This is a genomic window from Sphingomonas sp. CFBP 13728 (assembly GCF_014841895.1).
Taxonomy (GTDB): Bacteria; Pseudomonadota; Alphaproteobacteria; order Sphingomonadales; family Sphingomonadaceae; genus Sphingomonas.
The window spans coordinates 511813-625376 of the sequence record NZ_JACYUS010000003.1; the positions used below are offsets into that span (position 1 = coordinate 511813).

Annotated in this window: 105 protein-coding genes, 1 tRNA gene and 2 riboswitches (2 of these 108 only partly in view); of the genes, 44 read left to right on the forward strand and 62 right to left on the reverse strand. The window is 65.7% G+C overall.

Annotated elements, in window-relative coordinates:
• The 5 genes in view from tatC to IFT67_RS15315 are tightly spaced (at most 58 nt apart) and all read right to left on the reverse strand, a layout consistent with a single transcriptional unit that may run on beyond the window.
• Positions 1–600: the 5' portion of a twin-arginine translocase subunit TatC gene (gene tatC, locus IFT67_RS15295; protein ID WP_192239026.1), read on the reverse strand. It extends 183 nt beyond the left edge of the window; 600 of the gene's 783 nt are visible here — the first part of the coding sequence; it begins with the start codon at positions 598–600; the stop codon falls past the left edge of the window.
• A 58-nt stretch (positions 601–658) separates the two neighbouring features.
• Positions 659–1168, reverse strand: coding sequence for a Sec-independent protein translocase protein TatB (tatB, locus tag IFT67_RS15300; RefSeq protein ID WP_192239027.1), 510 nt, complete (start codon positions 1166–1168; stop codon positions 659–661).
• Between the two features lie 38 nt (positions 1169–1206).
• Positions 1207–1452: a Sec-independent protein translocase subunit TatA gene (locus IFT67_RS15305; RefSeq protein ID WP_056057475.1), complete on the reverse strand. Its 246-nt coding sequence runs from the start codon at positions 1450–1452 to the stop codon at positions 1207–1209.
• Positions 1453–1487: 35 nt separating this feature from the next.
• Positions 1488–2090, reverse strand: coding sequence for an SMC-Scp complex subunit ScpB (gene scpB / locus IFT67_RS15310; RefSeq protein ID WP_192239028.1), 603 nt, complete (start codon positions 2088–2090; stop codon positions 1488–1490).
• Positions 2087–2809 (reverse strand): segregation and condensation protein A, encoded by a 723-nt coding sequence (locus IFT67_RS15315; RefSeq protein ID WP_192239029.1) that lies wholly within the window; start codon positions 2807–2809, stop codon positions 2087–2089. Before IFT67_RS15315 ends, scpB begins: the two co-directional genes overlap by 4 nt.
• A gap of 106 nt (positions 2810–2915) precedes the next feature.
• Here IFT67_RS15315 and IFT67_RS15320 point away from each other — a divergent pair, with 106 nt between their 5' ends.
• Positions 2916–3122, forward strand: a complete 207-nt coding sequence (locus tag IFT67_RS15320) for a ParD-like family protein (RefSeq protein WP_192239030.1) — start codon at positions 2916–2918, stop codon at positions 3120–3122.
• A 1-nt stretch (position 3123) separates the two neighbouring features.
• Positions 3124–3897, forward strand: a complete 774-nt coding sequence (gene map, locus IFT67_RS15325) for a type I methionyl aminopeptidase (RefSeq protein WP_192239031.1) — start codon at positions 3124–3126, stop codon at positions 3895–3897.
• Between the two features lie 360 nt (positions 3898–4257).
• Here the strand turns inward: map and IFT67_RS15330 are convergent, their stop codons facing one another.
• The 3 genes from IFT67_RS15330 to IFT67_RS15340 all read right to left on the reverse strand — a co-directional run bounded on the left by IFT67_RS15330 (position 4258) and on the right by IFT67_RS15340 (position 11446).
• Positions 4258–5259 carry a glycoside hydrolase family 3 N-terminal domain-containing protein gene (locus tag IFT67_RS15330; protein ID WP_192239032.1) on the reverse strand — a complete coding sequence of 334 codons (1002 nt, stop codon included), beginning with the start codon at positions 5257–5259 and terminating at the stop codon, positions 4258–4260.
• Positions 5260–5297: 38 nt separating this feature from the next.
• On the reverse strand, positions 5298–9377 hold the full coding sequence (locus IFT67_RS15335; RefSeq protein WP_192239167.1) for a translocation/assembly module TamB domain-containing protein: 4080 nt from the start codon (positions 9375–9377) through the stop codon (positions 5298–5300).
• Positions 9378–9451: 74 nt separating this feature from the next.
• The gene (locus tag IFT67_RS15340; protein ID WP_192239033.1) at positions 9452–11446 is read right to left on the reverse strand and encodes an autotransporter assembly complex protein TamA; all 1995 of its coding nucleotides are present in this window, start codon (positions 11444–11446) and stop codon (positions 9452–9454) included.
• 90 nt (positions 11447–11536) lie between these two features.
• Here IFT67_RS15340 and IFT67_RS15345 point away from each other — a divergent pair, with 90 nt between their 5' ends.
• Positions 11537–11776 carry a hypothetical protein gene (locus IFT67_RS15345; protein WP_192239178.1) on the forward strand — a complete coding sequence of 80 codons (240 nt, stop codon included), beginning with the start codon at positions 11537–11539 and terminating at the stop codon, positions 11774–11776.
• Positions 11777–11879: 103 nt separating this feature from the next.
• On the opposite strand, the gene IFT67_RS15350 is transcribed toward IFT67_RS15345, so the two are convergent.
• The 3 genes from IFT67_RS15350 to nadC all read right to left on the reverse strand — a co-directional run bounded on the left by IFT67_RS15350 (position 11880) and on the right by nadC (position 13954).
• A complete protein-coding gene (locus IFT67_RS15350) occupies positions 11880–12593 on the reverse strand; it encodes a ribonuclease T2 family protein (RefSeq protein WP_192239034.1) in 714 nt (237 codons plus the stop codon).
• Positions 12583–13044 (reverse strand): hypothetical protein, encoded by a 462-nt coding sequence (locus IFT67_RS15355; protein ID WP_192239035.1) that lies wholly within the window; start codon positions 13042–13044, stop codon positions 12583–12585. Before IFT67_RS15355 ends, IFT67_RS15350 begins: the two co-directional genes overlap by 11 nt.
• A gap of 61 nt (positions 13045–13105) precedes the next feature.
• Entirely contained in the window at positions 13106–13954 is an 849-nt protein-coding gene (nadC, locus tag IFT67_RS15360; RefSeq protein ID WP_192239036.1) for a carboxylating nicotinate-nucleotide diphosphorylase, read from the reverse strand.
• 166 nt (positions 13955–14120) lie between these two features.
• Here nadC and IFT67_RS15365 point away from each other — a divergent pair, with 166 nt between their 5' ends.
• Positions 14121–14270 (forward strand): hypothetical protein, encoded by a 150-nt coding sequence (locus IFT67_RS15365; RefSeq protein WP_181321153.1) that lies wholly within the window; start codon positions 14121–14123, stop codon positions 14268–14270.
• Positions 14271–14307: 37 nt separating this feature from the next.
• Here IFT67_RS15365 and nadA read toward each other — a convergent pair whose 3' ends face one another.
• The 6 genes from nadA to IFT67_RS15395 form a co-directional block, all read right to left on the reverse strand.
• Positions 14308–15291 carry a quinolinate synthase NadA gene (nadA, locus tag IFT67_RS15370; RefSeq protein WP_056057445.1) on the reverse strand — a complete coding sequence of 328 codons (984 nt, stop codon included), beginning with the start codon at positions 15289–15291 and terminating at the stop codon, positions 14308–14310.
• 29 nt (positions 15292–15320) lie between these two features.
• Positions 15321–16046 carry a DUF4230 domain-containing protein gene (locus IFT67_RS15375; RefSeq protein WP_192239037.1) on the reverse strand — a complete coding sequence of 242 codons (726 nt, stop codon included), beginning with the start codon at positions 16044–16046 and terminating at the stop codon, positions 15321–15323.
• A complete protein-coding gene (locus tag IFT67_RS15380) occupies positions 16028–16885 on the reverse strand; it encodes an MBL fold metallo-hydrolase (RefSeq protein ID WP_192239038.1) in 858 nt (285 codons plus the stop codon). The genes IFT67_RS15375 and IFT67_RS15380 overlap by 19 nt, the downstream gene beginning before the upstream one ends.
• Positions 16886–17138: 253 nt before the next feature.
• Entirely contained in the window at positions 17139–17462 is a 324-nt protein-coding gene (gene grxD / locus IFT67_RS15385; RefSeq protein WP_056057434.1) for a Grx4 family monothiol glutaredoxin, read from the reverse strand.
• Positions 17463–17473: 11 nt separating this feature from the next.
• The gene (locus IFT67_RS15390) at positions 17474–17704 is read right to left on the reverse strand and encodes a BolA/IbaG family iron-sulfur metabolism protein (protein ID WP_192239039.1); all 231 of its coding nucleotides are present in this window, start codon (positions 17702–17704) and stop codon (positions 17474–17476) included.
• 1 nt (position 17705) lies between these two features.
• A complete protein-coding gene (locus IFT67_RS15395; RefSeq protein WP_107962716.1) occupies positions 17706–18029 on the reverse strand; it encodes a DUF1476 domain-containing protein in 324 nt (107 codons plus the stop codon).
• A gap of 159 nt (positions 18030–18188) precedes the next feature.
• Here IFT67_RS15395 and IFT67_RS15400 point away from each other — a divergent pair, with 159 nt between their 5' ends.
• On the forward strand, positions 18189–18326 hold the full coding sequence (locus IFT67_RS15400; protein WP_206757934.1) for a hypothetical protein: 138 nt from the start codon (positions 18189–18191) through the stop codon (positions 18324–18326).
• Positions 18327–18349: 23 nt separating this feature from the next.
• Here the strand turns inward: IFT67_RS15400 and IFT67_RS15405 are convergent, their stop codons facing one another.
• The 9 genes from IFT67_RS15405 to IFT67_RS15445 all read right to left on the reverse strand — a co-directional run bounded on the left by IFT67_RS15405 (position 18350) and on the right by IFT67_RS15445 (position 25805).
• Entirely contained in the window at positions 18350–19348 is a 999-nt protein-coding gene (locus IFT67_RS15405; protein WP_192239041.1) for an NADPH:quinone oxidoreductase family protein, read from the reverse strand.
• Positions 19311–19940, reverse strand: coding sequence for a 3-isopropylmalate dehydratase small subunit (gene leuD / locus IFT67_RS15410; protein ID WP_192239042.1), 630 nt, complete (start codon positions 19938–19940; stop codon positions 19311–19313). Before leuD ends, IFT67_RS15405 begins: the two co-directional genes overlap by 38 nt.
• 97 nt (positions 19941–20037) lie before the next feature.
• Positions 20038–21474 carry a 3-isopropylmalate dehydratase large subunit gene (leuC, locus tag IFT67_RS15415; RefSeq protein ID WP_197983082.1) on the reverse strand — a complete coding sequence of 479 codons (1437 nt, stop codon included), beginning with the start codon at positions 21472–21474 and terminating at the stop codon, positions 20038–20040.
• A 157-nt stretch (positions 21475–21631) separates the two neighbouring features.
• Complete coding sequence (locus IFT67_RS15420; protein WP_192239043.1) at positions 21632–22513, reverse strand: alpha/beta hydrolase; 882 nt, start codon at positions 22511–22513, stop codon at positions 21632–21634.
• On the reverse strand, positions 22513–23196 hold the full coding sequence (locus IFT67_RS15425; protein WP_192239044.1) for a glutathione S-transferase family protein: 684 nt from the start codon (positions 23194–23196) through the stop codon (positions 22513–22515). The genes IFT67_RS15420 and IFT67_RS15425 overlap by 1 nt, the downstream gene beginning before the upstream one ends.
• Positions 23196–23831 (reverse strand): CoA transferase subunit B, encoded by a 636-nt coding sequence (locus tag IFT67_RS15430; protein WP_192239045.1) that lies wholly within the window; start codon positions 23829–23831, stop codon positions 23196–23198. Before IFT67_RS15430 ends, IFT67_RS15425 begins: the two co-directional genes overlap by 1 nt.
• A complete protein-coding gene (locus tag IFT67_RS15435) occupies positions 23831–24139 on the reverse strand; it encodes a DUF5076 domain-containing protein (protein ID WP_192239046.1) in 309 nt (102 codons plus the stop codon). The genes IFT67_RS15430 and IFT67_RS15435 overlap by 1 nt, the downstream gene beginning before the upstream one ends.
• The gene (locus IFT67_RS15440) at positions 24139–24966 is read right to left on the reverse strand and encodes an HAD family acid phosphatase (protein WP_342450627.1); all 828 of its coding nucleotides are present in this window, start codon (positions 24964–24966) and stop codon (positions 24139–24141) included. The genes IFT67_RS15435 and IFT67_RS15440 overlap by 1 nt, the downstream gene beginning before the upstream one ends.
• A gap of 128 nt (positions 24967–25094) precedes the next feature.
• Positions 25095–25805 (reverse strand): CoA transferase subunit A, encoded by a 711-nt coding sequence (locus IFT67_RS15445; protein WP_192239048.1) that lies wholly within the window; start codon positions 25803–25805, stop codon positions 25095–25097.
• Between the two features lie 104 nt (positions 25806–25909).
• On the opposite strand from IFT67_RS15445, the gene IFT67_RS15450 reads away from it, so the two are divergent.
• Positions 25910–27550: a thiamine pyrophosphate-binding protein gene (locus IFT67_RS15450; RefSeq protein WP_192239049.1), complete on the forward strand. Its 1641-nt coding sequence runs from the start codon at positions 25910–25912 to the stop codon at positions 27548–27550.
• 276 nt (positions 27551–27826) lie between these two features.
• Here IFT67_RS15450 and alaS read toward each other — a convergent pair whose 3' ends face one another.
• Together alaS and IFT67_RS15460 are read right to left on the reverse strand one after the other, a co-directional pair.
• The gene (gene alaS, locus IFT67_RS15455; protein ID WP_192239050.1) at positions 27827–30478 is read right to left on the reverse strand and encodes an alanine--tRNA ligase; all 2652 of its coding nucleotides are present in this window, start codon (positions 30476–30478) and stop codon (positions 27827–27829) included.
• Positions 30479–30775: 297 nt separating this feature from the next.
• Positions 30776–32056, reverse strand: a complete 1281-nt coding sequence (locus tag IFT67_RS15460) for a M24 family metallopeptidase (RefSeq protein ID WP_192239051.1) — start codon at positions 32054–32056, stop codon at positions 30776–30778.
• Between the two features lie 71 nt (positions 32057–32127).
• Here IFT67_RS15460 and IFT67_RS15465 point away from each other — a divergent pair, with 71 nt between their 5' ends.
• Positions 32128–33465, forward strand: coding sequence for a dicarboxylate/amino acid:cation symporter (locus tag IFT67_RS15465; protein ID WP_192239052.1), 1338 nt, complete (start codon positions 32128–32130; stop codon positions 33463–33465).
• A gap of 229 nt (positions 33466–33694) precedes the next feature.
• Here IFT67_RS15465 and IFT67_RS15470 read toward each other — a convergent pair whose 3' ends face one another.
• The 6 genes from IFT67_RS15470 to IFT67_RS15495 all read right to left on the reverse strand — a co-directional run bounded on the left by IFT67_RS15470 (position 33695) and on the right by IFT67_RS15495 (position 41652).
• A complete protein-coding gene (locus IFT67_RS15470) occupies positions 33695–34318 on the reverse strand; it encodes a glutathione S-transferase family protein (protein WP_192239053.1) in 624 nt (207 codons plus the stop codon).
• A 17-nt stretch (positions 34319–34335) separates the two neighbouring features.
• Positions 34336–35172 carry a class I SAM-dependent methyltransferase gene (locus IFT67_RS15475; RefSeq protein ID WP_192239054.1) on the reverse strand — a complete coding sequence of 279 codons (837 nt, stop codon included), beginning with the start codon at positions 35170–35172 and terminating at the stop codon, positions 34336–34338.
• A 462-nt stretch (positions 35173–35634) separates the two neighbouring features.
• Positions 35635–36708: a recombinase RecA gene (recA, locus tag IFT67_RS15480; protein ID WP_056047175.1), complete on the reverse strand. Its 1074-nt coding sequence runs from the start codon at positions 36706–36708 to the stop codon at positions 35635–35637.
• A gap of 601 nt (positions 36709–37309) precedes the next feature.
• Positions 37310–38242, reverse strand: coding sequence for a 4-(cytidine 5'-diphospho)-2-C-methyl-D-erythritol kinase (locus IFT67_RS15485; protein ID WP_192239055.1), 933 nt, complete (start codon positions 38240–38242; stop codon positions 37310–37312).
• Between the two features lie 334 nt (positions 38243–38576).
• Positions 38577–39962, reverse strand: coding sequence for a tetratricopeptide repeat protein (locus IFT67_RS15490; RefSeq protein WP_192239056.1), 1386 nt, complete (start codon positions 39960–39962; stop codon positions 38577–38579).
• Positions 39963–39990: 28 nt separating this feature from the next.
• Complete coding sequence (locus tag IFT67_RS15495; protein WP_192239057.1) at positions 39991–41652, reverse strand: electron transfer flavoprotein-ubiquinone oxidoreductase; 1662 nt, start codon at positions 41650–41652, stop codon at positions 39991–39993.
• A gap of 137 nt (positions 41653–41789) precedes the next feature.
• Here IFT67_RS15495 and IFT67_RS15500 point away from each other — a divergent pair, with 137 nt between their 5' ends.
• The 4 genes from IFT67_RS15500 (at position 41790) to IFT67_RS15515 (ending at position 45477) form a co-directional block, all read left to right on the forward strand.
• The gene (locus tag IFT67_RS15500) at positions 41790–42572 is read left to right on the forward strand and encodes a uracil-DNA glycosylase family protein (protein WP_192239058.1); all 783 of its coding nucleotides are present in this window, start codon (positions 41790–41792) and stop codon (positions 42570–42572) included.
• Positions 42569–44440 carry a lytic transglycosylase domain-containing protein gene (locus IFT67_RS15505; RefSeq protein ID WP_192239059.1) on the forward strand — a complete coding sequence of 624 codons (1872 nt, stop codon included), beginning with the start codon at positions 42569–42571 and terminating at the stop codon, positions 44438–44440. The genes IFT67_RS15500 and IFT67_RS15505 overlap by 4 nt, the downstream gene beginning before the upstream one ends.
• Positions 44441–44445: 5 nt before the next feature.
• Positions 44446–44973 (forward strand): molybdenum cofactor biosynthesis protein B, encoded by a 528-nt coding sequence (gene moaB, locus IFT67_RS15510; RefSeq protein ID WP_056057366.1) that lies wholly within the window; start codon positions 44446–44448, stop codon positions 44971–44973.
• Between the two features lie 255 nt (positions 44974–45228).
• Complete coding sequence (locus tag IFT67_RS15515) at positions 45229–45477, forward strand: hypothetical protein (RefSeq protein ID WP_192239060.1); 249 nt, start codon at positions 45229–45231, stop codon at positions 45475–45477.
• A 56-nt stretch (positions 45478–45533) separates the two neighbouring features.
• Here the strand turns inward: IFT67_RS15515 and IFT67_RS15520 are convergent, their stop codons facing one another.
• On the reverse strand, positions 45534–45731 hold the full coding sequence (locus tag IFT67_RS15520) for a hypothetical protein (RefSeq protein ID WP_107962697.1): 198 nt from the start codon (positions 45729–45731) through the stop codon (positions 45534–45536).
• Positions 45732–45906: 175 nt separating this feature from the next.
• Between IFT67_RS15520 and IFT67_RS15525 the strand changes: the two genes are divergently transcribed.
• Both IFT67_RS15525 and IFT67_RS15530 read left to right on the forward strand, forming a co-directional pair.
• Positions 45907–46977 (forward strand): PA0069 family radical SAM protein, encoded by a 1071-nt coding sequence (locus tag IFT67_RS15525; RefSeq protein ID WP_192239061.1) that lies wholly within the window; start codon positions 45907–45909, stop codon positions 46975–46977.
• Between the two features lie 22 nt (positions 46978–46999).
• Positions 47000–47713: a nitrilase-related carbon-nitrogen hydrolase gene (locus IFT67_RS15530; RefSeq protein ID WP_192239062.1), complete on the forward strand. Its 714-nt coding sequence runs from the start codon at positions 47000–47002 to the stop codon at positions 47711–47713.
• A gap of 120 nt (positions 47714–47833) precedes the next feature.
• Here the strand turns inward: IFT67_RS15530 and IFT67_RS15535 are convergent, their stop codons facing one another.
• On the reverse strand, positions 47834–48190 hold the full coding sequence (locus IFT67_RS15535; protein WP_192239063.1) for a VOC family protein: 357 nt from the start codon (positions 48188–48190) through the stop codon (positions 47834–47836).
• Positions 48191–48369: 179 nt separating this feature from the next.
• Positions 48370–49905: an aminoacyl--tRNA ligase-related protein gene (locus IFT67_RS15540; protein WP_133019273.1), complete on the reverse strand. Its 1536-nt coding sequence runs from the start codon at positions 49903–49905 to the stop codon at positions 48370–48372.
• An 86-nt stretch (positions 49906–49991) separates the two neighbouring features.
• Here IFT67_RS15540 and IFT67_RS15545 point away from each other — a divergent pair, with 86 nt between their 5' ends.
• On the forward strand, positions 49992–50888 hold the full coding sequence (locus IFT67_RS15545; protein WP_192239064.1) for a DMT family transporter: 897 nt from the start codon (positions 49992–49994) through the stop codon (positions 50886–50888).
• A gap of 113 nt (positions 50889–51001) precedes the next feature.
• Here IFT67_RS15545 and IFT67_RS15550 read toward each other — a convergent pair whose 3' ends face one another.
• The 8 genes from IFT67_RS15550 to glmU form a co-directional block, all read right to left on the reverse strand.
• Entirely contained in the window at positions 51002–51526 is a 525-nt protein-coding gene (locus tag IFT67_RS15550; RefSeq protein ID WP_342450628.1) for a CcdC protein domain-containing protein, read from the reverse strand.
• 226 nt (positions 51527–51752) lie between these two features.
• The gene (gcvPB, locus tag IFT67_RS15555) at positions 51753–53414 is read right to left on the reverse strand and encodes an aminomethyl-transferring glycine dehydrogenase subunit GcvPB (protein ID WP_192239065.1); all 1662 of its coding nucleotides are present in this window, start codon (positions 53412–53414) and stop codon (positions 51753–51755) included.
• Positions 53411–54781, reverse strand: a complete 1371-nt coding sequence (gcvPA, locus tag IFT67_RS15560; protein WP_192239066.1) for an aminomethyl-transferring glycine dehydrogenase subunit GcvPA — start codon at positions 54779–54781, stop codon at positions 53411–53413. Before gcvPA ends, gcvPB begins: the two co-directional genes overlap by 4 nt.
• A 114-nt stretch (positions 54782–54895) precedes the next feature.
• On the reverse strand, positions 54896–55267 hold the full coding sequence (gcvH, locus tag IFT67_RS15565; protein WP_132735659.1) for a glycine cleavage system protein GcvH: 372 nt from the start codon (positions 55265–55267) through the stop codon (positions 54896–54898).
• 1 nt (position 55268) lies between these two features.
• Positions 55269–56516 carry a glycine cleavage system aminomethyltransferase GcvT gene (gene gcvT / locus IFT67_RS15570; RefSeq protein ID WP_192239067.1) on the reverse strand — a complete coding sequence of 416 codons (1248 nt, stop codon included), beginning with the start codon at positions 56514–56516 and terminating at the stop codon, positions 55269–55271.
• Between the two features lie 47 nt (positions 56517–56563).
• Positions 56564–56669: riboswitch (glycine riboswitch) on the reverse strand.
• Position 56670: 1 nt separating this feature from the next.
• A riboswitch (glycine riboswitch) is annotated at positions 56671–56774 on the reverse strand.
• Between the two features lie 255 nt (positions 56775–57029).
• The gene (gene glmS / locus IFT67_RS15575) at positions 57030–58853 is read right to left on the reverse strand and encodes a glutamine--fructose-6-phosphate transaminase (isomerizing) (RefSeq protein ID WP_192239068.1); all 1824 of its coding nucleotides are present in this window, start codon (positions 58851–58853) and stop codon (positions 57030–57032) included.
• Positions 58854–58874: 21 nt separating this feature from the next.
• Positions 58875–59309 (reverse strand): hypothetical protein, encoded by a 435-nt coding sequence (locus IFT67_RS15580; protein ID WP_192239069.1) that lies wholly within the window; start codon positions 59307–59309, stop codon positions 58875–58877.
• A complete protein-coding gene (gene glmU, locus IFT67_RS15585; protein ID WP_192239070.1) occupies positions 59306–60709 on the reverse strand; it encodes a bifunctional UDP-N-acetylglucosamine diphosphorylase/glucosamine-1-phosphate N-acetyltransferase GlmU in 1404 nt (467 codons plus the stop codon). The genes IFT67_RS15580 and glmU overlap by 4 nt, the downstream gene beginning before the upstream one ends.
• Before the next feature lie 62 nt (positions 60710–60771).
• On the opposite strand from glmU, the gene IFT67_RS15590 reads away from it, so the two are divergent.
• The gene (locus tag IFT67_RS15590) at positions 60772–61455 is read left to right on the forward strand and encodes an HAD family hydrolase (protein WP_192239071.1); all 684 of its coding nucleotides are present in this window, start codon (positions 60772–60774) and stop codon (positions 61453–61455) included.
• 14 nt (positions 61456–61469) lie between these two features.
• Complete coding sequence (locus IFT67_RS15595) at positions 61470–61832, forward strand: hypothetical protein (protein WP_244647412.1); 363 nt, start codon at positions 61470–61472, stop codon at positions 61830–61832.
• Here IFT67_RS15595 and IFT67_RS20665 read toward each other — a convergent pair.
• Genes IFT67_RS20665 through IFT67_RS15615 form a run of 4 tightly spaced genes read right to left on the reverse strand, consistent with a single transcriptional unit; the run spans position 61829 to position 64383 of the window.
• On the reverse strand, positions 61829–62806 hold the full coding sequence (locus IFT67_RS20665) for a nucleotidyltransferase family protein (protein WP_192239072.1): 978 nt from the start codon (positions 62804–62806) through the stop codon (positions 61829–61831). The two genes, IFT67_RS15595 and IFT67_RS20665, sit on opposite strands and share 4 nt — an antisense overlap.
• The gene (locus IFT67_RS20670; protein ID WP_192239073.1) at positions 62803–63663 is read right to left on the reverse strand and encodes an HprK-related kinase A; all 861 of its coding nucleotides are present in this window, start codon (positions 63661–63663) and stop codon (positions 62803–62805) included. Before IFT67_RS20670 ends, IFT67_RS20665 begins: the two co-directional genes overlap by 4 nt.
• Positions 63660–63953, reverse strand: a complete 294-nt coding sequence (locus tag IFT67_RS15610; RefSeq protein ID WP_342450629.1) for an HPr-rel-A system PqqD family peptide chaperone — start codon at positions 63951–63953, stop codon at positions 63660–63662. Before IFT67_RS15610 ends, IFT67_RS20670 begins: the two co-directional genes overlap by 4 nt.
• Positions 63954–63966: 13 nt before the next feature.
• On the reverse strand, positions 63967–64383 hold the full coding sequence (locus IFT67_RS15615; RefSeq protein ID WP_192239074.1) for a hypothetical protein: 417 nt from the start codon (positions 64381–64383) through the stop codon (positions 63967–63969).
• A 129-nt stretch (positions 64384–64512) separates the two neighbouring features.
• Here IFT67_RS15615 and IFT67_RS15620 point away from each other — a divergent pair, with 129 nt between their 5' ends.
• The 9 genes from IFT67_RS15620 (at position 64513) to IFT67_RS15660 (ending at position 73408) form a co-directional block, all read left to right on the forward strand.
• The gene (locus IFT67_RS15620; RefSeq protein ID WP_192239075.1) at positions 64513–65739 is read left to right on the forward strand and encodes an ATP-binding protein; all 1227 of its coding nucleotides are present in this window, start codon (positions 64513–64515) and stop codon (positions 65737–65739) included.
• A gap of 46 nt (positions 65740–65785) precedes the next feature.
• On the forward strand, positions 65786–66844 hold the full coding sequence (locus IFT67_RS15625) for a substrate-binding domain-containing protein (RefSeq protein ID WP_192239076.1): 1059 nt from the start codon (positions 65786–65788) through the stop codon (positions 66842–66844).
• Positions 66845–67118: 274 nt separating this feature from the next.
• Complete coding sequence (gene pstC, locus IFT67_RS15630) at positions 67119–68495, forward strand: phosphate ABC transporter permease subunit PstC (RefSeq protein WP_056057307.1); 1377 nt, start codon at positions 67119–67121, stop codon at positions 68493–68495.
• Entirely contained in the window at positions 68488–69786 is a 1299-nt protein-coding gene (gene pstA, locus IFT67_RS15635; RefSeq protein ID WP_192239077.1) for a phosphate ABC transporter permease PstA, read from the forward strand. The genes pstC and pstA overlap by 8 nt, the downstream gene beginning before the upstream one ends.
• Positions 69786–70565, forward strand: a complete 780-nt coding sequence (gene pstB, locus IFT67_RS15640; protein ID WP_056051462.1) for a phosphate ABC transporter ATP-binding protein PstB — start codon at positions 69786–69788, stop codon at positions 70563–70565. Before pstA ends, pstB begins: the two co-directional genes overlap by 1 nt.
• Positions 70566–70579: 14 nt before the next feature.
• On the forward strand, positions 70580–71269 hold the full coding sequence (phoU, locus tag IFT67_RS15645) for a phosphate signaling complex protein PhoU (RefSeq protein WP_056489018.1): 690 nt from the start codon (positions 70580–70582) through the stop codon (positions 71267–71269).
• Positions 71269–71961: a phosphate regulon transcriptional regulator PhoB gene (gene phoB / locus IFT67_RS15650; protein ID WP_055873047.1), complete on the forward strand. Its 693-nt coding sequence runs from the start codon at positions 71269–71271 to the stop codon at positions 71959–71961. The genes phoU and phoB overlap by 1 nt, the downstream gene beginning before the upstream one ends.
• 116 nt (positions 71962–72077) lie before the next feature.
• A complete protein-coding gene (locus tag IFT67_RS15655) occupies positions 72078–72398 on the forward strand; it encodes a hypothetical protein (RefSeq protein ID WP_056057295.1) in 321 nt (106 codons plus the stop codon).
• Between the two features lie 95 nt (positions 72399–72493).
• Complete coding sequence (locus IFT67_RS15660) at positions 72494–73408, forward strand: SDR family NAD(P)-dependent oxidoreductase (protein WP_192239078.1); 915 nt, start codon at positions 72494–72496, stop codon at positions 73406–73408.
• Positions 73409–73556: 148 nt separating this feature from the next.
• Here IFT67_RS15660 and IFT67_RS15665 read toward each other — a convergent pair whose 3' ends face one another.
• Positions 73557–74189, reverse strand: a complete 633-nt coding sequence (locus IFT67_RS15665) for a S24 family peptidase (RefSeq protein ID WP_342450630.1) — start codon at positions 74187–74189, stop codon at positions 73557–73559.
• A 115-nt stretch (positions 74190–74304) separates the two neighbouring features.
• Between IFT67_RS15665 and IFT67_RS15670 the strand changes: the two genes are divergently transcribed.
• The 5 genes from IFT67_RS15670 to IFT67_RS15690 all read left to right on the forward strand — a co-directional run bounded on the left by IFT67_RS15670 (position 74305) and on the right by IFT67_RS15690 (position 78100).
• On the forward strand, positions 74305–74481 hold the full coding sequence (locus IFT67_RS15670) for a hypothetical protein (RefSeq protein WP_165895153.1): 177 nt from the start codon (positions 74305–74307) through the stop codon (positions 74479–74481).
• A 2-nt stretch (positions 74482–74483) separates the two neighbouring features.
• A complete protein-coding gene (locus tag IFT67_RS15675; RefSeq protein WP_192239079.1) occupies positions 74484–74804 on the forward strand; it encodes a hypothetical protein in 321 nt (106 codons plus the stop codon).
• Positions 74805–74871: 67 nt separating this feature from the next.
• Complete coding sequence (locus IFT67_RS15680) at positions 74872–76056, forward strand: acyl-CoA dehydrogenase (protein ID WP_192239080.1); 1185 nt, start codon at positions 74872–74874, stop codon at positions 76054–76056.
• Positions 76057–76122: 66 nt separating this feature from the next.
• Positions 76123–76950: a DUF4253 domain-containing protein gene (locus IFT67_RS15685; RefSeq protein ID WP_192239081.1), complete on the forward strand. Its 828-nt coding sequence runs from the start codon at positions 76123–76125 to the stop codon at positions 76948–76950.
• A gap of 16 nt (positions 76951–76966) precedes the next feature.
• The gene (locus IFT67_RS15690; RefSeq protein WP_192239082.1) at positions 76967–78100 is read left to right on the forward strand and encodes a CoA transferase; all 1134 of its coding nucleotides are present in this window, start codon (positions 76967–76969) and stop codon (positions 78098–78100) included.
• A 61-nt stretch (positions 78101–78161) separates the two neighbouring features.
• On the opposite strand, the gene IFT67_RS15695 is transcribed toward IFT67_RS15690, so the two are convergent.
• Entirely contained in the window at positions 78162–79457 is a 1296-nt protein-coding gene (locus IFT67_RS15695) for a sugar MFS transporter (RefSeq protein WP_192239083.1), read from the reverse strand.
• A 106-nt stretch (positions 79458–79563) separates the two neighbouring features.
• Here IFT67_RS15695 and IFT67_RS15700 point away from each other — a divergent pair, with 106 nt between their 5' ends.
• The 5 genes from IFT67_RS15700 (at position 79564) to IFT67_RS15720 (ending at position 84444) form a co-directional block, all read left to right on the forward strand.
• Complete coding sequence (locus IFT67_RS15700; protein WP_192239084.1) at positions 79564–80109, forward strand: (2Fe-2S)-binding protein; 546 nt, start codon at positions 79564–79566, stop codon at positions 80107–80109.
• Between the two features lie 395 nt (positions 80110–80504).
• Positions 80505–81368 carry an RcnB family protein gene (locus IFT67_RS15705; RefSeq protein WP_192239085.1) on the forward strand — a complete coding sequence of 288 codons (864 nt, stop codon included), beginning with the start codon at positions 80505–80507 and terminating at the stop codon, positions 81366–81368.
• 116 nt (positions 81369–81484) lie between these two features.
• A complete protein-coding gene (locus IFT67_RS15710; RefSeq protein ID WP_192239086.1) occupies positions 81485–82168 on the forward strand; it encodes a 2OG-Fe(II) oxygenase in 684 nt (227 codons plus the stop codon).
• Positions 82169–82556: 388 nt separating this feature from the next.
• Positions 82557–84308, forward strand: coding sequence for a single-stranded-DNA-specific exonuclease RecJ (gene recJ / locus IFT67_RS15715; protein ID WP_192239087.1), 1752 nt, complete (start codon positions 82557–82559; stop codon positions 84306–84308).
• Positions 84309–84369: 61 nt separating this feature from the next.
• Positions 84370–84444 (forward strand) — tRNA-Glu (locus IFT67_RS15720).
• Between the two features lie 137 nt (positions 84445–84581).
• On the opposite strand, the gene IFT67_RS15725 is transcribed toward IFT67_RS15720, so the two are convergent.
• Entirely contained in the window at positions 84582–86078 is a 1497-nt protein-coding gene (locus tag IFT67_RS15725) for an FAD-dependent oxidoreductase (RefSeq protein WP_244647413.1), read from the reverse strand.
• 9 nt (positions 86079–86087) lie between these two features.
• Between IFT67_RS15725 and IFT67_RS15730 the strand changes: the two genes are divergently transcribed.
• Positions 86088–86615 carry a MarR family winged helix-turn-helix transcriptional regulator gene (locus IFT67_RS15730; RefSeq protein ID WP_192239089.1) on the forward strand — a complete coding sequence of 176 codons (528 nt, stop codon included), beginning with the start codon at positions 86088–86090 and terminating at the stop codon, positions 86613–86615.
• A 583-nt stretch (positions 86616–87198) separates the two neighbouring features.
• Here IFT67_RS15730 and IFT67_RS15735 read toward each other — a convergent pair.
• Positions 87199–87930, reverse strand: coding sequence for an SDR family NAD(P)-dependent oxidoreductase (locus IFT67_RS15735; RefSeq protein WP_192239090.1), 732 nt, complete (start codon positions 87928–87930; stop codon positions 87199–87201).
• A 66-nt stretch (positions 87931–87996) separates the two neighbouring features.
• Between IFT67_RS15735 and IFT67_RS15740 the strand changes: the two genes are divergently transcribed.
• From IFT67_RS15740 to IFT67_RS15750, 3 genes are all read left to right on the forward strand, one after another.
• On the forward strand, positions 87997–88401 hold the full coding sequence (locus tag IFT67_RS15740) for a winged helix-turn-helix transcriptional regulator (protein ID WP_197983084.1): 405 nt from the start codon (positions 87997–87999) through the stop codon (positions 88399–88401).
• Between the two features lie 251 nt (positions 88402–88652).
• Positions 88653–89237 carry a DUF6445 family protein gene (locus IFT67_RS15745; protein ID WP_192239091.1) on the forward strand — a complete coding sequence of 195 codons (585 nt, stop codon included), beginning with the start codon at positions 88653–88655 and terminating at the stop codon, positions 89235–89237.
• 525 nt (positions 89238–89762) lie between these two features.
• Positions 89763–92672, forward strand: coding sequence for a TonB-dependent receptor domain-containing protein (locus IFT67_RS15750; RefSeq protein WP_192239092.1), 2910 nt, complete (start codon positions 89763–89765; stop codon positions 92670–92672).
• Positions 92673–92831: 159 nt separating this feature from the next.
• Here IFT67_RS15750 and IFT67_RS15755 read toward each other — a convergent pair whose 3' ends face one another.
• Positions 92832–93635, reverse strand: a complete 804-nt coding sequence (locus IFT67_RS15755) for a hypothetical protein (RefSeq protein ID WP_192239093.1) — start codon at positions 93633–93635, stop codon at positions 92832–92834.
• Positions 93636–93915: 280 nt separating this feature from the next.
• Here IFT67_RS15755 and IFT67_RS15760 point away from each other — a divergent pair, with 280 nt between their 5' ends.
• Positions 93916–94986, forward strand: coding sequence for an endonuclease/exonuclease/phosphatase family protein (locus IFT67_RS15760; RefSeq protein ID WP_192239094.1), 1071 nt, complete (start codon positions 93916–93918; stop codon positions 94984–94986).
• 46 nt (positions 94987–95032) lie between these two features.
• Here the strand turns inward: IFT67_RS15760 and IFT67_RS15765 are convergent, their stop codons facing one another.
• Positions 95033–95698: a VC0807 family protein gene (locus tag IFT67_RS15765; protein WP_244647414.1), complete on the reverse strand. Its 666-nt coding sequence runs from the start codon at positions 95696–95698 to the stop codon at positions 95033–95035.
• Positions 95695–97095, reverse strand: a complete 1401-nt coding sequence (locus tag IFT67_RS15770; protein WP_192239095.1) for an 8'-apo-carotenoid 13,14-cleaving dioxygenase — start codon at positions 97093–97095, stop codon at positions 95695–95697. Before IFT67_RS15770 ends, IFT67_RS15765 begins: the two co-directional genes overlap by 4 nt.
• A 54-nt stretch (positions 97096–97149) precedes the next feature.
• Between IFT67_RS15770 and IFT67_RS15775 the strand changes: the two genes are divergently transcribed.
• Positions 97150–97686: a TetR/AcrR family transcriptional regulator gene (locus tag IFT67_RS15775; protein ID WP_192239096.1), complete on the forward strand. Its 537-nt coding sequence runs from the start codon at positions 97150–97152 to the stop codon at positions 97684–97686.
• Between the two features lie 128 nt (positions 97687–97814).
• Here the strand turns inward: IFT67_RS15775 and IFT67_RS15780 are convergent, their stop codons facing one another.
• Together IFT67_RS15780 and IFT67_RS20680 are read right to left on the reverse strand one after the other, a co-directional pair.
• Positions 97815–99947 (reverse strand): M48 family metallopeptidase, encoded by a 2133-nt coding sequence (locus IFT67_RS15780; RefSeq protein ID WP_192239097.1) that lies wholly within the window; start codon positions 99945–99947, stop codon positions 97815–97817.
• Positions 99948–99997: 50 nt separating this feature from the next.
• The gene (locus tag IFT67_RS20680; protein ID WP_244647415.1) at positions 99998–100381 is read right to left on the reverse strand and encodes a hypothetical protein; all 384 of its coding nucleotides are present in this window, start codon (positions 100379–100381) and stop codon (positions 99998–100000) included.
• A gap of 420 nt (positions 100382–100801) precedes the next feature.
• Between IFT67_RS20680 and IFT67_RS15790 the strand changes: the two genes are divergently transcribed.
• Complete coding sequence (locus IFT67_RS15790) at positions 100802–101092, forward strand: DksA/TraR family C4-type zinc finger protein (protein ID WP_192239098.1); 291 nt, start codon at positions 100802–100804, stop codon at positions 101090–101092.
• A gap of 189 nt (positions 101093–101281) precedes the next feature.
• Here IFT67_RS15790 and IFT67_RS15795 read toward each other — a convergent pair whose 3' ends face one another.
• Positions 101282–104089: a TonB-dependent receptor domain-containing protein gene (locus IFT67_RS15795; protein ID WP_192239099.1), complete on the reverse strand. Its 2808-nt coding sequence runs from the start codon at positions 104087–104089 to the stop codon at positions 101282–101284.
• A gap of 1099 nt (positions 104090–105188) precedes the next feature.
• On the opposite strand from IFT67_RS15795, the gene IFT67_RS15800 reads away from it, so the two are divergent.
• Positions 105189–105929 (forward strand): SDR family NAD(P)-dependent oxidoreductase, encoded by a 741-nt coding sequence (locus IFT67_RS15800; RefSeq protein ID WP_192239100.1) that lies wholly within the window; start codon positions 105189–105191, stop codon positions 105927–105929.
• A gap of 812 nt (positions 105930–106741) precedes the next feature.
• On the opposite strand, the gene IFT67_RS15805 is transcribed toward IFT67_RS15800, so the two are convergent.
• Positions 106742–106885 (reverse strand): hypothetical protein, encoded by a 144-nt coding sequence (locus IFT67_RS15805; protein ID WP_192239101.1) that lies wholly within the window; start codon positions 106883–106885, stop codon positions 106742–106744.
• Between the two features lie 536 nt (positions 106886–107421).
• Between IFT67_RS15805 and IFT67_RS15810 the strand changes: the two genes are divergently transcribed.
• Complete coding sequence (locus IFT67_RS15810; protein WP_244647416.1) at positions 107422–110184, forward strand: TonB-dependent receptor; 2763 nt, start codon at positions 107422–107424, stop codon at positions 110182–110184.
• Between the two features lie 189 nt (positions 110185–110373).
• Here IFT67_RS15810 and IFT67_RS15815 read toward each other — a convergent pair whose 3' ends face one another.
• A complete protein-coding gene (locus IFT67_RS15815) occupies positions 110374–111942 on the reverse strand; it encodes a GH39 family glycosyl hydrolase (RefSeq protein ID WP_192239103.1) in 1569 nt (522 codons plus the stop codon).
• A 233-nt stretch (positions 111943–112175) separates the two neighbouring features.
• Positions 112176–113564, reverse strand: partial view of a TonB-dependent receptor domain-containing protein gene (locus IFT67_RS15820; protein WP_192239104.1) — the 3' portion only. The gene runs 1002 nt beyond the window's last position; the window shows 1389 of its 2391 coding nt (coding positions 1003–2391); its start codon lies off the right edge, out of view; the stop codon is at positions 112176–112178.

A 113564-nucleotide genomic window follows, 5' to 3' on the forward strand; every position in this document is an offset into this window, starting at 1 on the left:
CGCATAGCGCCGCGCACCGATCAGCTGCTTGCGCGTGACGATCCCGGCGCGCTCGAGCAGCATCAGCAGGACCGGCAGCAGGAACGAGATACCGAAGCCGAACAGGAACTGCATCGTGAACGACAGGTAGTTACCGATCGCCGGCAGCGCCTCGCGGTGGATGCCGCCGACCATGCCGTCGAACCCGAGCAGGAAGTGCAGCGCCATCGGGATCGCGATGTAATACGCCATCGCCGCGCCGGTGAGGAACAGCACCGGCGTCGCGAGGATGAACGGCAGGAGCGCGCGCTTCTCCTTCTTGTAGAGGCCGGGCGCGACGAACTGCCAGAGTTGGTTCGCGATCACCGGGAACGACAGCATCATCGCCGCGAAGAACGCCACCTTGATCTGGACGAAAAAGGCTTCGAAAATCTCGGTGTAGATGACCTTGTTCTGGCCGGCCGCGAGCAGCGGATGGACCAGGAAGCCGAAGATGTTCTCGGCGAAATACATCGCCACCGCGAACGTCACGACCAGCGCGGCGATGCAGTAGAGCAGCCGCCGCCGCAGTTCGATCAGATGGTCGAGCAACGGGGCCCGGCTTTCGTCGATCTCGCTCATGCTAGGCTTTCAGCGGTCTGGGATGCGTTCACGACGGACATGGTCACGACGGGTCTCGTCACGACGACGCGACGTCGGACTTGCCGGTCTTGTCGTTGGCGTTCGGTGCAGGCGTATCGAAGAGATCGGGACCGCGATCGGTCGCCGGCTTCGGCTCGTCTGCAGGATGTTCGGGTGCGGATGCGGATGGCAGCGCATGCTGGTCGGCGGCCGCGACGACGGGCTTTTCGACCATGATCGGCTCGGACGTATGATCGTCGTGATGCGTGTCGGTTTCGGGGGAATGCACCACCTGCGTGGTATCGATAGGCGTGTCCGCGGCCGTGGCCGTCTGCGGATGCTCGCGCATGATGCGTTCGTTTTCCGACGCCCAGCGCTTTTCCATCTCTTCGAGCTCGGCCTCGCGGACCATCGAATCGAAGCCCGAGCGAAACTGCCGCGCGACGCCGCGCGCCTTGCCGACCCAATAGCCGACCACGCGCATCGCCTTGGGCAGATCCTTCGGACCGATCACGACGAGCGCGACGAAGGCCACGAGCAGAAACTCGGAGGGCGCGATATCGAACATTCAGCCGCGCCTATCTAGTGTCGTCAACTCTGCCGGCTTCAGGCAGGACGGTCGTCGCGGACGCGATTGCCGTCGCGATCGAACGCGGGATCGGCAGTCTTCTGCGCTTCGATCCGTGCCGATGGCTTGGCCGGCGTCTCGTCGTCGTTCTCGGACATGCCCTTCTTGAAGTTCTTCACGCCCTTAGCGACGTCGCCCATCAGGCTGGAGAATCGGCCGCCGCCGAGAAGGAGGATCGCGACGACCGCGAGAACGAGCAAGTGAATCGGGCTAAAACCGCCCATGGCAATTCTCCTGGAAACTGAACCCTATCTAAGCCTCATCCCGTCTCATTGCCAGCCACCTCGCCATCTTCCCGGTCGTCTTCGCCATCTTCGAGCCGATCGAAGGCGAGATCGACCGGATCGAGCAGCCCCGCAGCACGCAGATCGTCGATTCCGGGGAGGTCGCGGCGGCTCTTGAGGCCGAAATGGACGAGGAATGCAGGCGTGGTCGCGAACATCAGCGGGCGTCCCGGCACTTCGCGTCGTCCGGCCGGCTTCACCCAGCCCGCTTCCATGAGGACGTCGAGCGTCCCCTTCGAGATCTGCACCCCGCGAATCGCCTCGATGTCGGCGCGGGTCACGGGCTCGTGGTAGGCGATGATCGCGAGCGTCTCGATCCCTGCGCGGCTGAGGCGGCGCGGTTCCTCGCGGTCGCGGCGGAGCATGTGCGCCATGTTCGGCGCGGTCTGGAACTGCCAGCGTTCGCCGCGCCGGACGATGGCGATGCCGCGGCCGGCATAGTCGGCGGTCAGCTGATCGAGCGCGGCGCGGACGTCGCCGGTGCCGACATGCGCGCGAATCGCATCGAGCGTCAGCGGAGTCTCGGCCGCGAACAGCACCGCCTCGACGGCGCGGGTGAAATCGTCGGGCGGGGTCACGCGCGGGCTCTCAGATACAGCGGCGCGAAGGGCGACGCCTGGCGCAGTTCGATCTTCCCCTGCCGCGCGAGTTCGAGCGCCGCGACGAAGCTCGACGCCAGCGCCGATCGCCGCAATCGCTCGCCCGCTTCGGGGAGGAAGCTTTCGATCACGCTCCAGTCGATCCGTTTGCCGACCAGCATCGACACGCGCTCGAGCGCCGCCTCCAGCGTCATCACCTCGCGGTCGGCGACGACGTGCATCACCGGCCGCGTCCGCGCGGAAATGCGGCCGTACGCGGCGATCAGGTCGAAGATCTCGGCCTGCCATGCCGCCTTGCGCACCGTACGCAGCCCCTCTGGTGCGCCGCGCAGGAACACGTCGCGCCCGGTCCGGTTGCGCGCCATCAGCCGCGCACCGGCCTCGCGCATCGCACTCAGGCGTTCGAGCCTCAGTTGGAGCCGCAGCGCGAGTTCCTCCGGGTCGGGCTCGGCGAGTGGATCGCGCGGCAGGAGCAACGCCGACTTCAGATAGGCGAGCCATGCCGCCATCACGAGATAGTCGGCCGCGAGTTCGAGCTTCAGCGCGCGCGCGGAGTCGACGTAGGCAAGGTACTGCTCGACCAGCGCGAGGATCGAGATCTTGCGCAGATCGACCTTCTGCCCGCGCGCGAGCGAGAGCAGCAGGTCGAGCGGCCCCTCCCATCCGTCCAGATCCAGGGTCAGTTGCGCATCGTCCATCGTCGGACGCTACAGCGCGCGCTGCCGAGCAGCCACCCTTCACGTTTGACGACACACCATACGAACCGTATACATTTCATACCGTCAAAGTGAATGTGAGGCTTGAATGGGTATCGTGAAGATCGACGACTCGCTGCATGAGGACGCGCGGCGGGCGAGCCAGGTGCTGTGCCGGTCGATCAACGCGCAGGCGGAGTTCTGGATGAAGATCGGCATGCTCGCCGAGGCCAACCCGACGCTGTCGTTCAACGATATCGTCACCGCGCAACTTGCCGCGGCCTCGGTACGCGTCGCCGACAAAACGGCAGCCTGAGATGGTGAAGACGCCGGCCGAACTGGCGCTGATGCGCGTATCGGGCGCTTTGCTGGCGTCGGTGTTCGAGATGCTCGACGGGCAGGATCTGGCGGGGCTGTCGACGTTGCAGGTCAACGACATGGTCGATCGCTACATCACCGACGACCTCGCCGCGCGGCCTGCGAGCAAGGGGCAATATGGCTTCGAATATGTCCTGAACAGCTCGATCAACCATGTCGTCTGCCACGGCGTGCCGAACGTTCGCGATGTCATCCGCAACGGCGACATCATCAATCTGGACATCACGCTGGAGAAGAACGGCTTCATTGCCGATTCGAGCAAGACGTATATGGTGGGTACCGTTCCGCCTGCCGCGAAGCGCCTCGTACGGGTCGCGCAGGAGGCGATGTGGCAGGGTATCCGGCAGGTCCGGGCGGGCGCGCATCTCGGCGATATCGGCTTCGCGATCGAGCGGCATGCGAAGAAACACGGCTATGCGGTGGTGCGCGACTATTGCGGGCACGGCATCGGTCGCGAGATGCACGAGGAGCCGCAGGTGCTCAATTTCGGGCGCGCGGGGACCGGCATGACGCTGCGCGAGGGGATGGTGTTCACGATCGAGCCGATGATCAACCAGGGGACGCGCAAGGTGTCGACCGAGGATGACGGGTGGACCGTGGTGACCGACGACGGCAAGCTTTCGGCGCAGTTCGAGCACACGGTGGCGGTGACACGCCACGGGGTCGAGGTGCTGACGTTGCGCAGGGACGAGCGGGCTCGGGGGTTGGGGTGATCGCGGGGGCGGGGCTGTTAGTTTGACCGCACCTCACCCTTGATCTCAGGCGCTCCCCCTCAACCTTTCGTGCTGATTAGCGACTGAGTAAGCTCGTTAGAGCCGTATCGAAGGCGCGTATCGAAGCACAGGTTCCGCGCGCCAACCTGTCCTTCGATACGCCGCTTCGACAAGCTCAGCAGCTACTCACGACGAACGGGGATATCCTTTCTACCAATCCCACCCCGGCGGAGGCCGGGGCCCAATTGGGGGACGCTGGTAACTGAGGATCGCGCCCCATTACCGCGACCTCTCCAATTGGACCCCGGCCTTCGCCGGGGAGGTGCGAGAAAAGACGCGCGCTACTCGTACCAAATCAGATCAGGCGCGCGCCAACAGCGCATCGCGCGTTGCGACCAGTTCCGCGAAGTCACCCTTGGCTGGGCTGACCGACGCCATCGCCCGATCGAGCCGCGCACGCGACGCTTCCGAAATCTCCCCCAGCCGCCCGGCGATCTCGACCATCTCGTCCATCCGTGCCCAGCAATCGAGCACCAGATCGCAACCCGCCGCGATCGCACCCGCCGCTTTGTCGCCGGCGGTGCCGGACAGCGCCTTCATGTCGATGTCGTCGGTCATCAGCAGGCCGTCGAAGCCGATCCGCCCGCGAATGATCTCGTCGATCACGATCGGCGACAGCGTCGCGGGGCGGTCGGCGTCCCACGCGTCGAAGACGATGTGAGAGGTCATGCCCATCGGCGCCTGGTTGAGCGTGCGGAAGGGTTCGATGTCGACCTCGAGGTCGGCGTCGGTCGCGGTGACGGTCGGGAGGTGGTGGTGCGTATCGACCTTGGCGCGGCCGTGGCCGGGCATGTGCTTGACGACACCCACCACGCCCCCGTCGGCCAGCCCTTCGAGCGTTGCGCGGCCGAGGGCTGCAACGCGCATGGGGTCGGCGCCGAACGTCCGCGAGGCGACGGCTTCGGTGGTGTCGGGCTGCGACACGTCGAGCAGCGGCAGGCAGTCGACGGTGATCCCGACTTCGCTGAGCATCACGCCAAGCGCCTGCGCGTTCGCGCGTGCTGCCTGGATCGCGGTCATCGGCGCGCGTTCATAGGCTGCATCGAATACCGGGCCGGCGGGGAATGCGGGCCATTCGGGCGGTCCCATTCGCGCGACGCGGCCGCCCTCCTGGTCGATCAGGATCGCGAGGTCGTCGCGTCCGGCCAGCGCACGCAGCGAATCCGTCAGCGCACGGACTTGGGTGCGATCGACGATGTTGCGCTTGAACAGGATGTAGCCGGCGGGTTCGCACTCGGCGAAGAACGCGCGTTCGGCGGGGGTGAGGACGGGGCCGGACAGGCCGAAGATGACGGGCTTCATACGTTCTTCCTAGCGAAACCGGCGTGCGCGATCATCCTTCAATAATCTTTCGAGACACGGACGTTAGCGCTCTGCCGGCCGAGCGTGGAGATGCTCGACAGCAATGACAGCCAGCGCGTGACCTGGAACTCGACCTGCGTGGCGGAATAGCCCTGACCGTCGGTGACGATCTCCGCATACAGGCGCCGGGTGACGTATTTGCCCGCCGCGATCGAGGTCCCCTGCCCCGTCTGCGGATCGGCCGGCAGGATGCGCAAGCGGTCGAGCCCGGCGGCGCGGCGCACCGCGTTGATCGGGTTCAGGCCGCTGCCACCGCCCTGCAACGCCGCCACCGCCGCCGCCAGCTGGAGGGCCTCCGGCGCGGACAGATTGGTGATCGAGGTGCCGAACAACAGCCGCGAGAGCAGTTCGTCCTCGGGCAACGCGGGCGTGCTGGTGAAGCCAATCTCCGGCTTCAGCGCGTAGCCGGTGACGCGGATCGATGCGCTCAGGCCCGTCGAGTCCGCGTTCGCCTCGATATCCAAAGCGGGGTTCGCGGGGACCTGCCCGTCGAAGCGGATTACGCCGCGCGCCAACTCGAACTGTCGCCCCGCGAACTCATAGTCGCCGCGGATCAGCGTCGCGCGGCCGGTGATCGCCGGGTTCTCGGGCTGGCCGGCGATCTGGAGGTTGGCGGACCATTCGCTGGTGAGGCCGAGGCCACTGACCATCACCTGGTTAGGGGCACGCGCCTTGATCGCGAGCGTCCAGGGCTTGGTCGGGGTCGCGACTTCCTCGCCGCCGTCGGGCAGGTTGATTTCGCGGATGTTGAGCTGGGGGACGGCGCTGGCAGCGGTGGCCTGGCCGAGGCGATAGCGGCTCTTGTCGAGCACGACATCGCCCGCGATCGCGCCGCCCGAGCCGTTCGACTTGAACGTCAGCGGGCCGGTAACGGTCGCGCCGATGTCGTCGCGGTTGATCATCACCGCCTTGTCGGCCTGGAGCGCGAGGTCGAGGCCGATCCCGGCGGCGGCGGCGAATTCGAACTGGCCGGTGCCGGTGACGTGCCCGCCCTTGCCCGCGTCCGCGCCGAACCGGTCGATCACGAGCCGCGAGCCGCCGAAGCGACCGGTCGCCTGGACGTTGGTGAGGACGGTGCCGGTGGTGGCGCTTTCGATCCGCGCGCCGTTCGCCTGAACGACGCCGCGCAGGGTCGGATTGGCAAGCGTGCCGACGACGTCCGCACCGATCGCGACCGGGCCGGACAAATCGAACAGCTCGACCCCGGTGAGGCGCCAGAGCGTGTCGGCGGGGCCGCTGTAGCGGAGTTGTCCGAACAGGCGGGCGTTGCTGATGCGCGAGGCCAGATCCCCCTGCCCCAACGGCGCGAGCTGGGCCTGGGCGCGACCGATGGTCTTGCCGGCGGACGCGATCACCGCGCGCAGGCCGAGCTTGTCGGGGGAGAGCACCGCCGCGACGCCGACGTCGATCGGACGCGACGAAAGGACGAGGCCGGCGCGGCTGAGGCCCCGTATCGTCACGTTCGCCTTGCCGGTCGGAGCTGCATCATTGGCGGTCGCGATCGTGAAACTGCCCGAGGCGCTGCCGCTGAGCCCGAGCCCGGGATAGGCGATGTCGAGAATCGCGAGCGGCATGCGCGTCAGGCTGGCGTCGATCGCGGTGCTGGCGGCAGTGAAGCGGCCGCCAACCTGCGCCTCGCCGCCCGAGAAACTGAGCTTGGTCGGCGCGAGGTGCCAGCCATCGTCTTCCTGCGTCAAAACCGCCGGCGTGAGCAGCTTCAGTGGGCGGCCGTCGAGCGTGCCTTGCGCGGAGATCGCGTAGCTTGTGGCCGTCACCTGCGTGACGGTCTGGATATCGAACGCGCGGCCGCGCGAGCCAGCGATTGAGGCCTTGATCGTGCCGACGCCGCTACGCAGCGACGCGGAACCGTTGAACCGCGCGAGGCTGAACGTGCCGCGACGCAGGCCGAGCCCGGTCGCGGTCGCCTCGATCGAGGTTCCGGCGGGATCGAGCAACGTGACGAAATCGAGCTTGCCCTGACGCAGCGCGATGCCGTCGAGCGTCGCGGCCTTGGCGGCGAGATGCCCCTCGACGCGCTGGATCTGGCCGACCGGGCGGAACAGGAGTTCACCCGAGATGCCGCCGCCGGCAACCGCGAGCGCGCCGTTGAAGCCGCCATCGACGACCGCGATGTTCCCGCTCGCCTTGGTGCCGGCAACGTTCAGCGCGGCGATGGCGATCGTCGCATCGGCGCCGGGCGGCAACAGGATCGCGCCGTTGGTGGTGAACGGTCCGAGCCGCGATCCGCCCGCCGCGGTGAACGCGAATGCCTGCGACGTCGGGTCGAGATGCGCGCGGACGTTCGACAGCCCGAGTGTCGCGTTGGGGCTGGCGAAGACGAGGTCGAGCGTCGGCTTCTCGATCTGGCCGTCGAGTTTCAGCGTCACCGGGCCATAAGTCTGCTGGCGCCCGCCGCCCTCGAAATGGAAGGTTCCGTCGCGCCGACGATAGCCGTTGCCGGTCAGCCGGATCTGCGGCGCGGTGAGGACTAGGTTGGTAAAGTGCAGCACGCCGTCGGTGGTGCGTTCGAGGTTGGTGGTGATGCGCGGCAGCCCGCCTGCGAGGCTGCGGAAGAACGCGTTGTCGAGCCGCACCATCTGCGCGCTGCCCTGGCCGATCACGCGCGTGCCCTTGCGGTTCGGGCCGGGGACGACGCGCAGCGTGGACTTGACGTCGACGATGCCGAGACCGGGGATCAGATAGCGGCCGAGCCCGCCGTTGATGCCGACCTCGAACTGGCCGTTGCGCAGGTCGACCGCGAGATTGATGCTGCCGGTGAGCTTGTCGGAACGGAGCCTGAGCGCGTCGCCGGTGAGCAGCGTCGGCGTCACGCGAAGCAGGCCGTCGACCGACAGGTTGCGCAGGATTCCGCCCGCTACGGTGCCGACCCCAGTCACGCGCGCTGCGGTGAAACGGATCGGCACGGTTACCGGTGCCGCGGACAGGCGGCCCTTGCCGGCGGCGTGGGCGTTCTCGAACCCGGTCTGGTCGAATGCGAAGCGGCTGGCGTCGAGGCGATAGTCGAACGCGGCGGTCGCAAACGGTCCGTCGAGGATCGCGCGCAATTCCACCATGTTGCCGGTCATGTTGGCGAACAGCGCGGGCGGGCGCAGGAGTCGTGCCTTGATCCGCACGTCGCGATACGCGTTGGCGGCGAGATCGATGATGCCGGTCGTGTCGACGGCCAGCGCGGGCGTGCGCAGCGAGAGCTGGCCGTCGAGGCGGCGGTTGGCGAACCCGGCGCTGCCATTGACGAGGATGCGCGGCGCGGTCAGCTTTTGCAGCCGGCCCTTCAGCAGCGACGACGGCGAAAGCGTGCCCGACAGTGTGTAGCGGCCAGCGACCTGCGCGAGCGCGAGATCGACGACGCGCGTCGTGCCGACGATGCCGTTCGCGCGGCCATTCCACTTCGCCCAGCTGCCGTCGCCGGTGACCGCGAGCGCGACCGGCCCCTTGGCCTTCACCATTCGCGCGAGCACGCCGCCCGCGGCCCCCTTCGCGGCGACGTCGAGGTCGAAACGGTCGCGGGCGGGCTCGGCATCGATCCGGAGTTTCAGGTCGTCGCTGCCGGCGACGCGTGCCTTGAGGTCGACCAGCGCGCGGCCGGAACGGATGTCGGCGCGGCCTTCGAGCGTCCCGATCCGCTCGGTCCCGAGCACGCGCTTCGCCAGCGTGAGGCGACCGACCGAAAGCTTGCCGATATGGATGTCGAAGTCGGGCAGGATCGGGCCACGGCTCTTCGATGGGCGCGTGCGCGGGGTGTGCGTCAGGATCGCGCGATCGACGATCAGGCGGCGTATCTCCAGGCGGTTCGAAAACCAGTCGAACGGGGACCAGTCGAGCGTGACGTTGGGCGCCTGGAAGACGAGACCCTCGAGATCGTACACGCGGAGATCGGTCAGGCGGGTGTCGCCGTATAGCGAGCCGTCGATCCGACCGACCGTGAAGCGCAGGCCGTTCGCAGTCTTGATCGCCGCGATCCGGTCCGCGACGAAACGGTGGCCGATGTCTGTGTCGACGATCAACAACGCCGCGCCGACGATCGCGAGCAGCGCCATGACCGCGCTGACGATCCAGCGCCACCAGGCGATCGGGCGCCTTGGGCGGCGTTCCGGAAGAACGACCTCTTCGGTCAAAATGCCTGCCCCAGCGAGACGTAGACGGCGATCCGGCTGTCGCCGGGCTGCGGGTTGATCGGGGTGCCGACGTCGAGGCGGATCGGGCCGAAGTTCGAATAATAGCGCACGCCGATGCCGGTGCCGTATTGCAGCCCGGTGAATTTCGGAAGCGGCGAGGTATAGATATTGCCCGCGTCGAGGAACGGCACGATCCCGAAACTGCCGAGGACGCGCACGCGCGCCTCGATCGAGAATTCGGTCAGGCTGCGGCCGCCGATCGGATCGTTGTTGGGATCGCGCGGGCCGATCGACTGATAGCCGTAACCGCGCACCGACGCGCCGCCGCCGGCGTAGAAGCGGCGTGACGGCGCGACCTGATCACGCGGCGCGCCGACGATGGTGCCGAGCCGGGTGCGCGCGGCGAGCACCACCCGACTGCCGAACGGTTGGTACACGCTGCCGTCGAACTGCGTGCGCGTGTAACCGAATACCGAGCCTTGCAGCGATACTTCGGGGCTGAGGCGGCCGCCGAGACGGAAGCCCCTGGTCGGGTTGAGCAGATCGTCCGAGCCGTCGTAGTTGAGACTGGTCGGCAATGCGCCGATGAAGAAGGTGCGGCGGCGTGGGTCGCCGGTCGAGAGGATCACGTCGCGCTCGTCCGATGCGACGAGTTCGGCGCCGAGCGACCAGGTCCAGGTCTTCTGGAAAAAGATGTTGGTCTGGCGCTCCAGCGTGCCGGCCAGCGAATAGGTCTTCGCGTCGTAGGCGTTGCGGTTGGTATGCGCGGCCGACGCCTGGAGCGTCAGCACCCGGTCGCGTGCCTTGAAATTGTTGCGGCGGAAGACGACCGAGCCGAGCTGTTCCTGCGTCCCCAGCACGCCACGCAGCGTCAGCGCGCCTTCGGGCGGGAACAGGTTGCGGTGCGTCCAGCTGAGTTCCGCGCGCGCACCTTCGCCGGTGCCGTAGCCGAGTTCGCCGGCGACGGTATGCGGCGGTGCGCGATCGAGTTTCACGGCGACGTCGACGGTGTCGGGCGTGGCTCCCTGTACGGGCTTGAGGTCGACCGAGGACACGAGGCTGGTCTGAATCAACGCGCGGCGGAGATCGTCGAGCTTGGTCGCGTCGTACAGATCGCCGGGCGAGAAGCGCGCGATCTCCGCGACATGGTCCGCCCCGAACACGCGGTTGCCGGGGAGTGCGACGACCTTGCCGAACTTGCGCGCGCCGCCGGGTTGGACGGACAGGTCGAGCGTCGCGGTGCGCGTGGCGTGGTCGACGACGATCGCCGGATCGCCGACCTTGGCGAACGGAAAGCCCTCGCGGCCGATCTGCGTGGTGAGCTTGGCCTGCCCCGCGACGATCGCGTCGGAATTGACCGGATCCTCGGGCTTCACGCCGAACGCGGTCACGAGCCCCGGCGCCTTGTCGCCCGCCACGGCGATGCCTTCGATCGTCACGCCCTTGAACCTGTAGAGCGTGCCGGGGGTGGCCGAGAGCACAACCATCGGCTTTGCGCCCGGTTCGACGCGCGTGACGACGTTGGAGTCGTAATAGCCTTGCGCGCGGAGCAGGCTGTTGAGCAGGTCGGCATCTTCGCGCGCGCGGCGATCGAGTTGCGCGGCGTTGGCCGCCTGGTGATCGTTCGCGTCGAGCGTCGACAGTGCGGCGAAGCGTTGGCGGAGCAGCGCGTCGTTGATCCCGTCGATGCCGTCGATCCGCCAGGCGTAGCGGCTCTCGGTATTGGCATCGACCGCGGCGACCGTGGCGGCCGGGTCCATCGGCGACGTCGCGAGATCGGGCCAGGCAACGCCGATGTCCGGCAACGGAGCGAGCGGCGAATTGGGGTCGAGCGACATCGGCGTGTCGGCGGTCGGGCTGGCCGGAGCCTGCGTCGGCACAGGCGCGGTTTGTGCTCCTGCGGCACGTATGCCCGCACAAGGTAGGGCACCCGCTGTCGTCAGAACGAAAAAGGCGGCGGCCGGCCCGGCTCGCCCGACGCGGAACACCATGTCCGGCTCCTAGCCGGGCTTGTCGTTGCGGAACAGTATCTAACGCCGTATTTCCGCCACGTTTCGTCCGGGCGGCGGATCGCGCTTGGCGTGTGGGTGGCATCCGGCGGCGGCGCGTGGCAGGACATGGTGATGACCGACCCGACTTCCCGCGACACCCTGCCCCCCCACAAGGACCCGAGCGCTGCGGGCGGGTTCCTCGTTGCGCTTGGCATGCTGGGCGGTGCTGGGGTGGGGTTTGCGATCGGGCAGGCTACGCCGGGGTTTCTGGTGGGGACCGGGGTTGGCGTGCTGGCGGCGGTGCTGGTTTGGTTGAGGGACCGGCGGTAGCGGCATCGCGCCTCCGCCTCATCCTCTTATCGTCCGTTCGTCCTGAGTAACCGTCGAGTAGCTACTCAGCACGAACGGGGGAAATCCAAATCCTCCGGGAGGACTATCGACTACCACGCCAGATCTGAAGCGGCGCGCTCGGGCTTAGCCCCCCCTGATGCACCGGGCAGCGGCGGTAGCGGAAGCGGCGGTCGAGGCAGATCCAGACCTCGTCGAGCCAGCCCTGCTTGGTCGCGGTGACGCGCATCATGTCGGGCTTCAGGCCGGGGTTCGCGCCCGCCATTGCTGCCGCGAACCGGCCTGCGGTCAGTGGCGTGCGCGACAGTGCGTTCATGTCCGGATAGCGGAGCTTGCCGTACAGCCCGGCCGACTGGTTGAAATACTTGGCGGGACGATAGCCGGGCATGCAGGTGCCGTGCTTGGCCCATTCGTGCTGGAGCAGCTGCGCGGACGGCGTGGTGCAGAGGTGCGCACGGATCACCGGGGGCGGCACGAACTCCGCCGCACGGCAATATTGCGGCCAGTCCTTGGCGACGCCATCGGGCCACAGGCCGTGCAGCGTGAAACCGAAGCGATTGCCCGAACCGCACTGGAACCCGGACGATGCACGGTCGCCATTGTCGCGGCAATATTGCGGCGCCCAGGTGATCGCGAGCGTGTAGCTGCCGATCGGAATGTCGCGCTTCGGCTGGCTGTCCGACGGGAGATCGGGGCGGACGCGCTCGACCGTGGACGGGGTCGAACATTGATAGGCCTGTGCCTGGACGACGCCCGGCAAGGCCAGCGTCGCGGCGGCGAGGATCAGCTTAGCGATCATGCGACATATCCTCGAAAGTGTCCGGCTCGTCGGCGTCGGGCAGTTCGCCGAACCAGAGCTTTGCGTCCGCCTTGAACAGATGGAGCGCGGCGACGACGGAGAGCGCGTCGGCCGCGAACGAGACGATCGAGGTCGTGCCGATCGTCGTCTCCCCGCGCGCCACGGTTGCCAACGACAGGCCGACGCCGACGATCGACAGCACCGCGAGCACGACGACGACCCACTTCGCGGCCACGCTCGGTGAGCGCGCGGTGAAATACCAGAGCAGCAGCGTGACCGCGATGCCGATGACCTGGAACGTCGGCAGGATCCAGCTGACCTGCGCCAGGACCGGATTGGCCGCGACCAGCGCGACCCGCTGCGGCCAGTTCATCGCGGAAACGATCAATCCGAGCACGAACGAGGCGAGATACAGCCTTTCGTAGCGCACGATGGATATCGGCCTGATCATGCTCGTCGTTCCCTGCCTTGTCTGTGTCCCGCCCCGGTGCACGCCGCGATCGGCGCGGTCGTCAGGCGGTCGCGAAGTCGAGGCCTATATCCGCTGCGGGTGCCGACTGCGTCAAGCGACCGACCGAGACATAGGTCACGCCCGTCTCGGCGATCGCGCGGATCGTGTCCAGATTGACGCCGCCCGACGCCTCGGTCGGCACGCGGCCGGCGACGAGCGTCACCGCCTCGCGCAAGATCGCGGGCGGCATGTTGTCGAGCAGCAGGTGCGTCGCGCCGGCGGCGAGCGCGGGCTCGATCTGGTCGATGCGGTCGACCTCGACGATGATGTGCGCGATCCCAGCAGCCCTGGCGCGCCAGACGGCCTCGGCAACGCCGCCGGCCACCGCGACGTGATTGTCCTTGATCATCGCCGCATCCCACAGCCCCATGCGGTGATTCTGCGCGCCGCCCATGCGGGTCGCGTATTTCTCCAGCACGCGCAGGCCGGGAATCGTCTTCCGCGTGTCGAGCAGGATCGCACCGGTGCCCGCGATCGCGTCGACATAGGTCCGGGTCATCGTCGCGATACCCGACAGATGCTGGACGGTGTTGAGCGCGGACCGCTCGGCGGTGAGCAGCGCCCGCCCGGCCCCCTCGAGCCGCAGGAGTTCGGTGCCCGCGGGAACCCGATCACCGTCGTTGACGAGCCGTTCGATCGTCACGTCGGGATCGAGCGCGCGGAAGAACGCCTCGGCGAGATCGAGCCCCGCGACGACGATCGGGTCGCGACTGTCCATCACGCCGGTAAAGCGCGCATCGGCCGGGATGACGGCGGCGGACGTGATGTCGCCGATCGTCCCGAGATCCTCGGCGAGCGTCGCGGCTACGAACGCGTTGATGTCGAAGGATTTGGGCAAGGCTGCGTTCACCTGAAGTCTCCCAGAAATCGCGGGTAGGTCATGCCCGGGCGGGTGCCAAAAAACGGCGCTGGGGGACAGCGAATTTACGATGCCGACAGCCGATCGAAATATTTTGAAAACGTTGGAACCTTACCGTCCGACGCGAGTTGCCTGATCGATACCCAAGGAAATTTCCATGCCTGCCAAGACGATGACCGATACCGCACGCCTGAACGCCCTGCTGGACGAGGCGCTGATCCTCGCCGACGCACTCCAGCTGCCGATCGCTGCGATCCACATCGACCAGGCACTGGCGCACCTTGGTGCCGACGTTCCCGCCGCCTGAGCTCGGCAGGGGCTGGCGGTAGACCAGCCCCGCAGCGTCACTTCGGCCCGAGATCACCCTTCCCGACGGTATTCGATGCCATCGACAGCATGCGGTCGAGGCTTTTCTTCGCCTGGAGCCGAAGCCCCTCCTCGATCTCGATCCGCGGCGACAGATCGCGTAGCGCGACGTACAGCTTTTCGAGCGTGTTGAGCGCCATGTACGGACAGATATTGCAGTTGCAGTTGCCGTCCGCACCCGGCGCGCCGATGAAGCGCTTGTTCGGGAGCGCCTTTTCCATCTGGTGGATGATGTGCGGCTCGGTCGCGACAATCAGTGTGTCGCCGGGCATCGCGAGCGCGTAATCGAGGATGCCGCGCGTCGAGCCGACGTAATCGGCGTGGTCGAGGATGATCGGCGGGCATTCGGGATGCGCCACGACGGGCGCGCCGGGATGCTGCGCCTTCAGCTTCATCAACTCGGTCTCGCTGAACGCCTCGTGGACGATGCACACGCCCGGCCACAGCAGCATGTCACGGCCGGTCTTCCGCGCGAGATAGCCGCCCAGGTTACGGTCGGGGCCGAAGATGATCTTCTGCTCGGGCGGGATCTGCGCGAGGATCGTGTCCGCCGACGAGGACGTGACGATGATATCGGAGAGCGCCTTAACCTCGGTCGAGCAGTTGATGTAGGTCAGCGCGATGTGATCGGGATGCTTCGCGCGGAAGGCGGCGAACTGCTCGGGCGGACAGCTGTCCTCGAGGCTGCACCCGGCGTCCATGTCGGGGAGCACGACGATCTTGTCGGGCGACAGAATCTTGGCGGTCTCGGCCATGAACCGCACGCCGCAGAAGGCGATCACGTCGGCGTCGGTGGCCGCGGCCTTGCGCGACAGGTCGAGACTGTCGCCGACGAAATCGGCCAGATCCTGAAGCTCCGGCTTCTGATAATAATGCGCGAGGATGACGGCGTTCTTCTCCTTGCGGAGCCGCTCGATCTCGGCGCGTATGTCGATGCCGGCAAAGTTCTGCTTCAATTCCATGGTCGTATCCCGAGTTTAGCGCCCGTCTTCTAGCGACGATTCCCTAGCACGTCCTGCAGCGAGCGCGAGGTGTCCCAGCGTTCGGTATTCGCGGTCGGCTCGTCGGCGAAGCGCACCGCGACGGTCGCGTCGATTCCGGCAGCCCGCAGCGGCATCGCGAAACTGCGCTCGACCGCACGACGGGTGGCGTCGCGCGCGAGCTTGATCATCGCGGGCTCGCGCGCCTGCCGGATCAGTTCGATCTGCCCGGCACGGCGATTGGCGGCGTCGAGGCGTTTCTCGGCATCGGTGAACGTGGTCAGCACGCCGCCCGAACCATATTCGCGGACCGCGTTAAGATCGACCTGCGGACCATCGGCTTCGACGGCCGGCAAGCACACGGACAGCGTCTTCGAAGTGCCATCCCATGCGACATCCGACTGGGTCAGCTTGGCCATGTCGACTTCGTACCGGACCATGCCGGGCATGATCAGCGTCTTCTCGGTCGTGAAGCCGAGCTGCGACTGTTTCGATGTGACGACCGCGACATAGCGCGCGGCGAACGCCGACAGGCGGTTCTGCTCGCGCAGTCCTTCGAGGCTCGCGCTGGCGATCGTCGTCGGATCGGGCGTGAGGCGGTCGCTGACGTAGCGCTGCACACCCCAGAGCACGAGCAGCCCGGCGAGGACGAGGATCAAGACGATTCCGACGGCCTTCGCCAGGAACGGGGCCACGCCGCTCTTGCGTACGGGTTCGGTCACGCTGTCGTTCGCCATGTCTCGCCTTCCTCGATAACCAGTCCGCGGGTTTGCAGGTCGTACAGATGCGCCAGCACCGATCGTTCGGCGGCGGGCACGAGTTGTGGGCCGAGACCGACATACATGCGCTCGACCATCGCCGGGATCGGCCGCGCGCCCTCGCGGAGCAGGCGGAGGATCTGCCCTTCGCGTTGCTTGCGGTGGCCGAGCATGCCGCGGACGAGGCGTTGCGGCTTGTCGATCGCCTCGCCGTGGCCGGGATAATAGATGCGGTCGTCGCGCCCCATCAGCTTTTCGAGGCTGGCCATGTACGCCGTCATATTGCCGTCGGGCGGCGAGACGATTGTCGTCGACCAACCCATGACGTGATCGCCGGAGAACAGCGCCTTCGTCTCGGGCAGCGCGAAGGCGAGATGGTTCGAGGTGTGGCCGGGCGTCGCGATCGCCTCCAGCGTCCAGCCGTCACCGGTCACGCTATCGCCCTCTGCAAGAACGCGGTCGGGTGCGTAGGCGGCGTCGAACGACGCGTCTGCTCGCGCGCCCGCGTCGGCGAGGTCGAACGGTGCAGCGCCGACGATCGGGGCGCCGGTGAGCGACTGGAGCGGACGCGTGGCGGGGCTGTGATCGCGGTGATGATGCGTGACGACGATCGCCTTGACCGGGCGGCCATCGATCGCGCGCAGCAACGCGTCGATGTGCGCGGGATCGTCGGGACCTGGATCGATCACAGCGAGATCGGTCGCGCCGACGATATGCGTCTGCGTACCGGTGTAGGTGTATGGCGACGGATTGGGCGCGAGCACGCGGATGACGAGCGGCTCGAGCTGGATCGGGATACCGGTCGGATGCTCAGCCATGGACGCGAGATGGCGGCTCGGTGCGGCGATGGCAAGGCTCACATTCTTGGAGGGACCGTCGCCATTCTTTACAATCCCGACAGGACGGCGCTCGCGATTAACTATCGAAAGGCGCGCAATGCCGTGATGCGACGGTTCTGGCACGCGCAATGCAAAGTCTGCGCTGTCACCGAGTGCATTCGCGCTCATGCAGGGTGGATCGACCGCTACCGTCCGGTCTCGCGTCGATCCACCCTCCCCGGTGCCTCTCGGGTCAGTTCGCCTTCTGCGTCTCGAACAGCTGCGCCAGTTCGCCGCTCTCGTACATCTCCATCATGATGTCCGAGCCGCCGACGAATTCGCCATCGACATAGAGCTGCGGGATGGTCGGCCAATCCGAATAGCTCTTGATACCCTGGCGGATGCCTTGGTCCTGCAACACGTCGACGCTCTCGAACTCGACTTCGAGGTGATTCAGGATCGCGATCGCACGGCTGGAAAAGCCGCACTGCGGGAACAGCGGGCTGCCCTTCATGAAGAGGACAACCGGGCTGGCTTTTACCAGAGCGTCGATGCGGGCGTTGGAGTCGTCGGTCATGTCTTCGGTCCTCAGGAAATTGCGGTGGTAAGCTGAAGTGCATGCAGGACGCCGCCCATGCGGCCGCCCAGTGCCGAGTAGACCGCTTGGTGCTGCTTCACGCGGCTCATGCCGGCAAAGCTCGCGGCGGTGACTTTCGCGGCATAATGATCGCCGTCGCCGGCGAGATCGGTGATCTCGACCTGGGCATCGGGGATCGCATCCTTGATCATGGTAACGATGTCATCGGCAGCCATCGGCATATCAATGGGACTCCAGCAGTTGGCGACGCGCTTCGATCATCTGCTGCGCCAGCGCGCGGCGGACGGTGGCCTCATCATGGTCGAGTCCGGCTGCGGTCAAGTCGCCGACCAGTTTCCGCACGACGTCGTCGTCGCCGCCGCCCTCCATGTCGGCATGCACGAGCGCGGTCGCATAGGCATCGGTTTCTTCGGGGGTGAGCGCCATCTCCTGCGCGGCCCAGCCGCCGAGCAGGCGATTGCGCCGTGCGGTGATGCGGAACGCCATTTCCTCTTCGCGCGCGAAGTTCGCCTCGCTGGCGCGTTCGCGGTCGTCGAAAGTGGTCATTGCGCAGGTCCCCGTTCAGTCTCGTCTCGGGCCCGAGATAGGTCGTGGACCTCCCCTGCGCAATAATCGGCTGTATCGGTCAAAATAGAACTGGAACTACGACCGAAACGTACCTATCTATAAGTCAGTCGCGTGACAAATCTCACGGGCAGGAGAGCGATGATGAACATTTCGGCACACGCACCTTCGAAATCCATGCAGTCGGACACGTATGTCGTCCGAGCGCTCGGTTTCGCCGTGCTCGTATCCTTGACGATGTGGGCGGCGATCGCCGCCGCGATCTACGAGTGGAGCTGATCTGTAGCGGAGGCCGCCGGTAATCAGCCGACCTCCACGACGAGTTTACCGATCGCGCCGCGCGCCGCCATCTTGGCGATCGCCTTGCCGCCGTCCTCGAACGCGAACACTTCGGTCACGCGTGGGGCGATCTTGCCTGCTTCCCACAGGTCGAACAGCGTCTCGATATGGGCCTGGTTCGCCTTGGGATCGCGCGCCGCGAAGGCGCCCCAGAATACGCCGCAGACGTCGCAACTTTTGAGCAGCGTCAGGTTGAGCGGGAGTTTCGGGATGCCGGCGGGGAAACCGACGACGAGATACTTGCCCTCCCAGGCGATCGATCGCAGCGCAGGCTCGGCATAGTCGCCGCCGACCGGATCGTAGATCACGTGTGCGCCGTCGCGACCGACCGCGGTCTTGAACTGCTCGGCGAGCGCCTTCGACTGGTCCTTGTCGAACGGCGCGCGGGCGTAGATCAACGTTTCGTCGGGGCCGGCGGACTTGGCCGCGGCGGCTTTTTCCTCGGACGAGACGGCCGCGACGACCTTGGCGCCGAACGCCTTGCCGAGTTCGATCGCGGCGAGCCCTACCCCGCCGGCCGCGCCGAGCACGAGCAAGGTCTGTCCGGCTTTGATATGGCCGCGGTCGAGCAGTGCGTGGATCGTCGTGCCGTAGGTTAGGATCAGCGAGGCGCCCTCGGCGAAGCTGCGGCCTTCGGGAAGGCGGTAGAGCTTGGCGGGGTCGGCGATCACCTTTTCGCACAGCCCGCCGTGACCGAGCATAGCGATGACGCGGTCGCCGACTGCCCAGCCGGTGACGCCCTCGCCGATCGAATCGATCGTGCCGGCGATTTCACCGCCCGGTGCGAACGGGCGCTGCGGCTTGAACTGGTATTTGTCCTCGATGATCAGGACGTCCGGGAAGTTGATCGCGCAGGCCTTGACCGCGACGACGACCTGTCCGGGGCCGGCCACCAGATCGGGCAGCTCGACCATTTCCAGAGTTTCAGGTCCGCCGACTGCCTTCGACACCAATGCTCGCATACCCGCTCTCCACCGTCGTCCAGGGGCGATTCGATGCAACCGCCTCCTCGAATTTCGAAATCTGGGTATCCCTTGCCAGCGTCAGGCCGACTTCGTCCAGCCCTTCCATGAGACACTGGCGACGGAATGCGTCGAGTTCGAAGGTGAAGCGATCCTGAAACGGGGTGGTGACGGTCATCGTCTCGAGATCGACGGTGACGGTCTGGTCCTTGGCGACTTCGATAAGCCGGTCGATCGCCTCCTGGGGCAGCACGACGGGGACGATGCCGTTCTTGAACGCGTTGCCCGAAAAGATGTCGGAGAAGCTCGGCGCGATCACCGCGGTGATGCCCATGTCGGCGAGCGCCCACGCCGCATGCTCGCGACTGGAGCCACAGCCGAAATTATCGCCGGCAATGAGGATCGGCGACCCGGCATAGCGCGGGTCGTCGAAGATGTTGCCGGGTTGCGCGCGGACCGTCTCGAACGCGCCGCGACCAAGGCCGGTACGCGTGATCGTCTTCAGCCAGTGCGCCGGGATGATGACGTCGGTGTCGATGTTCTTCGCGCCCCATGGATAGGCGCGGCCCGAGACGGTCGTGACGGGAGTCATCGCTGTTCCGTGCGCTCCGGAACCACACGCGCCGATGCGACATAGGCCGCGACGCCGCTGAGCATTGCGCCAGCCGCCAGCAGTACGAATACCTTCTTCACACTATTTCCCCCATCAACTCTCTGACGTCGCTCAGCTTGCCGGTCACTGCCGCCGCCGCCGCCATCGCGGGTGATACCAGATGCGTGCGCGCTCCGGGACCCTGTCTGCCGACGAAATTACGGTTCGACGTGGAAGCGCAACGCTCCCCCGCAGGGACTTTGTCCGGGTTCATCGCGAGGCACATCGAACAGCCCGGTTCGCGCCACTCGAAACCGGCGGCGATGAAGATCCGGTCGAGCCCTTCGGCTTCGGCCTGGCGCTTCACTAGGCCCGAACCGGGGACGACGAGCGCGCGGACGCCGGTCGCGACATGGCGACCGTCGGCGATCGCGGCGGCGGCGCGCAGGTCCTCGATGCGGCTGTTGGTGCAGCTGCCGATGAAGACGTGCTGGATCGTGACGTCGCGCATCGCGGTGCCGGCGGTGAGGCCCATATAGTCGAGCGACTTCTGTGCGGCGGCCTGCTTGGCGGGATCGGCGAAGCTCAACGGTTCGGGGACGAATCCGGTGATCGAAACGACGTCCTCGGGGCTGGTGCCCCAAGTGAGGCCGGGCGCAATATCGGCGGCGTCGAGCGTGACGGACTTGTCGTAGCGCGCGCCGGGATCGGTCGCGAGGCTGCGCCACCATGTCACGGCCTTGTCCCAGTTCTCGCCGGTCGGGGCCATCGGGCGGCCCTTGAGATAGGCGAACGTCGTGTCGTCGGGCGCGATCAGGCCGGCGCGCGCGCCCGCCTCGATCGACATGTTGGCGATCGTCAGTCGGCCTTCGATCGACATGGCGCGGATGACGCTGCCGGTGAACTCGATGACGTGGCCGGTGCCGCCCGCCGCGCCGATCTTGCCGATGATCGCGAGGATGACGTCCTTCGGGCTGACGCCGAAGCCGAGTTCGCCGTCGACGCGGACTTCCATCGTCTTGGCCTGCGACAGCAGCAACGTCTGCGTGGCGAGGACGTGCTCGACTTCGCTAGTGCCGATCCCGAACGCCAAAGCGCCTAGTGCACCGTGTGCAGAGGTGTGGCTGTCGCCGCAGACGAGCGTGGTGCCCGGAAGCGTGAAGCCCTGCTCCGGCCCGACGACGTGGACGATGCCCTGCTCGATCGCGGTCGCGTCGATATAGTCGATGCCGAACTCACTAGTGTTGCGGCGGAGTGCGTCGAGCTGCTGCGCGCTTTCGGGGTCGGCGATCGGCAGGACGCGGCCAGCGGCATCTTTCCGCGCGGTGGTCGGCAAATTGTGATCGGGGACGGCGAGCGTCAGGTCGGGGCGGCGGACTTTGCGGCCTGCCACGCGGAGGCCTTCGAAGGCCTGCGGACTGGTGACTTCGTGGACGAGGTGACGGTCGATATAGATCAGGCAGGTGCCATCGTCGCGGCGTTCGACGACGTGCGCCGCCCAGATCTTTTCGTACAGCGTTTGGGGAGTGGCCATGATGGAGCGCGCGTTAACCGAAAAGGGATGCTGCGCCAAGGTTGTATGTAATTTTCGGTCGTTCGGATGAGCGAGCGTTAGGCTAGAAGGAAGCTTGTTCTCCCGCGAAGGCGGGAGCCCAGACTGAGTCCCCGCCTTCGCGGGGAAACAAGATGGATTACGGAGCGGGCATCGCCTTGTTCAGGAATGCGACGCTGTCGGCCAGCACCGGCGCTTTCCCGCGGAAGGGTTTCGAGAGCGCCATCGCGACGTTCTCGTGGCTCAAACCGGGGTAATCGATCTGCGTCACCGGCGCGCCGAGCGCCTTCAGCCGCGCGGTGAGGTTGATCGCGTTGTGCGGCTTTACCTGCGTGTCGTCGCCGGCGGTGATCAGCAGCATCGGCGGGGCGTCGGCGCGCGCGAAGTGGATCGGCTGGGTCATTCCCGGGTCGGCGGCGCCCTGCATCGCGTCGATCGCGCGCTTGGCGGTGAAGGGGTAGAAGTCGTACGGGCCGCACAGGCCGACCGCGGCCTTGATGATGTGCGGGTCGACGCCTTCCGCCTTCAGCCAGCGCTCGTCGAGCGTCAGCATCGCGACGGTGTAGGCGCCCGCGGAGTGGCCGGCGACGGCGATCCGGTTCGGGTCGCCACCCGACTGCGCGATGTGGTCGCGGGTCCATTTCACCGCTTCGGCACCGTCTTGGAGGAAGGCGGGGAAGCGGACGTCCGGCACTTTGCGGTAGTCGGGCATGACGACGACGTAACCCGCCTTCGCATAGGCGCGCGCCGCGAACGCGTAGGCGCCGCGCGAGCCGTGGACCCAGCCGCCGCCGTACCAGAAGATCAGCACCGGCAACCCGGTCTTGGCGCCACCGGATGGGCGCCAGACGTCGAGCTTCTGGCCGTGCGTGCCGAACGGGACGCCTTCGCGGATGCGCGCCGTCCCGCGTCCGCCGCCCATCACGCCGTCGAGGATGCTGAGCGTACCGGGGCCTGCCGTGAACGCCGCGCCCGCGATCAGGATCACGATGATCGCAACAATAATCGCGGCGCGGCGCATCAGCGGCGGAAATCCGCGGTGATCGATCCGCAGGTGAGGAGGTCGGCCTCATGGCTCTCTTCGCGCCACGTCTCGGCCAGCGCGGTCGCTTCCCATTCGCGCATCGCCGGGTGCGCGATGATCCGCTCGACCCAGGCGAGGCCTGCCGGGCCGACGTCGATCCCGTAGGTCCGGACGCGGAACGCAACCGGCGCGTAGAAAGCGTCGACGGCGGTGAAATCGGTGCCGGCGAGCCAGGGGCCACCGAACCGGTCGAGCCCCTCGGTCCAGAGTTCGGCGATCCGCGCGACATCGCGGTCGAGCGCGTCGCTGCCGGGGGCGGCATCGACGCGGACGCCGACGTTCATCGTCCGCTCGTTGCGCAGCGCCGAGAACCCGCCATGCATTTCCGCCGTCGCGCAGATCGCCCACGCGCGTGCCTCGGCGTCGACAGGCCAGACGCCGTCGTGGCGCTCGGCAAGGTAGACGACGATGCCGAGCGAATCCCACACGGTTCGCGTGCCGTCGATCAGCACCGGCACTTGGCCCGTCGGCGAGAAGGCGCGGAACGCCTCGTAATTAACGGGTTCCAGGAACGGCTCGATCCGGTCCTCGAAGTCGATGCCGAGCGCCTTCATCAGGACCCAGGGGCGCAGCGACCAGCTCGAGTAATTGCGGTTCGCGGTGACGAGGGTGTAGCCCATCAGGCGGTGTAGCGCGCGGTGGTCTTCGCGGCGATCTCGTCCGCGGTGACGCCCGGCGCCATCTCGACTAGCTTGAACGGACTGTCGTGATCGGCTCGCTGAAACACGGCGAGGTCGGTGACGATCATGTCGACGACGTTCTTGCCGGTCAGCGGCAGCGTGCAGGACGGGATGAACTTGGGGCTTCCGTCCTTGGCGGTGTGGTCCATCACGACGATGATCTGCTTGACGCCCGCGACGAGGTCCATCGCGCCGCCCATGCCCTTGATCATCTTGCCGGGGATCATCCAGTTGGCGATGTCGCCGCCTTCGCTGACCTCCATCGCGCCCAGCACCGTGAGGTCGATATGGCCGCCGCGGATCATCGCGAAGCTGTCCGCCGAGCTGAAATAGACCGACGAGGGGAGTTCGCTGATCGTCTGCTTGCCGGCGTTGATCAGGTCGGCGTCCTCCTCGCCCGCATAGGGGAACGGGCCGATCCCGAGCATGCCGTTCTCCGACTGGAGCGTCACGGTCATGCCCTGGGGGATGTTGTTCGCGACCAGCGTCGGGATGCCGATGCCGAGATTGACGTAGTATCCGTCCTTCAGTTCCTGCGCCGCGCGCGCGGCCATCTGGTTACGGTCCCAGGGCATCAGTGCATTCCTTCCTGGATGGTGGTGATGGTCGTGAATTGTTCGCGGAGCTCGGTGCCGACGCCGTCGACGATCGCCTGCAACGCGTCATCCTCGTCGAGGCCCCAGGTGCCCGCATAGGCGCGCGCGGCGTGACGGATCGTGTCGGCGAGGAGATAGCCGAACACGGTCGGATCCTCGAGGATGCCCGCGTCGATCAGCACGTTGCTGCCGGCGCCGTTGGTGATCCAGATGCGCGCGACCTCGACCGATTCGCTGGTGAGTTGCGCGCCCTTGTCGAGCGCGATCGCGTTTGGGTGGTCAGCCATCAGCGTACGCCTTCAGTCGGGGCCCAGCGGACTGCTGGCGGAAATACCTCGTCGCGGTTGCCTTTCAGCGCGGTGCCGTAGACGGGGTTGGGGAGGACGAACCACCCTGCTCCCCATCTGGCCGCGATCGCGGGCGATTGGACTGTTGCGCGACGGGCGGCGGGGGTCTGGCCGGCGTTGAACAGGTCGCTGAAGTCGCCGAGCTGGTCGCCGCCCATCGCGACGACGCAGTATTTTGCAGCGATCGTCCCGCGGCGGTCGTCTTTCTTCGAGCCCATCGCGTCGTCGCCGGCGAGGAACAGCGTCTCGCCGTGGCGCGCGGGGCCGAGTCCGGCGGCTTCGATCGTGGCCTCGGTCTGCGCGGCGTTGGCGGCGGAGCGGTTGGTGTTGAAGATCACGGTGACGCCCATCGCACGGAGTTGCTTGAGTGCGGTGAGGGCGCCGGGGACGGGGGCGACCTGCTTGACGCCGGTGCGCTCCCAGTCCTGCCAGCGGGGGTCGGACCAGGGTTGGCCGGAGGACGCGTCGTATTCGAAGCCGAGGTTGAGGAGGACGGTTTCGTCGACGTCGAACACCGCGGCTTTGGGTTTGGTGCCGCAGGTGGTCCAGGTGGGGGCGGCCAGCGAGGCGCCTTGCGCGAGGACGACGGAGGTTGGCGTGCGTTGCGCGCGGACATAGCCGACGAGCGCGTTCCAAGCCTGGATGCTGACCGCTGCGGCTTCGCCCGAGGCGTAGAGATACTGCATGCCGGCGGGTACGCCGTCGACCGTGACGGGTGCGGCGATGCTAGGCGAAGACGCGATCGAGGTCGGTGCGGAAACGCTCACGCATCCCTGTAGAGCCAGTGCCCCTGCGAACGCAGGGGTCCAGGATACCACCCGCAGCACTCGTGACCCTGGGCTCCTGCATTCGCAGGAGAACGGGGAGCGTTTGCGATTCACCATCAGGCCTTGCCTCACGCGGAAACCCGCTCGCGGACGGTGCGGAATTCGATCTGCTTGTCGTACGGCGAACCGACGATCATCCGCTTCACGTAGATGCCCGGCAGGTGGATCGTGTCCGGGTCGAGGCTGCCGACGGGGACGATCTCCTCGACCTCGGCGACGCAGATCTTCCCCGCCGTCGCCATCGGCTGGTTGAAGTTGCGCGCGGTCTTGCGGAAGATGAGGTTGCCGCTTTCGTCCGCCTTCCAGCCCTTAATGATCGCGAGATCGGCGCGGATGCCGCGTTCGAGGATGTATTCCTCGCCGTCGAAGACCTTCGTTTCCTTGCCCTCGGCGACCTGCGTGCCGACACCGGTCTTGGTATAGAAGCCGGGGATGCCTGCGCCCCCTGCCCGGCAGCGCTCGGCGAGCGTGCCCTGCGGGCAGAACTCGACCTCGAGTTCGCCGCTGAGATATTGCCGCTCGAATTCCTTGTTCTCGCCGACATAGGACGAGATCATCTTCTTCACCTGGCGCGAGCGGAGCAGCTTGCCGAGGCCCTGCCCGTCGATCCCGGCATTGTTGCTGGCGATCGTGAGGTCCTTCACCCCAGACGCCTCGATTGCGTCGATCAGCCTTTCGGGGATGCCGCACAACCCGAACCCGCCCGCGCAGATCGTCATGCCGTCGAACAGCACGCCTGCGAGTGCCGTTGCCGCATCGGTATAGCGCTTGTTCGCCATGCATCCTCCTATGGTCTTTCGCCTCGCATAATGCGCGGCGGCAGCGACGGCAACGCCTCGACTTCGCGCACGGCGCACGGCTAGGATGCGACCAGGAGATTTGCATGACCCAGCGTACCGGCGGCAGCATTCTGGTGGATCAACTCGTTGCGCAAGGCTGCGATCGAATCTTTACCGTGCCGGGAGAGAGCTTCCTGGCCGTGCTCGACGCGCTCCACGATACGCCGGCGATCGATCTGGTCGTGTGTCGGCAGGAGGGCGGTGTCGGGTTCATGGCATGCGCGGACGGGACGCTGACGCATCGGCCGGGGGTGGCGTTCGTGACGCGCGGGCCGGGCGCGACCAACGCGTCGATCGGCGTGCATGTCGCGATGCAGGATTCGCAGCCGATGATCCTCTTCGTGGGCGATATCGACCGCGGCACGCGCGACCGCGAGGCGTTTCAGGAGATCGATTTTCAGGCGATGTTCGCGCCGATCGCGAAGTGGGCGGCGCGGATCGACGATGCGCGGCGGATTCCGGAATATGTCGCGCGTGCCTATGCGACGGCGATGTCGGGGCGGCCGGGGCCGGTGGTGCTCGCGCTGCCCGAGGATATGCTGCTGGATATGGTCGACGCGGTCGATCGGCCGCGGGTCGAGCGGGTGGCTCAAGGTTGCGATGCCGATACGATGGACTTGCTTGCCGATCTGCTGACCACCGCCGAGCGGCCGGTGGCGATCGTCGGGGGTGCTGGCTGGGATGTGGCGGCGTCGGGGGCGTTCTCGACGTGGGCGGATCGCAACGGGATTCCGGTGGCAGCGGCGTTTCGGCGGCAGGATGCTATTCCGAACGACTGCCCGGTCTGGGCTGGGAATCTGGGGTATGGGCCCAATCCGAAGCTGGTCGAGCGAGTCGAGGCGGCGGATTTGCTGCTGGTCGTCGGGCCGCGGCTTGGGGAGGCTACGACCGATGGGTATGCGCTGATCACGCCCGATCATCCGGGTCAGCGGCTGATCCATGTGCATCCCGATCCGGACGAGTTGCACCGGGCTTACCGCGCGGATGTGGCGGTATGTGCGGGGATGGCGGAGTTTGCCGAGGCTTTGCTGGTGGTCGACCTGCCGCCGCGAACTGCTGGGCAGGAGGCGCATGCGGAGTGGCTTGCGTGGTCGACGCCGGCGCCGCGGGATCTGGTGATGGACCTGGGGCCTTGCGTGGCGGCGATGCGCGAGCGGCTGCCGGCGGATGCGATCATCTGCAATGGCGCGGGGAATTACTCGGGCTGGTGGCATCGTTACTGGGCGTATGCCGGGCCGGGGACGCAGCTTGCACCGACTGCTGGGGCTATGGGGTATGGGGTGCCGGCGGCGGTGGCGGCGTCTTTGCGGCATCCGGAGCGGACGGTGGTGGCGCTCGCGGGGGACGGGTGTTTCCTGATGAATGGGCAGGAGCTGGCGACTGCGGTGGCGCACGGGGCGGACATGCTGGTGCTGGTCGTGGATAATGGCGGGTATGGGACTATCCGGATGCATCAGGAGCGGGAGTATCCGGGGCGGGTGTCGGGGACTGGGTTGCGGAACCCGGACTTTGCTGCGCTGGGGCGGGCTTATGGGTGTTGGGCGGAGACTGTTGCGAAGACCGAGGATTTTGCGGGGGCTTTGGACCGGGCGATAGGGCGTGGCGGGGTGCGGATGTTGCACCTGGTGACGGATATCGAGGCGATTACTGCGGGGACTACGCTGGCGAAGGTGCGTGGCGGCTGAGCTTCAGCACTGATGCCACCCAATTAGAAACACCACCCCGGCGAAGGCCGGGGCCCAATTGGGGGGCGGTGGTGACTCAGCGCGGTCTTTCGTTACCTCGGACGTGCCAATTGGGCCCCGGCCTTCGCCGGGGTGGAGGTTGTGTTGGTTGTCGCGCTCTCTTCTGTTCCCCCGCGCAGGCGGGGGGCCAGGAGCCAAGGCAGCTAGCGGTACTTAGCTGGGCCCCCGCGTCCGCGGGGGACATTGCTCGGGGTTAGCGTGCGACGTCGGCGAATTTCAGGCGCCCGCCGACTCCAGTTTCGCCCGCACCGCCGCGACTGCTTCCGCAGCTTTGTCTCCGTCAGGACCACCGCCCTGGGCCATGTCGGGACGGCCGCCGCCGCCCTGCCCGCCCAGCGTGGCCACCGCGATCTTGAGCAGGTCGACGGCGTTGTGGCTGGCCACCAGGTCCGCCGTAACGCCGACCGCGACCGAGGCGCGGCAGTCGTTGATTGCTACCATCACCGCGATGCCGGAACCCAGGCGCTGCTTGGCTTCGTCGACCGCGCCGCGCAGGCCTTTCGCTTCGAAGTCGTTGAGCACCTGGCCGATGAACGCGACGCCGCCGACCTGTTCGGGGCCAGCCGCTTCGCCCGAACCACCGCCGCCGAGCGCCAGCGCCTTCTTCGCGTCGGCGAGTTCGCGTTCGAGGCGGCGGCGGTCTTCGAGCAACGATGCGACGCGCGCCGGGACCTCGTCGGGGGTCGACTTCAGGACTGCGGCGGCTTCGCGCAGGCGGTCGTCACGGCCGGTCAGATACGCGCGCGCCGCTTCGCCGGTGAGCGCTTCGACACGGCGGATGCCGCTGGAGACCGCGCCTTCGCCGACGACCTTGAACAGGCCGATATCGCCAAGCGCGGTGACGTGCGTGCCGCCGCACAGCTCGATCGAGTAGGTCCCCTTATCGGTCGAGCCCATCGACACGACGCGGACTTCGTCGCCGTATTTCTCGCCGAACAGTGCCATCGCGCCCATCGCGATCGCGTCGTCGGGGGTCATCAGCAGCGTCGTCACCGCGCCGTTGCCGCGGACCTGCGCGTTCACGTCGGCCTCGACCTGCGCGATGTCGGCGGGGGTCATCGCGACCGGCTGCGAGAAGTCGAAGCGCAGGCGGTCAGGTGCGACGAGGCTCCCCTTCTGCGCGACGTGCGTGCCGAGGCGTTCGCGCAAGGCCTCGTGCAGGAGATGCGTTGCGGAGTGGTTGGCACGGATCTGTGCGCGGCGGGCGACGTCGATCTGGAGCTTGACCGGGTCGCCGACCTTGATCTCGCCAGCGTCGACGATCGCGTGGTGGACGAACACGCGGCCGAGCTGCTTCGACGTCTCGGTGACGTTGGCACGCAGGCCGCTGTCGTTGGAGATGTGGCCGGCATCGCCGACCTGCCCGCCGCTCTCTCCATAGAAGGGCGTCTGGTTGACGACGATCGCGACCGTGTCGCCGGTGGTGGCGTGGTCGACGCGGGCGCCGTCCTTGACCAGCGCGACGACCTCACCCTCGCCCGTGTCGGACGCGTAGCCGAGGAATTCGGTGCCGCCGGTCTGCTCGACGATGTCGAACCAGATGTCGTCCGAGGCCTTCGCGCCCGAGCCCTTCCAGGCCGCGCGGGCAGCGCGCTTCTGCTCGGCCATCGCGGTGTCGAAGCCTGCGCGGTCGACCGCGATGTTGCGTTCGCGCAGCGCGTCCTCGGTCAGGTCGTATGGGAAGCCGTAGGTGTCGTAGAGCTTGAACGCGACGTCACCAGCGAGCGTGCCGTCGGTCATCCCGGTGGTCGCTTCGTCGAGCAGCTTCAGCCCCTTGTCGAGCGTCTGGCGGAAGCGCGTCTCCTCCTGCTGGAGGGTCGCCTCGATCAGCGGGCGTGCGCGCGACAGTTCGGGATAGGCGGCGCCCATCTCGGTGACGAGCGCGGGGACGAGGCGGTGCATCAGAGGCTGCTTGGCGCCGAGGATGTGCGCGTGGCGCATCGCGCGGCGCATGATCCGGCGCAGGACGTAGCCGCGGCCCTCGCTAGCGGGCAGCACGCCGTCCGCGATCAGGAAGCCGGCGGTGCGCAGGTGATCGGCGATCACGCGGTGGCTGGCGGTGTTGGCGCCGTCGGTCGCGGTGTGCGTCAGCGCTCCGCTCGCGGCGATCAGCGCCTTGAACGTGTCGGTGTCGTAATTGTCGGTAACGCCCTGCATGACCGCGGCGATGCGCTCTAGCCCCATGCCGGTGTCGATCGACGGCTTGGGCAAATTGCCGACGATCTCGGCATTCTCCTGCTCGTACTGCATGAACACGAGGTTCCAGATCTCGACGAAGCGATCGCCATCCTCGTCGGGGCTGCCGGGAGGGCCACCGAAGATGTGGTCGCCGTGGTCGTAGAAGATTTCCGAGCACGGCCCGCACGGCCCGTTGTCGCCCATCGACCAGAAATTGTCCTTGGTCGGGATGCGGATGATGCGGTGATCGGGGAGGCCGGCGATCTTCTTCCACAGGTCGAACGCCTCGTCGTCGGTGTGGTAGACGGTGGCGGTCAGCTTGTCGGGCGACAGGCCCCATTCGCGCGTGAGCAGCGTCCAGGCGTGGACGATCGCCTGTTCCTTGAAATAATCGCCGAACGAGAAATTGCCGAGCATTTCGAAGAAGGTGTGGTGGCGCGCGGTGTAGCCGACATTGTCGAGATCATTGTGCTTGCCGCCGGCGCGGACGCATTTCTGCGACGAGGTCGCGGTGGTGTAGGGGCGTGATTCGAGGCCGGTGAAGACGTTCTTGAACGGCACCATCCCGGCGTTGACGAACATCAGCGTCGGGTCGTTCTGCGGCACGAGCGGCGCGCTGGGCACGATCTGGTGCCCCTGCGATCCGAAATAGTCGAGGAAGCCGCGGCGGATGTCGTTCGTCGATGTCATGCGCGGGGACTTAGGCGAGCGGCGCGGTTCGCTCAAGTGTGCGGTATGGAGTGGCTCGCACGCATCCGATTGAAACAAAGCGCGCATGTTTCCCCGCGAAGGCGGGGACCCAGACTGGGCTCCCGCCTTCGCGGGAGAACAAGATGTCGGACACTTGGGTACGGCATGGCCACCACCCCGGCGGAGGCCGGGGCCCAGTTGGGGAACGTTGCTAACAAAGGACTGCGCTCGATTATTGTCACCTTTCCAACTGGGCCCCGGCCTTCGCCGGGGTGGTGGCGCTATCGTTAAGGTCCCTTACCCCAACGGTGCGTCGATCGACTTGGGCGGCTCGCTGAACCATTTCGGGCCCACATCCGTCATGTGGAAGCAATCCTCGATCCGCACGCCATACCTCCCGGGAATGTAGATCCCCGGCTCGTCGGAGAAGCACATCCCCGCCGCCAGCTTGGTCATCTCGCCGCGGACGAGGTTGACGGGTTCGTGGCCGTCCATGCCGATGCCGTGGCCGGTGCGATGCGACAGGCCGGGGAGCTTGTAGCCGGGGCCATAGCCGAGCGTTTCGTAATGCCGGCGAACCGCGTCGTCGACGCTTCCGGCGGGTGCGCCGATCTTGGCGGCGGCGAATGCGATCTGTTGCCCGCGGGCGACCTGGTCCCACGTCTTGCGCTGATCGGCGGTCGCGGCGCCGTGGACCCAGGTGCGCGAGATGTCGGACTGATAGCCCTGCACGGTGCAGCCGCAGTCCATTAGTACGATCTGTCCGTCGGCGACGCGGTGGATCTCGCGGCTGCCGTGGGGGTAGGCGGACGCCTCGCCGATCAGTGCGAGCGCGAACTCGGGCGCGCCGCCGAGTTGGCGGGTCGCGGCGTTCATCAGCGCGCCGATCTCCGGGCCGGTCATGCCCTTCTCGACCCGCGCGTAGGTCCAGCGATACGCGGCGAGCGTGACCTCGGTCGCCACCTGCATCAACGCGATCTCGGCGGGGGTCTTGATCATCCGGCAGGCGCGGATGATCGGATCGGCGGAGACAATCCTCGCATCGGACAGCACGCGCTGGAGCCCCGCATAAGCAAAGTACCGCACCTCCGCTTCCAGCCCGACCGGCCGCGTGGCAAGCTTCCGGTCGCGCAGGAACCCGGCGACCACGGCTAGCGGGTTCTCGTCCTCCTGCCAGACGCGGACCTCGGCGGGAACGGCGAGCGTCTCGCGCACCGACGGTTCCTCGAAGAACGGCGTGACGATGCACGGGTCGCCCTCGGCCGGGAGGACCGCCAGCGTCAGCCGCTCGCTCGTGTGCCAGCGGACGCCCAAAAAGTAGATCATCGACGATCCCGGCTCGATCAGCACTGCGCCGATGCCCGCCGCCTTCATCAGCGATTGCGCACGGACCAGCCGCGCAGCGCGTTCGGTGGCGTCGATCGGCCTGGTCGCGCCGGTGATGTCGGACAGCGCCGACAGGTCGGGCTCGGCGGCGCGGAGGATCGCGGTGGTCGACAGCAATGGTGCTGCGATCGCGAGGCTCAGCAGGTCGCGGCGCGAGGGGCTGAAGGCGGGCTTGTGGCGTGCAGTCGACATCGCCGGACGATAGGGTCCTTGACCCAGGCGCCGCAATCCCCTTCCCTGTTCGCACTTCTCGGGAGCGATTAATGGCCAAGCGGCTAACCTATTACATCTTGTTCGGCCTCGTCGCGGGGATGGTCGTCGGCTGGATCCTGAACGCGTCGATCGACGACGGCACGGCCGAGTCCGCCGAACGGCTGAAGGACATCGCGGGCTATTTCTCGATCGTGACGACGCTGTTCCTGCGGCTGATCAAGATGATCATCGCGCCTTTGGTGTTCTCGACGCTGGTCGTGGGCATCGCGCATATGGGCGATACCGGCGCACTGGGCCGGGTCGGATTGCGCAGCCTCGGCTGGTTCATCTGCGCGAGCCTGTTGTCGCTCACGCTGGGCCTGATCCTCGTCAACGTGTTGCAGCCGGGCGTCGGCCTCGCGCTCGCGATCCCGCCCGCGACCGCGTCGAGCGGCGTCGACCGCGCGGCGTTCGATCTCGCCAAGTTCATCACGCACATCGTCCCCGATTCGATGATCGCGGCGATGGCGGGCAACGAGATCTTGCAGATCGTCGTGTTCTCGGTGTTCGTCGGCGTCGCGATCACCGCAGTCGGCGAGAGGGCCGCGCCCCTCGTGAAGGCGATCGAGGCGCTGGTTGCGGTGATGCTCCAGATCACCAATTACGTGATGCGGTTCGCGCCGTTCGCGGTGTTCGCAGCGGTGACCGCGACGCTCGCCGAGCGGGGGCCGGCCATCCTCGGCCAGCTCGGCTACTTCATGCTGAGCTTTTACATCGGCTTGGCGCTGCTGTGGGCGATGCTGATCGGGATCGCGTTCCTGCTGATCGGGCCGCGTACGCGGTTGCTGGTGCGGTATATTCGCGATCCGTTGATCCTCGCGTTCTCGGCGGCATCGTCCGAGGCGGCGTATCCGCGGACGCTGGAGGCGCTCGACCGGTTCGGCGTGCCGCCGCGGATCGCGAGCTTCGTGTTGCCGCTGGGCTATTCGTTCAATCTCGACGGGTCGATGATGTACATGACGTTCGCGTCGCTGTTCATCGCGCAGGCCTACGGCATCCACATGCCGATCGGGCAGCAGATCGCGATGCTGCTGGTGCTGATGGTGACGTCGAAGGGCATCGCAGGCGTACCGCGGGCGTCGCTGGTGGTGATCGCGGGGACGTTGTCGATGTTCAAGATCCCGGAGGCGGGGATCCTGCTGATCCTGGCGGTGGATCATTTCCTCGACATGGGCCGGTCGGCGACGAACGTGATCGGGAATGCCGTGGCCGCGACTGTGGTTGCGAAGTGGGAGGGCGGACTTGATGAACGCGAGCCGGCAGACCGTGATTTCCCGCATGCGCCTACCGGGCATGGGCCGAAGGTGGACGTGGACAGCTACGAGAAGATCGGGCCGGGGCAGGTTTGATGTTGGACGGCGATCTTGAACCGGTGACCTCTGAAGGGTGCCGTTTTACGCTGGCGGACCGCTGAAGAAGTACCTCCCCGGCGGAGGCCGGGGTCCAATTGGGAAACCTGGCTGACGAACGGTGCGCTTCGTTACTCCGACCTCTCCAATTGGGCCCCGGCCTTCGCCGGGGAGGTGTTTGGGGGAGAGGTCGTCTTCTTGGCTCCCTCTGGTTCCAGACTTGCGCTACTCAAGCGTAGGCGTAGGGGCCGCCCTTTTTGAGGCCGGCCTGATATGCCGGGCGGGCGTGGACCTTGGCCAGCCATGCGATCGTCGCGGGACGGGACTCGTTCAGGCCACCACGACTTCGCGCGGCTTCGAGGGGGAAGCTCATCATGATGTCGGCGGCGGTCATCTCGGCGCCGGCGAACCAGGGGCGCTTCGACAGCTCGGATTCAACATAGTCGAGGTGGACGTCGATCATCGGCTGGATCTTCTTGGTCGCCGCCTTGCCCAGGATCGGGATGCGCGAGAGGACGAGCTTCAGCAGCAGCGGCGGCATCATCGAGCCTTCCGCATAGTGGAGCCAGAAGCGGTAGCGCAGCGCGTCGGCGCGGTTGGCGGGGGCGCCGAGCTTGCCATCCGCCTTGTCGACGAGATATTCCACGATCGCGCCCGTTTCGGCGACCACCTGACCGTCATCTTCGATCACCGGCGACTTGCCGAGCGGGTGGACCTGCTTAAGTTCGGGCGGGGCGAGCATCGTTGCCTTGTTCCGCTCGTAGCGCTTGATCTCATAGGGGAGGCCGAGTTCCTCGAGCATCCAGAGGATCCGCTGCGATCGCGAGTTTTCGAGGTGGTGGACGATGATCATGCTGAACCCCCTGTTTTTTATTTGGACGATTTGCGCGCGGTCCAGATCCAGGCGGCGGCGGGGAATTCCACCGTGTCGCCGAGTCGGTGCCGGTCGCAGACCTGGGTGAGACGCGCGATGTGGCGCTCGCGTTCCTCGGGGGCGGCGTCGCGGATGGCGGAGGCGGCGGGGCCGATGCGGCGGAAATAGTCGACGGCGTCGGTTACGGGGTCGGCGCCCTCCCCTGCCCGGTAGGCGAATTCGACATGCTCGGGTGATGCGACGTGCCAGCCGGATTTCTCGAGGATGCTCGCAACGTAGGTCGGGTCGGCGAAGGCGAAGGGGCCGGGTGCGGTGGTTGCCGGAGCGTCTGCATTGCGGCCGGTCGCGGTGATGATTTCGGTGGCCCAGCGGTTGGCGGCGCGGTCGGCGAAGCAGGAGAAGACTAGCGTTGCGTCGGGGGCGGCGGCTTCGGCTAATATCGTGAAGGCGGCGACGGGGTCCGCGAAGAACATGACGCCGTGGCGGGAGACGTAGAGGTCGATTGGGGCGTGGTTCGGGGCGGCGGCGGTGACGTCCGCGCACTCGAAGCGGGCGTTGGTTTGGGTTTTGGCGCGGTGTTTGGCGATCTCGATCAGGTTTGGTGAGAGATCTATGCCGGTTATCTGCGCGGTCGGGAGCGCTTGGGCGGTGGCTAACGTGGTCGCGCCGGCACCGCAGCCTATGTCGATGATCTTGCGGGTTTGGGGGATGGCGGCGGACAGGATCGCTGCGTTCAAGTGCGGTGTCAGATTGGTAAAGCTGCGGTCGGTTCGGCGCCATTCTGCGGCCCAGACGTTGCCTATTCTGCCGGTCCAGTCGTGGGCGGTGGTCATGGGCTGGGGTGCTTTTTCCATTGCGGTCGGGGCGGTGGTTTGGAGTGAAGTATAGGAAGTATAGACGCTGGTGACGGTTTGGCGTTGCGGGATTTCGAGGGTTTCCCAAGCCCGTCGCGCTGCTTTTCCCTGTTTCCCCGCAAAGGCGGGGATCCAGACTGGGCTCCCGCCTTCGCGGGAGAACAAGAGGGGGTCGGCTCGTTCAAGAATGTGGGGTCATTGCCGCTAAAGAGCTTGGTTTAGCGCAGGGTTTTATTTGCAAGGTCATGCCAACTGGGCCCCGGCCTTCGCCGGGGTGGTGTTGGGAAGTAGGCTGGCGCCATGTCAGTTCACCATGTGTTCGAACTATCGGTCGTGCGCATCTTCGGCCTCATGAGCCATGGGCCAAGCACCATGCCCTCACCCTCCCATTGCGAAGGCAATGGGTCCCTCCCTCTGCCCTGGGGGAGAGGGAAAGTGGGGTCAGGCGTCGTCGCCTTCTTCGGGGCCGGCCATCATTTCTTCGGCGACCTTGTCGGTGCGCGCGCGGATCTGCTTTTCGAGGCGGTCGGCGGTTTCGGGGTTGTCCTTGAGGAACGTCTTCGAGTTTTCGCGACCCTGGCCGAGGCGCACGCTGTCGTAGCTGAACCAGGCGCCGGACTTCTCAACGAGACCGGCCTTCACGCCGAGATCGAGGATTTCGCCGAGCTTGGAGACGCCCTGCCCGTACATGATGTCGAACTCGACCTGCTTGAACGGCGGGGCGACCTTGTTCTTGACGACCTTCACACGGGTCTGGTTGCCGGTGACCTCTTCGCCCGCCTTGATCGCGCCGATGCGGCGGATGTCGAGGCGAACCGAGGCGTAGAACTTGAGCGCGTTGCCGCCGGTCGTCGTCTCAGGGTTGCCGTACATGACGCCGATCTTCATGCGGAGCTGGTTGATGAAGATCACCATGCAACGCGAGCGACTGATCGAACCCGTGAGCTTGCGCAACGACTGCGACATCAGGCGGGCCTGAAGGCCGACATGGCTGTCGCCCATCTCGCCTTCGATTTCGGCGCGCGGCACGAGTGCTGCGACCGAATCGACCACGAGCACGTCGATCGCGTTCGAACGGACCAACGTATCGACGATCTCGAGCGCCTGCTCGCCGGTGTCGGGCTGCGAGACGATCAGTTCGTCGATATTGACGCCGAGCTTCTTGGCGTAGACCGGGTCTAGCGCGTGCTCGGCATCGACGAACGCCGCGGTGCCGCCGCCCTTCTGCGCTTCGGCGATCACGTGGAGCGCGAGCGTGGTCTTGCCCGAGCTTTCCGGACCGTAGATCTCGATCACGCGGCCGCGCGGCAGGCCGCCGACGCCGAGCGCGATGTCGAGCCCGAGCGAGCCGGTCGAGATGACCTCGACCTGCATGGTTTCCTTGGAGCCCAGGCGCATTGCCGAGCCCTTGCCGAAGGCGCGGTCGATCTGCGCGAGCGCGGCGTCGAGCGCCTTCTGCCGGTCGTTGGTTGCGGTTGCCATGCCGGTGTCGATCACTTTCAGATTAGCGGCCATCGAATATGCTCCCATCGCTAAAGCAAGCGCGCGTGCCATTCAACGCGTCAAACACCATGTATTCTCTTTGTTCTTTTGGAACAAGTGGGGAACGATAGGTTTTTCAGAAAGGGTGTGCGTTTCGCAACGGCCGCGATTGGTTACCGAGTTTAGTCATGCAGGGCTTGGTTCAGCATCCACCGTTCCGCGCTCGTCGACCATTGAGTCCGCGGAGCGCTAGTCCCCTGAACACGGCGGCGGCTGTCCCTTGCGCGCAAGTAAGACATGTCTCCCCGCGAAGGCGGGGATCCCGATTGGGCTCCCGCCTTCGCGGGAGAACAAGGCGAGGGCGTGGTGCCGTATGACTGCGGACTTCCACGTTTTCGAAGGGGATAAGCGCCGTACACATCCGGAGTAACGAGATGGGCCGGGCAGAGTTTGGTCGAGATCGGTTCTGGTTGTTCGAGCGGGGTTTTGGCGGCGATCGAATCGTCGATGGTGTCACGAACTGGTCGTGACGGGCGGTTTCGTTTGCCGCTCTGGATCCTGACTTTCGTCAGGATGACGGGCGGTGGCGGTGCGGTAGCGCCCAGTCTCAAAGGTGCCGCCGCCTATTGATCGATCACGCGAGGGTTGTTGCTAGGGTCCACCAGCCTTTGGCTTGGGCGGCGGTAGCGGCGGCGTCTCTGGCTTCGCGGGTTTCGAACAGGGCGAACCAGGTGGCGCCGGAGCCGGACATTCTGGACAGGAGGACGCCGTGCGCCTTGTCGAGGAGCGTGCGGACTTCGGCGATTTCGGGGGCGAGGGCCAGCGCGGGGGGTTCTAGGTCGTTGCGGCCGGCTTTTGCGCGGTCGAGGAGATTGCCTTCGGGGATCGGGCCCCGGTCGCGGCCGTCCCAGGTCTTGAAGACCGCGGCGGTGGAGACCGCGACGCCTGGGTTTACGAGCAGGAGGGGCGTGCCGGACATGCCTTCGAGGGTGGTGAGGGTGTCGCCCTTGCCGGTGCCTAACGTGGTTCGGTTGGCGAGGCAGGCGGGGACGTCTGCGCCGAGCTTTGCGGCGATTTCGTGGAGGCGGGGGTCGGTTGGGGGTACGCCGTGGAGGCGGGCCAGCGCGCGGAGCGTGGCGGCGGCGTCGGCTGAGCCTCCGCCTATGCCTGAGGCGATGGGGAGGTGCTTTTCGAGGGTTATGGCGTGGTGGGCCTCGGAGGCGAAGGCGGTGGTGAAGGCGTCTGCTGCGGCGGTTACCAGGTTGCCTTGCCAGGGGGCGGCGCTGGACGAGCGGGGTGCTTCGTCATGTGCCGTTCCCAATTGGGCCCCGGCCGTCGCCGGGGGGGTATTGGGGGTCGGGGTGGTGTTTTGGGCGGGGAGGAGTGCTGCGGCGAAGGGGCCGGTTATGGTGAAGCTGTCGGTTTGGGCGGGTTCTACCGTGACCACGTCGCCGTCGGTGGCGAAGGCGAAGAGGGTTTCGAGATCGTGGTAGCCATCGGGGCGGCGGCGGCGGACGTGGAGCGCCAGGTTGATCTTGGCGGGGGCGGGTTCGGTGATGGCGGGCATTGTCGGTCTCGGGGTTTGGCGGCGAAGGGGTCTAGCGCGGCTTAGCGTAGTACGCGTGATGTCGGCGGGTTTAAGCGCGTCATCCTGACGAAAGTCAGGATCCAGGGTAACGATTGGTGCCGTCCTTGACTCTGGATCCTGACTTTCGTCAGGATGACGGCGGACCTGAGGCGCGGCACGCCTCGCCAGTTGCGGGCATTGTCACGATCACTGCCGCGGCTCTTTCGGCGCTCAAAATTTGGTGGTGATCTCGCGAAATCGCCCCTTTGCCGTCAACTCGCCTTGCCCTCTCCACGCCTGCGGGTCCCTTCCCTCTCCCGGTGGGAGAGGGGTTTCAACGGCGAGCTTTGGGCGGGAGGCCGTTGGCGATCTTGGCGGTTATGCGCGCCGTGTCTGCGGGTTCGGCGGTCAGCAAGGCGGCGCGCCAGGCGTAGCGCGCTTCGTAGTTTCGGCCGATGCTCCAATAGGCGTCGCCGAGGTGGTCGGCGATTTCGGCGTTGGTGGGTTCGGCTTGCGCGGCGGTTTCGAGCAGGGGGAGAGCGCGCGCGGTGTTGCCGGAGAGGTGGTAGGCCCAGCCCAGCGAATCGGTGATCGAAGCGTTGGTGGGATCGATCCGGCTGGCGCGTTCGAGCAGCTTGATCGAGGCGGGGATGTCGTCGCCGTGCTCGACTTGCGCGAAACCGAGATAGTTGAGCGCGAGCGGTTGCGCGGGGCCGCGGGCGACGGCTTTTTCCAGCGCGTCGCGCGCTTCGGGCCAGCGGCCGGCCTGGTCGAGCGCACCGCCATATTGCAGCCAGTTGCCCCAGCTGCCGCCCTTCGCGCCGTCGGCAGCGATGATGCGCTGGTACCAGGTCGCGGCTTCGGCGGGGTTGCCGGTGGTCAGCAGGAGGTCGGCGTAGCGTTGCCAGTCGGCGGGCTCAGACCCCTTCTGGTCGACGCGGTTCTTGGCGGCGGCAAGCGCTTCGCCGTTGCGGTCGGCGGTGGCGAGGATGTCGATGCGTTCGGCGGCGGCTGCCGGGGCGGAGGGGCTCTTGGCGTCGACGCCGTCGAGGACGACGAGCGCGCGGTCGACCAGCTTGTTGCGGGCGAGCGCGTCGGCGAGGAGCACGCGCGCTGCGTCGTAGCCGGGGTCGGCGCGCAGCGCGGCCTGGGTTAGCGCAATCGACAACGGCGAGGGTTCGCCTGCGCTGAGGTCGCTGGCAAGGCGGGCGAGCAGGCGCGAGACGCCGATCGTGAGCGGTTGCTTGCGCGGTGCGGCGGCGATCAGCGCGCGCGTTTCCGTGGCGAAGCGGTTGGCGACGGGGTCTTTTGCGGCGGTCGCTAGCGAGGGTTCGGGATCGCGGCCCTCGGCATGCGCGACCCACGCGTAGAGCGAGGGCGCGAGGACCACGAGGGGGCCGCTCGACAACGTGGTGATCGCTGCGCTCGCGGCCTTCGCATCGTTGCGGCGGGCGGCATCGGCGAGCGGGATCAGTGCTGCGTCGGCGGGAGCTACGCCAGCCTTGTTCAGTACCGCGACGGCGCGGGTGGCGAGCGGCACGTCGCCGGCCTCCAGCGCCTCGCGATAGGCGCGGATCGCGACGACGGGATCGTCGGGCGATGCCGCCAGCACCTTGGCGTAGCTGGTCGCCGCGAGGTCCGGCTGGCCGGCGGCGTCGGCGACGCGAGCCTTGAGATAGGCGGAGAGATCAGCCGGCGCAGCCGTGGCGGGCGCCGCCACGGCAAGACCTACGGCTAGAAACAGACGCTTACATGTTGGGATAATTGGGGCCTCCGCCGCCCTCGGGTACGACCCAGTTGATGTTCTGGGTGGGGTCCTTGATATCGCAGGTCTTGCAGTGGACGCAGTTTTGCGCGTTGATGACGAACTTCGGATCGCCGGTCTCTTCGCCCACCACCTCGTAAACGCCGGCCGGGCAATAGCGTTGCGCGGGCTCGTCGTACATCGGCAGGTTGTATTCGATCGGCACGCTCGCATCCTTGAGCGTCAGGTGGACCGGCTGGTCCTCCTCGTGGTTGGTGTTCGAGACGAACACCGACGAGAGGCGATCGAAGGTCAGGACGCCGTCGGGCTTCGGATAGACGATCGGCTTGACGAGATCCTTGCGCCACAGGCTCTCGTTGTCGGGGTGGTGGTGCATCGTGAAGGGCAACTTGATGCCGAGATGCTCCGCCCACATCGTGATGCCGGCGAGGCCCGAGCCGACGAGGTCGCCGAACTTCTTGACCAGCGGCACGACGTTGCGGACGACCGACAGCTCCTTCTTCACCCACGACTTTTCGAACGCCTCGGGATAGGCAGCAAGTTCGTCATGGCCGCGCTGCGAGACGATCGCCTCGACCGCAGCCTCGGCGGCCATCATGCCCGACTTCATCGCGGTATGCGTGCCCTTGATCCGCGGCACGTTGAGGAAGCCAGCGCTGTCGCCAATGAGGGCGGCACCGGGCATGACGAGCTTGGGAATCGACTGCAAACCGCCGTCGCTGATCGCGCGCGCGCCGTAGCTGACGCGCTTGGCACCCTTGAGCAGCGCGGCGATCTCGGGATGCGTCTTCCAGCGCTGCATCTCGCCGAACGGCGAGAGATACGGGTTGGTATAGTTCAGCCACGTGACGAAGCCGATCGAGACCTGGCCGTTCGCCTGGTGATAGATCCAGCCGCCGCCGTTCGAGCCGTCGGTCTCGGACAACGGCCAGCCCTGCGTGTGGATGACGCGGCCGGGGACGTGGAGTTCGGGATCGATGTCCCACAGCTCCTTGATGCCGAGGCCGTAGACCTGCGGATCGCTGTCCTTGTCGAGCGCGAAATTGCGGATCAGCTCCTTGGTGAGGTGACCGCGGCAGCCTTCCGAGAAGAAGGTGTATTTGGCGTGGAGTTCGAGGCCGGGGGTGTAGTCACCCTTGTGCGTGCCGTCGCGCGCGACGCCCATGTCGCCGGTCGCGACGCCCTTGACCGAGCCGTCGTCGTTGAACAGGATTTCCGCGGCGGCGAAGCCCGGGAAGATCTCGACGCCGAGTTCTTCTGCCTTGCCCGCGAGCCAGCGGCAGAGGTTGCCGAGCGAGCCGGTGTACGTGCCCTTGTTGTGCATGAACGAAGGCGTGACGAAGTGCGGCATCTCGCTCTTCTTCGTCTTGGTGAGAATCCAGTGATGGTTCTCGGTCACCGGCACTTCGGCGAGCGGGCAGCCGTCCTCTCGCCAGTTCGGCAGCAGTTCGTCGAGAGACTTGGGATCGATGACCGCGCCCGATAGGATATGCGCGCCGACTTCGGAGCCCTTTTCGAGCACACAGACGCTGATCTCGGCGTCCTTCTCGGCCGCCAGCTGTTTCAGGCGGATCGCTGCCGAGAGACCGGCCGGGCCAGCGCCGACGATCACCACGTCGTACGGCATCGATTCACGTGTCGTCATCATCGTCTCCCGGGGGATGTCCCCTATTGCCATAGCTGCGCCCCACCCCTCGTTCGGGCTCGGGCCGGCACCATCTTGTCCAATATGGCGATTGCGCGAGTTGACCGCCACGTCAACCGTGCAGCATAGGTTACCCCGTGGGGGCGGACCAAACCATCGACTGGCGAAATACAGCGGCGAGCGCGCTCGACTGGTGGCAGGAGGCTGGCGTCGACACGCTGGTCGACGACGTTCCGCGCGACTGGTTTGCGGCGCCCGAACCGCTGGTCGCGCCCGCCGCAGTGCCTGCTGCGCCGGTCTTGGCCCCCTCCGCGATGCCGCATTTGCTGGCCGATTTCCTGGCCTGGCGGAGCGGCGCGGAGGTTCCCGAGGCGGACTGGAGCGGGGTTTCGCTGGCTGCCGTAGGTCCGGCTGACGCTACGGTCATGGTGCTTGTCGATTGCCCTGACCGGGACGACGGCGATGCCGGCGCACTGCTGAGTGGTGCATCGGGGCGGCTGCTCGACAAGATGCTCGCGGCGATCGGTTTGACCCGTGACGAAGTGCATCTGGCGGCGGTCTGCGCGAAGCGGCCGACGGCGGGGCGGATCCAGAGCGAGGTCGAGGCGCGGTTGTCGGAAATCGCCAAGCATCACATCGGGTTGGTTGCGCCCAAGCGGTTGCTGTTGCTGGGCAATGCGGCGAGCCGTGCGATCCTCGGGACAGAATTACAGGGCGCGCGCGGGCGTTTACACGAGTTTAACCATAAGACCGGAGAAACGGGATCCGGTTCGGCGTCTGGCAAAGCTTCCGACGAGACCGGCGTGGTCGCGAGCTTTCATCCGCGGTTTCTGATCGAGAAGCCCGCGGCCAAGGCCGAGGCCTGGAAGGATTTGCAGATGCTGATGCGCGGACTGACGTCGCAAGAGGGTGTGAGATGATTCGGACTCTAGCTATCGTTCTGGGGCTCAGCGCCCTCCCCTTTCCAGCACTCGCGGCGACCGTTGCCGGTGAGCCCGCTGGCGACGCGCGGCTCGGCACGACGCAGTTGATCGGCGCACCGACGATCGAACAGATCCCCGACCAGCTCGATGCGAGCCAGCGCGAGGCCTACAGAACCGTGTTCGCGGCGATCCGCGACGGCAAGTGGACCGACGCGCAGATCGGGCTCGACACGATGAAGCCCGGCCCGCTGCACGCGATCGCGCGCGCCGAGATGTATACGGCGAAGGGCTCGCCTCGCGTCGAGATGGAGCCGTTGGTCGCGCTGCTCAACGAAGCGCCCGAACTGCCCGAAGCCGCGCAGATCTCGCGCCTCGCGACGACCCGCGGCGCGGTCGACCTGCCCCCCCTCCCCACGGCGCAGCGGCTTATCTGGCAGGACGGCGCCCCGCGTCGCGTCCGCGCCAAGAGCCTGCAGGGCGACATGATCGCGGCCGATCTGGCGCTGAAGATGCAGCCTTATGTGAAGGCGGACATGGGCCGCGAGGCGCAGTCGCTGCTGGAGAGTACGCCAGGGCTTACTCCGGAAGCGCTGACCGAGTGGCAGCAGAAGATCGCGTGGATTTACTTCCTCCAGGGCGACGACGTGAACGCGCGCGTGATGGCGGCAAAGGCGCAGGACGGCGTCGGCGACTGGGCGGTCCAGGGCCGCTGGGTCGGCGCGCTGTCGGCGTGGCGGCAGAACGATTGCGCGAATGCCGAGACCGGGTTCGAAGGTGTCGCGGCGCGGGCCGGCGATGTCGATCTGCGCGCGGCGGCGCTGTATTGGGCGTCGCGCGCGGACATGGTGTGCTCGCGGCCCGACAAGATTGAGGGTCGGCTGAAGGCTGCGGCGCAGTTCGGCGAGAGCTTCTACGGCCAGCTCGCGCGCCAGCAGCTCGCGATGAAAGACAAGGGCACGTCGGTTGGCGGGCTCGTGGCCAGCGACTGGAAGGTCGTCGGCAAGCGTCCGAACGTCCGCGTCGCGGCGGCACTGGTCGAGGTCGGCGAGACCGACCTGGCCGATACCGTCATCCGTCAGCAGGCGAAAATTGGCGATCCGCGCGAGTTCGGCAACCTGGTCCGGGTGGCGGAAGCGCTGAGCCTGCCCGCTACGACCGTCTGGCTCGCGCACAACTGCCCGCAGGGGGTCACGTCGACCGCCGAGGCGCGCTATCCGACGCCGAACTGGACGCCCGACAGCGGCTGGCACATCGACAAGGCACTGGTCTACGCGCACACGCTCGAGGAATCGCGGTTCCGCAACACGATCAAGAGCCCGGCCGGCGCGTACGGTCTCATGCAGATCATGCCTGCCGCCGCGACCGACTTCGCGCGCGAGCGTGGCACCTCGATCGACGTGAAAGCACTGACCAAGCCGAGCACCAACATGGATGTCGGCCAGCGCCATCTCGAGCGTCTGCGCGACATGGCGGGCGTCACCGGCGGGCTGCTGCCCAAGGTCATCGCGGCATATAATGCAGGTCCGCGTCCGGTCGGCGACTGGAACGCGATCGTCCACGATAACGGCGATCCGCTGATGTATATCGAAAGCATCCCGTACTGGGAGACGCGCGGCTACGTCACCACCGTGCTGCGCAACTACTGGATGTACGAGGCGCAGGGCGGCAAGAAGGCATCGACCAGCCGCAACGCGCTGGCGCAGGGCATGTGGCCGCGCTTCCCCGGCCTGCCGGGGGCAACCGCGGTGCGGATGGCGGCCAAGCCGTACACGCAATATCGTGCCAGCACGGCGCCGTTGAACGCCACCGTCGCGGTGAATGCCAGCGTCGGACCGCAGTCCACCACCGTCACGCGCGCGGACTGAGTTTCATGCCGATCGATGAAAGCCGGACGTTCCTGCCGGTCCGAATTGCCGTGCTGACCGTGTCGGACACGCGTGGCCTTGCCGAGGATCGCTCGGGCGATACTTTGGTCGCGCGGCTGACCGAGGCGGGGCATGTTCTCGCCGACCGCCGGATCGAGAAGGACGACGTCGAGACGATCGTCTCGCGCCTGCACGCGTGGATCGGCGATCCGGAGGTCGACTGCATCATCACCACCGGCGGCACCGGCGTGACCGGGCGCGACGTGACGCCTGAAGCCGTGGAGCAGGTCGCCGAGAAGATGATCCCCGGCTTCGGCGAGCTCTTCCGCATGCTGAGCTATCAGACGATCGGCACCTCGACGGTCCAGTCTCGGGCGTGCGCCTGCGTGTCGCACGGCACCTATATCTTCGCGCTGCCCGGCTCGACCGGCGCGGTGAAGGACGGCTGGGACGGCATATTGCGCGACCAGCTCGATAGCCGCCATCGGCCCTGCAACTTCGTCGAGCTGATGCCGCGGCTGCTAGAGCGCTAACCGGCGCGGGCCTGTTCGCTAAATTAGCGATCGAGCACGCGAACTCGGACCATTTTCTCGCGGTTATCACCATTAGATAGTGCGGCGTACCAAGTGGAGAATCCGCTTTCTGCCTGCGCACGATCAAGAAGTTTCCGGCATCCTCAACGACTTACGACGACTGATGCACTGTATTATATAACTGGCACGCCAGATGCATTGATCGAGATGTCGCCCCATCGGGCGCCTCGTACCAACCATCACAAGGATGCTGCCATGACCTCGATCTTCCTGAAGAGCCTCGTTGCCGTCGCCGTTCTGGCCACTGGCGTTCCAGCCCTCGCGGCACCGCAGGATTCGATCCAGAAGACGGTGCTCAAATACGATGCCAAGACGCAGAAATACTGCTTGAACGATCCCGCCGTGACCGGCTCGCGGATCGGTAGGACGACCTGCAAGACCAGCGCGGAATGGTCGGCAGCCGGTCTGAACATGCCCAAGACGATGGCTCTGGCGCAGAAGTGACGCGTGATGGTTCGGTCGGGCGATCTCGTGATCGTCGCGACCGGACCGCGGCCGCCTTACGCCAGCGCGGAGCCGCCCCTCGCGGTATGGATGAGATCGACGAGCTGCTTGTTGATCGACGCACCGTGAAGATGAAGATGAACCGCGTCATACCCCTCGCGGCGCAACCGCTGGCGTAGCGCGTTCACCGACTCGCATTCGCCCGATCGCGCCAACTCGAATGCCCGTTCCACCGTGGTGATCTGTTCCGTCATGTGCCTGCCCTACGCGCTATCGCGGCAGGCGGCGAGTATTCTTTCGTACCAGCGCCAAGCCTTTAGAAACCTGCGTTTATTTAACTAGATATGGATCAAGGCTCGACGGGTTCGCCAGCACCGCGCCATCAACTATGTTCTTCTTTTGTTCGTGAATTGCGTGTATCGTCGTGCGATGAAGACCGCCCGACCGGTTCGCGGAGCAACGCGCAACGACGAAAGCCGTCGCTTCAACCTGCCGCAGACCGAGGCTGATGGTGACTGGCTCGACATGCGCGAAGGGATCGACGGGATCGCGCCGAAGCTGCGGACGACGGTGACGGTCGAGACGCCGCGGACGATCATCAGCCGCAACGCCTCGCCCGACGTACCGTTCGACCGCTCGATCAATCCCTATCGAGGATGCGAACACGGCTGCATCTACTGTTTCGCGCGGCCGAGTCATGCGTTTCACGACCTATCGCCCGGGCTCGATTTCGAAAGCAAGCTGTTCGCCAAGCCCTCGGCGGCGGCGCTGTTGCGGGCGGAGTTGAGCAAGCCGGGGTATCTCGTCGCGCCGATGGCGCTGGGCACGAACACCGACCCGTACCAGCCGATCGAGACCGACTGGCGGATCACCCGCGGCATCATCGAAGTGCTCAGAGAGACCGATCATCCGCTGACGATCACGACCAAGTCGGACCGCGTGGTGCGCGATCTGGACCTGCTGGCGCCGATGGCTGCGAAGGGCCTGGCGGCGGTGGCGATGTCGATCACCTCGCTCGATCCGAAGGTGGCGTCGACCGTCGAGCCGCGTGCGCCGCATCCCGAGCGACGGCTGGCGGCGGTGCGCAAGCTCGCGGACGCAGGCGTACCGGTGTACGTGTCGATCGCGCCGGTCATCCCCGCGATCACCGATCACGAGATCGAGCATTTGATCGCGCGTGCGGCGGAGGCTGGTGCCAGCCGGGCGTTCTTCATCCCGGTACGGCTGCCGTTCGAAGTCGCACCGCTGTTCCGTGCGTGGCTCGACCAACATTTCCCCGATCGCGCTGGCAAGGTGATGGCGACGATCGCCTCGCTGCGAGGTGGCCGCGACAATGATCCGAACTTCTTCACGCGGATGAAGGGGCAAGGACCATGGGCCGACCTGCTGGGTACGCGGTTCCGGATCGCCTGCGCCAAACACGGGCTGAACCAGGAACGGATCGCGATACGCAACGACCTGTTCCGCGCGCCGAGGGGGCCGCAGGGAGAGTTGTTTTGACCGATCGTCCTGCGTTGCGGCCGTGCGGATAGCAGCGTTCCAGCGCTTGCGGGTCGAGGACGACGCTGCCGCCGTCGTCGCGCGGATCGTCGACGACCTGACGCGAGCCGACACGCGCATGGACCTTGCGGTGTTCCCCGAATGTCATCTGCTGGGGCACAGTTATGATCCGGCGACGATCGCCGCGCGGGCCATCGATGTCGAGGACGACCGATGGCGCGCAGTCTTCGCTCCACTTGCGCCGGTCGCGACGACGCTGATCCTCGGCAGTTTCGAGCGCCGCGCCGACGGCGTGACGAACAGCGCCTTCGTGATCGAACGCGGTCGCGTCGTTGGCCGCTATGCCAAGCGGCATCCGAACGAGCCGGGCGTGGTCGCGGGGCGCGCAAGCCCGGTCTTCGAACGGGACGGCGTGCGGTACGGCATCAACATCTGCAACGACGCCAACCATCCCGAAGCAGCACGAAGTTTGGCCGACCAAGGCGCGAGGGTAATCTGCTATCCACTCGACAACATGCTGCCGCCCGATACCGCGGCACGCTGGCAGTCGCGCAGCGTCGAGAATTTACGCGCACGCGCCGTGCAGACGGGGTGCTGGATCGTGTCCGCCGACGTGACGGGATCGCGAGGGGCATGGCTGAGCCACGGCTGCACCATGATCGTTCGTCCCGATGGCACGATCGCGGCGCGCGTCGCGGAAGGCGTCGAAGGCGTCGCAATCTACGACGTGCCATGACCGGATTTACCGTTCGCTCGCGACCGATGACAGGCATGATAGAGCGAGTTCGACTGAAACCCATCCTCGTCCGGACAGCGACTTACTCCCGCGTACCAGACCAAGTATCAATGGGGTTCATCACGCAGGATCGGGTTGCCAGAGTTCGATCGGGTTGTCTTCGGGATCGTGTATGCGGGCGAAGCGACCGAAGCCGGGCATGTCCCATTCGGGATTGGTGACTACCGCGATCCCGGCCGCGCGGAGCGTGGCGATCAGGCCGTCGAGGTCGTCGACGCGCAGGTTGAGCATCCATTGGCGATCCGTGGGAAAATAGTCGGTGTCGGCCGCGAACGGTGCGAGCACGCTCGGCCCTGCCTGCGTCTCCCACGATCCATACGGCACCGACCCGACGCCAAGATGCTCGACATACCATGCGCGGATCGCCTCCGGATCCTGCGCCCGCAAGAAGAAGCCGCCGATCCCTGTCACGCCCATGCCTGCCCCCTGAGGTCGCACCGCCCAAAGCCGATGCGACGATACCAGACGAGCGCGACGATGCAGCCGACAGACCGGACAGTTTTGGTTGCTCCTTGCCTTAGCTATCCAGGCAGTCGCCACGCCTCGCCCCGATGAGGAGCCTTGGACGCGACGCCGACAGCGGCCGATCAGCGCGCCTAGTAGGCGCGGCCGATCAGGATGCGCTCCACCGCGGGTTCGCCGGTGAAGATGCACGCGCCGTCGTCACACCCGGTCTGCCCCATCGGCGCGTTGCGGATGGTGAGCTTCAGCGCCTTCAACCGCTCGACGACCTTGTCGAGTGCCGCGCCGGTCGGCTTGGACCAGCGGACGTCGACCCAGCCGGGGTTCTTCACACCATCGGCGAAATGCGCCTCGACCGCGGCGAAGTCGTTTGCGGGTACGATGTTGCCCTTCACGCGGTTCATCGACTCGACATGGAGCGTCGCCTGGATGTCGTGCAGCATCCCCGAGACGTCGCCGACGAACGCGTCGCGCGGCGTTGCGACGCTGTCGAGCTTGCCGTCCTCGCGGTAGAGGCGGTCGCGGCGGATCACGGTGACGTTGCCGCCGGCCATGTCGCGGCCGCCGACCTCGATCACGATCGGTGCGCCCTTCTTGACCCAGCCCCAGCGCTTGGTCGCGGCCTTGGCAGGCTTGAGGTCGAGCAGCGCACGGACCGGTTCGCCGAGCGCGGACTGCTTGGCCAGTTCGGCCTGGAGCGACTTGCAGTATTCGACGATCGCCGCGTCCTCGGGGACGTCGCGCAGCATCGGCACGATCACGACCTGCCACGGCGCGATCATCGGCGGCACGCGCAGGCCGTCGTCGTCGCCGTGGACCATGATGACCGCGCCGATCATCCGCGTCGACACGCCCCAGCTGGTGGTGTTGCACAGCTCGAACTCGCCGCCCGCATTCTGGAAGCGGATGTTCTGCGCCGATGCGAAATTGGTGCCGAGGAAATGCGAGGTGCCGGCTTGCAGCGCCTTGCCGTCCTGCATCATCGCCTCGATCGAGTAGGTCGCGACGGCGCCGGGGAAGCGCTCGTTCTCGGGCTTTTCGCCGGCGATGACGTGGACGCCGAGGCATTCCTCCGCAAAGTCGCGATAGACTTCGAGCATTTTCAGCGTCTCGTCGCGCGCCTCGTCCGCGGTCGCGTGTGCGGTGTGGCCTTCCTGCCAGAGGAATTCGCTGGTGCGCAGGAACATGCGCGTGCGCATTTCCCAGCGGACGACGTTCGCCCATTGGTTGATCAGCACGGGCAGGTCGCGCCACGACTGGACCCAGCGCGCGAACGCGGCGCCGATGACCATTTCGGAGGTCGGCCGGACGACGAGCGGCTCCTCGAGCTTGGCGTCGGGATCGGGGATCAGGCGACCATAGCCGTCGGCCTTGAGGCGGTGGTGCGTGACCACGGCCATTTCCTTGGCGAACCCGTCGACGTGCTCGGCCTCCTTCTCGAAGTAGGAGAGCGGGATGAAGAGCGGGAAATAGCAGTTCTCGTGGCCGGTCGCCTTGATCCGGTCGTCGAGCAGGCGCTGGATACGCTCCCAGATGCCATAGCCCCAGGGGCGGATGACCATGCAGCCGCGGACGCCGGATTCTTCGGCGAGATCGGCCTCGGAGATGACGGCCTGGTACCAGGCGGAGAAATCCGCCTCGCGGGTGACGGGGAGTGCGCGCTTTATCATGGGGGAGCGGATAGCGGGTGCGCGGGGGTTCGTCACGTGTGAGTTGCGGGGTGGCGACGCGGCGGTGGTTTGCGTAGGGGTCGCGCATGCCCACCGACCGCATCCTTCCCGCCATCGGCATGCGGTTGCTGTCGGTCGTGATCTTCGCGCTGATGAATACCGCGATCAAGCTGGCCGAGCGGCACGGCGCGAGCGTGTCGGAAATCTTGTTCTTCCGGCAGTTCGGGGCGTGCTTGCTGGTGTCGGCGGTGATCGTCGCGGGGCCTGGTTTGTCGTCGATCGCGACCAAGCGGTTGCCGGGGCATGTCGTTCGCGCGGTTGTCGGGCTGTCGGCGATGGCGTTCACGTTCAATGGGATCGTCGCGTTGCCGCTGGCGGAGGCGACGACGATCGGGTTCACGGTGCCGGTGTTCGCGACGATCCTGGGGGCGCTGGTGTTGCGCGAGCCGACCGGGTGGCATCGCTGGGCTGCTGTCGCGACCGGGTTCGCGGGGGTGTTGATCGTCGCACAGCCCGGAAGCGGCGATCACTTTCCGTTGTGGGGCGCCGGCTGTGCGCTGGCGGGGGCGTTCGGGACGGCGAGCGTGTCGATCCTGTTGCGGCAAATCGGCAAGACCGAGAGCGCGCTGACGACGGTATTCTGGTTCTCGGCACTGTCGCTGATCCCGTTGTCGGTGTTCTATGCGCAGGCTGCGCAGTCGCATGATCTGGTCGCTTGGGTGTGTCTCGCGAGCGTCGGGATCTTCGGGGGGCTGGCGCAGATTGCGATGACGACGTCGTTGCGGCTCGGGCCGGTGTCGGTGGTGGTGCCGATGGATTATTCGAGCCTGTTGTGGGCGACGCTGCTGGGGTGGCTGGTGTTCGACACGCTGCCGGCGGAGGCGACGTGGGTCGGGGCGCCCGTTATCGTGGCGAGCGGGTTGTATATCGTTTGGCGGGAGCATGTGCGGCGGCGGGAAGAGACGGAGCAGGCGATTGCTTGAGGCCACTCTCTGTCATTCCCGCGGAGGCGGGAACCCCGACTGGCTGACCTATCGTCTGCATTACTGACGCTTGCCAGTATGGGTCCCCGCCTTCGCGGGGATGACGGTTCGGATTAGCGGACGCGGGCCGTTTCGAGCATCCGTTTGGCGCGGAGGTACATTTCGATGCGTTGGGTGGTGAACAGGCCTAGCGCGAGCGCGACCAGCATGTCGGTGATGGCGAAGGCGTCGAGGTGGAGGGCGTGGCCGTCGCCGATCACGGCGCGCGCGCCGGTGCGGACTGCGACGATCGCTACGATGAACAGGACCGCTGCCGGGGAGGACGTCGTGTTGAGTGCGCGGCTGTCGGGATCGATCGTGATCCGCATGAGCTTGCCGCGTTGCCAGCCGAGCGCTGCGCCCATAACCAGGGCCAGCGCGCAGAACAGCCAGGCGAGGCCGTGCGGCGGGTACATCACGAACATGTAGAGCGTGACGGCGGCGTAGAGCGCGGGGAAGACCCAGAGGCGTTCGAGCTTGAGCGGCTTTACGATACTCATGCGGCGCCAGCGGATCGCGAAGACTATGCCGATGACGACCGCCGTGATCGCGTAGCTGATCCAGCCTTGTGCTTCGTGCGCCTGCATTGCGTCCCCCACGCCATCACCTTCAATTGGTGTAGTATGGCAGCAATACAGCCGAGGTAAAAGAGGCGACGACACATTTGAACTGCTACCCCGGCGGAGGCCAGGGCCCAATTGGACAGGTGGCGATAACGATACGCCGCCATCCCTCAGCAGCATCGCCCAATTGGACCCCGGCCTTCGCCGGGGTGGTATTGTTCTTCAGGTGCAAGCGTCACGCCCCGAAGATCACCTGCTTCTCTTATTCTGCCGCCTGCGCCAGCGGAGCGGGGTCCTTCCAGACCAGGACCGGCTTCCGTGCAGCGAGCGTCTCGTCGAGGCGTGCGCGGGGGGCGAAATGCGGGGCTGTCTTAAGGCTTGGGTCGCCGGCTTTCGCGCGTTCGGCGACCGAGCGGAGCGCGGCGATGAACTGGTCTAGCGCCGCCTTCGACTCGGTCTCGGTCGGTTCGACCAGCATCGCGCCATGGACGACGAGGGGGAAATACATCGTCATCGGGTGGAAGCCCTCGTCGATCAGGCCCTTCGCGATGTCGATCGTCGAGAAGCCGGCAGCGAGACCGGAATCCGAGAACAGCGCCTCGTGCATGCACGGACCCGAGGGGCCGAACGGTGCGTCGAGCGTGTCGTCGAGGCTGCGGAGGATGTAGTTCGCGTTGAGCACCGCATCCTCCGACACCTGGCGCAGCCCGTCCGCGCCGTGGCTGAGGATGTAGGTCAGCGCGCGCGTGAACATACCCATCTGGCCGTGGAACGCGACCATGCGGCCGAAGCTGCCGGCGTGATGTTCGCCCGCGGTTTCTTCCTCGACGAGGACGAACTGGCCGTCCTGGTTCTCGACGAACGGGAGCGGTGCGTAGGGGGTCAGAGCCTCCGAGAACACCACCGGACCCGAGCCCGGACCGCCGCCGCCGTGGGGCGTGGAGAAGGTCTTGTGCAGGTTGATGTGCATCGCGTCGATGCCGAGATCGCCGGGCCGGACGCGACCGACGATCGCGTTGAAGTTCGCGCCGTCGCAATAGACGAAGCCGCCCGCCGCGTGCACCGCATCGGATATCTCGCGCATGTCGCGCTCGAACAGGCCGCAGGTGTTGGGGTTGGTGATCATCACGCCGGCGACGTCGGGGCCGAGCCGGGCCTTGAGCGCGGCGGTGTCGACGCGGCCTTCGGCAGTGGCGGGGATATCCTCGACGCTATAGCCTGCGAACGCGGCGGTGGCGGGGTTGGTGCCGTGTGCGCTCTCGGGGACGAGGATGATCTTCCGCGCGCCTTCGCCCTTGGCTTCGAGCGCGGCGCGGATCGCTAGGATGCCGCAGAGCTCGCCGTGTGCACCGGCCTTGGGGCTCATCGCGACCGAGGTCATGCCGGTGAGCGTGACGAGCCAGTGCGCGAGCTGGTGGATGACTTCCAATGCGCCCTGCACCGTGTCGACCGGCTGGAGCGGATGGACGTCGGAGAACCCGGGCAGCCGCGCCATCTTCTCGTTGAGGCGCGGGTTGTGCTTCATGGTGCACGAGCCGAGCGGGAAGAAGCCGAGGTCGATGCCGTAGTTCTGGCGCGAGAGGCGGGTGTAGTGGCGGACCGTTTCCGGTTCGGAGAGACCGGGGAGGCCGATCGGGTTGGTGCGCGAGAGGCCGGCCAAGCGGCTTAGCCCTCTCCCCTCCGGGGAGAGGGTTGGGTGAGGAGTCGTACCGGGCGCAGCATTGCTGGGCTGCCCCTCACCCCGGCCCTCTCCCCGGAGGGGAGAGGGAGCAGCGAAATCTACGCCGGTGGTGTTGGTGTCGCCGATCTCGAAGATCAGCGCTTCTTCCAGCATCAGGGCCTTGTTGCCGGTGACGCTGGCGGGGACGTTACCCGTGTTCTGCTCGGGCGAAGTCGGGCGCCAGCCGCTCTGGTTGATGCTCATGCCAGTATCTCCCCAAGGACGGTGGATAGTGCGGACGCAAGCGTTTCGACGTCCTCCGCGGTGGTCGTTTCCGTCACGGCGACGACGAGGCCGTTCGCGAGATCGTCCTCGCCGGGGTACAAACGCCCGAGCGATACGCCGGCGAGGATGCCGCGATCGGCGAGCGTGCGGACGACGGGGCGGGCTTCGACGGGCAACTTCAGCGTGAACTCGTTGAAGAAGCTGTCGTTGACGAGTTCCACGCCGGGGATCTGCGAAAGGCGTTCGGCCGCGGATACCGCGCCTGCGTGGTTCACCTCGGCCAATTGGCGCAGGCCGGCTTCACCGAGCAGCGTCATGTGGATCGAGAAGGCCAGCGCGCAGAGGCCGGAGTTAGTGCAGATGTTCGACGTCGCCTTTTCGCGGCGGATGTGCTGCTCACGGGTCGACAGCGTGAGGACGAAACCGCGACGACCGTCCGCGTCGACGGTCTCGCCACAAAGGCGGCCGGGCATCTGGCGGACGTATTTGTCCTTGCAGCCGAACAGGCCGACATAAGGCCCGCCGAACTGGAGGCCGACGCCGAGCGACTGGCCTTCGCCGACGACGATGTCCGCGTCCATCTCGCCGGGCGAGGTGATCGCGCCCAATGCGACCGGCTCGGTGACGACCGCGATCAGCAGCGCCTTCTTCGCGTGGCACGCATCCGCGAGCGGGCGCAGGTCCGCGATGCGGCCGAGGATGTCGGGGTATTGGACGACGACGCACGACGTGTCGTCGTCGATCTTCGCGATCAGCTGGTCGAGGTCCATGTCGGCGACCAGTTCGGGCGCGGCGGTGTCGAGCACGTCGCCGGTGAACTTCGCCATCGTGTTCGCGACCGAGACGTAATGCGGGTGGAGACCCGACGACAGGATCGCCTTGCCCCGCTTGGTGATGCGACGCGCCATCACGATCGCTTCCCAGCATGCGGTCGAGCCGTCGTACATCGAGGCGTTGGCGACATCAGTGCCGAGCAGCCGCGCGACCTGCGTCTGGAACTCGAACAGCATCTGCAGCGTGCCCTGCGCGATCTCGGGCTGGTACGGCGTGTAGGCGGTGAGGAACTCGCCGCGCTGGATCAGGTGATCAACCGAGGCGGGAACGTGATGCTTGTACGCGCCGCAGCCGAGGAAGAACGGTGCTTCGCCGGCGGTGAGGTTCTTCTTGGCGAGCGCCGACATGTGGCGTTCGACCGCCATTTCGGAGGCGTGCATCGGCAGGTCGCGGACCGGGCCGTCTAGGCGCGCGGCTTCGGGCACGTCGACGAACAGGTCGTCGATGGTCGCGGCACCGATGACGGCGAGCATTTCCGCACGGTCGGGCTGAGTCAGGGGAAGGTAGCGCATTCTAGTCTCCTCCCCTCCCGTTTACGGGAGGGGTCGGGGGAGGGAATGAGACGGGGAACGACTGTATCAGCCCCTCCCCCGACCCCTCCCGCAAGCGGGAGGGGAGCAGTTAGATCAGAGCCCTTCGACGAAGGCTGCGTAGGCGGCTTCGTCCATCAGGCTGTCGAGTTCGCTCGGGTCGCTGAGCGTCAGCTTGAAGAACCAGCCAGCCGCTTCGGCATCCGAGTTCACCAGGCTGGAGTCGTCGGTGAGCGCAGCGTTGCCCTCGGTAACGGTGCCTGAGACCGGGGAGTACACGTCCGACGCGGCCTTGACCGACTCGACGACCGCGGCTTCGTCGCCCTTGCTCAACGTCTTGCCGGCTTCGGGGACGTCGACGAACACGACGTCGCCGAGCTGGCTCTGCGCGTATTCGGAGATGCCGACGGTGCCGACGTCACCATCGACATCGACCCATTCATGATCCTGCGTGAAGTAACGGCTCATATCACTTGGCTCCTGCGCGGACGTAGCGGTGGGGAATGAAGGGCATCGCGGTGACGGTAGCGGTGTGAACCTTGCCGCGTTGCGCGATCTCGATGCGGGTGCCGGGGGCGGCGAGCGCGAGCGGCACATAGGCCATCGCGATAGGCTTCCCGAGCGTCGGTGCGAAACCACCGCTGGTCAGGCGGCCGATCGTCGCGCCGGTGTCGTCGATCACTTCGGCGCCTTCGCGCGCGGGCTGGCGACCCTCGACGATCAGGCCGACGCGCTTGGTGGCGGGGCCGTGTTCGCGCTGAGTGAGGATACGCTCGGCACCGGGGAAGTCGGCGGCTTCGCGGCGGCGCTTCGACAACGCGAAACCGAGGTCGGCCATGACCGGCGTGATCTCGGGATCGAGGTCGTGGCCGTAGAGCGGCAGGCCGGCTTCGAGACGCAACGAATCACGTGCGCCGAGGCCAATCGGCTTGATCTCTGGAAGCGCAAGCAGCGCGTCGGCGAACGCGACAGCATGTTCGGCGGGGAGCGAGATCTCGACGCCGTCCTCGCCGGTGTAGCCCGAGCGGCTGATCCACAGCGGTACGTCGTTCCAGTGGAACGCGCCGGCGGTCATGAACACGAGGCCGTCGACTCCGGGGATGATCCGCGCGACCGCCTCGACCGCCTTCGGGCCCTGCACCGCGAGCAGCGCCTGGTCTTCGAGGATGTTGATCGTGACGTCGTCGGGCAGATGCTCGATCAGATAGCTGATGTCGTCGTACTTGGTCGCGCCGTTGACGACGACGTAGAAGCTGCCGCTCGCAGTCGGCGACGGGTGGAGCGGGTCGTATGCCTCGGGCTCGACGTCCTGCGCGGAGAAGGGCGACGGCTGGTCGTCGGGGAGGCGCGTGGCCATCAGGTCGTCGAGGATGCCGCCGTCCTGCGCGAGCAGCAGCGAATAGCGCATCTTGCCCTCGCCCAGCCCGGCGATGTCGCCCGGCAGGACGGTTTCAAGCGCATGCGCGACGCCTTCGCCGGAGAAGACGAGCTGGCCCATGTGGCTGACGTCGAACAGCCCGGCCGAGTCGCGCGTCCAGGCGTGCTCGGCCATGATGCCTTCATACTGGATCGGCATCTCGTAGCCGGCGAACTCGACCATCCGCGCGCCGTTCGCGCGGTGCCACGCGTCGAGCGGCAATGGCAGGATCTCGGGCTCGACGTAATCGTCGGCCTGATCGATGATGCTGGCGTAATCGCGCAGTTCTGGGTCGCTCATGGTCGTCTCCGTCGAAGGGGCGCGCGGCACCAATGGGTGCAACGATCCGAACCCCCTCTGTCACGGGACCTGAGAGCTTTCGCGCCGGACTTGTCCAGCGCTTACCCCTTCGGTGGCCCTCGACTTACGCCAGGACGCTTTCCAGAGTGTCGATCAGCCCCGCGCGGTCTCTGGTGCCTGAGAGATTCCGGGGTGGTTGCTCCTTCGGCGGTTCCATCAGCCCTGAAAGGACCGGAAACGCTCTCCCGCGCGGTGCCATGCCGGTTGCCCGACATCGACCCCGCGAGTTGTGACGCGGCGCACAATTTTAGTCAATCGAGGGTTGCGCGCGGCGGAAAGAAAATCGGTGGATACGCCGCCATTAGCACCACCCCGGCGAAGGCCGGGGCCCAGTTGGGAAGGTCGCTGTAACAGCGGACCATCCGTCGTTACTACCGTCCCCCAACTGGGCCCCGGCCTTCGCCGGGGTGGCGGACTTATCTCAAGGTATATGACCCGACGGTAAGCTGACCGCTATTCGACCGTCACGCTCTTCGCCAGATTACGCGGCTGATCCACGTCCGTGCCCTTCAGCACCGCGACGTGATACGCCAGCAACTGCACGGGCACCGCATACACCAAAGGCGCGATCAGTGGGTGGACCTTGGGCATGGTGATCGTCGCCATGCAGCCTTCGCCGGCCGCCTGGATGCCGTCGTAATCGGAGATCAGCACGACCTTGCCGCCGCGCGCCATGACTTCCTGCATGTTGCTGACGGTCTTGTCGAACAGCGGCCCCGACGGTGCGATGACGATGACGGGGACGTGCTCGTCGATCAGCGCGATCGGGCCGTGCTTCATCTCGCCGGCGGCATAACCCTCCGCGTGGATGTAGCTGATCTCCTTCAGCTTCAACGCGCCTTCGAGCGCCAGCGGGTAATCCGTCCCGCGGCCGAGATACAGCACGTCGCGCGCGCCGGCGATGTTGTGGGCCATTGCCTCGATCGCTTCGTCATAGGCCAGCGCGCCGTTGAGTGCGGCGGGTGCCTCGGCGAGGTGGCGGACGATCTCGCGTTCCTGGTCCCTCGTCAGCAAACCCTTCGCGCGCGCCAGGTTGGCGGCGAGTGCGGCAAGTACCGCGAGCTGGCAGGTGAACGCCTTGGTCGAGGCCACGCCGATCTCGGGACCAGCATGCGTCGGCAGCAACAGGTCCGCCTCGCGCGCCATCGAGCTGGTCGGGACGTTGACGACGACCGCGATCTTCTGGCCCTCGGCCTTGGCGTGGCGCAGCGCCGCGAGCGTGTCGGCGGTCTCGCCCGACTGCGAGATGAAGAGCGCGAGGCCGCCGTCTTCCATCACCGGCGCGCGGTAGCGGAACTCCGACGCGACATCGAGGTCGACGGGGACGCGCGCGAACTGCTCGAACCAGTATTTGGCGACCATGCCGGCGTAGAAGCTCGTCCCGCACGCGACGATCGTCACGCGCTTGATCGTGGACAGGTCGAACTCGGGGATCGGCAGCGAGACCTCGCCTTCCATCCGCTTGAGGTACGAGCGGAGCGTCTGCGCGACGACGATCGGCTGCTCGTAGATCTCCTTGAGCATGTAATGCTTGTGGTTGCCCTTCGAGATCACCTCGCCGGTGATCCCCGAGAGCGTGATCGCGCGCTCGACCGGAGTGTTCTCGCGGTCGTAGACCTGCGCGCCGTCGCGGGTCAGCACGACCCAGTCGCCCTCGTCGAGGTACGCGATCCGCTGCGTCAGCGGCGCGAGCGCGAGCGCGTCGGAGCCGAGGTACATCTCGCCGTCGCCGTGACCGACGACCAGTGGCGAGCCAAGGCGCGCGCCGATCAGCAGGTCGGGATGCTGGCGGAACAGGATCGCGAGCGCGAATGCACCGTGGAGGCGCGGGAGGATCTCGCGGACGGCCGATACCGGGTCCATGCCCGCCTCGACCTTCTCGCTGATCAGATGCGCGACGACTTCGGTGTCGGTCTCGCTGGTGAACGTCCGGCCGCGCGCGATCAGTTCGTCGCGCAAGGGTTTGAAGTTCTCGATGATGCCGTTGTGGACCACCGCGACCTCGCCGGTCGCGTGCGGATGTGCGTTGTTGGTGGTCGGGCCGCCATGCGTCGCCCAGCGGGTATGCGCGATACCGGTCTTGCCGGGCAGCGGATGCGCGGCGAGTTCGTTGGCCAGATTGACGAGCTTGCCCGACGCGCGCCGCCGCTCGATCGCGCCGTCATTGTCGGTGGCGATCCCGGCCGAATCATAGCCGCGATATTCGAGCCGCTTCAGCCCGTCGAGCAAACGGCCCGCGACGTCTTCGCCGCTCAGAATTCCAACGATGCCACACATATAGTCCGTCCGTCCGTTCGTTCAGTCGACCGAGAGGAGCTGTTCGCCCCGCTCGATGACGACATGGGTCTGGTAGTAATATTTGCCGGTCGGGCGACCGTCCGCGGTGAAGTCGATCCGCACCCGGCGCGCTTCGCCATCGACGCGGATCGTCCGTTCCTGCAGCACAGTCCCTGCGGGCGCGCCCAACCGCGCTTCGAGTTGCGCCTGCGCAATCGGCCGAACCTCGAACGATAGGTTGCGCGGGTCTCGGTAATCGCCTTCCGAATTGAGATAGAGGCTGGCGCCCTGCCGGCCCGACGCGCGAACCGTCATCACGAAGACGCCGGGATAGGCGCCGGGTGCGAAGCCCGCCGCGCGTTCGATCGCGAGCATCGGCGGGATCGCGTCGCGCGAAACCTGCGGCGTTGCGCAACCTGCCAGCGCCAGCACGGCAACGAGCGCGGCCGCCTTCATGACCGCTTCCTTGCCAGCATCCGCTCGCGAAAGCGCTTGGCCCAGCCGGGCTTGGCGATCTGAGACGGGCGGACCAGCGCAAGCGCATCGGCCTCGACGTCCTGCGTCACGACCGATCCCGCGGCGACGATCGCGCCTGCGCCGATCGTGACCGGCGCGACCAGCGCGGAGTTCGAGCCGATGAACGCGCCTTCGCCGACGACGGTCCGGTATTTGAAATAGCCGTCGTAATTGCAGGTGATCGTGCCCGCGCCAATGTTCGCGCCCGCGCCGATGTCCGCGTCGCCGATATAGGTGAGGTGGCTCACTTTCGCGCCTTCGCCGATGACCGCCTTCTTTACCTCGACGAAATTGCCGACCTTGGCATCCTCACGCAGCTCAGCGCCGGGACGGAGGCGCGCGAACGGGCCGACATTGGCGCCCTTGCCGACCGAGGCGCCCTCGACGTGGCTGAATGCGTGGATCGTCGCGCCGTCCGCAATGCGTGCACCGGGGCCGAAGACAACGTTGGGTTCGATCACGACGTCGCGACCGAGTTGCGTGTCGTGCGAGAACCAGACGGTGTCGGGGGCGATCAATGTCGCGCCGTCGACCATCGCCTGCGCGCGGCGCGTGGCCTGCCATGAGGCTTCGACGCCGGCGAGTTCCCCGCGGCTGTTGACGCCCGCGACCTCGTCCGCGCCGGTTTCGATGACGGCGGACGAGCGGCCGTCGGCGCCTGCCAGACCGACGATATCGGTGAGGTAATATTCGCCCGCCGCGTTGTCGTTCCCGAGCCGGTCGAGCAGCGCGAACAGGTCGGTCGAGCGCACCGCCATCAACCCGGAGTTGCACAGCGTCACCGCGCGTTCCGCCTCCGACGCGTCCTTATACTCGACGATCCGGTCCATCCGGCCCGCAGCGTCGGCGATGACGCGACCATAGGCGCCGGTATCTGCGGGACGAAAGCCGAGCACGACGACGGCGGGCGTATCGTCGCCTTCCAACCGGTCGATCATTCGCTGCATCGTAGCTGCGGTGACCAGCGGGACATCGCCGTAGAGGATCAGCACGTCGCCCTCGAACCCCGCCAAGGCCTCGCGCGCCTGTGCGACCGCGTGGCCGGTACCGAGTTGCTCGGCCTGAAGCGCGGTGGCGATGCCGAGCGGCGCGACCGCCATTTCAACCTGCTCGCGCCCTGCCCCGGTCACGACGACAGTCCTTGCCGGATGCAGCGCCGCCGCGCTCGCGACCAGGTGCAGCAGCATCGGCCGTCCGGCGATCGGGTGGAGCACCTTGTGCAGGTCGGATTTCATCCGCGTGCCCTTGCCGGCGGCGAGGATCACGACCGCGATCGGGTGCGCGGGGATGCGCGCGGAGGACTGCGCCGAAAACGGTTGGTCGTTGGAATGCGTCGTCATGGAAGGATCGCTGCCACGAAAGCCTTGCCAATTCCATAGCGTCGCTGGCAGGCCCGCACGCAATGACGCATTTTTCTTTCGATATCGTCGGGTTCGACCTCGACGGCACGTTGCTCGACACCAGTGGAGACCTTGCCGCCGCGGTCAACCACGCGCTTGCATCGGTCGATCGCCCGCCCCTGACCGTCGAGCAGGTCAAGCCGATGATCGGCGGCGGCGCGCGGCACATGCTCAAGCAGGGACTGACCGCGACCGGCGGCTATGACGAGGCGATGCTCGACACGCTGCATGCCGAGCTGCTCGCCTATTACGAGGCGAATATCTGCGTGCTGACAAGGCCTTATCCGGGCGTGATCGATGCGCTGGATGCCCTGGCGGCGAAGGGTGTCACGCTGGGCATCGTCACCAACAAGATCGAACGGTTCGCGCGGACCGTGCTCGGCGAACTCGGGCTGACCGACCGGTTCGCGTGCATCCTGGGCGGCGATTCGATGGCGGAATCGAAGCCGTCGCCGATGCCGATTCACGAGATGGTACGGCTCTGTCGGAAGTCCGGGGGTGGAGAAGGACGCGCGGCGTTCGTCGGCGATTCGATCTTCGACATCCAGGCGGGGAAAGCGGCGGGACTGCCGACGATCGCGTGCAGCTTCGGCTTCCTGATGCAGCCGGTCGGAGAACTCGGCGCCGACGCGGTGATCGATGGGTATGAAGACTTGCTGCCGACGCTGGAAGGATTGGCCCGATGAGGCAGGAACGCGATTTGACGCGCCTTTTCCAGGTGCTGCTGGCCGCCGCGATCGTGTTCGCGCTGACGATGGCGTTGCTGCCCAAGCCGCCGCACATGCCGATCGATCGCTTTGGCGACAAGTTCGAGCACATGCTCGCCTTCGCGACGCTCGCGGCGCTGGCGTCGTTCGCCTATCCAGCCGCGCGTGCGCTGAAGGTGCTCGAACGCCTGTCGTTCCTCGGCGCGATGGTCGAGGTGCTGCAATCGATCCCGTCGCTGCACCGGGATTGCGACATTCGCGACTGGATCGCCGATACGATCGCGATCGCGGTGGTGGTCGGGATCATCGCGCTGATCCGCAGCAGTCGACCGCCGCGGCTCCGCACGCTGCACTAGGCCTTGCGCCACTTGGTCCAGAGATGGCGCGCGAGCATCGCCGGCGGCATGCGCAGCCCGTGCGAGCGGATATAGAAGACGAGACGCGTGACCGGGCGGGTCGGCCTGCCCCAGTCGTCGCGCGCGGTGAGCCGGCGCAGGTAGAGACGATCGATACCGTGTGCCTCGCCGTCACCGAACAGTGCCTCCACCAGTCGTAACGAGCGCGCGACCTCTCGGTGCAGACCGTGCCGGCGAGCGTTCGCATCCAGCCCTTCGGCGCCGAACTCGTCGACGAGGCACCGGATATCCCACAGGTTACGCAGGCCACCCGCCAGATCGCCATCGGCGAACAGATGCGCGGCGGCGTGGACGATCATGCCGTTCGAGGACAGCGTACGCAGGCCGTTGCCGAGCGGGACGCTGTCGGCGATCAGCGCGTCCGCATCCGGCGTGATCCGTGCGGTCAGCGGCAGGATCGTGTGGTGGACGTCGATCATCCGGTCGCGCTCGCGGTGGATCAGCGGCGGGAGCTCGTGCATCCAGCGGCGGTAATAGACGTCGTCATACGGGTCGGGCTTCACCCATTCCCAGCCCGCGGCAAGCAATGCCGCCTCCACCGCATCGAGCGCGGGGCGTGGCACCAGGATATCGAGATCGCCGATCGATCGCCCCTGCCCCGCGGACAGCCCGGCCGCGACGAACGCCGTGCCCTTCAGCAGCACGACCGGACAGTCGACCGACGCGAGCGCGCGGCGCGCCATCTCCGCCTCCCACAGCGCGGCCCGGCGGCCATGCTCGGCGGCGGCACGCGCGTCGGCGAGGATCCTTTTTACCGCGCCCGGCATGGGCAGGCCGTCGAGGCGCACCGACAGCGTGCCGATCAATTGCTCCGCCCGCGCCATCGCGAGCAACGCGGTCCAGCCGTCCGCATCGAGCCCGGCGACGCTGGCGGGATCGGCGAGCGCGCGCGCGAGGATCCGGGCGTCGGTCACAATGTTGCCCACAGCGCCTCGACCTGCGCGATCGCATGCGGACCGTCGGGATAGTCGATCGCCACCGAGGGCACACCCGCGATCAGTGTGGTCAGCGCACGGAACCCAGCCTCGCCGAGCGCGGTGTAATTGGTCGACGCCTGCGTCATCCTGATGAACGCCTCGGCAGGGGGCACCGGCCGCGTGTCCGGCTCGAAACCGTAGCGCGGGAACAGCAGTAACGCAGGAATGGCGGGGACGTCCATCGCGCCTATCGCCCGCGCGTCGGGGACCATGTGGCGGATGTCGCCCTTGGGGGTCGCCGGCATCAGCGGCCCCATCCGCGCGTTCGGCCACGCCGCCTCGGCCGCGGCTACGCCAGCGTTCTTCAGGCTGATCAGGCGCGGGAAGGCGTGCACCAGACCGGTCGCGGGATCGAGCAGCGCGAATTCGTCGCCCATGAACCGCCAACCCTTCGCCGCGAGCAACGTCGCGAGCGTCGACTTGCCCGCACCGGACTCGCCGGTCATCAGCAGCGCCCGGCCATCGCGCTCGACCGCGGACGCGTGCAGCAGGAGATAGCGCCGCGCGCCCAGCGCCATCTGCAGGTTCATCGCCATCTCGGCGGCGAGCAGGCCCTGCCGGAGCGGCAAGGGTGCGGCTTCGGGCAGCATGTAATCGCCACCGATCTCGACCGACGGGCGGATCAACCGGCGCCAGGGCCGGCGGGCGAACAGGCGGACGGTGAAGTCCGGGACGCCATCGACCGGCTTCGGATAGTCGCGATACAGCGTTTCGAGTTGGTCGATCGGCGCGCGCCAGTCGGAGCCGATGCGAAAACCGACCGGGCCGATGCGAACGGAGAAGGCATGCCTCACAGGCGCTCGACGAGCCCGGCTTCGATCAACTCGTCGAGCCGCGCCGCCAACGCATCACGATCCGCGTCTTCGAGGTCATAATCGTCGCCCAGGCGACTAAGCAGCGTGTCGAGCGACAACGCGCTCTCGCCGAGTATGGCGAGAATCTGCGGTGCGGGTTCGGTCAGGAGGTGCGTGATGCCGGACGCGCGATGATAGACCGCGGTGAATTCGTCGAGCGGTGCGATCAGCAGGCCACCCTCTTCGGGCGCTCGAAAGATCGCAGGCTGCACGGCCGCTTTGTCGATCACGGCCTGCACGGCCTCAGCCGCGCGGCATCTGCAACGAAGCGAAGCAGGTGAAGCCGCCCTGGCCACGCTGCAACCGACGGATGTATTTGACGTAGGCGCGGCTGCGGTCCGAATCGGTGCCCGGCAGCGTGCTGCCATTGGCCATCGCGCGCCTGACCTCTTCGCCCTTGAACGCGCGGTTCGACGGCGGAAACGCGCCCTTCGTACGCGCCGGGACGACCTTGCCGTCGCGATCGATATAGCCGCCCGCGCGGCTCCGGTCGGGTACCGCGATTTCGCAGTTCAGCACCGAACCCACGGTCTGCGCGAGCGCGGGACGGATCGACACGACCGCCCCTGCGCCAACGGCACCGAGCGCGAGGACACGGCGGCGTGTCGGGACGTCGGTATCCGGCATCTGATCCTGGTCGGGTCGGGTATCGTCGCTCATGGTGCCCCTGCTATACCCCCCAGTTATACCGAAGCCCTTTCACAATCCTGAAGCGCTGACAATATAGCCGTGCGGATCGTATCGAACTAGGACGCAACGGCGCCGCGTACACGCGCCTTGGAGACCCTGATGCTTTCCGGATTTGGCCTGCGCACATTTTGGGCGATCGTCGTCGTATTCGTCGCCGCCGTCGCGGTGTTCGCGATCACGCGCGACGTGCAGGGCGCGATCGTCGCGCTGGTGGGTGGAATTGCCGCCGCGCTGGTGGCTGCCGGCACCGGGGACGAGGCGCCTGCCCTGGACGACGCGACGAGCGTGTCGCCGTCGGTGCTCGACGACGTGCTGGATGCGATCGTCGCGCCGGTGATGCTGGTCGAGGACGGCCGCGTGGTGGTCGCCAATCGTGCCGCGCGGACGTTGCTCGGCGCGCATATCCTTGGCGAGGATGCGCGCGTCGCGATCCGCCATCCCGCCGCCGCCGAGCGTCTTGGGACGCCGGGGCCGATCGACGGCGAGCGGCCGATCGAACTGGTCGGGCTCGGCACGCGCGACCAGCGCTGGGAGATGCTGCTCAGCGAGACGTCGGAGGGCCAGCGGATCGTCCACCTCGTCGACCAGACCGGCAATTACGCCGCCGAGCGGATGCGGATCGATTTCGTCGCCAATGCGAGCCACGAACTGCGCACGCCCCTGGCTTCTATTCTTGGATTTATCGAAACACTCCGTGACGAAGCGGGTGAGGACGCCGAGGTTCGCGCGCGCTTCCTGAAGGTGATGGACGACGAGGCGCGGCGGATGCAGCGGCTGGTCGAGGACCTGATCTCGCTGTCGCGTATCGAGGCGGAAAAGTTTCGCCTGCCCGATCAGGCGGTCGATCTTGCGCGTCTCGTCGAGGACACGCGTGAGGAACTGGCGGATGCGGCGGGCGATCGCGGGCGGGATCTGGTCGCGACGATCGATCCGGGTATCGCCGCCGTGTCGGGCGACCGCGTCCAGCTGTCGCAGATGCTCCACAACCTTATCGGCAACGCGATGAAATACGGGCGCGCCGGGACCCCGGTGACGATCGACCTGAAGCGCGACGATGCCGGGATGATCCGCCTGTCGATTCGCGACGAGGGCGACGGGATCGCGGCGGTGCACATCCCGCGGCTGACCGAGCGCTTCTACCGCGCCGATGCGGGGCGCAGCCGGTCGCTGGGCGGCACGGGGCTCGGACTGGCGATCGTCAAGCACATCGTCGAGCGGCACCGCGGGCGGCTCGATATCGCGAGTCAGGTCGGCGTCGGGACGGTGGTTTCGGTCATTCTGCCCCCGAGCGGCGGGGCGACCAAAGGCGCTGTCATAAAAGGGTAACCCAAGTGTCACACAGGATCGTCTTAAGTACCGCTAAGGCCGGTGCATGACGGGAATTCTGGTGCAGCGGTTCGTTCTTCTAGGGGTGGTTGGGGCTCTGGCCGGTTGCGTCGATCAGGCGAACGGCGGCGGTGCGGGCTCGCGCGACCAGATCACCGCGGTCGGGTCGTCGACGGTCTATCCGTTCACGACGATGATCGCCGAACAGCTTGTCGCGAACGATCCCGATGCGAAGGCGCCGGTGATCGAATCGACCGGGACCGGCGCGGGGATGAAACTGTTCTGTGCGGGCGTCGGCGCGGCGCATCCCGATATCGAGGACGCCTCGCGGCGGATGAAGGCGAGCGAATACGCGACGTGCGCGAAGAACGGCGTCCGCGACGTGATCGAGATCCAGGTCGGGATCGACGGCATCGCCTTTGCCGAGGCGAAGAACGGCCCGAAGATGCAGCTGACACCGACCGATCTCTACAAGGCGCTCGCCGCCAATCCGGGGGGCAAGGTGAATACGGCTCGGGTCTGGCGCGACGTGAACCCGGCGCTGCCCGCGGTGCCGATCCAGGTTTACGGGCCACCGGCGACGAGTGGCACGCGCGATGCGCTGGCCGAGCTGATCCTGACCAAGGGGTGCGAGGCGAGCGATCCTTCGGCGAAGGCGCTCGCGAAGTCGGATGCCGAGGCGCACAAGGCGCTGTGCACGCGAGTGCGCGAGGACGGCGTGTATGTCGATGCGGGCGAGAACGACAATCTGATCGTCCAGAAACTCCAGTCGAACCCGAATGCGATCGGCGTGTTCGGGTACAGCTATCTCGAAGAGAATAAGGACGACGTGAACGGGGTGTCGATCTCGGGCGTCGCGCCGACCTATGCGACGATCGCGGACAATCGTTATCCAGGGTCTCGGCCGCTGTATATCTATGTGAAGAAGGCGCATCTGACCGCGATCCCGGGACTGCGGAACTTGTTGAAGCTGTATGCGGCGAACTGGGGGGCGACGGGGCCGTTGGTGAAGCGGGGGCTGATTGCTTCGCCGGCGGCGGTTCAGGCGCGGTCGGCGGCGATTATCGCGCACGAGACTGTGCTGGATCCGGCGGTGTTGTCGTGATGCGTGTTTCGTTCAACCGCACCCCCTTGCTCGTTCCCCCGCGAACGCGGGGGCCCAGGAGCCAAGCGCGCTATCCGGGCTTAGCTGGGCCCCCGCGTCCGCGGGGGAACGGAGGCTTGGCGTCGGCAACATCACATAACAGGGCCACCACCCCGGCGAAGGCCGGGGCCCAATTGGGCACCGTTGCATTGGTGAGCACAGCCCGTCGTTACTTCGACCTCCCCAATTGGGCCCCGGCCTCCGCCGGGGTGGTTGCATCGGGAGGACACGCCTGATGTCCCCCATCGCTCTCCTGTTCCTCGTCCTCGGTCTAGGCCTGATCGGCTGGCTGACCGCGCGCGTCCGCGCCACCCGCTTCCGCGCCGGCAGCACCGTCCGGTTCAGTTCGCTCCCCTCGCACCACGGCTGGTACGTCGCGTTGTGGACCGCGATCCCGCCGCTCGTCTTTCTTGTCGTCTGGTCGATGACCGCGCCCGCGCTCGTCACCGATGCGGTGCTTGCGACCCCGGCCGCGATCCAGCTTCCGCCCCCAGGCTTCGATCGCGCATCGATCCTGTCCGAAGCGCGTAGCCTCGCGGAGGGTCGCAGCTTCGGCGCGTTCCACGGACTCGCGCGGACGCTGGCCCCGTCCTACGCCGCGGCGCAATCGCGCTACGACTGGATCGCCACCGCCGCCGCGCTGCTGCTCGCTTTCGCAGGCGGCGCATTCGCCTTCACCCGCGTGAAGCCCGGCTTCGGTGCCCGCACTCAGGTCGAGCGCGTCGTGATGCTGATGCTGCTCGGCGCGTCGCTAATCGCGATCCTGACCACGGTCGGCATCGTCGCCTCCTTGCTGTACGAATCCGCGCGGTTCTTCTCGGTCGTGCCGATCACCGACTTCCTGTTCGGCACGCATTGGAGCCCGCAGGTCATCGACGCGCGCGATCCGGGTGCATCGCTCGGCGCGGTGCCGTTGTTCTGGGGGACGTTCTTTATCGGCGCGGTGATCGCGATGATCGTCGCCATTCCGTTCGGGCTGATGAGCGCGATCTACCTCACGCAATATGCCGCGCCGAACACGCGCAAGTGGATGAAGCCGATCCTCGAGGTGCTCGCGGGCGTGCCGACCGTCGTCTACGGCTATTTCGCCGCGCTGACCGTTGCACCGGCGGTGCGTGACCTCGCCGTGTCGGTCGGGATCAGTTGGGCGTCGTCGGAAAGCGCGCTCGCCGCGGGCCTCGTGATGGGCATCATGATCATTCCGTTCGTGTCGTCGATGGCCGACGACTCGATCGCCGCAGTCCCTTCGTCGATGCGCGACGGCAGCCTCGCGATGGGCGCAACCTCGTCCGAGACGATCCGTCGCGTGCTGCTCCCGGCCGCCCTGCCCGGTGTCGTCGGCGGCGTGTTGCTCGCCGTGTCGCGCGCGATCGGCGAGACGATGATCGTCGTCATGGCCGCGTCCGGCGTCGCCACGCTGACGCTCAACCCGTTCGCCAGCACCACCACGGTCACCAAGCAGATCGTCGACCTGCTGACCGGCGAGGCCGAGTTCGACAGCCCCAAGACGCTCGCCGCGTTCGCGCTGGGCCTGACGCTGTTCGTGGTCACGCTCCTTCTCAACATCGTCGCGCTGCGCGTCGTCAAACGGTACCGCGAAGCCTATGAGTGACACGCTCGTGCCCCAACTTCCGGTGACGAATGCGGAGCCGGTGCGCCGCGTGCCGACCGACTGGACGACGCAGGCGATGCAATCGCGCATCCGCCGTCGTTATGCGTCCGAGCGTCGTTTCCGCTTCGCCGGGCTCGCCGCGGTGTGGTTGTCTGCCGCGTTCCTCGCATACCTGCTGATCACGATGGTGATGCAGGGCGCGAGCGGGTTCGTCGAGACGCGCGTGGCGCTCCCGGTCGATCTCGCCGCCGCCAAGCTGCCGATCGAGCCCGCCCGCCTCGTCGGTCGCGGCGCCGATCTCGCGCTTGCCGGCGCTGGGCTGGAAGGCACGGTCGACCTCGCCGCCACCAAGGCGTTCGGCAAGGACGGCACCGACCTGCTGTCCGACGGCGCCTGGGCGGTGGTCCGCGATGCGATCAAGGCCGACCCGTCGCTGCTCCAGCGCAGGACCGTGTTCGAGGTCCCCGTCTCCAGCCCGATCGACGTTGCCGCCAAGGGCAACGGCACGCGCGACGCCGAAGCGATCGTCGCGCGACTGAAGGCGAGCGGCGCGCTGACCCGCGGGTTCAACGCGGGCTTCCTCACCTCGGCGGACTCGACCGATGCGACGCGCGTCGGGATCTGGGGGGCGTTCAAGGGGTCGCTGTTGACGATGATCGTCACGTTGCTGCTGGCGTTCCCGATCGGCGTGCTGTCGGCGCTGTATCTCGAGGAATATGCCCCGAAGAACCGCTGGACCGACCTGATCGAGGTCTCGATCAACAACCTCGCGGCGGTGCCGTCGATCATCTTCGGTCTGCTCGGTCTCGCGGTATTCCTCGGCACGTTCGGCATGCCCCGGTCGGCACCTATCGTGGGCGGCCTCACGCTCGCGCTGATGACGATGCCCGTGATCGTCATCGCCGGGCGCAACGCGATCAAGGCCGTGCCGCCGTCGATCCGCGACGCGGCGCTCGGCATCGGCGCATCGCCGGTGCAGGTCGTGTTCCACCACGTCCTGCCGCTCGCGCTGCCCGGTATCCTCACCGGCACGATCATCGGCATGGCGCGCGCGCTCGGCGAGACCGCGCCGCTGCTGATGATCGGCATGCGCGCGTTCATCGCCGCCCCGCCGTCCGGGCTGAGCGATCCCGCGACCGTGCTGCCCGTCCAGATCTTCCTTTGGTCCGATCAGGTCAGCCGCGGCTTCGTCGAGAAGACCTCCGCCGCGATCATCGTCCTGCTCGTGTTCCTGCTCGCGATGAACGGCGTCGCGATCTACCTCCGCAACCGATTCGAGACCCGCTGGTGATGCCAAAACCTTTCAAGCCTCCCGTCCTCAAGATGACGGCGCGCAACGTCTCCGTCGCCTATGGCAGCAAGATCGCGATCAACGACGTCTCGATCGACGTCGACCAGGACGAGGTCGTCGCGTTCATCGGCCCGTCGGGCTGCGGCAAGTCGACCTTCCTGCGCACGCTCAACCGCATGAACGACACCGTCGCCAGCGCGCGCGTGACGGGCGAGATCAAGCTCGACGGCCAGGACATCTATTCGCCCGACATGGACGTGGTGCAGCTCCGCGCCCGCGTCGGCATGGTGTTCCAAAAACCCAACCCGTTCCCGAAATCGATCTACGAGAACGTCGCCTATGGCCCGCGCATCCACGGTCTCGCGGGCGCAAAGGCGGATCTCGACCGGATCGTCGAGAAGTCGCTGCGCCGTGCAGGCCTGTGGGACGAGGTGAAGGATCGCCTCTCGGACAGCGGCACGGCCTTGTCGGGTGGACAGCAGCAGCGGCTGTGCATCGCGCGCGCGATCGCGGTCGATCCCGAGGTCATCCTGATGGACGAACCTTGCTCCGCACTCGATCCGATCGCGACCGCCAAGATCGAGGAACTGATCCACGAACTGCGCGGCCGCTACGCCATGGTGATCGTCACGCACAACATGCAGCAGGCGGCGCGCGTCAGTCAGAAGACCGCGTTCTTCCATCTCGGCACACTGGTCGAATACGGCAACACCTCGGACATCTTCACCAATCCCCGCGAAGAGCGGACCAAGGATTACATCACCGGCCGTTACGGCTGAGTCGGGAAACGACCATGAACACGCATACGGTCAAGGCCTTCGACAACGACATCGGCGAGCTCCGCGGGTTGATCTCGCAGATGGGCGGGCTCGCCGAGGACGCGATCGACAAGGCGATGCAGGCGCTGCAACGCAACGACCTCGCGCTCGCGGAGCAAGTGCGCGTCGCCGACAAGCAGATCGACGTCATCGAGGCGGAGGTCGAACGGCTCGCAGTGCGGATCATCGCCCTGCGCGCACCGATGGCGGTCGACCTGCGCGAGGTCGTCGCCGCGCTGAAGATCGCCGGCGTCGTCGAGCGGATCGGCGATTATGCCAAGAACATCGCCAAGCGCGTGCCGATGATCGAGAGCGAGCACCGGATCGAGCCGATCTCGATCCTGCCGGCGATGGGCCGGATGGCGAGCGAGATGGTCCACGACGTGCTCGACGCATTTGCCGCGCGCGACGCGGAAGAGGCGGTGCGCGTGGTGGAAAGCGACAATGCGCTGGACGATTTCTACGACAGCATCTTCCGAACGCTCGTCACCTACATGGTCGAGAACCCCAAGACGATCAGCCAGGTCGCGCATCTGCTGTTCGTCGCCAAGAACCTCGAGCGGATCGGCGACCACGCCACCAACGTCGCCGAGATGGTCTATTTTGCCGCGACCGGCACGCAGATGGTCGATCGCGAACGCGGCATAAAGAAGGAGCAGGCATAATGGCACGCGCGAAAATGCTGCTGGTCGAGGACGATGCCGCCCTCGCCGAATTGCTGGTCTGGCATTTCAAGCGCGAGGATTTCGAGATCGCGCATACCCCCGATGGCGAGGAAGCCTTGTTGCTCGCCAAGGAGAAGGTGCCCGACATCGTCCTGCTCGACTGGATGGTCGAGGGGCTGTCGGGGATCGAGGTGTGCCGCCGCCTGCGCCGCGCACCCGAGACGCAGAACGTGCCGATCATCATGCTCACCGCGCGTGGTGAGGAAGAGGATCGCGTGCGGGGGCTGGAGACCGGCGCCGACGATTACGTGACCAAGCCGTTCTCGCCGCGCGAACTCGTCGCCCGCGTCGGAGCCGTGCTGCGCCGCGTCCGCCCTGCCCTCGCCGGTGAGGCGCTGAGCTATGCCGACATCGAGATGGATACCGTTGGCCACAAGGTCCGCCGCTCGGGCGAAGTCGTGTCGCTCGGACCGACCGAGTTCCGGCTGCTGAAGCATTTCCTCGAGCATCCGGGCTGGGTGTTCTCGCGCGAGCGCCTGCTCGATGCGGTCTGGGGGCATGACTCGGATATCGAAAGCCGCACGGTCGACGTCCACATCCGGCGGCTGCGCAAGGCGATCAACGTCGGCGAGCGTCCGGACATCATCCGCACCGTTCGTTCGGCGGGCTATTCGCTCGATACGGGGGGGTAACGAGACTGTCCCGCGGTGGGGCGAATGGAATCGGATGCGAAACGAAGGACCCAAGCACGACTTAGTGCGTTCAGACGTCGCGCTACCAAAATGGTGCACCCATTTAGGAGATTCGTATGAAGTCCATTCTCTTCGCTGCCGCCGCTCTTCTCGCGTCGCCCGTGATCGCCCAGACGACGCCGCCGGCAGACCCCGCCGCGCAGACCGCGCCCGCGGACCAGGCGGCACCGGCCGATCCCGCAGCGCCTGCCGATCCTGCGATGGCCGCTCCTGCCGATCCGGCAGCAGCACCCGCCGCACCGATGGCACCGCCAGCACCCGCCGGTGGCGTGACGTTCGGTCAGCCAACCGTGACCCCGCCGACGCCGGCACCCGCCGAGTATCCGGTGTGTTCGAAGACGGTCAAGGACGGCTGCCGCAACCGCGGCGGCAAGTAAATCCGGCGGCAAGCGGCGGGTGATCCTGCCGCTTGCCTAGCTGGCTTTACGTTCTAGGAAAGGCGCTCCAACTATAAGAGAGGGGCGCCTTTTCCATGTCTGAGAACTTTGGGTCTATCAGCTTTGAAGATCGGGTCGCGATCGTCACCGGCGCAGGCGGTGGCCTGGGCCGCGAATATGCGCTCGAACTCGCCCGGCGTGGTGCGAAGGTCGTGGTCAACGATCTGGGTGCGTCGCGCGACGGCACCGGCCATTCCGACGCCGCATTGAAAGTCGTCGAGGAAATCGAAGCGGCCGGCGGCGAGGCGATGTCGAACGGCGGCAGCGTCACCGAGTACGACCAGATGGTCGAGATGGTCGCCCGCGCCTCCGAGAAATGGGGCGGCGTCCACATCCTCATCAACAACGCCGGCGTGTTGCGCGACAAGAGCTTCGCCAAGATGGAGCCCGCTGACTTCAAGTTCGTCGTCGACGTGCACCTGAACGGCTCGGCCAACGCCACCAAGGCAGTCTGGGACACGATGCGCGCGCAGAATTACGGCCGCATCCTGATGACCGCGTCGTCGACCGGTCTCTATGGCAATTTCGGTCAGGCGAACTACGGCGCCGCCAAGCTCGGCCTTGCGGGGCTGACCAAGACGCTCGCGATCGAGGGCGCCAAAAACAACATCAAGGTCAACACGATCGCGCCGACCGCAGGCACGCGCATGACGCAGGACATCTTCCCCGAGGAAGCGTTCAAGGCGTTCTCCCCCGACAAGGTCGCGCCTGCCGCGGTGTTCCTGGTATCGGAGGATGCGCCGACCAACATGATCGTCGGTGCGGGCGCGGGCGTGTTCCAGGCGGCGTATGTGACGCTGACGCAGGGCACGTTGCTGACCGGCGACGACCTGTCGGTGGAGGGTGTCGCGGCACATTGGGACGCGATCATCGACCGGACTGGTGAGATCGTCCCGCAGTCGGGCTCGGAACAGTCGATGACCATCCTGAGCAAGCTGCAGGGGCGCTGACTCCTGGGCATCCCCTGCAAGGGGAGGCTTTTCTAACCGTTCCCCCGCGGAAGCGGGGGTCCAGGACCACGAACGTTGTCGGTTGTAGCCCTGGGCTCCCGCTTTCGCGGGAGAACCGGATCCATTTGAGGGAGCTGCGGCTCCATCCTTACCGCGGCTCTCGCATCTGCCAGACTACTCGACCGATGACCGCGATAGCTCCGTCGGGCACCGGCCCTGCATCAGGGTTATCGCTCTTCGCCACCAATGCCCCGCGTACCAGGGCAACGCGCTTCACCATCACTGCGTCGTCGATCCGGATGACGTACACCCCGCCCTTGGCGCGCGGCGTACGGTCGGCGGTGTCGACCACGATGTGATCGCCGTCGAACAGCCCCGGCTCCATCGAACTGCCACGCACACGGATGATCGCCGCCTGCCCGTCTCTTAGCCCGAGTTTCCGCGCAAGGCCGGGGTCCAGCGTGTCGGTGCCGAGCACGATCTCGCTATCGACCAGCGCGCCCGGCCCCGCCGACGCCGCGACGTCGAGCTTGCGGATGCGAAACCCTGCCGGCCGGTCGGCGGGTGCGCCCAGCCTTGCCTCGCTCACCCCCAGATATTCCGACAGCAATCGACGATCGCGTTCGCCGAGCACCCGCGGCGATCCACGCCGGACATATTGCTGAAGGTACGCAGCGTTGCGCCCCAGCATCGCCGACAGCGCCGCCAGACTGTCGCCACGCGCCGCGGCCAGCGTTGCCAGCACGGTTCTTGGATCGGGATCGGACACGGTTCTAGCCACGCCCGAACCGTAGCGTAGGAATTTTCCTAGACAAGTAGGATTTGCCGGAACAGATCAAGAACACAGGCAGGGACCCGGGCCAGGGACTCGGGGCCAGGAACAGGAAGGAGCGACCATGTCCGTTCTCATCAAGATCGACCGATATCTGCGGCAGACCGGCATGCCGACGTCGAAGTTCGGCCGGTTGGCGGTCGGCGATCCGCGGCTGGTCCACGACCTCCGACTCGGTCGCCAGCCGCGCGCGCCGATGGTGGCGCGGATCGAAACCTTCATAGAACGGCACGGGTCGTGAGGATGGACGCGATCCGCGGCCCCGATGCGGGCACGCTGTTGATCCGCGCGCTTCGCGGCCATGCAGGGGCGGCAGGCCTGACGATGCGCGTCGAGTCGATCGCGTGCACGCCGTGGGCGAGCGCTACGTTCGTCGGCACGCTGCACCGGCTGACGATCGCGGCGATGCCCGTACCCGGTCTTCGAGACTGGATCGAGACGTTGCCCGAAGCGGAGTTTGCGATGCGCGGGCATATCGTCGTCGATCTCGTGGTCGACCGCATCGAGTCGATCGGCGACCGCGAGCATGTGACGATCGCGGTACTCACGCTGATCGACGCGTAAACGTCTCGTCAGGGGTGGACTTTCGCCGGCCGAACCACGAAGTCGGCGGTCAACGAAGGAGATTCATATGGCCGGGATGGGCAAGTTCGACTGGGCGGATCCGTTCCTGCTCGACGATCAGTTGAGCGAGGACGAGCGGATGATCCGCGACAGCGCGAAGGCCTATGCCGACGACAAGCTCGCGCCGCGGATCATCGACGCGTTCCAGCACGAGCATACCGATCCCGCGATTTTCCGCGAGATGGGCGCGCTGGGGCTGCTTGGGCCGACGATCCCCGAGGAATATGGCGGCGTCGGTGCGTCCTATGTCGCCTACGGGCTGGTCGCGCGCGAGGTGGAGCGGATCGACTCGGGCTATCGCTCGATGATGTCGGTGCAGTCGAGCCTCGTGATGTACCCGATCAATGCGTTCGGCTCCGATGAACAGAAGCGCAAATACCTGCCCAAGCTCGCGACCGGCGAATGGATCGGCTGCTTTGGGCTGACCGAGCCGGATGCGGGGTCGGATCCCGGCGGGATGACGACGCGCGCGAAGAAGACGGCCAACGGCTATGTCATCTCGGGTGCGAAGACGTGGATCTCGAACTCGCCGATCGCCGACGTGTTCGTGATCTGGGCGAAGTCCGACGAGCACGGCGGCGGCATCCGTGGCTTTATCCTCGAGCGCGGGATGAAGGGGCTGGAGACGCCGAAGATCGAGGGCAAGCTGTCGTTGCGCGCGTCGATCACCGGCATGGTGATGATGGACGAGGTCGAGGTCGGCGACGACGCGCTGTTGCCCGACGTGCAGGGATTGAAGGGGCCGTTCGGCTGCCTCAACCGCGCGCGCTACGGGATTTCCTGGGGAGCGCTTGGTGCAGCGGAGTTCTGCTTCCATGCAGCGCGGCAGTACGGGCTGGACCGCAACCAGTTCGGCACACCTTTGGCGGGGCGGCAGCTTTTCCAGAAGAAGCTGGCGGATATGGAGACCGAGATCGCACTCGGGTTGCAGGCGTCGTTGCGCGTCGGGCGGTTGATGGACGAAGGCCGGTTCGCGCCGGAAATGGTCTCGATCGTCAAGCGCAACAACGTCGGCAAGGCGCTCGATATCGCGCGGATGTCTCGCGACATGCATGGTGGCAACGGGATTTCGGGGGAGTATCAGGTGATGCGCCACCTGATGAACCTCGAGACGGTCAACACGTATGAGGGTGCGCATGACGTGCATGCGCTGATCCTCGGGCGCGCGATCACGGGTATCGCGGCGTTCTAGGCGCTGTATGCCGTCTGATGAGCACGATGGCGTTCGCCGACGGGCTGCCGCCAAGGAAGGGGAGCAATGGGATTTTTCGATTCGATCCGCCGGTTCTTCGCCAGTGGAGACATGCCAGCTTCGACGCCGGTTCCGCCGCCTGTAGCTGAACCGGTCGCATCGATCGTAGCGACCGAACCGCTCGCGTTCCCCTACCCGCTCGTGACCGTCCATGGGCGCGACGCGTTGGCGACCTGGAACCGTCTTCGAGGAGAGGACGGTGGATGGCCAGTGGTCCTCGGCGGCGACGAGGATGTGGCGTCCATCCGGGAAGGGATCGAGGACCTCGACGACCGTAGCCCGGACGCGATCCTCGCCATCGCAGACGGGCTGACCTTCCCCGCATCGCTCGTCGCCCATCACGAAGACCAGGACCGGCGAACGCGGGAATGGCTCCGCGAGCAGGGGCGTGCCGACCGGGACGAGGAACGCCCCGAGCCGCCGATCGGCGAATGGCCTACAGGGGTCACACCAACGGGGTTCACCGTTGCATCCGATATCCTGACGGGACAGTTCCACGACCGCGTCCACATCGCGATCCTGCCGTGCAAGACCGGTTGGGAGGCGATGGCGTTCCTCCGCTGGGGCGGTTGGAACGACAATCCCTCGGCCGAATATCATGTCGCCGCGCTGAGGGAATGGAACGCGGCTTTCGGCGCAGAACTGGTCGGATGCAGCCGCGACGTCATCAACCTGCATGTCGCCACTCGCCCGTTCACACGAGAGGCAGCGATGCAACTTGCCCGCGACCAATATCTGTACTGCACCGATCTCGTGGAGCAGGGTTCGGAGACCTTCGCTGGCTTGGCAGCAGCGCTGATGGCGGACGATTGGTGGTATTTCTGGTGGGATTGAACAGCGGTGCGGTCCTGTGAAGCAGACACCGCTGAGCGGCCTGAAGGTCGTCGAACTTGCGCGAATTCTGGCCGGTCCCTGGGCGGGGCAGGTGCTTGCCGATCTCGGCGCGGACGTCGTCAAGGTCGAGAGCCCCGCCGGGGACGACACGCGAACCTGGGGGCCGCCGTTTATCGACAACCCTGACGGCACGCGCGACGCCGCGTATTTCCACGCCGCCAATCGCGGCAAGCGATCGATCGTCGCCGACTTCACCACATCCGAAGGTCAGGCGATCGTCCGCGACCTGATCGCCGACGCCGATGTCGTGATCGAGAATTTCAAGGTCGGTGGGCTCGCCAAATACGGGCTCGACTACGCCACGCTTGCGGCGATCAATCCCCGCCTCGTCTATTGCTCGATCACCGGCTTTGGCCAGGACGGCCCCTACGCGCCGCGCGCGGGTTACGACTTCATCGTCCAAGGCATGAGCGGAATCATGGACCTGACCGGCGAGCGGGACGGCGCGCCGCAGAAGATCGGTGTCGCGTTCGCCGACATCATGACCGGGCTGTATTCCGTGATCGCGATCCAGGCGGCGCTGGCGATGCGCGAGCGGACCGGCAAGGGTCAGCAGATCGACATGGCGTTGCTCGATACGATGACCGGGGTGCTGGCGAATCAGGCGATGAACTGGTTCGCGAGCGGCGTGTCGCCGACGCGGGTCGGGAATGCGCATATGAACGTGTGTCCCTATGCGGTGTTTCCGTGTGCCGATGGGTGGTTCATCCTGGCGGTCGGGAATGACGGGCAGTTCCGGCGGTTCTGCGACGCGATGGGCCTGTCCGAGATGCGCGACGATCCGCGGTTCGCGACCAATGCCGGGCGGTTGGCGTTCAAGGATGTGTTGTTCGCGGGGATCGAGGCGGCGACGTCTCGCGTGCCGAAGCTCGAGTTGCTGGCGCGGCTGGAGGCGGTCGGGGTGCCGGCCGGGCCGATCAATACGGTGGCGCAGGCGTTCGATGATCCGCAGGTTGTCGCACGAGGAATGGCGATCGACGTCGCGCGGCCGGATGGGTCTCTGGTTCCGGGGCTGCGTACGCCGATCCGGTTTTCGGATGCCGATCTCGCGACCGGGCGGGCGGCGCCGATGCTTGGGTCTACCGACTAAGCATGTGTCCCCGCGAAGGCGGGGACACAGTCTGGGCCCCCGCCTTCGCGGGGGAACACGCTCAGTAGGCCGCTTCGACCACCGGCTTCCTGGCATACAGTCCGTATGCCAAAATCAGCGCGTAGCAGATCGCCGGGAGCAGCAGCGCGAAGTGCAGGCTGCCCGACTTGTCCGCGAGCATGCCCGTCAGATACGGGACGATCGCGCCGCCGACGATCGCCGTAGCGATCACGCCCGAGCCTTCCGCTGCGCGCTTGCCGAGACCTTCCGACGCGAGGCTGAAGATCGTCGGGAACATCACCGCGTTCATCAGGCCGATCGCCAGCAACGCCCAGCCCGACAAAGCACCCTCGGTGTTCGCCGAGATCAGGATCAGCGCCAGCGTGCCCGTCGCGACGCCGGCGAGGACCTTGCCCGGCGACACCTTGTTCAGCACGTACGCGCCGATGAACCGGCCGACCAGCGCACCGCCCCAGTAGAACGGCACGTGCTTGCCCGCCGCGACGTCGCTCAGGCCCATCACGCTCGGCTGCATCAGGTAATTGACGATCAGCGAGCCGACCGCGACTTCGGCGCCGACGTACAGGAAGATGCACGCCGTCCCCATCGCGAACCGCGGACGCTTCAGCAGCGTGAACGCGTGGAAGATGCTGCCGGTCTGGTCCTGCTCCTCGTTGAGCCGGTTGCGACGGGTCCACACGACCGCGGCGACGATCAGCAGCGCGATCGCGAGGCCGATATAGGTGTGCACGACGGTCCGCGACGACTCCGTCCGGTAGGCGTCGAGCGCGGCGCCGGTGAGCGTCGAAGAGTCGACCGTCGCCAGCCCGCCGAGGATCAGCGCGGAGCCGACATACGGGAAGATCGTGGTACCGAGCGAGTTGAACGCCTGGGCGAAGGTCAGCCGGCTCGAGGCGGACTTGGGATGACCGAGCGCCGAGATCAGCGGGTTGGCGACGACCTGCACCACGGTGATGCCTGCGCCGAGCACGAACAGCGCGAACAGGAACATGCCGAAGCTCGCCTGACCCGCGGCGGGGATGAACAACAGACAGCCCGCGGTCATCGTCACGAGGCCGATCGACGCGGTGCGCATGTATCCGGCCTTGCGCACGATAGCCGCGGCGGGGATCGAGAACAGCGCATAGGCGAGGAAGAACGCCGACTGCACCAGCATCGCGGTCGCGTGGTCGAGCGTGAAGAGCTCTTTCATCTTCGGAATGATGATGTCGTTCAGCGAGGTGATCCCACCGAAGATGAAGAACAGCGCGAACACGAACACGCGCAGGTCGGGCGCGTCGTAGCCGTGGCTGGCGTCGCCTCCGGCTGCTTCTGTGGATTTGGTATCGACGTGCATCGTGTTGCGCCCTCTCGCGGTATTATTGGCTGCGACATAAGCCGGGGGCCCGCCGCGTGGCAATGCCGCTTGGTGCGATCCCGTCCGACCGGCTAGGACGACGAGCATGAGCCGCTTCACCGTCAATAACGTGCCGATCGAGTACAAGCTGGACAATGCTACGCCGCTGCTGTGGGCGCTGCGCGATGCGTCGAACCTGACGGGGACGAAATATGGCTGCGGCACCGGGCAGTGCGGCGCGTGCACGGTCGACATCGACGGGCGGGCGATGCGGAGTTGCCGGGTGCCGATCGGCTCGATCGAGGGCGCATACGTCACGACGATCGAAGGCCTGTCGCGCGAACGCAATCATCCGGTGCAGCTGGCGTTTATCGCGGAGTCGGTGTCGCAATGCGGGTTCTGCATCCCGGGGATGATCATAGCGGCAGCCGCGTTGCTGAAGCGCAATGCAGACCCGAGCGAAGCGCTGATCCGCGAGCAGATCACCAACCTGTGCCGGTGCGGGGTGTATCCGCGCGTGGTCGAGGCGATCCAGCGGGCTGGGCGCGCGACGCGGGGCGAAGAGGTTATTCCGGCAGGTCCGCGGCCGGGGATCGATCCCGCGGACTCGGCGCGGCTGGTGCCGGCACTGGTGCCGCCGCCGGCGCGGTAGGCGATCCCCAGAGCCAAGCCTGTTCTCCCGCGAAGGCAGGAGTCCAGTCTGGGCTCCCGCCTTCGCGGGAGAACAAGTACGCGCGAGCTGAGTGCGGTGGTTGAGCGGCCCACCCAACCGTCGCCAGCATAACCGCCGCTACCCCTCCTGCACCACCCCGGCGAAGGCCGGGGCCAACTGGAACGTCCAAGGTAATTGGTCGCGCGCCTCGTTACTCGCCGCCCCAATTGGACCCCGGCCTTCGCCGCGGTGGATGCTTCAAAGACGTAGCGACGTATCCGACCTAAACCTGTCTAATCGCTGACGAACCCATTCAGCCTCTCCACATAGCGTAAAGCCTAGACCCGACCCATCATAGGAGCCGGCTCGTGCGCCGGCAGTCGAGGACGACGGCGATGACGGGCAAGTTTCTCAAACTCTTGATGGCGGCCTCCGCGTTGGTGCCGGCGACCATGATGGCAACGACCGCCACCGCGCAGCAGGCCGACCAAGACCGCGGTGACCGTGGCCCGCGTCAGGATCGTGGCCAGCGTCCGGATCGCGGTGATCGTGGCCCGCGCGCGGAAGGGCAGGCGTTCCAGCAGCAGCGTCCCGATCGCCCCGTCGCTTCCGACCAAGGCCAGCGCCCGCAACGCGCCGACCTCGGCACGCAACCGCAAGTCCGCGGCGACCGCCCCAACGGTCAAGGACGTCCCGACTGGAACCGAGGGCAAGATCGCCCCGGTTTCGACCGCGGCAACCAGCAGGCGGATCGCGGCCAGTTCGATCGCAACGGACGCGGCGACTGGCGCAACGACGGGCGCAATGATGGACGGGGCGACAACCGGGGCGACTGGCGCCGCGGCGGTCGCGACGGCTATCAGAACCGCCAACCCAACCGCGCCTATGGCAACGTCCAGGGCTATGGCCGCGGCGGATACAACCAGGGGCAGTACAATCAGGGCGGCGCATGGAACCGTGGCTGGCGGAACGACAACCGCTATGCCTGGAGCAATTACCGCGCATCCAACCGCGGCGCCTACCGCCTCCCACGCTACTACGCGCCGAGCGGCTGGGGATCGGGCTATCGTCGCTTCGGCGTTGGTTTATCGCTGAACAGCATTCTCTACAACCAGAATTACTGGATCCAGGACCCGTACACCTACCGCCTCCCCGAGGCGTACGGCCCGTATCGCTGGGTACGCTATTACAACGACGCGTTGCTGGTCGATCTCGACAGCGGTCGCGTGGTCGACACAGTGTACGACATCTTCTGGTAGGTTCCGGCTTACTGGCACGAGGTAACAGGGGAGAGCCCCGCGGTGGTCCAGATCACCGCGGGGCTCTTGCGTTTACCCCTCTTGCCTTTCGGGGCGAGTTCGCCAAATCCTGCGGCGTGGGTATCTTTTCAAAAGCCAAGAAGGTCGATCCGGCCGCGGCACTCCGCCAAGCCTTCGGATCGCAGGTCGCCGCGCGCCTCGACGCCAATCCGGCGGTGCAGCGCATCGCGATGGACACGGTCCAGTTCTATTATCAGGACAAGTTCCTCGATCCCGCGACGTGCAAGCGGCTGATCGCGGTGATCGATTCCAAGCGACGGCCGTCGACGCTGCTCTCCGATCGCCCGAACAGCAATTTCCGCACCAGCGAGAGCTGCGACATGGATCGCTGGTCTCCCGACGTGCAGCCGACCGACGAGGCGATCGCCACGTTGCTCGGGATCGACCTGCTCCACGGCGAGACGATGCAGGGCCAGCGCTACGCCCCCGGCCAGCAATTCCGCGCGCACCATGATTATTTCCACGAGTCCGAGAGCTACTGGGCCAAGATGCAGGAGCAAGGCGGCCAGCGCACCTGGACCGCGATGGTGTTCCTCAACGACGTCCCCGAAGGCGGCGCGACCTGGTTCCCCCAGGCCGGCGTGAAGATCGCGCCGAAGCGCGGCATGCTGCTCGCATGGAACAACATGAACCCGGATGGGACGCCGAACGGGCTGACGCTGCACGAGGGTATGCCGGTGGTGAAGGGCGTGAAGTATATCGTGACGAAGTGGTTTCGCGAGCGTCCGTGGATCAAGTGAAGGGCTTGAGCAGAGCATAACGTCACCTTCCCGCCCCGTCACCGAGCCACAGTCGCGCCCCCTCCCCGTTCGTCCTGAGTAGCCGTCGAGTAGCTGCCGCAGGCGGCGTATCGAGATGGCGTATCGAAGGACAGGTTGTCGCACGGAACCCATGCTTCGATACGCACCCTCGATACGCTTCTACGAAGCTACTCGGTCGCTACTCAGCACGAACGGGGTAGGCGCCCGCTCACCTCCCTCGTTGTTTCCCCGCGAAGGCGGGGACCCAGACTGGGCTCCCGCCTTCGCGGGAGAACAAGACGCACGTGGTGCACGCGGTTGCGAGATCGCCCTAACCACGCGGCCCCTCCCTGCTCGACAATCCCCCTAGAGCCACTACGTCCGGGGCATGACAGTTCTCGGCGTAACCTCCTCGATCCTCGGCCAGCCCTGGCGTTGGCGAGCCCTAGCGGCTGACGGCCGGGACGGCTTTACCGGCGACGACCTCGTCACCCAACTTCTGCTCGCGCGCGGCTGCCCCCGCGACGCGCTCGACGCGCACCGCACGCCGTCGATCCGCGCGTTTATGCCCGACCCGTCGATCTTCCGCGACATGGACCGCGCCGCCGAGCGCCTCGCCGACGCCGTGCAGGCGCACGAACAGGTCGCGATCTTCGGCGACTACGACGTCGACGGCGCCACCTCCGCCGCGCTGATGGTGCTCGTGCTGCGCGATCTCGGCATCGAAGCCCGCCCCTACATCCCCGACCGTCTGCTCGAAGGCTACGGCCCCTCGGGCGAAGCGCTCGTCCGCCTCGCCGGCGAAGGCGCCACGCTGATCGTCACGGTCGATTGCGGCGCGCAGGCGTTCGACGCGCTCGACGCCGCCCGCGACGCGAAGGTCGACGTGATCGTCATCGACCACCACAAATGCTCGACCGCGCTCCCGCACGCGCTCGCGCTGGTAAACCCCAACCGCCTCGACGAGACCGAAGGCGCCGCGCACGGCCATCTCGCCGCGGTCGGCATGTGCTTCCTCGCCGCCGCCGCGCTCGTCCGCACGCTCCGCGCGCGCGGCTTCTTCAAGGACCGCGCCGAACCCAAGCTGATCGACCTGCTCGACATCGTCGCGCTCGGCACCGTCGCCGACGTCGCGCAGCTTCGCGGCCTCAACCGCGCATTCGTGTCGCAAGGCCTGAAAGTCATGGGCGCGCGCAAGAACATTGGCGTCGCTGCGCTGATCGAAGCCTCGCGCCTGACGCGCAACCCGACCTGCACGGACCTGGGCTTCGCGCTCGGCCCGCGCATCAACGCCGGCGGCCGCGTCGGTCGCGCAGACCTCGGCGTCCGCCTGCTGACCACGCAGGACCCCGACGAAGCCCGCCAGATCGCCACCGAACTCGACCGCCTCAACGAAGAACGCCGCGCGATCGAGACCGCCGTACAGGAGGCCGCCGACTTGCTCTCCAGCCGAGACCGCGCGGTCGCCGTCGTCGCCGGTCACGGCTGGCACCCCGGCGTGATCGGCATCGTCGCCGGTCGCCTCAAGGAGAAGCTCGGCCGCCCCGCAATCGTCATCGCGATCGACGAGAACGGCATCGGCAAGGGCTCGGGCCGCTCGATCCCCGGCGTCGACCTCGGTGCAGCTGTGATGGCAGCCCGCGAACACGGCCTGCTCGTGGCGGGCGGAGGCCACGCGATGGCCGCCGGCCTGACGATCAGCGAGGCAGCGATACCCGCCTTCACCGACTTCCTCGAAGAGCGCCTCGCCGCAGCGGTCGAACGCTCGAACGGCGACCGTGCACTCCTGCTGGACGCGGTGCTGGCAGCGGGCGGCGTCAACCCCGGCCTCGTCGAATCGATGGAAGCCGGCGGCCCCTACGGCATGGGCTGGCCAGCGCCCCGCGTCGCGATGGGCCCGGTCCGCGTGATCAAGGCGGACGTCGTCGGCAACGGCCACGTCCGCACGATCGTCGCCGGCGACGACGGCCGCAGCATCAAGGCAATGGCCTTCCGCTCGGCCGAGAGCGCACTGGGCCAGGCGCTGCTCGGCGCCGCCCCCCACCGCAAGCTCTGGCTCGCCGGCCGCGCGAAGATCGACGACTGGTCCTCGCGCCCGTCCGCCGAACTCCATGTCGAGGACGCGGCGTGGGCGGACTAAATTCTTGTACCGAAACGCTTGACGCCTCGCCCCCTTCCCCTTAGTCGGCCTCCACCACGCAGGCCCCTTCGTCTAGCGGTTAGGACGCGGCCCTTTCACGGCTGAAGCACGGGTTCGATTCCCGTAGGGGTCACCATCGTTGGTTTTCAAGCACGCAGCGGTGAACGAGGCTCGGTTGTCTCACGGCGAAATGGCGCCAACTCTGCTGGGAAGGCTGGGTACGGCTGTTTTCAGCACGGGAAACAGCTTGGCTTCGGCATGCCACCCGCCCCCTCACGATCGATAAGGCGGCAGGACGTGCGCTAGATAGTCGGTCATCGCGTGCGTCTCGCCCGATCCGAAGCATGCCCCGACATAGCCGTCTGGACGAACGAGACGCCGTTCGCCTTTCGCCAAGCCCAGTTGGCCGTTGTCATCGCGAACCTGTCCATCGCCGTCGATCGTCACGACGTTCACCCCGGCACGCGCCGGCACGTCCGCATCGCCGGCATCGCCCGCGACCAGCAACGTCCAGTGCGGACCAGCGAGCAGATCGTACAGGCGGCGAGGCTGTCCGGCGGCGCCCCGCAGCACGGAGTCGGGCATACGGTCGCCCGGCTGGATACCGTTCGAGCGCTCGGACATTCCGGGTGCGAGCGACGAGCCGCGATACCCGAGATCGAGCTGGTGCACCTCCCGGCCGCGGCGCATGTCGCCGTGTCTGGCCTTGTCGAGCAGCCCAGCCGCCAGCCCCAGCATCCCGGCGGCAACAGGTCGACGCTCCTCCTCGTACGTATCGAGCAGCACCGGCGGGGCGCCGGCCAGCACCGCTGCCAGCTTCCACCCGAGATTATAGGCATCCTGCACGCTCGTGTTGAGGCCCTGTCCTCCCGTCGGCGGATGGATATGCGCGGCATCACCGATCAGGAAGACGTTACCGACCCGGTAGTGTTCGGCGAGCCGCGCGTTCATCGCATAGGCCGATGCCCAGTGAACCGCGCGGACGCGGATGGCTGGCCTGGATAGGCGCTCGTCGATAAACGCCTGCAAGCCCGCAACGGATAGGTCGGCCTCACCATCGAGCGCGATCGGTGCCTGCAATTGGAATACGTCACCGTGCGGCAAGGGGCAGAACGATATCTGCCGCGCCATGTCGCCTGCGTTGAAACGATGCCACACGTCGCGGCCGAGGCCGTCGATCTCGACATCGGCGACGATGGCACGGACACCGAGCGTCTTTCCGGGAAACTCGACGGACAATGCCCGGCGGACAAACGAGCGACCACCATCCGCGCCGATAAGATACCGGCAACGGATCGTCTGGCTACCATCCGTGCCAGCGATGCTGGCGGCGACCGCGTCTCCGTCGTCGACAAAGCTGACCAGTTCGACGCCATACTCGACCCGGCCGCCTAGCTCGACGATCCGATCTCGCAGCACGGCTTCCGTACGGAATTGCGGAACGAGCACGGGCATCCGATAGGGCTCGCCATCGGTGCTCGCTGCGATGCTGAACTCTTGCGTATCCTCGAGGCCTCCGTCGATCCCGTAGACGCGCTGCGGCGGATAGAGGCTACCAGCCGCGGCGATCCGGTCGACGACACCCAGGTCTTCGAAAACCTCCAGCGTACGCGGTTGAATCCCCTTGCCCCGCGAGCCTTGGAACGGTCCGTCGAGCCCGTCGATCAAACGGAACGTCACGCCGCGGCGCGCGAGATCAACCGCGAGCGTCAGGCCAGCAGCACCCGCCCCCACGATCAGGACATCTACGTTCAGATCGGATTGCATCATCGGACTCCTATGTGTATTTTGCATACATCTCTGGAGAAGCAGGTCGTGTCAACAAACAAAGTGCATAATGCACATATTCGGGAAAATCTGCCGTCGTTGCATCGTGCGTTGATGGAGATCGTCAGCGTCATCAATCGGCCGGAGCAGGATGCGGCTATGCTCGACGCGGCAGGGCTCAGCCTCGAGCGCGCATTGTTCCCGCTGATGGTGATGGTCGAGCGCCTGGGACCAATCGGCGTCGTCGATCTCGCGAGCAGGGTCGGGCGTGACTACACCACAGTCAGTCGCCAGATCGCCCGATTGGAGGAATTAGGCCTCGTCACGAGACACCCTGGCGCGACCGACCGCCGTGTCAGAGAAGCGCGGATCACCCCGCAGGGAAAAATTGCGACGGATGCAGTGGACCGCGCGCGGGAGACAATGGCTCTGACGTTGTTCGAAGATTGGAGCCGCGAAGAATTCGACGATTTGACGATGCTACTGGAAAAATTGGCGCAAGGTCTGATTTTGAAGCCCGCGTCGTCCCCACCCAAATAAAGCCTGGGCCGGCTTCCCCTGAGTGTAGAGCACCCGCATAGAGCGCGCACACCGCGCCTTTAATAGGAGCCCCGCAGCAGTGGGAGGTTTTCGATCGCCAGCCTTAAAAAGCTCTTGCCGATGGTGAATGCCAACACGATTCTGTGGTAGCACCCGCGGGCGATGATGGCCGGAATCGACAATATTGCGCTTCGCCACGGTGCGCGACGAGCCCTGGCTTACACGCGTGCCGAACCGGTGATCCGCTGTATCGAAGAGGCGGTCCGCGACCATCGTCGACGCACCGGTGACATCGACGCAATGCCCCACGTAAGCAGCTTGGTGACATTGTGCGCGGCACGACGTCTGTCGGCCGCGCGCGGCGGGCCTGTCTCTCACAGTACAGTGGTCCGCGCCCTAAAGCTCATGGGCTTGCGGTAGCCCGGTCCCATGAACGGCAGTGGCGGCGTCGAATCCAACGACTTCGCCGCGTCCACCGACCCAAACTCGCTATCCCGGAGCAGAATAGAGCTTCCCGACTTCCGACCGACATTCAATTTGCGACCGTGGCGAAGCGGAACCGTCCCGGCAGGCGTGCCCAGGCTCAGACCTGCGTCATCCCGCCATCGACGCACAGTTCGGCACCGGCGATGTAACTCGCATCATCGCTCAGCAGGAAGACGACAGCCGCGGCCACCTCGTCCGGTCGCCCCATGCGGCCGAGCGGGATCGGCGCGGTCAGCGCCGCGCGCTCGGCATCCGACACGGCCGCCATCATTGCCGTATCGGTCGGTCCTGGACTGACCACGTTCACGCGGATACCGCGCGGTGCGAGTTCCGCCGTCCAAGTCCGGGCATAGGATCGCAGCGCCGCCTTGGTCGCCGAATAGGCACCGCGGGTCGGCACGCCGATCGCATCGGCGATCGACCCGATCAGCACGACCGCGCCTCCCTCGCCCATCGCGCGCACGGCTGTTTGCAGGGCGAACACCGGGCCGCGGACGTTGACCGCGAAATGCCGATCGAAATGGTCGAGCGTTTCGTCGGCCAGCGACGCAGCTTCCGAAATTCCGGCGTTCAGCACCAGCGCGTCGATGCGGCCATGCGTGTCGCGAACCGTCGCCACCGCACGGGCCATATCGGCAGGAATGCTCGCATCCGCGACAAGTCCGACCGCACCGTTGCCGATCGCACGCGCCGACGCCGCGACCTCGTCAGCGTCGCGCCCGGTGAAGACTAACGTCGCGCCGTCCGCGGCCAGCCGTTGACCGATTGCCAGCCCGATCCCCTTCGCCCCGCCTACGACCAGCGCCACCTTGTTCGTCGTCGATACCATCGTGGAATCCTTCATCCGTGATGGCAGGCTAGATATACTGATTATATCTGCTATCAATAACGCACCATGAATAGCCTAGATATCATCGCCGATACCGACCTTGGCGCGACCGCGCAGCGAACGGCATCCGAGTCCGCGCAGGTGCGTCCGGTGCTCGACAAGATCGCGGACAAGTGGACGGTCATGATCCTGACCGTGATCTGTCCGAAGCCAGCGCGATTCAACGAGATCAAGCGCCGCCTGGATTGCATCACGCACAAGGCGCTCGCCGACACGCTCAAGCGGCTGGAACGCAACGGCCTGGTCACGCGCACCGTATTGCCGACGAGCCCTATCGGCGTCGAGTATGCGATCACGCCGCTCGGCCACTCGCTACGACAACCATTCGAAGCACTCTACGCCTGGGCGCTGACCCATGGCGGCGCCATCGAGGAGGCTTCGCGGGCGTACGATCGTGCAAGGGAGGAGTGATCGCCCGATGCTGGATCGAGCGCTCGATGATACTCAACGCCAACCGGCAGTGCGGCATCTATATATCGCGCTGAGCGAGTCCAGGACTTCGATTTCATTGCGCAACGATTTGTCGGCTGAGTCTCCCCACGTGCCAAGCTTCACGTGAACCCGACCCGCGTGCCGCGTTGCAGTCCACCAAGTTCACTACGATCATCGGATGCGTTTACTTTGGCGCTGTGGCAGCAACCGGCAATGGACGACGAGCGGTCATGACGACGCACAATATCACCAGACGACGCATCGGGGCCGAGGCGGAGCCACTCGTCATCATCGACGGCTTTGCCGGCGATCCCGACGGGTTGCGCGCAGCGGCGGCGGAGGCCGCGTTCGTTTCCGCGGGGCAGCATTATCCCGGCATCCGCGCGGCCCTTCCCGATACGTATCTGCGCGATCAGCTTCCCGTGGTCGCACGCGCGCTGGGGCGGGAGTTCGGACCGTGCCGCCGCATCCGCGTCGTCGATGCGCAGTTCTCGATGGTCACGATCACGCCCGAAGCGCTCGATATTCGGCAACGCCTGCCGCATGTAGACGCGTACGGACGCGACCGGATTGCGCTGATCCACTACCTCTCGCCGACGATCCGTGACGGCACGGCATTTTTCCGACACAGAAAGAGCGGGTTCGAGACGATCGACGAGACGCGCGCGCCCGCATTTTTCGAATCCCTCGGCCACGAAGTCGAAGCGACGCCGCCCGACGGGTATATCGCCGGCGATACGGCGCTGTTCGAACGCACGGCGCTGGTCGATGCGGCCTATAATCGCGCTTTGCTGTATCGAAGCTACGTCTGCTGAGCTATTTTTGCTCTTTGATAGGGCGGTAGCCGGTATCGTCGGCGTGGCGCCCTTTAGCGGCACGTTGGTAACGTCCTGAGACCGGTCATTACGTCGGCAGATATCCGGAAAAATCCGTCTCGGATTTGGCGATGCGCTGGGAAAGGCCGTGCTTCGCGGGCAGCGGCATCAAGCCACGGACACGATCGTCGCGTAAATTGAAACCCTTAGCGGCACCAGTACCACGGCCGCACACACAAACCCTGGCTTCGTGCAGAGCGTGTGGCGTTCGGCGCCGGGCCGTTGAATCGCGATCGATGTCACATCCACCCGTTCAGAATTCGACGGGCCGCCAAACCGTAGCCTCTTGCACGTTTGTTGAGCGCTACTGCCGCACAACCACGAGGCAGCATAAATTACAGTATGTTGCAGATTTGCAACTTAGGTTGGAACTTCGCAACAAATCCGAGTGCCGGAACTGTCTTTCTATTGCAGCGCACCACTTTTTCCGGGAGGTACCGACTGGTTAATAAGGGGGCCACGACCATGATGAACCGAACCTTGCTGCGTGCGGGCATATGCCTGCCGGCGATGCTTCTCGCTGCGGCTTCCGCCCATGCGCAGGCTGTCGACGTTGGCCCCACCGCGGCCGCGAGCGCTACGAGTAACGAGGCGGCGGACACGCCCGACGACATCATCGTCACCGGGTCGCGCATCCGTCAGAGCCCACTCGAACAGCGCTCCCCTGTCGTCACGCTCGATTCCGCCGCGCTTGCGCAGACCGGCCTGACCTCGGTGGCGGATATCCTTCAGCGCCTTCCCAGCGCTGCGGGTGGGTTGAACACGAAGGCGAACAATTCGGGTAACATCGGCAACCCGCAGGATGGCGGCGGTGTCGGTGCTGGCTCGGCCGAGATCGACCTGCGCTACCTGCTCGCCAAGCGGACGCTCGTGCTCGTCGACGGGCTTCGCTACGTCAACGGCGCGTCGGCGAGCGGCATTCCCGGCACGGTCGATCTGAACACCATTCCCAACAGTTCGATCGAGCGGATCGAGGTTCTGCAATCGGGCCAGTCGCCGCTGTACGGTTCGGATGCCATTGCCGGCGTCGTCAACATCATCACCAAGGCCAGCCAGAAGGGGCTGCGCATGTCCGGGCAGTTCGGTACGTATCGTGCCGGCGACGGCCATTCCTATAACGGCGACATAAGCTACGGCGTGAAGGGCCCCAACACATCGCTCGTCTTCGGCGGCAGCTATGTGAAGGAAGGCAGCGTCCGCACGAGTGATCGGGCTGGATCGCAATTCCCCAATCCGGGGCAGACGACCTGCCTCGATCCTCGCGGTGGTTGCTCGGGCGCGGCCCTGGGCGGTCGCATCGTCTTCAACGCCGGCAACGCCATCCGTCCACAAGGCGGCACGCTCACGGTGCGCCAGAACGGCCTGACCAGCCGCGGAGTCTACGATCCCACGCTCGCGGGCGGCGATTTTCGCGCGTTCACCGCTGCGGACCGGTTCAACTTCGCACCGTTCAACTATTACCTGACGCCGTCCGAACGCTACGGTGCGTTCGTCAGCTTCAAGGGTGACCTCGGCTCGGGTATCAACCTGCGAGTCAAGACGGTGTACAATCACCGCAATTCGCAGAACCAGGCCGCCTTCCTGCCCCTGAACGTCGGTCCCGATGCGGGGACCGGGACGCTCACCGATCGGATCTCGATCGACGCGACCAACCCGTTCAACCCCTTTGGCGTTACCTTGTCGGCTGGTGGCCCCGGCCAACCCCCGGCGAACTATGCGTTGGTCGGACGCCGCCTCGTCGAGGGCGGGCAGCGCACCTATAATCAGAGCGTCGATACGATGTCGGTCACCGCGACGCTGGACGGCAAGTTCCAGGTCGGCGGGAAGACGTTCTACTGGGACGTGAACGCGGTCCAGGGCTTCAACGACGCCAAGCAGGTGTTCACGGGCAACATCAACACGCAGCGGCTCGCGCAGGCGCTTGGTCCGCTCGCGCAGTGCACGGGGGAGTGCGTACCGTTCAACATCTTCGGCGGCGCAGGCTCGATCACGCCGCAGATGCTGGCCTTTGTCGGCTTTACCGAGCGCGCCAAGAGCAGCCAGGAACTGCGCGACTACACCGCCAACCTCACGGGTGAACTGTTCGACCTCCCCGCCGGTCCGATCGGCTTCGCGGTCGGCTACGAACATCGCTACCAGAAGGGATCGTTCACCCCCGATGCGTTGATTCAGGCCGGTTTCGGCGCCGACATTCCCGCGCAGGCGGCCAGCGGCGCGTTCAACTCGGACGAGGTCTACGGCGAAATCCGCGTTCCGCTGCTGAAGGACGTGCCTTTCTTCAGCTCGCTCGAAGCGTCGGGCGCGGTCCGCCATGTGAACTATTCGATCAGCGGCAGTAACACGACCTATACCGGCACGGGTCTCTGGAAGCCGATCCCGGACCTGCTGCTCCGTGCATCCTATGCCGAAGGGTTCCGCGCACCCAGCATCGGCGAGCTGTTCGGCGCGCAGTCGCGGTCCGATATCGGCATCCCCGATCCCTGCAGCAACATCGCCGGCTCCCGCTATCAGGCGTCCGCCACGGTACGGGCCAACTGCGCGGCTAACGGCGTTCCGACGAACGGCAGCTATCAGGAACCTATCGGCCAGCTCGGCGTAACGACGGGCGGCAACCAGGCGCTTGCGCCGGAAACCTCGAAAACCTGGCTGTTCGGCGGCGTGCTCAGCCCGGCGTTCATGCGGACAAGCGGCCTTGCCAGCCAGTTCACGCTGGAAGCCAATTACTACGACATCAAGGTATCGGGCGCGATCGCCTCGACCAACCCGCAGGTGACGTTGGCGCGGTGCTCCGAGGCGGGTGACGCGCTGAGCTGCTCGAACGTGGTGCGCAGCAGCAGCGGCCGCATCTCGAGCATCGTCGGCCTGCTGCAGAACATCGGGGAGATCCGCACGCGCGGCATCGACCTGACGCTCAACTATCGCTCGCCGCAGACCGGCGTGGGCATCTTCGGCCTGTCGCTGAACGGCAATCATCTCATGAAGTACAGCGAGACGACGCCAACCTCGACCGGGTTCAGCGCGATCAGCTATCGCGGCACGACCCGCGGTTCACCCGACCAGTCCTACCCCAAGTTCAAGGGAACGGGCGTCGTCAGCTGGAGCATCGCCGATGTCGAGGCATCGTTCACCGGCCGCTACATCAACCATGTCCGCGAGAATACGGGCGCCCGGCTGGACAACACCTTCTACGGTGACGTGCAGCTGACCTTCTCGCCCGCCTTCCTGGACAGGAAGTTCGATTTCACGGCCGGCGTGCGCAACGTCTTCAACCAGGATCCGCCGGCGTGCACGACCTGCACCGGTCCGAACTATGATCCCACGACCTACGACGTGCCGGGGCAGTTCGGCTATCTGCGCCTCTCGTACCGGATGTAACGCGGCCATCCGATTGCTTGGGTGACCTTCGTTTGCGCTGACCGTACCCCGAGGAACGACGTCGTTCCTTGGGGTACGGTCGACCGACAGCCTTCCGACACCGTCACGTGAGCATTCCGAAGCCATGGAAGATGGCCTTGGTCACGGCGAGCACGGTGCCTAGAATTTGCGCGGCTCGTGACCGATCACGTCGCACGAACCGCGGAAGCCATAGCTGGCGGTTCCCTGCACGGTGATCCGGCCGGTGCGCCGGTCGATCACTATACGCGGCTTGTTGAGGCCATTCAGGCGGTAGCGAGCGCGGATGACGTCGGGACCGACGACGACGTCGTAGAGGTCCCACCAGCCACTGTTGCCGCGCGAATTGATCGGCGGGATCAGCGACCGTGGCAGACGAATGCGGCCGCCGCCGTCCCAGGTCTGCACCATCAGCGACGCGTCGAAGACTTCGCGGGTGGTCTGATTATAGGTGCCGTATTCGTAACGGTCGCGGTCGCGGTTCCAGGTCCATGTGGTACCGCTCGCGATGCCGCTTTTCGATCCGTCACCGAAGCAGACCAAGCCGAGCCCGACCGCGCGACCATCGATCACGGGGCCGCCAGCGGGGGAGCCTGGTCGGTTGTCGCCAGGCCGATACGGCGGACGCGAAGAGCCCGTCGCTGGCTTGAGCGTAGCGGGCTTGCGGCAGTCGGGCGGGGTCGTCGCCTGGATCGAGTCGTAGCGCCCTTCCATCGTCGCGATGGTCACGCACTGGCGACGACTGGCGTTCCACCAATAGGCGTAGCTGCGATCGTCGCCCTTCTCGGCCCGGATGCTGGTGTAGCCACGACGCTGAAGCTCCCCCTCCCCCTGACCGGCACGCGCCCCTACCATGTCCTCAAGGCCGGTGGACTGCGCCGCGACGATCGCCGGCGCGAAGGTCGAGAGCAGAAGCGACACGGTGAGCGCAGTCGAGCTTTTCATGGCCGGCACGTGAGTTCCCCTGTTCGTCCCGCTCCGTTGTCCGGCGGCACGCGCACATTTTACGGTCGCGGCAGGACTGCGTCCATAACCGTAATTGGTTCGCCACAGCGCGATCCGACGCTCCGCGCATCGTTCCAGTCAGCGGCGGCAAGGTACGTCACGTCCTGCCGGCTCACGTCGCAGATCGTGTATCGCGCAGGACGTCCGTTACCCCGGCGCCGCCGTGCACCGATGGATGCCATCGTTGCAGGCTCGCACGTTCTGGAGGAATAGCGGAAGCATGAAGCGTCCGGTCGTCATCGTCAGCCTGTTGCTCGGAGTTACCGGGTGCGGAACCCTTCCCCCGGCCCGGCATCTTGCCTGCACCGTCGCCACCGTGCGCCCGAACCTGGCGCAACGCGGATCGGGCACTGCCACCCTCTCGGTGCTGACGTACAATATCGAAGGCCTGGGCTGGCCTGCCCGGCAAGGGCGTGCGCCGCGCCTTGCCGAGATCGCCCGCTATCTGGCCACCGCCCGCGCATCCGGGACCGCCCCCGACATCGTGATGGTCCAGGAGATGTTCAGCGGTGCCGCGAAGAAGGCCGTGCTCGCGACCGGCTATCCAGCGATCGTTTCGGGGCCCGCACGCACGGCCAGGACCGCAAATGCCGTGTCGCGAAAACTGCCTGGCCGCGCGAGCCTCAAACGCGGCGAGACAGGATTCCACCTGACGGGCAGCGGCCTTGCCATCGCGTCACGCTACCCGATCATCGCCTCGCGCAGCCAGCCCTATGGCCGCAAGTCCTGCGCCGGTATCGATTGCCTGTCGAACAAGGGCGTCATGCTAGCGAGGATCAGCATCCCCGGCGTCCCGCTGCCGATCGACTTGTACAACACCCACATGAACTCGCGCGGTGCCTCGAAAGCGCCTCACGCGCGCAACCTTGCCGCGCACGAGCGACAGGCCCTGGAGGCATCCCAGTTCATCGACAGGACGCACGACGATAGCCTGCCGATGATCTTCGGCGGTGATTTCAACATGCGCAGGGCTCAGGATCGCTGGGATAATTTTACACGGCATCAGCCGATGACCCTGGTCCACCGGGTTTGCATCGATCGATCCTCGAGGTGCGAGGTGCGGATGTCATGGGACGGCGACGAGCCGTGGATCGATACCCAGGATCTGCAATTCTTCGAGAGCGGCAAGGCCGTGACCATTCGCCCGATCCGCGTCGAGGCGATGTTCGACGGAGGCCCGTCTGCGCCGGCGTTGTCCGATCACGATGGCTTCCTGGTGACCTACCGGATCGACTGGGCCAGCGACGTCGAAAGGCGCCCCGGGTGCCAGATGCCTTTGGGACGCCAGTAAGCGGCGAGGCCCGGCGTTTGCCGACCTTGGATCGCTTTCGAGGCCGTCAGCGTGCCGCGCGGCGTTGGGCAAGACGCCGGTACCACACCGTCCAAAGCGCGAGCGCCCCCATCGAGCCGTAGCCGACGAACGGGCTGACCAGCATGTAATCGTGGATGCTGAGCGTGAAGACGAGCACGCAGGCGAGCGCCGACGAGATGAGCAGGCCGATGCCCCAGACCAGCGTCATGACCGTCATGACCCGGCGGAAGCGGGGCGTGTCGCGCTTGGCCTCGAACGCGGCGACCTCGTCCGGCGATTTCCGCGCCAGGCCGGCACGGGCAAGCTGATAGATCAGCGGGCGGCCGATCGCCGCCGAGCCGAGGAACACCAGGCCGATCAGTGCCGAGACGAGGTTCTCGCGCAACTGGAGAAAGCGGACGGACCCGCCCCCGAGCATGGCGAGCAGCGACAGCGCGATGCCTGCCAGCACGAGGACCGACAGCGCATCGACGCGACGACGGCGGGCGAACTCGACGAGCGACCAGAGCAAGGGTGGCAGCGAGGATGCCATCAGCGCGACCACGTCGCCCGACTGCGGCGCCACGCGATCGTAGATCAGCAGCGGCAACCCGAAATTGATGCCGGCTTCGATGGCGATGAGGCCGATGCGACTGCCGGTCCGACGGTTCATTACAGGGCTGTCCTTCATGGTCGTGACGATCGTGTTCATTGTGCGTCTCCCCCGTTGATCCAGTTGCCGTGAAAACCCGGCGGAATGCGGTGCGGCAGACGCACCGTGGCGACCGGAGCGCCCTCGAAGTTGCGCGCATCGAGGATGACCAGCTCGGTGGTGTCGCTTGGTTCGTCGATGACGAGGCCGATCAGCCATCCCTCGTCTTCATCCGCACCCTCGTGCGCGGGCACGAACACGAATTCGCCGGGGTGACGGCCGGTCCCGAACTCGTGCACCTCCCGCCCGGCCTCGACGAGATCATGCTTGTAGAGCCGGCTCGCGCTCTGGAACCGACGGTCCGATTGCGTGGCCACGACATAGGCATAGCGGTAGGTCTGGCCGAACCGGCGCTCGTCGATGCGCGGAAACTCCTGCGGCGCGGCATCGATGGTCCGGATCACGGTGGTGCGGGCAGCCGGATCGAGCGTCCAGCGCTCCAGCCCGCGCGAGGTCGCGTCGGGCCCACCGGGCGCGCCGGCGAACATCGTCGGATACGCACACACGTCGAGCTCAACCCGGCCATCGGGCAGGTCGAAGGCGTTGGCGACGTGGAAGACATAGGTCGGATCGACATCGCACCAGATGATCGCATGGTGATCGCCACCGCGGGGCATCAGGCCGACGCGGGCCCGATGCACGGGGTTCCAGGCGTAAGGCAGCGACTGACCGGCGAGATGGGTTGCCAGCGAAAACGTCACCGGAAGATCGAGGACGACGACGTAGCGTGCGGTGATCGCGCAATCGTGAATCATCGGGCCGTGTTCCACCGCGATCGGCTCCTCGCGTACCACCCTGCCGGTGGGATCGAGGACGACGTGGCGGATCTCGTTGGGGTTCGTTCCCTCGTAGCAGATGCCATGATACTCGCCGGTCAGCGGATCACGGTGAGGATGCGCGGTGAACGAACCGGCGAGCGATCCGCCGAAATTGTCGTAGCGCTGCTCGTCCAGCGTCTCGGACAGTGCGACGGGATAGCTACCGCCTTCGACAACCGCGAAGACGCGCCCGCCCAGATCGACGACGTTGGTGTTCACGGTGTCGCTGGAACCGTGCCGCGGCCCCGGTGCCGGGGTCGTTTCACGGGCAGCCGCGTTGCTGCGCGATCCGATCCAGCGATTGCGGTACCAGATCGCCTTGCCGTTCCGGATCGCCAGGCCGTGCACCATGCCGTCACCGGTGAACCAATGGTAAGATGCGGGATCGGCTGCGACGGGGTTCGGCCCGGTTCGCAGGTAGCGACCGCGTAGTCCCGGCGGAATGGCGCCGCGAACCTCGAGCGAGGTCAGCGTCAACTCCTCCTGCATCGGCCGATGGATGCCGGACAGAAAATGCCGTGCCATCTGCGTCCCCTCCCCGACCCCGTCAGCATCTACCCTTGCCAGAACGCTAGCCATGCCCGCCTCCAATGTTTACACCGTGAGCATAGATGTAAAGGTAACAGTGTCAACATGGAAAAACGCTATCATCACGGCGATCTGCACGCGGCGTTGATCAAGGTCGGGCTTCGGCTGCTGGCGGAACGCGCCGTGGAAGGCGTCTCGCTGCGCGAAATGGCGCGCGAAGTCGGGGTCAGTGCGACCTCGGTGTACCGGCATTTTCCCGACAAGGCGGCGCTGATGCGCGCGCTTGCCCGCGAGGGGTTGGACCGGCTCGCCACTGCGCAGCGCGACGCGGCGAGCGGCAAGGACGGCGCTGCTGCGTTTGCCGCAACCGGCCGGGCCTATGTGCGGTTCGCGCTCGCCAATCCGGCTATTTTCCGCCTCATCTTCACGTCGTCCGCACAGTTGCAGGCGACAGGAGAGATCGAAGCGCTGCGGATGTTACGCGCCAACGCCGCCGCGGCATCGCCGAATGACGCGGGTTCGGATCAGGTCGAGACTGGCGCGCTACGCTCCTGGTCGCTCGTCCACGGCCTCGCGATGCTGATACTCGATGGCCAATTGCCCGCCGACGACCATCTTATCGATACGCTCGTCCAAGGCTGACGAGCGCGCACGATAGTCTCGTTTGACGGAAAGGTCGGCGACGAGGTCGGCTGATCCGGGGCGCGACCTGACTGCCCACGTCCGCGACCGTCAGCGCAGCGGCAAAGCGCGAGCGCATGCCGCGCGCGTCAGCGCTCCGCCAGAGCGCGCCGGGCTTGCTCCGCCTGGAAGTAGCTTTCGATCAACTGCCGGAAATCCTCGACGCCCATGCCGCGAACGCCGTAAGCGCCGATCATGACCAGGCGCTTGGCCTTCCGCACAGCGGTCCCTCGCGCGAACCGCCGCACGCGGGGCAGAGCCACGCCGTCCTCCAGTACCAGATCAAGGCCGAAGCGGGTGCCGAAGGCGACCCCCCAGGCCTCTACGTCGCGCCACGCGATCGGCGCGTCAAGCTGCGGGGAACTCAACGTTTCGGGCAGCAGGATCAGATAGGGCGTCCGCGCGCCACGGCGGATCAAGGCGCCGCCCATCACGAAGATCACTGCCGCACCTATAAAGGCACCGATAACCAGCCGCAGCTCGAACGTGTCGCGCCCGAGGCCGATCGGCTGCCGGAATATCCAGATCGCCGCGCCTGCGGCAAGGAACAGCATCGCCGCACAAAACTGCACCCAGCTCGCCGGACCGACATTGTTGTACAGCGTCACCGCCTCCTGCGGCACTGCCGCGGCGGTTTGCTCCAGAAACTGGCGATGGCGCGCATGGGCACCGCGGACTTCGGCAAGGTAGTCCGTGCTCAGGCGTCGGCACCAATCCTGCCAGTCGGCGATCAGGCGCTCGCCTGCGGGACGCGGTCCGTCGCGTGGCGCACGCAGCGCGGTTTCCAGCAAGGCATCGTCGAGCGCCACGTCCAGCCGCTGGATGCGTTCGGGCGTGCGCGGATGGGGGTCGGTCGGGTGCGACTGCACGTCTTCCAGATAGGCGCGGATGTCCGGCCACCCCTTCTCCTCGACCATCTGCGCCGCCACGGCGACGAGATCCGGATCGTCTTCGGGTGGGTTCGCGAAGGCGTCCTCGAGCACGGCGTCGACCGGCGGTGCGACCACCGCCGTCCGGATCAGCGCGGAGGCCGCTGGCCGGCCGCCGGACACCCGCGAACCCAGCCGATCCGCCTCGAACTCGCGCAGACGGCTCCAGTGGCGCACCGCGAGATCGAACCGCTCCATCGCGTGATCGGCCAATTGCAGCGGTCCCTTGAGCAGCAGCAGCCCGTTGGCGTCCGAATGCATCGCCGCCAGCGCGCGTCCCATCCCTGCGTAAAGAGGTGCGAAGCGCCGGCTGTACGCGGTGTCCTCGCCGGTGAAGTGCGCCAGTTCGTGGCCGACGATCGCGGCCACCTCGCCTTCGTCCAGGAACTGCAGGTACGGCGCCGGCAGGTAGAGCGTACGCCCCGAAACACGCCGTTCGCCCGGCGACAGCAGCAGGTCCTGCTCGGTGACGTAAAAACCCTGCGCCAACCCCAGCACCAGCGTATCGGGGGCGATCGCCTGCTGCCGGCCGGCGATGTCCTGTACGAAGCGCCATAGCGCGGGCGCCTCGTCCACGCTCACCGCCCGTCCGGTGACCTCACCCGGTTGCGGCGTGTAGAGCGCCACCACCTCGCGCAGCGCGCGGATCGCGGACCAGGCGGTCCCCAACGCCACCAGGGCCAGCACCACGCCCGCGAACATCAGCTTCACGCCACCGCCCGACAGCGTCACCGACGACCACAGGCTGATCAGTTCGAACAGCACCCCACAGACCACGGCGAGCGCGAGCCCGATCACCATGCCGCCCAGCACCAGCGGCAGCGCGCGCTGAAGCGCGGCAAAGCTCGCGACGAGCGCATCGCGCGACACCATCGCCCGTCGCGCGGCGATCTGTGCGGCGGCCAGCCCGATCGCGCCGCAGATCAACGCCAGCAGCGCGCCTCCGATCACGCTCCAGGCGAGCGGCCCCTGCACGCGGGCAAGGATCAGGCTGCGCCGGACCGACGGCAGGCGCTCCTCGACCATGTCGGCCGCGAGTGCGGGGGCGTAGACGGTATCCGGATTGCCGAGGTCGACCGAAGCAGTGCTGTCGCGCGCGCCGAGTTCGCGCATCGCGCGCACCTGCTGCGGAAGGGAGGACTGCATGGCGGTGTATTCGGCGACCGAGCCCTGCGCTCGCACGCGCTCCCAACCGCCGAGCACGCCAAGCAGCAGCGGCACCAGCAGGATGCTGATCAGCATGGCGTATGGTTGCGGCAGGCGTCGCATCGCGTTCTCCCCTTTGACGAACAATTACGCCCGATCAGAACGCGATCCGTCGGTTCTGTCTCGGCGCGCGAATTTTACGGAATACTCAGATGGCTGAGCGCCAACGACGTCCCTCCAGCCCGGCACCGGGATGGCGGCAGCCGACCTGGAAACCATGCCCGCGACGTGTCGCAGCCCCAGCCGCGCATCGGCTCTGGCGCGTCACCGTTCAGTGCGATGTCGACCGCGTCGTACGGACTCCCTGCATGCGCCGCGTACATATACCAACGCCGGCCGAGCATCATCACCGCGGCGAAAAAGCCCCCGCAAACGACCTGAAGGATTGTCGAAATCAAGCGTTTCCTTTGCACGAAGGCCACCCGCTGAACCCAACCTCGATCAATTTCAACCACCGAAATAGTCCATTCGTAGCGGCCAAATCGATCGAGAGCCGTCTGTGGCGGAAGGTCAGAACGCATAGGTCGCGCACTATCAAATACTTACGATAGCCTCCGATCGCCGTGTTTCGATCATGGCGTTCCCAAGGTGCTCCAGCGATTTTGGGATCAGCGTTCGTCGGCGGCGGTAGTACCACCTCGCTGCCCGCCGTGTATTTCATTGGCATCGATAACCGATAAGTGCCGGGATGCTATCCATCCGGAGCGCGGGGTCGACAAGCGCCATTGTCAGCGCGCGTTTGTCCACGAGTTGGCATCGAGAGATAGAACATGGCGCATGTCCGCGATTGGGCGAACGCACCCTACCCTACAGCTTCCAGCCGGCCAAGAAGTCGTCGCCTGCATGACGTGAACGGCCGCCCGGAAGCGAACACCGGTTTACGCGCCAGCATTGGTACAGGCGCTCTCCGGTCCCCATATGCCTCCGGTAAGGAGAGACAAATGGCCGGCGGTTGGACGCGCGACGGCGCGATGCAGGATCAGATCGACGATTCAGTGGCGGACGCAGTGTTGGCGGCACGCGCGAGCATGCCAAGCGGAACGAGTGAACCGTTCTGTGCAATCTGTGGCGACGACATCCCCGAAGGTCGACGCCGAGCGCTGCGTGGAGTGCGGACCTGCGTAACTTGTCAGAGCGGCCGCGACCGGCCTCTTGCCGCTACCTTCAATCGGCGGGGCAGCAAAGACAGCAACTGCGGTGACCATCTCTGCGTCGTCGCAGACCTCAGCTAACCAGACCCAGTTTCGGACATTGAAGCGTCCTTTCACACTTCCCGACTTCGGTAGCTCTTTCATTTCCGTAACGTGACCGCTTTGGCCTCCGGCTACCCCATTTGCGAAGGTCGCCAGCAGTCAAAGACGCAGTCGTCCCGCTTCTGATAAGGCAGCCGCCGAAGAAGCTGCCTTATCTAGCTTGGCCCCTTAGAAGTCGACGCGTGCGCCGACTCGAATGAAGCGACCCATGATGTTGCCGGTCGTCCAGGCAGGGTTATACTGGTTGATGCTATACCCGCCGCTCGGATCAAACGGGGGCTTGATGTCGAGGATGTTGAGCACGTTGGTGTACAGCGTGAAACGATCGTTGACCTTGACCGTCGCGGTCATATCGACGTTCCACGTTGCCTTTGCATTGCACAATACCGGCGTTCCGTCCTGGTACGTCACGACCGATGATCCGATGCTGGCTTCGCAATCGCCTTTGACGCCGCTGTAGCCGTTGGAGGCATCGGTCGAAGCGAGGTCATAGCCGGCGGTGTAATAGGCGGTCGCCGAGAGTGTTGCCGCACCGACCTCAAGGGTATTCTGCCACGTTGCACGCCACTTCGGTGAGCCCGAGCAAGATGTGTTGTTGCAAGGGCTGAGCGTGCCGTCATACCGTTCGACGTTGCCGTCTGCAGTCTGCTTCTCGAACTTGAGTAGGTACGACGCGTCAGCCGAGGTGCTGAACGTTACGTTGTCACCGATCGGGAAGCGGGCATTGGCGCCGAAATCGATGCCGGACACGCGCTGTTCGTCAGCGTTCTGGTACGACACCTCGATGAAGCCGATCTGCGGCAATGCAGCAGGATTGTCGTTGTCGGCTAGACCCGGCCGCACGACGACACCCGGAAGGTTCACGACGCCATTGTTCGCATAATATTGCTCGAACGCACCCGCGGAACTTGCCGGGTTGATGATGCCTTTCACCTTGATGTTGAAGTAATCAACGGTGAAGTTGATCCGGGATGTCGGCTCGAAGATCGCGCCCAACGTCCAGCTGGTCGACTTCTCCGGATCCAGGTCCGGGTTGCCCGTCGACGTGTTGCCAAGCGAGAACTGGCCTGTTGCATAGGCGTTACCGCCGTGCGCCGCGATGAACGCTGCCTGCGCAGGAATGCTCGGATCAAGTGAGCGGGTCACATAACCCGTGGTCGGCAGACCGTTGGCTTCGTTGAAGCTCGGAATACGGAACCCCTTCGAGAAGGTACCGCGTACCGAGAATTGCGGGATTGGCGAGAATTTCGCGCCGATCTTTGGCGAGAAGTTGCTCTGGCCCGACGAATAATCGTCGTAACGGCCCGACCCGTTAATCACGAGCTGATCGAGGACCGGCGCGTTGATTTCGAAGAACGCGGACTTGACGTTGCGGCTGCCGACTGCACCGACCGAGTTCACGCCGTAATAACGGTCATACGGATGCGCGTCATTCTGCGGGTTTGCGCTTGGGTTGTCGATCGACTCCTTGCGATAGGCCCCGCCGATGGCGACCTGCAGCGGACCACCCGGCAGCGTGAACAACGTCTTCGAGAGCGTGCCCTGGATCTGCCAGAGGTCGGCCGTCGATCGCGTCCGGTTCTCGGGCGAGATATAGTTGCGGATCGCTTCCGAATTGTTGCCAGGGTTTACGAAATCATATGTTCCGCGCGCGATCACGTCCATGAGCCGCTGCGGGATTAGATAGTTCTTCTGGATGACGTCGAGCTGCGTGTTCGACGCCGTGAAATCGCCGCTGTATTTCCAGTCGTCGCCGAACGTACCGCTGATCCCAGCTGCCAGCCGTAACGCGCGCGAATTCGTCTCGATCGTACGCGGACGGTCGTACAGGCTCAGCAACTGCGCGCGGCCACCGGTGGCCGCGAAAGGATTGTTGGGATTTAGAACGCCGTTACCCGCGTTGCATCCCGTGTCTAGCATGGTCAGCGAGCCGACGCCGCCGGCGCAGACATAGGCCGGCAGATAGAGGGGATTGAGCAGAACCGAGCCTGGCGGAGTGGTCTGGTTGTTGAAGCCGAGTGGACTGATCTGAGTGAAGGTGTTGGTCCGGTAATAATTGCCGGACACATAGGCCTGCGCGTTTTCACCGACATTTGCTGTAAACCGCCCTGAGAATCCGTAGCGCTCCTGCTGCGGCAAGACCTGTAGATACTGCTTACGAAAATCCTGCTGGCAGACCACCGAGCCTGCGGTCGGGCTCTGGCCCGGCAGGACCGTTACCGGGTTCAGGTCGCGGCATCCGTCGGCGGCATTGAGAATATTGTACCGGCCCAGTGCAGCGCCCGTAGCATCGACGGGACGTACCATCGCTACCGTCGTCGATGCGAGACCGGAATAGGTTCCGTCAGCGTTGAAGAAGTTCCGAGCACCAGTGGGCTGCGCTATGCAACTGCCGGCGTCATTACAGATGCGGCTCAGATCCGATGAATTGAACGGATAGCCCCGATCGCTTGCGTTTACCGCTGCAGTCTTCTGATACTCGCCGTTGACGTAGAAGTTGAAGCCTTGGGTAGAGAGGTCGCCATAGCCCCACGTCGCGTCGAAACGCTGTTCGGCACCATCGCCGCGATCCGAGATGCCCGCGGAGCCGTTCAGGTGAAGGCCCTCGATCTGCTTCTTCATGATGACGTTGATGACACCTGCAACTGCGTCCGCACCATAGGTAGACGAAGCGCCATCCTTCAGCACTTCGATGCGGTCGACCAGCGAGCTCGGGATCGTGTTCATGTCGACGAAGTTGCGCTGGCCGTCGTCGGCGAGAGGATACGGCGCCATCCGCAGCCCGTCGAACAGCGTGAGTGTCGACTGCACGGACAGGCCGCGCAGCGATGCCGCCGTCGCACCCGTCGCGAAATTGCTACCGGTATTCCACCCTTGGCTAATCGTGCCGGCGCCGTTCGCGGTTAGGCGCTGCACGGCCTCTGCAGCCGTATTGATGCCGCGCTGCTGAAGCGTCGCTGCCGTTAGGGTTGTCACGGGCGACGGCCCGGTATCGGCACCACGAAACAGTGATCCTGTAACGACAATATCTTCGCCTGAATCTTCGACTGGCGCAGTTTCTGGAGAAACGGTCTTTTGTGGTTCCGAAGCTCCAGTAGCATCCTGTGCGAAGCTCGGCATGGCAGACAATACGAGGGCAAAGGGTGCGGCCGCGGCGAGCAGCAGCGTCTTCGATGTAAAGTGAGCGGTAGCAACCAAGTGGAATCCCCCATTAGGACCGCAACGGCCTCTATGCAACCGTCTGCGATAGGTTTCTGAACTGCACAATTCGCTGTTCAGAACATGTCCCCATGGTTGGAGCCGTGGTTACAGCCTGTAAAGGCTCGGAGGTAGAAGTATGACGTTTCTGTCATCTTGTGACTAATATGGCACTACAACTGCCTTATATTTTTGCTGGTAGGTTCGATTGCCGTTTGAGACGGCTTTTTGAAAAATTGCGTCATAAACAGCACCTTATTGCTGCTTGGCATGTTCGTGGTCTACCGTATCGGTAGTTGCAATGAAACTATGCCGGTAGCCAGGAAGCGCTCGTTGCAAGTCGCCTCGGAATTCGGCCCTCAGCAACAGTAAAGCAGAAAATCGATGTCTTCCGATGTCGCCATTGGCTGCTTTTTCGAGGACGCAGTCCTCGTGCCCGTAACTCGACCAACGGCGACATAGCCTATGCGCCATGTCGCCGAACTTCATGCGTTTCAACTGGATTTGACCATGACGGCACGACGTTTTGCAATGATCATCGGGTCTGTGTTAGCTCTATATCTTTACGATTATATCTATATTTTCCAATGTATGCGCAGGTATCTGATGATCCTGAATGCGCGCAGGGGCGCAATGGGAGTGCTACAGTTTCCCGAATGGCTGATTTCGCACCGCAAACATGCCCTAAGCCGGAAGCAACCCATACAAAGGGTTTAGTCTTCTCTGTCGTTCCTTGACGCGCGACATAGTTTAGCACTTTTCGATACTAATCTTTCTCGTCGAGAGCGTTAAATGACGACGTCCGACCGTTCCAGTGCCCTCCTTATCCGAAAAAGGCAGGGTGAGAGCGCTAGGTTTAGCAGGAAAGGACAGAATAATGATCGATTTAAGTGGTAAGCGCGCGCTGGTGACGGGTGGCTCCAGGGGCATCGGCGCCGCGATCGCATTGGTGCTGGCCGAAAATAGCGCCGACGTCGCATTCACCTTTCAAAGCGCGGTCGATAAGGCCGACGAAGTGGCCAAGTCGATTGAGCAGACGGGCCGTCGTGCCGTCGCCATACAGGCCGATAGCGCCGACCCCGGCGCCATCGCCAGGTCAGTAAGCGAGGCGGTCTCTGGGCTCGGTGGTCTTGATATTCTCGTAAACAGTGCTGCGATCGGGCACTCCGGTATGATCGCTGATGTCGACCTTGACGAATACCAGAGGGTGATGGACGTCAATGTCCGAGCGCCGGTGTTGTTCGCAAAGGCTGCCATCCCCCACCTCGGCGAAGGCGGCCGGATCATCACGATCGGGTCGGGCCTCGGGGAGCGGGTCCCGTTTCCAGGCATCACGACCTATGCGATGTCCAAAGCTGCGCTCACGTCCTTCACTCGCGGACTGTCGCGTGAGCTCGGACCGAACGGCATTACGGTCAATCTGGTGCAACCCGGATCTGTGAACACTGACTCGAATCCAGCGGACGGTCCTGCTGCGGAGTTTCAACGTAGCCTGACGTCTTTGGGCCGATACGCCGAGCCGCGCGAAATCGCGAACGCAGTAGCGTTTCTCGCGAGTCCGGCTGCGAGCATCATCACCGGTGCCACGCTAACCGTCGACGGTGGCGCTATCGCCTAGACTCGTTCTTCGATCTTCGATCTTCGATCAGGAAGTCCATGATCGAGCGAGAGACCCAAACCCGAACATTCATACCCCTTCCCCGCTTTTTTGGACGCCCGTTCAGGTTGCCCGTGGTCGCGGCCAATAAACACGGAGGGAGTATCAAACGCCAAACGGCATCTTCATCATAGCACCGCCCGCAAAGCCTGGCCCGTCATATGGGTAGGACGGCTTGGGCAGAACTCGCCGCGCATAACCTGATCAGGTATGATATCGAAACGCCGGTTCTGCGCGCGATGGTCGAGCGGCTGCCGCCCCTTGATCGGCACGGTTTCGCGTTCACGACAGACAGTAACCTTGCCGAGCTAGCTGCTATTCACGCCGGGTCGGCATCGGCCTGTGTCAATCCGCCGTCGCGCAGCGCTACAACCCCCGGTGCGCGCTCTTCCGCAATTGCGCTGCAACTGCCGCTGTGGATCGTCATGCACGAGGATCTTAGCCCAGCGCCCGCTTCCGCACCGTGTTCAACGCCTTGGCTAACGCGTTGGGCAGCATGGCCGTCTAACGTTCCTCGCGAAGCGAGCGCCCCAGTCTGTACTATCGCCCTTCTACGCTGGACGGCGCGGCACCGTGGGAGACCCAGTTGCAGACGTTCGTGCCCCCTCTCGCGCTTCCCAACTTCAGACGCTCACTCATCTCCGCGCTATGGCGCCTTCGGTGTCTCACTCCCTTTTACGACCGTCGCGATCGGGGAGTTTTGCGTCAGTCCGCCGCGCCGCGATAAGATTGGGCGCTCCGCTCACGACAGCAGTTCTTTCGTCCGTCGACGATCACCAGACCGGCACCGCATCGGGGTTCAACAGCGCTATCGCACGAACGGGCGGCTTGATCGCAACGGCGCTGGCCGGGGCCGTTGTCGCCGCATCGGTCGTACAGTTGACCAGTGTTCCACACCGCAGCCCTGTTAGCGGCATTTTCGGCAGTGATGGCAGGCATCATTGCATTTGTGACACTCGGTCGAGAGCGTGGCAGGCGATAGCCTTGCGTTTGGACCCATCCGTGGACGTTGGAGCTCCCTCCCCCCTCCCGCCTCCCGTTCATCTGCTTGGACGTCAACTCTCGGCAGCGGGATTAGCTTTCCGTACGCCTTGCATCACAGAGTAGGGGCGCACGTCATGGCGGCCCGGCTTTAGGCTTCAACAGTCCTGTGGAAAACCAATCTACGTCTGCGGCATCACTCAGTAGCCAAGGTAGGCACCATCACATTGGTCGCAATAATTGGAAAGGTTCTGTTCTGGGATCAGCCGTCCATACCTGTGCGCAGCGATCAAGGAGTAATTTTTGATGGATTTCCGTACAAGGTGGTTATACGTCAAGGATACCAAGACCGAACTTTTACACGTCCAAAATAGGACCAATGTTCTGGTAATCGGGGGCGCCAGTTGCGTCGGATCGGCGTCGTGGGGTGAGAGAAGGGGTTTTGACAATGGTTTTCCGGAATCATATTTTCTTGGCATCGAGTGCAGCTGTTTATGTCGCCGTTACACCGAGCGCGTTCGCGCAGGTTGCCGCAGCGCCGGCAGTGCAGACCTCCGCACCGGACCCGCAAACTACCGAACCCGTCGGCGACGAAACCGGACAAGACATCGTCGTTACCGGTATCCGCGGCAGCCTGCGCAGCGCGATTGCGGTGAAGCGTCAGGCCAACGCTATCGTTGACGTCATCAGCGCCGAGGCGATCGGCAAGTTTCCAGACCGCAACGTCGCAGAATCGCTATCGCACGTTCCCGGCGTCAGCATCGACCGTCGCTTTGGCGAGGGCGAGAAAGTCGCAATTCACGGCACAGATCCCGCACTCAACCGCATGCTGCTCGATGGCCATGCGGTCGCCTCGGCCGACTGGGGTGGCAACGACAACGACCCGACCAGCCGTACCTTCAACTATTCGCTGCTTGCACCCGAGCTCGTCGAGCGCCTGGAAGTGTACAAGTCGCCCGAGCCGCGGATTGAGGAAGGCAGCATTGGCGGCACCGTCATCGTCCGCACGCGCCGTCCGCTCGACACGCCCGCCAACTCGATCTTCGCATCGGGCGGCTATTCGTACAACGACCGCGCCGACAAGGGTAACGTCCGCGCGTCGGGCCTGTACAGCTGGCACAACGAAGGCGGCACGTTCGGCGTGCTCGGCGCCGTCACCTACGACAAGCAGAGCCTGACGCGCTCGGGCGTCGAATTCTTCGGGTTCGAGAATGCCGGCGACCGCTTCTTCCAGAAGGATGGCAACAACGCGCTGATCCGCGACGCGAGCGGCCAGCCCGTTTTGAAGAACACGGCCGCGACGGTCACCGGGGGCACGCGCCAGGATCTCGCCAACGCGGTATCGCCGTTCGGCATCAACTACGCGTATTTCACGCAGCAGCGTAAGCGCATCAGCTATGTCGGCACGGTCCAGGCCAAGCCGACCGACGACATCACGCTGACGCTCAACGGCCTGCACATCGACGGCAACTACAACAACAGCAGCCAGTCGATGTACGTGATCCCCGGCGCGTGGAGCGGCGACGTTCTCCAGTCGGCAACGGTCGCGAACGGCGTCGTCACCAATGCGAGCTTCGGTGCGGCCTCGGCGAACAGCCAGAGCGCGCAGCTCGACCTGCTGATCCGCAAGACCAAGCTGACCACCGACAACCTCAACTTCGTCGCCGAGTGGGAGGGTCCCGACGGCGCAACCGTGTCGGCGACCGGCGGCTGGAGCAAGGCGATCGGTGGGCGCAATCCCGAATATCTGCTCGATGTGCGGACCGACCTTCCGTACAGCTACGGCTTCACCTCGGACAGCGCGAACGTCGATTACGTTGGCGACCTGACCAATCCTGCCAACTATCGTCGCAGCAACAGCCCACAGCTCCAGACGATCGACGGCGCTCCCGTCATCGTCAACGGCACGCAGCTGAATGCCGCGCGAGCGGGCGGCATCGATTTCTCCAAGACGATCGATTGCGATTACTACGCGGGGTATGACGCGGTCATTCCGTTCGAGGCGGGACCGTTCAAGGAAATCCGCATCGGCGGCAAGTTCACCGATCACCGCAACCGCCTGAACGCGAGTGGCTTCAACAACTACTCGACGTCGAACTACACGCTGGCGAGCCTGGGCGTCGACACGATGACGACGCCGAACGGCACGTTCGACGGCACCGGCGGCACCGGCAACGCGACCAAGTACATCAACCTGTCGCAGCAGACCGTGATCGACATCCTCGCGAACTCGATCAACATCCCCGTCGCCAAGCCGACTGCATCGTACATCGTCGACGAGACGGTCGCGGCGAACTACGTCCAGCTGAACTTCGACCAGAGCGGCTTCCGCGGCAACATCGGTGGTCGTCTGGTCTATACCAAGAACGTGTCGAACTATGCCGATCAGGTATCCGGCACCGACGGCAGCCTGCCGACAATCGTGCCGCAGCGGGTCGAGAACGACTATCTGAAGTTCCTGCCAAGCCTGAACGTCGCGTATGAAGCAGGCACGCACCTGATCTTCCGCGGCAGCGTTGCCAAGGTGATCGCACGCCCACGTTACGAACAGCTCGGCGGATCGGTCGGTCGCAACGACATCACGCTCGATGCGAGCGGCGGCAACCCGAACCTGAAGCCGTACCAGTCGACCAACTACGAACTGTCGGCAGAATATTATCCGCGCGAGGGGACGCTGTTGTCGCTCGAGCTGTTCCGCCGCGAAGTGAAGGACTACATCCTCAACGGCCTCAGCCGCCAGACGTTCTTCAACGAACTGACGCAGACCAACGCGTCCTATCTCGTGTCGCAGCCCCTCAACGGCGGCAAGGCGAACGTCAACGGTGCGCTGGTTTCGGCACAGGGTGAGATCTGGCATGGCTTCGGGCTGCAGGCGAACTACTCCTACGCCGAGAGCTCGACCGACGAAGGGCTGAACCTGCCCTATCTGTCGAAGCACACCGTCAACGTCATCCCGTATTACGAGAATGGACCGTTCCAGGCGCGCTTGAGCTATAACTACCGCTCGGCGTATTTCCGCGCGATCGGTCGCCTGAACTCGATCGACATGGTCGCGCCGTACAGCCAGCTCGACTTCTCGGCAGGCTTCAACCTGACCAAGGCGATCACGCTGACGGTCAACGCGCAGAACCTGCTCGACTCGACCTATACGCAGTATAGCGGCACGCGCGATCGGCCGACGGCGTTCTACAAGAACGGACGGACGTACGTCGCTTCGGTATCGTTCAGAATGTGACATAGTAGCGCGTCGCGAACGGCGCGCTACACTCCTACGGCTCAGCGGCTAAGCTGGTTTGGCTTGGTATCAGGTTTGAATACCGCCTTGATCGACGCCCGTAAGCGGACATTCCGCTATGGTCTCCATGTCGACCATTCGGCCGATGTGTGAACTCTTGGCGGGGGGGCTGCTACACTCGGTCCAATGTCAGCGCGCGATGGGCTCCAGCGTGACCAGCGCGACGTCGTTGCTGCGCATCGGCACCGTCACGCTCGCCGAACCGCTTGCACCGATCGTTACGACGCGGTCCTGTTCGGGCAGGTCGGCGGTCGCACGCTGGAGGGTTGCCAGTTGCGCGCCGTCGAGCGCCTTCGGCATCCCCATTGTGATGTACAGAGACAGTGGATCGTTGTTCCGATAGCCGGTCTTGTGCACCTGAAGCCGGTACGTGCCTTGCGGCACATGCGCGAACCGGAACGCGATCGGCTTGCTTGCGGTCGCCGGTACCAGCTTGGTGTAGAACGGCGTGTTGCTGACCGACTGTACCGGCTGCTGCCAATCCCACACCAGCGCGGCGATCCGCCTGCCATCCACCGCGGCGAGCCCGAGTTCGTCGTCGAGTAAGATCGTGCGGCCCTTCAACGCATTCAGATATTTATAGGCGAACCACGCCGGCTTGCGGATGCCCTCACGGTTCATCAGGCCAAACCCGCCATGAAAGGGCGTCGGCGGCGGGCCGGGCTCCTCGAACAGGTCGGTATACGTCCAGTAGCTCATGCCCTGCGCACAGCGCCGAGACTGTTTGAGCTTGGTCAGGATATAGGGTGCGCTGACATAGCTGTCGTGGACGAAGTCGCGCGGCGTGTAGCTCGTGCTCCACTCGGTAAAGTACAGCGGCAGTCCGGCATAGGACGTCGCCTCGATCTGCGCGCGTACCCGCCGGACATCGCCGACGATCGCGTCGGGTGATGCGGACAGTTTCGTATCCTGCTTGCCCTCTTCGTCGAGGAAGCCGCCATCGACACCATATGTGTGCGTCGTGACGAAATCGATCGGTACGCTGTTCCGCTTCGTGAACGCCAATAGTTCGGGCACCCACGCGGCCCCGGCCGTCGACGGTCCACCGACCTTCAGCGCCGGGTCGATTGCCTTGATCGTGCGTGCCGTGCTCGCATAAAGGTCGAAATACGCCTTCTGGTCGGCCTTTTCCCAGAACGCCTCGAGATTTGGCTCGTTCCAGACCTCGAAATACCACCGCCGCACCTCGTCGGCGCCGTAACGCTTGCGGACATGCCGGACATAGGCATCGATCAGATCGCGCCACATTGCCGGATCGGGGTGCGACGTGTTCCCCTTCCAATAGAAGATCGTCTGTTCCGATGTCTTCATCGCGCTCGGCGTGAAGCCGAGTTCGACGAACGGGCGGATGTGACGGGCGAGCAAGGCATCGTAGAGCTGGTCGATCTTCGTCCAGTCGTACACGATCCGACCGTCAGTCTTGCGTACGGTGCCGAGAACGTCGTGGAAGATGTCGTGGAACCGGATGTACCGGAAGCCCAGCTCGTCCACCGCCGTCTTCAGCTGCGCCTGGCTATCGCTGCGGATCAGCGTGCCCGGAAAATCGGAACCGATCGACAGGTCGAACGAACGATCTACCGGTGCCCCCGCCGTGGCGACATCGATGCGGATCTGGCGCGGACCGGCTGCGTCGTTCGCTGATGCAGCACACGGTGTCACCACTGCGACGGCGATTGCCGCCCATGATCGCCAACGCATATCCACACTCCCAGCTTTTTTCGTCGTTGACCGGAGTGGTAGCGCAATCAGTTTCCGCGGCAAGGCTTGGTTGAGAAGCCGGGCTTAGTTCGCTTCGAACGATCTGATTGTAAGGCGTGCAAATAGCTCAGCGCTCCGCAGCCGATCTCGGACGCCTGGTCGACCAATGTCCGTATCGCGGTCGGGATGTGCCACTTGAGCAAGGTCCAATCCCCGCACGGCCGTCGTCACGTTCAAAACAATTTGCGGAGCGATACCACGACGCTGCGTCCGACCGCATCGAGCAAATCCGGCTGATACCGGTAAGGAACGATGCTGGTGGCGTCGCGCACCCCTTGGCGAGCGCCGGTAATGTTGGCGATCTCGAGCTTGAAGCCCAGATGCCGGGTCCAGTCCTGGCGCGGCAGGAAGTGGTGGATGCTCAGCGAACCGGTGACGTTGATCTTGCACAAGGGCGTGAATGTCAGGGTCGATGCGGCGACCGCGCCGCGAACGGTGGCCCCACCGGTACAGTAGAAATCAAATGTACCGCCATTGCCCAGATAGCTCAGCCCCCCATAACCGTGACCGGCAATTCGCTGCGTCGTACCGCCCGACACCGTGTCGCCGGCCAGCAGGTCGAGCGTCGGCATCCCCGGCCTGAGCTCGATCCGGTCGGCAAGGCGCAGCGTGGGGCCGATCCCGCCATAGAAGGTCGGGCGATCCGGTGAGCGGCCTCCTGGTGTCGCAGGTGGTTCGGGATGACCGAGTTGGCCGCTGGCGGCGAGTGTGAGGTTCAGCGTCCGGCGACGTTCCCGGAAGACATTGATCGGACGGAATGCCACCGACACCAGCGCGCCGGCGGCATCGCGGACGAACAGCTCGGGTAGCGCCGCTTGCGCAGCGGACGTGAGGGCGAAGATGGTCTGGATCCCGTCGCGGATCTCCGTAACCTCGTAGGTGGCGCCGATACGCAGTTCGCTCTTGACGAGGGGCTTGACGGTTGCCCCGATCGAGCGCGTCCGCCGACGTTCGGCAGCCAGCGCAGGGTTGCCGCCCAGAAACAACGTCACCAGCGTCGAACGGCCGGTCGCGAAATCGAACAGGGGCACCTGTGGCGCCGAAATCTGCGGCGCGGCGAGCTGATCCAGCGTTGGCGCCGTGGCCGACCGTTTATACTGTGCCAGCAGCTGGAGACCCGTGAACGGCGCCCAGTTCACACCCACCGTCGACTCCGACAGGTCGCCGAAACCACCGACACGCCGCACGGTAGCGGAGGCGGAGGCCGACACATCGCCAACCCACGGCAAGACATCCTCGCGTCGCGATGCGATCGGCAGGTCGAGCGCGACTGCGCCCTCCACTCTCCCTCGATCGAACGCGATCGCCGAAGGGGTGGCGCCGCGCGTCCTGCTGTTCGTCCCGATCTGCTCGCCCTCGATCGTAGCGGTCAGCGTCACGCGGCCAGCCGGCAAGCGTAGCGGACGATTGGTCGCGACGAACTTTGTCCCTGCACCATAGGTCGATTGGACCGTGTGATCGACAAGCCGGTTGGAAAGCAGCGCAAGATCGAACGGTCGGAACGGGTCGGCGCCAGCGGCGATCGCCGCGTTGACGGCGGTGGTGTCGATCGCCTTGGCGAC

What these genes read in the sequence shown, in the direction of transcription:
- map (WP_192239031.1), top strand. Translation starts at nt 3,124, where the DNA reads ATGGTGAAGACGCCGGCCGAACTGGCGCTGATGCGCGTATCGGGCGCT.
- IFT67_RS15390 (WP_192239039.1), bottom strand. Translation starts at nt 17,704, where the DNA reads ATGCCGATGGCTGCCGATGACATCGTTACCATGATCAAGGATGCGATC.
- IFT67_RS15400 (WP_206757934.1), top strand. Translation starts at nt 18,189, where the DNA reads ATGATGAACATTTCGGCACACGCACCTTCGAAATCCATGCAGTCGGAC.
- IFT67_RS15545 (WP_192239064.1), top strand. Translation starts at nt 49,992, where the DNA reads ATGCCCACCGACCGCATCCTTCCCGCCATCGGCATGCGGTTGCTGTCG.
- IFT67_RS15765 (WP_244647414.1), bottom strand. Translation starts at nt 95,698, where the DNA reads ATGAACACGATCGTCACGACCATGAAGGACAGCCCTGTAATGAACCGT.
- IFT67_RS15525 (WP_192239061.1), top strand. Translation starts at nt 45,907, where the DNA reads ATGAAGACCGCCCGACCGGTTCGCGGAGCAACGCGCAACGACGAAAGC.
- alaS (WP_192239050.1), bottom strand. Translation starts at nt 30,478, where the DNA reads ATGACATCGACGAACGACATCCGCCGCGGCTTCCTCGACTATTTCGGA.
- IFT67_RS15540 (WP_133019273.1), bottom strand. Translation starts at nt 49,905, where the DNA reads ATGATAAAGCGCGCACTCCCCGTCACCCGCGAGGCGGATTTCTCCGCC.
- glmS (WP_192239068.1), bottom strand. Translation starts at nt 58,853, where the DNA reads ATGTGTGGCATCGTTGGAATTCTGAGCGGCGAAGACGTCGCGGGCCGT.
- IFT67_RS15775 (WP_192239096.1), top strand. Translation starts at nt 97,150, where the DNA reads ATGGAAAAACGCTATCATCACGGCGATCTGCACGCGGCGTTGATCAAG.
- IFT67_RS15675 (WP_192239079.1), top strand. Translation starts at nt 74,484, where the DNA reads ATGGACGCGATCCGCGGCCCCGATGCGGGCACGCTGTTGATCCGCGCG.
- IFT67_RS15685 (WP_192239081.1), top strand. Translation starts at nt 76,123, where the DNA reads ATGGGATTTTTCGATTCGATCCGCCGGTTCTTCGCCAGTGGAGACATG.
- phoU (WP_056489018.1), top strand. Translation starts at nt 70,580, where the DNA reads ATGAACACGCATACGGTCAAGGCCTTCGACAACGACATCGGCGAGCTC.
- gcvPB (WP_192239065.1), bottom strand. Translation starts at nt 53,414, where the DNA reads ATGAGCATCAACCAGAGCGGCTGGCGCCCGACTTCGCCCGAGCAGAAC.
- recA (WP_056047175.1), bottom strand. Translation starts at nt 36,708, where the DNA reads ATGGCCGCTAATCTGAAAGTGATCGACACCGGCATGGCAACCGCAACC.
- IFT67_RS15760 (WP_192239094.1), top strand. Translation starts at nt 93,916, where the DNA reads ATGAAGCGTCCGGTCGTCATCGTCAGCCTGTTGCTCGGAGTTACCGGG.
- IFT67_RS15495 (WP_192239057.1), bottom strand. Translation starts at nt 41,652, where the DNA reads ATGACGACACGTGAATCGATGCCGTACGACGTGGTGATCGTCGGCGCT.
- IFT67_RS15580 (WP_192239069.1), bottom strand. Translation starts at nt 59,309, where the DNA reads ATGAAGGCGGCCGCGCTCGTTGCCGTGCTGGCGCTGGCAGGTTGCGCA.
- gcvPA (WP_192239066.1), bottom strand. Translation starts at nt 54,781, where the DNA reads ATGCGCTACCTTCCCCTGACTCAGCCCGACCGTGCGGAAATGCTCGCC.
- IFT67_RS15535 (WP_192239063.1), bottom strand. Translation starts at nt 48,190, where the DNA reads ATGGGCGTGACAGGGATCGGCGGCTTCTTCTTGCGGGCGCAGGATCCG.
- leuD (WP_192239042.1), bottom strand. Translation starts at nt 19,940, where the DNA reads ATGACTCCCGTCACGACCGTCTCGGGCCGCGCCTATCCATGGGGCGCG.
- IFT67_RS15670 (WP_165895153.1), top strand. Translation starts at nt 74,305, where the DNA reads ATGTCCGTTCTCATCAAGATCGACCGATATCTGCGGCAGACCGGCATG.
- IFT67_RS15340 (WP_192239033.1), bottom strand. Translation starts at nt 11,446, where the DNA reads ATGGTGTTCCGCGTCGGGCGAGCCGGGCCGGCCGCCGCCTTTTTCGTT.
- IFT67_RS15405 (WP_192239041.1), bottom strand. Translation starts at nt 19,348, where the DNA reads ATGCGAGCATTGGTGTCGAAGGCAGTCGGCGGACCTGAAACTCTGGAA.
- IFT67_RS15330 (WP_192239032.1), bottom strand. Translation starts at nt 5,259, where the DNA reads ATGAAGCCCGTCATCTTCGGCCTGTCCGGCCCCGTCCTCACCCCCGCC.
- IFT67_RS15655 (WP_056057295.1), top strand. Translation starts at nt 72,078, where the DNA reads ATGAAGTCCATTCTCTTCGCTGCCGCCGCTCTTCTCGCGTCGCCCGTG.
- tatB (WP_192239027.1), bottom strand. Translation starts at nt 1,168, where the DNA reads ATGTTCGATATCGCGCCCTCCGAGTTTCTGCTCGTGGCCTTCGTCGCG.
- IFT67_RS15475 (WP_192239054.1), bottom strand. Translation starts at nt 35,172, where the DNA reads ATGACCACCGCCCACGACTGGACCGGCAGAATAGGCAACGTCTGGGCC.
- IFT67_RS15520 (WP_107962697.1), bottom strand. Translation starts at nt 45,731, where the DNA reads ATGACGGAACAGATCACCACGGTGGAACGGGCATTCGAGTTGGCGCGA.
- glmU (WP_192239070.1), bottom strand. Translation starts at nt 60,709, where the DNA reads ATGACGACGCATTCCAACGACCAACCGTTTTCGGCGCAGTCCTCCGCG.
- IFT67_RS15320 (WP_192239030.1), top strand. Translation starts at nt 2,916, where the DNA reads ATGGGTATCGTGAAGATCGACGACTCGCTGCATGAGGACGCGCGGCGG.
- moaB (WP_056057366.1), top strand. Translation starts at nt 44,446, where the DNA reads ATGCCGATCGATGAAAGCCGGACGTTCCTGCCGGTCCGAATTGCCGTG.
- IFT67_RS15355 (WP_192239035.1), bottom strand. Translation starts at nt 13,044, where the DNA reads ATGATCAGGCCGATATCCATCGTGCGCTACGAAAGGCTGTATCTCGCC.
- IFT67_RS15350 (WP_192239034.1), bottom strand. Translation starts at nt 12,593, where the DNA reads ATGATCGCTAAGCTGATCCTCGCCGCCGCGACGCTGGCCTTGCCGGGC.
- IFT67_RS15735 (WP_192239090.1), bottom strand. Translation starts at nt 87,930, where the DNA reads ATGGTATCGACGACGAACAAGGTGGCGCTGGTCGTAGGCGGGGCGAAG.
- IFT67_RS15315 (WP_192239029.1), bottom strand. Translation starts at nt 2,809, where the DNA reads ATGGACGATGCGCAACTGACCCTGGATCTGGACGGATGGGAGGGGCCG.
- nadA (WP_056057445.1), bottom strand. Translation starts at nt 15,291, where the DNA reads ATGGAATTGAAGCAGAACTTTGCCGGCATCGACATACGCGCCGAGATC.
- IFT67_RS15615 (WP_192239074.1), bottom strand. Translation starts at nt 64,383, where the DNA reads ATGAGCGACGATACCCGACCCGACCAGGATCAGATGCCGGATACCGAC.
- IFT67_RS15815 (WP_192239103.1), bottom strand. Translation starts at nt 111,942, where the DNA reads ATGCGTTGGCGATCATGGGCGGCAATCGCCGTCGCAGTGGTGACACCG.
- IFT67_RS15380 (WP_192239038.1), bottom strand. Translation starts at nt 16,885, where the DNA reads ATGGCTGAGCATCCGACCGGTATCCCGATCCAGCTCGAGCCGCTCGTC.
- IFT67_RS15770 (WP_192239095.1), bottom strand. Translation starts at nt 97,095, where the DNA reads ATGGCTAGCGTTCTGGCAAGGGTAGATGCTGACGGGGTCGGGGAGGGG.
- IFT67_RS15505 (WP_192239059.1), top strand. Translation starts at nt 42,569, where the DNA reads ATGATTCGGACTCTAGCTATCGTTCTGGGGCTCAGCGCCCTCCCCTTT.
- IFT67_RS15460 (WP_192239051.1), bottom strand. Translation starts at nt 32,056, where the DNA reads ATGTCGACTGCACGCCACAAGCCCGCCTTCAGCCCCTCGCGCCGCGAC.
- IFT67_RS15465 (WP_192239052.1), top strand. Translation starts at nt 32,128, where the DNA reads ATGGCCAAGCGGCTAACCTATTACATCTTGTTCGGCCTCGTCGCGGGG.
- IFT67_RS15435 (WP_192239046.1), bottom strand. Translation starts at nt 24,139, where the DNA reads ATGGCTGACCACCCAAACGCGATCGCGCTCGACAAGGGCGCGCAACTC.
- pstB (WP_056051462.1), top strand. Translation starts at nt 69,786, where the DNA reads ATGCCAAAACCTTTCAAGCCTCCCGTCCTCAAGATGACGGCGCGCAAC.
- IFT67_RS15425 (WP_192239044.1), bottom strand. Translation starts at nt 23,196, where the DNA reads ATGGGCTACACCCTCGTCACCGCGAACCGCAATTACTCGAGCTGGTCG.
- IFT67_RS15725 (WP_244647413.1), bottom strand. Translation starts at nt 86,078, where the DNA reads ATGATGCAATCCGATCTGAACGTAGATGTCCTGATCGTGGGGGCGGGT.
- IFT67_RS15445 (WP_192239048.1), bottom strand. Translation starts at nt 25,805, where the DNA reads ATGGCGAACAAGCGCTATACCGATGCGGCAACGGCACTCGCAGGCGTG.
- IFT67_RS15420 (WP_192239043.1), bottom strand. Translation starts at nt 22,513, where the DNA reads ATGCGCCGCGCCGCGATTATTGTTGCGATCATCGTGATCCTGATCGCG.
- IFT67_RS15305 (WP_056057475.1), bottom strand. Translation starts at nt 1,452, where the DNA reads ATGGGCGGTTTTAGCCCGATTCACTTGCTCGTTCTCGCGGTCGTCGCG.
- IFT67_RS15375 (WP_192239037.1), bottom strand. Translation starts at nt 16,046, where the DNA reads ATGGCGAACGACAGCGTGACCGAACCCGTACGCAAGAGCGGCGTGGCC.
- IFT67_RS15745 (WP_192239091.1), top strand. Translation starts at nt 88,653, where the DNA reads ATGACGACGCACAATATCACCAGACGACGCATCGGGGCCGAGGCGGAG.
- IFT67_RS15625 (WP_192239076.1), top strand. Translation starts at nt 65,786, where the DNA reads ATGACGGGAATTCTGGTGCAGCGGTTCGTTCTTCTAGGGGTGGTTGGG.
- IFT67_RS15680 (WP_192239080.1), top strand. Translation starts at nt 74,872, where the DNA reads ATGGCCGGGATGGGCAAGTTCGACTGGGCGGATCCGTTCCTGCTCGAC.
- IFT67_RS15395 (WP_107962716.1), bottom strand. Translation starts at nt 18,029, where the DNA reads ATGACCACTTTCGACGACCGCGAACGCGCCAGCGAGGCGAACTTCGCG.
- gcvT (WP_192239067.1), bottom strand. Translation starts at nt 56,516, where the DNA reads ATGAGCGACCCAGAACTGCGCGATTACGCCAGCATCATCGATCAGGCC.
- IFT67_RS15705 (WP_192239085.1), top strand. Translation starts at nt 80,505, where the DNA reads ATGACGGGCAAGTTTCTCAAACTCTTGATGGCGGCCTCCGCGTTGGTG.
- IFT67_RS15800 (WP_192239100.1), top strand. Translation starts at nt 105,189, where the DNA reads ATGATCGATTTAAGTGGTAAGCGCGCGCTGGTGACGGGTGGCTCCAGG.
- IFT67_RS15470 (WP_192239053.1), bottom strand. Translation starts at nt 34,318, where the DNA reads ATGATCATCGTCCACCACCTCGAAAACTCGCGATCGCAGCGGATCCTC.
- IFT67_RS15430 (WP_192239045.1), bottom strand. Translation starts at nt 23,831, where the DNA reads ATGCCCTGGGACCGTAACCAGATGGCCGCGCGCGCGGCGCAGGAACTG.
- pstC (WP_056057307.1), top strand. Translation starts at nt 67,119, where the DNA reads ATGTCCCCCATCGCTCTCCTGTTCCTCGTCCTCGGTCTAGGCCTGATC.
- IFT67_RS20680 (WP_244647415.1), bottom strand. Translation starts at nt 100,381, where the DNA reads ATGCGTTCTGACCTTCCGCCACAGACGGCTCTCGATCGATTTGGCCGC.
- IFT67_RS15450 (WP_192239049.1), top strand. Translation starts at nt 25,910, where the DNA reads ATGACCCAGCGTACCGGCGGCAGCATTCTGGTGGATCAACTCGTTGCG.
- IFT67_RS15590 (WP_192239071.1), top strand. Translation starts at nt 60,772, where the DNA reads ATGACGCATTTTTCTTTCGATATCGTCGGGTTCGACCTCGACGGCACG.
- gcvH (WP_132735659.1), bottom strand. Translation starts at nt 55,267, where the DNA reads ATGAGCCGTTACTTCACGCAGGATCATGAATGGGTCGATGTCGATGGT.
- grxD (WP_056057434.1), bottom strand. Translation starts at nt 17,462, where the DNA reads ATGACCGACGACTCCAACGCCCGCATCGACGCTCTGGTAAAAGCCAGC.
- leuC (WP_197983082.1), bottom strand. Translation starts at nt 21,474, where the DNA reads ATGGCCACTCCCCAAACGCTGTACGAAAAGATCTGGGCGGCGCACGTC.
- IFT67_RS15730 (WP_192239089.1), top strand. Translation starts at nt 86,088, where the DNA reads ATGTGTATTTTGCATACATCTCTGGAGAAGCAGGTCGTGTCAACAAAC.
- IFT67_RS15695 (WP_192239083.1), bottom strand. Translation starts at nt 79,457, where the DNA reads ATGCACGTCGATACCAAATCCACAGAAGCAGCCGGAGGCGACGCCAGC.
- IFT67_RS15700 (WP_192239084.1), top strand. Translation starts at nt 79,564, where the DNA reads ATGAGCCGCTTCACCGTCAATAACGTGCCGATCGAGTACAAGCTGGAC.
- phoB (WP_055873047.1), top strand. Translation starts at nt 71,269, where the DNA reads ATGGCACGCGCGAAAATGCTGCTGGTCGAGGACGATGCCGCCCTCGCC.
- IFT67_RS15740 (WP_197983084.1), top strand. Translation starts at nt 87,997, where the DNA reads ATGAATAGCCTAGATATCATCGCCGATACCGACCTTGGCGCGACCGCG.
- IFT67_RS15365 (WP_181321153.1), top strand. Translation starts at nt 14,121, where the DNA reads ATGCCTGCCAAGACGATGACCGATACCGCACGCCTGAACGCCCTGCTG.
- IFT67_RS15805 (WP_192239101.1), bottom strand. Translation starts at nt 106,885, where the DNA reads ATGCCGCTAACAGGGCTGCGGTGTGGAACACTGGTCAACTGTACGACC.
- recJ (WP_192239087.1), top strand. Translation starts at nt 82,557, where the DNA reads ATGACAGTTCTCGGCGTAACCTCCTCGATCCTCGGCCAGCCCTGGCGT.
- IFT67_RS15790 (WP_192239098.1), top strand. Translation starts at nt 100,802, where the DNA reads ATGGCCGGCGGTTGGACGCGCGACGGCGCGATGCAGGATCAGATCGAC.
- IFT67_RS15335 (WP_192239167.1), bottom strand. Translation starts at nt 9,377, where the DNA reads ATGGCGCTGCTCGCGATCGTCGGCGCGGCGTTGTTGATCGTCGACACA.
- IFT67_RS15485 (WP_192239055.1), bottom strand. Translation starts at nt 38,242, where the DNA reads ATGCCCGCCATCACCGAACCCGCCCCCGCCAAGATCAACCTGGCGCTC.
- pstA (WP_192239077.1), top strand. Translation starts at nt 68,488, where the DNA reads ATGAGTGACACGCTCGTGCCCCAACTTCCGGTGACGAATGCGGAGCCG.
- IFT67_RS15515 (WP_192239060.1), top strand. Translation starts at nt 45,229, where the DNA reads ATGACCTCGATCTTCCTGAAGAGCCTCGTTGCCGTCGCCGTTCTGGCC.
- IFT67_RS15620 (WP_192239075.1), top strand. Translation starts at nt 64,513, where the DNA reads ATGCTTTCCGGATTTGGCCTGCGCACATTTTGGGCGATCGTCGTCGTA.
- IFT67_RS15750 (WP_192239092.1), top strand. Translation starts at nt 89,763, where the DNA reads ATGATGAACCGAACCTTGCTGCGTGCGGGCATATGCCTGCCGGCGATG.
- IFT67_RS15755 (WP_192239093.1), bottom strand. Translation starts at nt 93,635, where the DNA reads ATGAAAAGCTCGACTGCGCTCACCGTGTCGCTTCTGCTCTCGACCTTC.
- IFT67_RS15660 (WP_192239078.1), top strand. Translation starts at nt 72,494, where the DNA reads ATGTCTGAGAACTTTGGGTCTATCAGCTTTGAAGATCGGGTCGCGATC.